The sequence below is a fragment of the Candidatus Protochlamydia amoebophila UWE25 genome (assembly GCF_000011565.2).
GTDB classification, from domain to species: Bacteria; Chlamydiota; Chlamydiia; order Chlamydiales; family Parachlamydiaceae; genus Protochlamydia; species Protochlamydia amoebophila.
In genome coordinates this window covers 576716-692058 of the sequence record NC_005861.2, presented here as the reverse complement: position 1 = coordinate 692058, position 115343 = coordinate 576716, and the positions used below count along the sequence as shown (strand labels likewise).

Here is a 115343-nt window from a genome sequence, read left to right as displayed (position 1 = left end):
TCGTGTTTCCAATCTAATTTTAATGCCCAAGACCAAAAATAATTTTTCCCCTCGAACATTTCAATCATAAACTGTTCTTTAAATTGTGTCGCATTTGAGATTAGTCTAAATTTTTTACTTTGCCAATAAAAGTCCGAATCTTTAGACAATGTGATAACGTATAGATGATTGGGATATTTCTGTTCTAATTCTTCAATAGCTTGAGATCTAATCCCTTCTGAACCCTTTCTCTGCATGAGATTAAAGTAAATATGCTTTTTTTCTTGCCTTTGATAACTCTCCAGAAAACCAATAAATTCTTTAACAACTTTTGCTTTAACTAAGACTCCTGATAAATCACGTTTACAATCTTTTGTAACAGTAGGCGTACGAATCATTTTTATTTTTTTAGGAATTCCATTTTTTTCGATAGAATAATGATATAAAACGGAAGGGATGTCGCCTAAATAATGGGGATCATAAAGACGCAATGACTCCTCTACCCCCGTATATCTTGGATGATTACTCAGATCTTTATGAAATAAATCAATAACGTTAGGCAATTCCGCAGTCTTTGCAGACAACAACTTTGCGTTTGAAAAATTATCTAGTTCTTGTTCAACGAAACAAATCATTTCTGGAAGCAGTTTAGGGCCTGTATAAAGCCATTCGCATAATTGGTCTATCCATTGAAAACTAGGGTCATTTAGAATTTCTTGTGAAGTTAAAATTTTTCTTTCTTTCATTAAATCTCTGAGATGCATCAACATTGTCTGATGAAATTGACGTTTATCATTTTCTGTTTTTAATGGAGGAGCATTTAAAATTAAATTTACCAATTTTAAAGTTTTTTTAGCGAATGATGAAACAGTATGGGGTTCTAATTCTGCGTAATTTTGTATGTCAGGAATGCAATCGATTTGTTCCTTTACAAATTGCTTAAGTTGGGAAAAATAAGTATCAAATATGTCAGATTCAAATAAGTAATGACAGTCGCTAAAATGTAAGTGAATAGCATGCACACCTAGTCTACGGCTAATAATAAATATTCCATCTAAAATTAAAAAAAGAGGGAGTGCGACAACTGCAACAAGTTTTGCTAAAGCAAAAGTTGTTCTTAATCCATGTAGACCTATTTTATAAAAACAATTGCCCTGTGGATTATTTTTGAAGGATTTTTGTTGATAAGAAATCCCTTTTAAAACAAAAGAAGCTACTGGACTACGATTATAAATCAAATGCATGTAAAATCCTTCAAAAATAAATTATTATTAATAAATAATTAATATAAATCAAACAAATTCAAATTTATTTACAATAAAAAATTAAAAACAATAAATTTATATAAAAATTTAATAATTACTTAATTTATTTTAAGTTTTATAAAAGATATTAAAGCTGACTGTGTAGAATGCCTTAATATCAAAGAGAAAGTGATAAGAATTATCGATGAGAAACTAAAAGCGGTAATTGCCCTTTTACAACTTTGTCTAGCATTTCATCCAAACGATTAACTGCAAAAGACAGATTAAGAGTAGCAATATCATATTTTTCAGCGCCTTGCACAACTGCTTTTAGGCACCATTTCCTAATAAAATATTCTTTCGACCCTTTTGAAGCTACAAATTCCTTAGCACCGGGAACCAAAGTGTTTGGATAAACTTTGATTTTGCCATTTTCTTCTACTTTAACTAATCTGGAAGGACTCTTCACATTTTTTTGATGAGTGTCTTCTAGCCAATGGGTAGCTAAATTACTACCAGCACGTTTATAAAGTATGGACATAATGCTTGGTAGTTGTTTGAATGCTTCTTGTTCAGTTCTTCGGCTATCATCTTCGGAAATAATAAATCCCTCTGCATCATCTGTATGAGAAAGTAAATAACTGAAAGATGCATCGATATTGTGATTGTTAAATTTTAATATACTTCTGGTATTATTAATTTGGCTGCCTTGAAAGCCAATATCAACAAAAGTACATTGATCCCCATCACGAATTCCCAACTGATTTAAATATTTATGAAAGGTTTCTTTATTTTCTGCTGTTCTATTTGATTCTGTCACTACTGCTCTTGACAAATAGGCCAGAACAATTTTTTCCTCCCCAACTAAATTAGGATATTTTTGTTGATAGTCGGGTCTTTGCATTAGTTTTAACGCAATTTCGTAAGGAGCAATCCCATCTCGTGCGCAAAATACAAGTTTACGGTTATCTTTATTTGCTTTTTCTAATAAATATTCTGTCCATGCTAAAGCAACAGGACCATAAAATTCACTACTACGAGCATAATAAGCCATGATATCTCTAAGAAATTCTTCATATTGTTCAGAAGTGAGGCGAAAATTATGTTTTTTTTCTTTTTCTCTGATACAATTTACAATTTGGAGACGTAATTCGGCTCTTTGACTTGAAGTCAAAAGAGCAAGATCGGCTGCGACTAATTGATTTGCATTTTTTAATTGGTAAATACGATAAGGAAGAATAAACAGACTAAATAAACCCGTTGCAATAGTAGTGATAGCGAAAGCAACAATAAGGAGAGCTTTTTTTGCTACATTGACAATAGGAGCTGTTTTGCGAATCCATTTATTCGATTCATCTGTAATTTTAACGCCCGGTGTTTGGTAATGGGCAGCTAGCGTATTCCATGTCAAATAAGTCGAAGAAAAAAGAGTCCTGAGATTCATTTATCCATCCTAAGATTTAATATTCAAAAATACTTGTTTTTATTGTTTTATTATTAATAATTCACATAAAATAACTATTTTATATAATTTCAAATTATTTTACAATAAAACTTTAAAAACAATAAATAAAATAGTTCAATTATCGCTTGTTCATACGATTGCATTGAACAGCATTTGTTAAAAGATTAAAAAATTATAATCAATTAAAATTTTTACAGAAAGAATAAGTTAAAGTTTTTTAAAATTTTTCTAAGGTCAACGAATATTCAAATTTGCATTACCAATCCATTTTCCACTTATCCTCCCACATCCCTCCATCATCTGCTACGGAGAATTGCACACTACTTTGAATCTTATTAGCAATGAAGCTTTAAATTCTCTTTAAAATATTTAAATGGAAAATGTAATAATTACTTACCCCCTTTAAGCCTTATTTACAATAAATTAAATCTATTGTGCAAAAATATTTCGATCTAAAAAAACAAATCGAAACTTTACTGAGGCATGAATTTAAAACTACTCAAGAGTAATTTATCGATATGTAAAGAGGGTTGATTTATTATCGCATTAAATAAATGAAATAACCGCACTTTATTATCTGTTATACAGAGTGGCCACCCTTTTAATTCTAATATTTCGCAAACTAGGATAAAACTTTTAATAGAGCCATGTATCCCCTTTGCAAGCTGACTGCACAACTGTTGGAAGAGCTCAAAGCATAGCAGCAATATGGGTCATATGTCGAGGATATCGAAAAAGTAGATTAGGTGTAAATAAAGCGTTTAATTGAGCTATATAAAAACATATGCCCAGTTAAAGAAGGAATATGAAAAAACACCTGAAGGAAATATACTAGTGCTTAAAACAAAAGAAATTTTGGCACAAATGGTCGTAACTTTATTCAATTTTTGAGAAAATTGAGGATGATTTGCTGAAGTTTTTTTCATTGGTGTTTTATTTTATTAAAAACCTAGTAAAAATTATAGATTTCTATAAAGCCAAATACAAAATGTTTCCTTCTGCGGTATTTTTACCTCCTTCTTAACTTCTCGTTGATTTAATAAAATTCACAAAATTTTTAAAATCTATTTAACTAGAATATTTATTCTAAAAACTAAGCAAATTTATCTTTGCTTTTCTTTAAAAGTTATACCTAAATATAATTGTTTTTAATGCAGTTCAAATCTTGCGTTTATTCTCAGATAGGTTGAAAGTTTCGTAAGGCGTATTGGCTTGAGAAATTTTTTTTCCAATATGCCACATATCCAAACAACAAAAAGCTATAGCTTACGTCCCCTAATATTTGATTTCTCAAAAAAGGAATACCGGCTAAGTAGCAAGCAATTAACCCTTCTAATGTTTTTGGATACAAAGAACCCCCTGTCCAAACTCCGAAATTTGTGATCAAAAAGAAAAGGAAAGAAGTTAGTAAACTAATGAAGAAGAGATATCGTAAAGGCATTTTTTCTTTAAGTTTTTGCCCTATAAAAATCATCAAACAAAAGCTAAAATAAACAAACGGTAATGTAGAATAAAACCCTATAACAAGATCACTAAAAAGAAGCGTCGAAAAGAGTAAAAATAAGGTCAATGAACGATTTTGATAGTGGTAAGCGCTAAAAAGGATAATAGCATTAAGGGGCGTAAAACAAGGGGGATGCGGCATTAAACGCGTAGCAATTCCAAAAAAAATTAATCCAAAAATTGTTAAAAAGCGAGACGTATTCATATAAACTCTGTTGCATCTGATAATCAAAAAATATTGAGGAAATGACTAGATTTTGTCAATCATCCAAAGCTACAACTCATAAAAAATATAATTTTTCACTAAGATTGAAAATTATATTTTAGTTTCCATTAGTCGAGGAATTTTTTTGCTCTTTTTTGACAAATTTTTCATAGTTTTTTTAGCTATTAATTATTGTTATTGTCAATTTATTGAATACTTTAGAAAATTCTAAAAAATAGTAAAAAAAAGATGGAAAGCATACTGAAGCATTGACTTCATTTACTTACTGCACACCGAGAAACTATCCTTATTTCAAATGACAAATTTATATGTTTGATAAATAAAAATTTATTTCTTGAATATTTGGCGAAGTTTGAAGTTTTTAAGTAATTTTCTGAAATTTTTGATGAGCTGCCCATAAATTTTGAATAGGCTCAAGCTCTTTTTCCATCAAAATTTATAAGTTCAAAAACTGCTCCTCGATTTTCAAACTGATTTTCGATAGCTACTGTGAGACCTTTGAATTGCATCACTTAAGAATTTCGCGTTAATAAAAAAGTATATCATGCTAAACTCTCATTCGGTTATTCATGAACTCTTTTGGAAAAATTGCCTCTAATTTTTCTTCAATTTATTGATAGACTAACCAATTCTAGGAGTAATTTTTTAAGGTTGTCTTATTGCGACAAATTAAGAATAATAACAAATGACTGCTTTGGCTTTCATATGAGCAACCATTTTTTGTCCTTTTTTAACCTGAAGTGCCTAGCTTTTCTGCATTTTGTAAACTTAAAAATATTTTTTGCCTAAACCGAAGTTTTTATTATTTGCATCTACTTAATTCAACAAATTTAACTGACAAATGAAATTTATTGTGAAAACTGACCTTCTATAAAGTTTATTAATACTAATAAAAAAACTTTCAATTTATCTAAAAGATAATTAATCTTCATAAGAACATACTTAATTTTAGATTAATTTAATTAAAGAATAATTTTAATTGATTTGCCATAAAATTATTTTTAAAATATAATATTAATTAGATGGAATTATACTTTACAATAAAAAGCCTTATCAATTTAATAATTAAGAAATTTGATAAATATTTATAATAGAATTAATTGATAAATACTCAAATTTATAAAAAATTTTAACCAACAAAGAAAATAAAATGAAAATAGAAAAAGTATTAAGTTATGCTGAAGAGTATTTAAGTATGGGATCTGGCCCTGCTATAATAGGGATCATTCCTGGAATCGTCAAGGTTGGAATGGGAGGAACTCAGTGCTTATCAGGACTTGCTTGTACAATTATTTTTTCAACTGCCACAATTTTTGATTCTAATTACACACCTTTGAGGAATCGATCAGCAAGCCATATTATTCACGGCGCTGCTAATATCATTGCTGGAATAATAGAAGCTATTCCTTTTGTAGGTTTTGTTGGATTTGTTGTTAGAATGGTCAAAAGTAAAGTAGGGGGAAAAAAAGTAGATGGGATGAAAGCTATCTATAATATGAGAAGAGCGGCAGCAACCGCAAATCCAACCTATCAGGCAATTTGGAATCAGCGATTTAAAAATGATCCTAATAACTATGCCCTTGAATCGCCTAAAAACTATGTTCTTGTATCCCCTAACAATTTCAAATTCATAGGTTATAAAACATTACAAAATGACTCGGACACTTATTACCAAGAAGAAGGGGCTTATTATCGCTCTCTTAATTTTCCAAAAGAGGTAATTGATCCTAATACTATCGTTCATGTTTCGAACAAAGAACAATTTAAAAAAACCCATGCAAATGCGAGATTTTTTGATGCTCCTTGGGGTCCTGTTCTAATGGTTTAAAAATTCCTTGATTATCTATTGATTATCTATATGATAAAATTTTCTTTATTTTTTAATATCTCTTGAATCAATTTGATGGCCATCGGCATTATTAGATGGCAATTTTATATATCCGTAGCTAAAGGGAAAAGATAGAGATGCTATATTGCGCAATTAGCATTAAAAAATACTTGCTTAGCCTATCGAATTATCCTTTCATCAAGTAATTTTTTGCGTAGACTAACCCATTAATCCGGAAGAAGTAGATTTAAACCATATTTGCCTTTTTAAGCGTGTTCATGGCATTAAGAAAAGAAATGCACTAAGGAACCTATTGATCTTACTGTTGTTTAAAATAAACTTTAAAAAATCGACGCAATAAATGACTTATCACACCGGCGAATGTTTAATTAGGTTTATAAAACAAATATTTTATTGTGGTAAAATTTATAAGACTTTTGTCAGCATCGCGTCACAAATAAACTGTTTTGTAATCCTCTAAAGCAGAAAAGATGTTTAGCATTATCATTGAGTAATACCTTATCGAATTGAATTGGTTTAGCAAGGATTCTTTCCGACTCTTGAACACACTTTTAAGTCGTCTTCTCGCCAATGCCTTAATATTAATCGTTCTGTTTGTATCAATGATCTGTCTGACATAACTTTTTCTTTATTATTTGCACAATATTTTCCATAAATTCTTTACTTGTGTCAAATTCAAGATCGTAAGTAATGTCCTTATGAACTTTAAAACTGGGCTCTAGCCGTTCCATGCATTCGATTCCCTCTTAATTTTTCTCGTTCTTCAAGTATTGGCAGCGGTGTTTTAATCCAGATCCATAGCACTTTATAATCTTTTAATACTTCTCGCCATGCATTGACAGCATTGCTATCAAATGCTACATCATCGATAATAATAAAATGCTTCATCTTAGCAAGCGGGAGGACAATTTCTTTAAGGGTTTGACTCAATTTTTTGTGCAAAAGGTCCCATCTGAATTTCATAGACAGGATGGCTTGTTTCATCGATAGATGATTTCTAACTAAACCCTTGAAAAGCTTCCCCTCCTTTCCAGTTATTTAGCTTATTCGGCATCATGCCTATGACTCTATCAATACCTATATGAAGAAATGGCTGATACAACGCTTCTTGTAAAGCTTACGCTAGAGTAGTTTTACCAGAGCTAGAAGTTCCATTAATATAAATGATTTGAAAAATTTGTTTGAGCTCCATACATACAAAACATTTCTAAAAAATTTAAAGTTCCAGTGAATGATGATCTCATTTTTTTACGCAGAAAAAAATTACCTAAAAAATCGTTTTTTGAGAAATTTAATTTATAACTCTCATCAAAAGTCCATGCTAAGCTTAATATTCAGACTAAGTTAATCACATGAGCTTAAACAGCTATATTAATGTTGTTTTAAAAAAACTTTATAATACCTTAATAATCAACAAATAAAATCGGTTCTGGTTGTAATTATATTTAAGGAAATTTATGAACAATTTTTTATATTATGGAACATGCCCTGACCAATACCAAATGCATTATACTAATTTCCAAGTACCTTTTAGAAAAGGAAAAGAAATTTCAACTCAATTGCCAAAAAATATTGCAGTGATTCGAGCGGTGGCAGTCGTAGTTTTTGCATCTTTAGCAGCTTTAAAACTCAACGCTACAATTTTCTGTTGGCCTGTCATGATAGCAGGATTAGCCTTTGCTGGATGGACAATCTATACCCACCTTTTGTCTAAAGATCCTTTAATGGAGGCTTTTTATAAAATTTTAGGAGGAAAAGATAGATTTGAAGCATTGCCAAAAATTAACCTTGCACAAGCCCCGAATGAAAAAATTTGTGAGGCTATTAAAAAGATTGATTGGGATAATTTAAATCATTCAGTCGCTAAAACAAGGACTTTAGATGGTCGAAATGTTGTCATTATCAAAGGTCTTAACCGTAATAATGGTGTCCTTTTTCCTAACTGTCAAACTAAAAGTGTCTTAGCCTTTGTAGAGAAAATTAATCCACAAGATATTCCTAGAGCTATATCAAATTTACCAGAAATTGCTGATACAATTATGCACGCCATTTTCACTCCTCATAAAGGAAATACATTTAGCAGCTTTCTTTATTCTAGTATCTCTGATAGAGGTAATGGGCACGATAATTATAATTGTAATATGTATTCTTCTATTTCAACCAATATAGCTAATGAGCTATATACGCAGTTGAATACAGTTGAGATACAATAGTATTTAACTACAATTAAGAGATTTCATCAGCCTTGTTATTATTATAGCAAGGCTTATTTCTCTCTTATGCCCACGCGCTCAATTGGATTTAAAAATTTATCCGGGCTCCAAGTATCATCATAGCCTTCTAAAATTTTCACAAAGGCCAGATATCAAATTTCGTAAACGCTGTAATTTTTTTAAGCTTTTACCAGTTAAATTTTCATCCAAAAGTTTCTGATATAAGTTTATATTTTCGCTTTTTGTCTACTCAGTAGCAAATTTACTCATTTAAATAGAAATTTATTTCTGAACTTGCATGATAGTATGAATGCTAGAAATGCTTATTGTTAAAAATTTCATAAATAACTTTGTGATTATATTAAATTGTATCTAAATGTCTTACTCAAACAAAAAAGTGGTCTTTTAGCTATTGTCAACTTTCCCTTCTTTTGTAGAAGTTGGAAATCCAGAAAATTTTCTGATATAATATTGTTTCTTGTTTGAAAATGGGTTCGGACAATTAACCTATTAAGAAGATAAAAGATTTCAAATCAAAATGCTAGATAGTGCAATCAGCAAAGTCTTGTACCGCTAATGCACCCTCTAACTTGATGAATTTAAACTAAAACTTTAACAATTAAGTGACTAGTTTCTTTAGAATATTTTTAGCTTTATCTACAATTTTCCCCATTGCAATTTGTTCTGTTTGACTTAAGTTGCCTGTAAAAATCTTATTCACTAAATGATTAAGCCTTTCAATATGTTGATTTAGAACGACTTTTCCAATTTTTTTTACATCTGACGCGAGTAGCTTATTTATGTATTCAATCTCTTGGACAGCTTTTACTACTGTTGTATCTATATTTTCTTCCAAAACTTTTTTATTTCGCTGATTTGAAAGATTTGCTTGGGCTCCATACTGGAGTTGCCCCTATAAAACCGGACCGCTAGCCTGCCATTTTTAATTTCCTTAAATACTCTCTTGGAGAGAGCATATTTAAAGCCTTGTGAGGGGCTTTAACGTTATAGTCTTCGATTCAAATAGGCAATTGCTGCAAAACAGCTTCAGCACTTGCCAGATTGCCGAAATAAACATAATCTCTTTTAAAAGTTTTGACAAAAGCTTCTGCCATGCCATTACTTTCTGGACTATAAGGTGGCGTGGTTCTAATGGTTAAACCAAGCATTCTACCAAAATTGACAGTTTCTTTAGCCGTGTAACAGCTGCCATTATCAGAGAGCCATTCAAGAGGTACTCTAGCTTTTGGCTGTTCAAATCTATATTCAATAGTCTCAAGCATCAAATCTCGAATCATCTGCCCATCAATACCTATTGTAGAGGCAATATAACGCATGACTTCTCTGTCACACGTATCCAACGAGAAGGCGACATGAACACGATCACCATTTAAGCATTGAATAGAGAAGCTGTCTGAGCACCATCGTGTATTGCTGTAGAGAGTCTCTACTTTGCCTGTATGTAAGCGTTTAGGACGCCTGTTTGGCCTTTGTAGCAAAAGATGATGCTGCCTCATCAGTCTAAAAACCCGCTTATGATTAATGACTTTAAGTTTTTTCTCTTTGAGAAGGCTATTGACAATCGCATGGACCCTACGATAACCGTCAGTCGGCCTGTCTTTAACGACTTCTTTGATTAAAGCTAAAACCTGTTCATTTTCCGCTTTAGAATAAAAGACTGGCTGATGAGGTAAATGCTCTTTAAGCTGCTCTATAAGATTGGATCTTGATACTTCCATCACCTTTGCTATTTTCCTTAGGCTAAATCGTTTAAGCTTGGCAATGGCTGCCGCGAGATGAGTTTTTTTTCCTGCCCAAGCCTTACAGCCTCTTTTAAAATTTCATTTTCAAGTGTCTTTTTCCCAAGCATCCGCTCTAGTTCTCTTATTCGCTTTTCCATTTCTTTCACTTGGCTTTTGGGAACTAGTTCTTCTCGGCTGCTAATTCCTTGTCGTGCTCCTTGTTCCATCTGCCTTCTCCATGCAAAAAGTTGACTTGGTGTGATATCATATCTCCTTGCTATTTGGAAAACAGATTGACCTTCTTGATATGTTTTTCAATAATCTGTTTTTTTTCTTCTAAGGACCATCGTCTTCTTCTTTCTAATGATGTAATTAATTTACAATTAGTCATAAATCTAGTCTTACTCCTATATCTTAGAAGCAAGCCAGATGGTCCGGTTTATTTGGGGAGCACTACACATACATACAAAATATTTCTAAAAAATTTAAAGTTTTAATAAAATCTTTTTTTTCATAGCCAAATCGCCTTTTTTTTACATTAGATGCCATTTTCCAAACATTTGCCTCTAATATTTCCAAACTTTTTGATGCATCCTTGTTTTTAATATGTAAAAGAGCTTCAAGTCCCAATTCTTTTACGCGATTTTTAGATTCTTTTGAAGGAACAAAATCTTTATCAAATTTTACTCCTTCTATTGTTGCTGGGACTGAAATTGAATGAATTGGGCTAGACATATTATACCTCCTGCGCTTTTTAGCAGTTCATTTTATGCAAGAGGCGTGCCAATCTAAACTATCATATGTTAGAAAACTTTTAAGCTGATCTATTTTTTTGCTAATAAAATGAAAACCAATACCGTGATTTTAACGCTGATAGTTGTGCCAAAAGCTTGGTTTAAAGTTTTACTCATTCTTCTGACATTCTTAAGGTCGAAACCAGCATCCGAAACGTATTTACTCAATTGTTTACGAAGTTATGTGATAGATGGTTGGCCAACATTCCTGTCATGCCCCGTTATAATTTTTTAATGATTTAATCTTACTCATATATTAAATCTCATCGAACTAATAAAGTTTAAAATCTTAATGCGTTCCTATGGTTAATAGCCATGTCAGCGCGAAGAAGTTATGTGTTAAGTTATGCTCAGAAACATTATGAAGTACTAAGAACTTTCCATAGAAACAAGGCTTGCTCTTGATCAGTTGTAAGTTAAAGAGAAGGAGGCGAATGAGATTAGAACCTACGACCAACGATTTATAAGAGCGATGATCTGCCAATCAAATCGATTTCATCCAATCGCTATAATTAAGGTACTAAATGGTTTTTGAACAAAAGACTACTGAATTTTATCGGATTAAGATGGGTGTAATAGACCGGATAAGTAAAATGCACAGGGATAGTGGGCTACATGAGGTTTACTTTAACCAGTCTGTTCAGTAACAAGTAGATCGCGTACTTCACACTATAAGGCTCAGTTTAAGGCAATGGAGAATGTAAGTTACGAAGCCGGTTCTTCTACCAGAGTAAGTTCTGCTGCACTTTGCTTGTATTTTTAGGCTTAATGGGTAAGACCGGAGGGATGTTTTGATCAATTGCCTCGCTGAGAGTGTGTTTTTGTTCCTTTAACTTATTTAAATAGCAAGCGCTACCGATTTTGACTTCGGTATTCTTCTTCTAATTTTTTTTGACTAAGTTATATGAACTAAATGTTTTTATAACAGAAGGATGTCTTTAAAAAATGTGAGCGAGTAATTAACAACGCCAACTTTTCCTATTCTTTTATTTATTTTTTTTAATAGTGTTAATATCCCCCCCTTCTTGATTGTTAGGGTTATCTGTTACTACTAATGAGTAATTTGTTGTGCTTTTTTGTGGCCTTTTGTCTACCTGTCGCTCAGGAATAGTCCACAAAGATGGCGAAGAGTTAGCTTGGTCAATAAATTTATCTAATTTTTTCTCCCAGCTTACCTCTCGAGCATTTAAAAAGTGGGGCAACTTGGACTTGAATCAAGGAACAGAGCGAGTTATGAGGGCTATGGTTTGCCACATTACCCAAAACTCTAAATCCCTATAGATAAGAAGATATTTATGGTGAAAATGCTACGGGATTTTATTGGTTTCAGATGGCTGACATGGCTGACTAGGTTATTTGTTGCACCACCATTGCCGCATATTAGTGATACCCTTCGGCTTTTCTCAGTCATTTCAATCAATAATCTTTGCAGAATCTACTTTGCTTTTTAAAAGGTGAATCACAAGAAAATCGGCAGCAGCCTAACACCACATTCGTATACTTAACTTGACAAGTTTGTACGGTAATACCTGATTAACCTACTAGTAATGCATGGGATTTTCAAATATATTTTGCTATGGAGTTGACACTCCATAGCTTTTAAGGACTTTACACTTTCTTCATTACTACAATTACTCGTTTAAACATCGAGAAGCACTTTTTGGCTTAGATAAAATTTTTAAAAAGTCTCGAAATTTTTCCTTTAAAGACCTAAAGCTAGAAGTACTTTTTTGATTTTTATTAATTTTATTTTCCAGATCTGTAAGTTCTTCATTTAAAGCCCTATATTTCTCATCTTTTTCTAAATAACCCAATTCTATTGAACGTTTTAGCTCGAACTTAGCCTCATTTACAAGCTTTAAAGCATTCTCTTTATCGTTTTCCTTTTCCAAGATGTCTTCAGCTGTAGTCAACAAAGTAATTACTTTGATTGTCGGTATAGGAAAAGTTTGGTGCATCTCTACTAATGTATTAAGTGCTATGTCTAATACCAAACTTGCTTCCGAAGCTTGTTTCAATTCCAACAATCTTGCCGCTTTTTTGAGTGCTTCAGGATAATACGCAAGAGGTAAACAATAGGTAACAACATCAATCTCACTACATAAGAAATTAAGCAAGGCACGACTAACTGGATAATTTTTATAGTCAATGTTTTTTTTAATCAATTTCTCAATTCCATTTATCTTATTTAGTTCTACAGGTGCACTATCAATAACTTTAATAGCAAAATCTACAGGTAGCAAAGCATTCTCAGGATGACGAGCTAATAAGACATCACTTTTACCAGTGGCATTTTCAACAGCAGACAAAGCTTCTGCCATTTGTCCATTCTTAATAAAATTAATGGCCTTTTTTGTTTCATTCACAATAAAAATAGCGTCAGGAACAAGACTTTTTTGTACCTCTTCTTTAGCTTGCTGGGTTTGATTTTGAATATCTTTTTGTGCTTGCGCCTGATTTTGAAAAGTAACTTTTTGAGATAAATTAGAAAGGTCTGCTTCCGCAGTTAAATTAGCCATGCAGGCTGTAAGACTTAAAATTATGACTAAACACATTTTAAAGGACATTAGAAACCTCCTAGTTATTAAAATTAGAGACCAAAAACACATCAATTTTTAATTTTTTTAACCTTAGTATTAATAATATTTAACTGTAATTTCATTAATAACTCCTAATACTCTTACTAAATTGCGTATTGAACTCTCTGCCTCGCCTTTTTGAAAAAGGAAATCTATTTTTCTAGATAATCTACATAACCTTGTTCTAAGAGCTTCTTTATTTTTAAAGGAAATTAATACGTTCCAGCGCAAAGTTTTCTAGCACAGCTTTAACAACCATCCATATCCGTGAGTTTTGCTTTTTTAACTAGAGCGACTATTAATTCACTTACTTCTACTTTAACAACAATGCAATTCCTAATTTCACCTTAAGATTTGTCACCTTTTCATCTGAAGGAGCAATTCCCTTTCTGGCTGCAACAAAAACATCAAGGGCATCTAAATAAAAAAAATTCAATTTAGTAATTATATTTTCATAAACTTTAGGGTCCTCTCTCTTCATTTTTTTACTTCCGCAATGATGAGAGGTCTCACGGCTTTACATTTAATTTATTCCTTTTACTTTTAATTTAAATAAAAATTTAAACTAAAAACTCATTCGATTAAATTAATTAATTTCTATTGATTTTTCCTTTTTTTTGATATATCGATTCAGGTTCTTGAATGAGTTGAGATGAGCTATGATAAATCATATCATTAATTTCATTGATTAAATTGACAAGGTCTAAGCATGCTAACTTTTTCATGTCGCTTTTAAAAAAATTGATAATCATCGCTTTATTCATTGGAAATGTAGCTTTTTAAAGAGTTGCCTCAATATTTGAAACTTGGAGTTTTTCTCTTTGCTGTTGATTTTGAGGTAATTTTGTTTTTCTGGATTTTGTAATTTAGAGGGATTTGATTTAAAAGTATTGTTCATCTTCTATACTTCTTTACTTATCTAATTAAAAACTTCAATGCTTTTATAAAATAATTTATTCCTTTTATAATTGCCTTGCAAGGCAAACTTTCATCTGTTTATAAACTCCTTTACTTTTTAACTACTTGATATCACAGTATTTTTTATATTGTGCACCTTAAATTACAATTATTAGCAACAGGTTAAAAATAAGCAAAATAGCAATTTAGAAAATTTCAATTTATAAAAATCGTTTAAAATCTTCTATAACTTTTTATAGCTGAATTGACGATGTGAATTATGCATGATAAGTTTGAAATTAGTTGATTTTTTATCAAAAGCCAAATATAGTTACTTTTATAGTAAAATTTTTTAATTATGAGGAATTAACATAAGCTTTTCTATAACAGGTAATTTATTAACGGGACCTTTTTTAAGATCAGATATTACCAAATCCAAATAATTTAAGAATTACTAAAACAAAAAATATTACTAACTATCGTTTAGCAGTATCTGAAAATGAATCAGATGAATCAATTACAGTAATAAATGAACCTAAGCGTACTAGACAAAATACTCTTACTTATAGTGGACTTAGACTTAACTGGTTAAATATATGCGGTATTATTCCTGGACTAAGCACTGTAACAGGTACAGGACGCGCACTTCTTGGAATTGTACACACAATTGCTCACTTAGCAAAAGCTATTTTTGACAAGCAAAATAGAAATAGCCACCTAAATGAGGCAACTTTAGGTTTTTATAATTTTGCAAAAGGTACAATTGAAGCAGTTCCATTTTTGGGCAATAGTATAGTAAATATTTTTGATATTTATAAGCTTCAAAAAAAACTTATAATGATGAAATGAAAATTCAGATTACACAACAATATCATTCATCTTAACAAACTAGCTTGCATAGCACAGATAATATATTTACAGATACCAGTGACATACCTAAATGGATGTTTTGCAGTCTTTGAAGCTTGTGATGACCTCATAAAAATGATTTTTCCAAGGCCAACTTTTCATAACGAGAAAAAGCCAGAATGTATTCTCACCATCTGAAAATAGCTCAGGCAGTAAGCTATGATAACTGAAGCTTAAGGTTTCATGGTTTAAGGCTTTTGAGGAAGTCCACCAGCCATTTTAGAAAGTGCATACATTAGGAAAAATAAAAAGCGCACGCTTTATAACAGAGAAACCTAGATTAGACTTTTTCCGGTTTGATCAAGTATCGGGCCAATTGACTTTGACATCACTTTTCGACCATTTGCCACAGAGAGAAAGGATTGTTCATCAGGTAGCCCAGTAATTAAGTCCCCTTATGTTGGAGGGTTAAATTTTTTATTTTTTGTGCAAACTATTTCTAATAGGGTTGCATGAATATAAAAAAACCTTTAAATTTTTTAGATGAACGGCTAACTAACTTAAGGAGAATATATGAAAACTATAGAGATCATCGCCCCTATTTTATTAGTCATTGGGGGTCTTAACTGGGGACTAGTCGGTCTATTCAATTTCAACCTCGTAGAATTTATTTTTGGCCAATTTCCTGTGCTTGCCAGAGCGGTTTATGCAATCGTTGGATTGGCTGCCGTGTACCACATATTTCAATGGAAAGCCATTCAAGATTACTGGAGATAGGGATTCCGATACTTGAATTTGTGCAATTTTTGATTGAAGATTCTGGAAAATGGGGATGAGCGTAAAATTTTAAAATGACGTGACCAAGAACATTTCTATTTTTCCCCGGCTTCATACTACATGTACCCTTTATTATCCTAAAATTCTGCGAATTTAAGACAAACGAGAATAAATCATGGATAAAAAGACCATTCTCATTTTTGAGGCATGTAGGGGTATTGCGTGGGCGCTTGCAAAGCGCCCTTCAAATAAAATATTAAAGAATTATTTTTAAATACAACTAGATTTAGCTATTTAGGACAACAACGATTATCTTTCGTTTTAATAGCCGACAGAGAGGCTTCTAGGGCAATTACGAATCTCTTAGTATTTCACTAACATTGATTCTTCAAAATCCAATCTTAGCTAATAGTATTGCGTATCCACTAGTAGCTGTCATTATGATAACAGTCATGCGTTTCTTGTTGAGTTAGCTATGAGCTATGCTTTAGAAGAAATCTTTAATTATTGTATTTATTACCTATTAAAGGATCAACAATTTGATGCTCTCTAATTAAATTAAAAATTATTTCTTTTTGCGCTGTTTGAATTTTGGCATTCTATAGTTTTTTGATATCTATCGAAACGAGTAAATCGTTATATCAAGCTGTGGAAATCATCAATATTTTTTTCAGATGAAATCGTAAATATGATAATTGATCATGGGTAGAAAATTCATGTTTTGTGCCCATGCTGGTTCTCACATATCCCTATTTTACATATTTTACTCACGAAATGATCTCTTGTTTTAAGCCCACCTCGGACAAAAGATCAAATAGGACATCGTTCATATAATAATTTTCTTTCCCTCTTTTATGCTTAGAAAGCAGGCCAATTTCTACGAGCTCATTAAGTTATTTTGCTGCTGTTTTGCGTGTAACTTGCAGCACATGCATGACGAAATCAATTTTCGTGTAAGATGACGAAAAAGTTTATTTAACAAGTTCTGTCGGTACATCTTTGTTAGCTCATCGCGTAACTTATGCTTATGATGCTAGATTAAATCTCTTATTCTTATTATCAAACGTGTAGTTTGGCGCAAAGTCTGTTCGATTTACTCTAGTATGTAAAGCACCCAATTTTTCCCAATTTTTGTTGTCCCAAACTGATTGAAGCAATCGGTAATATTTACCCTTATTCTGATTGATATAACGAGAAAAATAGAGCAATGGGTATCCAATAGACCATGTGCTTCACAAGACAAAGTATTTTAATAATACGCCCATTTCTGCCATTGACATCATAGAAAGGGTGGATACTCTCAAATTGATGATGAATAACTGTCATTTTGATAAGAGGATCAATATTGCCCGGGGTAACATCCGTGATAAATTGTTCTAAGTTATTCATCAAAGAGAGAATTTGTTTTTCATCTTAACACAAGCAGCTGATTGTCAATCTGCAACATTTTACGTGATTCCAGACAAATCAAAGAGGAAGTTTAGAAAATTTAAATATACTAATTAATTGGTGAATATCAGGAAATTTGTCATAAATTTGACTGAATTCAAAAAAACTAAATCTATTTTAAAGATTAAAAATGGGTGAATATTACTTTTGTAATTCTTTTTTAGATAATATCTCTATCAATTCAGAATTATTCCTATTCGGAAGCTTCGTCATTCATGGGATGCTAATTCTAAGTGATCTATATTAAGATGGCAGATCAGTTTTAGGTTTTTATTAACTTTTTCAATCTCCCAATTCCACCAAGAAATTTTTTGCAAACGGTCGATAGTCTTATCATCAAATCGCATTTTTACAACCTTAGCTGGGTTGCCTGCAACAATTGAGTAAGCAGGTACATCCTTTACAACCACTGCCCTGGCTGCAATGATCGCTCCATTACCTATCGTCACACCATTCATAACTAGGGAATCATATCCGAACCAGACATCATTGCCGACGATAATGTCTCCCTTGACTGGTAAGTCGTAAACATTGAAAGCGCTTTCCCAACCATAGCCAAATATGGGAAAAGGATAAGTGCTAATTGCATCGAGCTTATGGTCCCCCGTCATAATAAAGCGAGTTTCTGCTGCGATGGCACAAAATTTTTCGATAACAAGCTTTACTTTTGAAAAGTCATAGTTATACAAAACATTGTACTCTTCAAATCTCTCTGGACCATATCTTCTGTCATCAAAGTAGGTATAATCCCCGATAAAAATATTACTGGCTTTAACAAAGTTTTTTAGAAAAATTAATTTGTCATAATCTTTAATTGGATGAAAAGAGTTTGGGTTTGGACTTGTCATTTTGTAAGTTATCCTAGTATTATAAGTTTTTTGTCAGCCAAAGGATCAGTTTGTCATCTAATGGATAAGACTTACCAGTAACTATAAGCTGATAGTTGTAAGTTATCCCGCAACCATCAGAGACATATCCTAATCGAAAGTAGAGTTGCTGAGCTCTATCGCAGTCTGCATAAAGAGACCAATTCCTATTCAACCATTAACCCTGAAGGCTATAAATTGGGTTGAATGGATCAATATGAAGGATTTTTACTCTGGAAAGAGAACTTATTTCCACAAAAAATCCTAATTTATAACACAGGTTCAAAAAGTACAAAAACTTCTCTTCAAACCTTTTAAACCTTTATTTTTATTAATTTTCAAAAACTTTGAAATATGCTAATGCTTGCATAAATTGTACTAATTTATTGCGTTGCCTTGGCCAATTCTTTACCTTTAATTTTTTATTGGAATGACTGCCTTTGTAATGCTTGTCATAAGTTTGGAGCCCATTTCAGCAGTGGAAGCTCCCCTATACTCTACATGATACGAGAATCGATCAAATCGCCTGCTTATTCTTTTTCAAATATTTTTGTTCATTACCAGCTCTAAATCATTACTTATCCAGCTTTTCTTTCCACTACTTAGGTGCCGTAAAATATCTTAAACATTTTTAGGTTTGGAAGATAAAATTAATTCTATATAGCGCCCTATCATTTTCAATTGCCCTAATAGGCTTTGTATAACACGAAATAATCGCTGATTTAGTTTTTTGTCTAAGTCGTTCAACCTCCCTTCCTAAACCGCGACGGTCTACAAATTCTAGAAAATAAAGAGCCTGTTCATCTGTAATAAATAGTATTGGACTAAACAGCGTATCGAGCCATGATGCCTTAAGAATTTTATCATTCCCGAACTTCGACGGAGGCACTCCATAATTCGTGAAAAGGTATCCCTAAAGACACTACCGGATTCATAGCCGCTTGAGAGTTGAGCTTCGATCACAGGATCACCAGCTCTTATTTGTTTCACAGCCAGTCCCATGCGTCTTGCACATGCATATTCAACAAACGTCATACCAAATCTTTTCTTAAACTGACGGCGAGCAGTCGAAGTATCTACGGATAATTCTTGAAAATATCTGTCTTTCCAACGTTTTTTCGGGGCTTTTTCGACTGCTTCAACCAGAATTTGCACAAGTTTAGAGACATGATTAGGATGAGAAAGAGGCCTGCAGCGTTTACAAAGTCTAAACGAGACTAAAAGTGCCTGCTGGACAGTTTTGAAAAATTCACAATCTCAAGTTTTGGCTTCCTTGCAAGACATGTTGGACGACAAAATACTCAATGCTTTTAGCTCCAACAAAGAAGATCCCCTCATATTCTGTTTTTTATCAATTAGTGCTAGATAGTATTCTCTCTTGTTTTCGGCTAATATCACTCTATTGCATTTTCTTGCTTTGCTGCATTGTATTGAATTAGCAAAAAGGCTGCCGCCGAAATTCAGGCGTTGATTTTTTAGAAGCGCAGTTCACATCTTCATGTTAGAGGTAGATTTAACATGTTTCTACACTCTTGATGATTGTATTGAGTTCTATAATGACATCTTGAATGTTCTCTGGAAGCTTCAATTTCTGAGCTGCATGGCCTAAATTTTTGATGTGTGCAACCCAGAGTTTTTGCATTAGCTTGAGCTCATTTGTTTTGAAATCAATAAGCTCAAGAGTCGTACCGCGATTGCTAAACGTATTCTTTAACGATACTTGCAACTTGTTAAAGTTAATCATATGTGGTTCGCGCGCGAGTAGAAGCAGGTCATGATAGTCCTTCATACGGCTATTAGCAGCTCCCTTAGAAAGCACTGTCTCAAGCTTTTCTGCAAAAATTGTTTCGGAAGGATAGACAAGCAAGGAAATTTCACCTTCAAACATTGGCTTACCCTTGTACTGAAAGAAGTGCAATTCGCGAGTGGTGGGCGTGACTACGTCTCCTATGCCTACATCGATCTGAATCTTATCCCTCATGCGGCCAAATATTGCTTTCAAACCGACGCGATATCCTGGATAGTCCATATGAGGCTGTTCTAAAAGCTCTATTCCTTCATAACTGAACGAAAATCCATCTTCTGATTCTATTGCGATAACCTCTTCTATAGCTTCCTTTATCTCGTCTTCACTGGCGTTTATGCTTGTGAGTAAAAAATCGAGATCAGTCGTCTCTCGTCCAATTTCCATGAGGTAGGCGAGAAGAAAACCTCCTTTAAAAATGAATTGTTGAGTATATGTTGATCGAGATAATCGGGATAAAAACCGTTCTAGAAGCAGCTTTTTCCAGCACTCATTGAAATTGATACCTCTTTCTTTAGAAATAGCTTGAAGACGATCTTTTAGTCCTTGTTCATTCATGTTGTTGCCGTGATAAGGTAGGGGGCAATGTTAAATCTAAGTTTTTTTGCGTACGACTGCAGTTTTTTAAGATCCAATCGCATTGTCCCTTTTTGGAATAAAGCCATTTTTAAAGCTTTGATGGCTGTTTCTCGACTCAGTAGCCTAAAGGAATCGATGATGGTCCGTTCGCGATTAAATATAGGAATGCGAACACCTCCCAGGTCAAGTTCTGTTTTTCCAAGCTCCATATTGCGGAATCTCACAATTCTCACTTTAGCGCCTCTACAAATGGAAGTAGTATGTGGTATAGCAATCCAATGTTCTCGCGGAATTTCCTCGGTTATATCGTGGATAGCTAGTGCAGAAATAAGGCAAATAACCCCATTGGGTACAGAATTTACAGCCTCTATAAGATCCTCCCATCGAAAATTTTCAGGAGATCCTTGATAGTCTGCACTTTGGTAAATGCCGCGCCCTAGTCGTTTAATTAGACCTTTCTTAATATAGTAGCCAAGATGAGCAGCAGAAACCCCAAATTGTTTAACCTCTTCTGCAGTGAATGAGGATTGAGCAAAAAGCGGACGAATAATACTTAGGTTTGTAGGTTTTTTCATAGGTTATCTCCTGTATTCAATTTAACAGAAACACCCAATTCCATCAACTGGGTTTTTGTGTTAAATTTTAAATCAAGAGATTTCAATAGACTACTGAAATAAACTTGATCAAAGATCAATCCTTTTTATTTTTTCTAAGTTTTTTGTATAAATATACCATTTTAAAATCAGGTCTATAAGTATTCAACTTTGAATAAAAGATCAAACCCATTCTGCTTATAAAAAGCGTACGTATTTATGTAGTTGGGGTCCTTTTCCGCAGGGCTTAGTGTTTCAACAGTCATGGATGCCCACTGTTTCTTTGAACAGTAAGTCTCAGCATATTTCAAAAGAGCTTAACCTATTTGTTGACCACGATATTCTTTTCTGACTATCATCTAGTAAATATTAACCTTGTTAGGAAAAGGTATTTCGCACAAGTTCAATCCTAAATAGATACCGCTAAGCTTCGCACCAAAAGTAGGTAGCCCTCTTGCTCCCTTTGCATGGCGTTCATTAGCCTCATGAATACCGAAATATTCAGGAAGAAAACGTGTGAGCTCTCAGCAAGCTTTTTCAGCTTTGCTAGCATTTAACGAATGAATGGTTAAGTTCATTTGTCAGACTCTATTACGCTGTCTATCTTTAGATTCATTTGATAGCACATTTTCTGTATAAACCTCTTCATATGTGTGGATCGGATTTCTCGAATGGAAACTCATCGATCCAAAACCAACAAAACTGATGAAATTCATTAGAGTCGTAATCCAAAGCTTGGCTTGAATCGCCTTTAAGCAAATATCAAAGTGATACATCTGTATGTTTGGCAACATTCTCTACTGTTTTGTTTACCGTTAGCAAAAGCGGTTCATTAGATAAAAACTCGGCCTCGATTTCAAACTCTTCCTTGGCTTTTCTTTTGATCGCTTCCTTGAAAACCTCGCCGGGGCCAATATGACCGCCAGGTGAAACTATAGTCCGGATTTTCTATGATTTACTAATAAAATCTGATCTATTTCTGGAGAGACAACCACGAAATATGCAACTAAATGTGTATCCAGAGTCGCTAGTTTTTGTATACGAAAGTTTTCACTTCCAGATTCAATCCAATTGAGCACAAAACGGATATGTTCCTGATCCAAGCCTCCATTCCTGAGTAGCAATTTTTTCAATAAAGGTGGCATCGTGCGATACCGCTACGATGGCCCCTTCGAACTCGAGAAGGGCATTCTCAAAGGCTTCCAAGGTCATGAAATCCAGATGGTTCGTAGGTTCGTCCAATAAGAGGACGTTGGGCTTTTCCAGAACAAGGGCGAGCAACATCATCCGCTTTCTTTGCCCTGTGCTTAATGTGCAAAATGGGCGCCTTAGCAAATCCGCTCCCTCCAAGGATGCTTTATGAAGTTCGCGCCTTAAGCCCTCTTCAGATAGATGAAACTGGCTTTCAAAGTATTGAAGAGGCGTTTGATCCATAGGCAGCAACTTGGCTTCCTGGTCTAGGAAAGCGATTTTTGCGGTAGGTGCCGAGCGGATACCTCCTTCGTCCAATGGAATGATTCCGGCAATCGCTTTCAAGAGCGTCGTCTTTCCGCATCCATTCAGGCCTGTGACAAGAATTTTGTCTCCTTTGCAGATGCTCTTGCAAAATTGGGAAAATAAAACTTTATTTCCATAAGCCTTGCCCGCATGATCCAGTTCGATCGCAACAGAAGATGCCAGAGGCAATTCAACAAATTTGAGGCCCTTGATGCTTTTCGGCTTTGGATGAGGAAGAAGATCGGCTTCGATTTCTTCAAGCCGGGTTTTCATGGCATTGAGTTTATGCTGCAGCGATTTTTGATGCTTTTCCCCTCTTTTATCGTAGTAAGCTATGATATTGCGGTCCTTTGGAGGAGGGGGCTTTCCTTTGGAAAAGGTAACTGCTTTGATTTTCTCCTTGAGAAAAGATCTTTCTTCCTCTTGAGCTTTATAGGCTTTCATCTGCCTTTCCAGTATCCTTTCCTGCTCTGTAAGATAGAAGTCATAGCTGCCTCCGTAGCTGGTGAGCTTGCCGTTTTTGATTTCGACGAGCCTATTGCAGACGGCATTTAAAAATTTACGGTCGTGCGAGACGATAATGCAGGCTCCTTGCCTCTGCTTCAAAACAGATTCCAGCCATTCAAGCATTTCCTGGTCGAGATGATTGGTCGGTTCATCCAAAAGCAGAAGATCCGGATTTTTTACCAATGCTTTAGCCAGCGCTGCCCGCACTCTTTGTCCGCTGCTTAAGCGGGACAGAGGTAGATCGAGCAGGCTGCTTTCCAGCTTCAGTCCGCGTAGAACTTGTTCGATCGGAATCCGGCGGTATCCGCCTAACTGCTCGTATTTCTCATGCAGCTCAGCCCATTCAGCCAAACGGTCTGGATCTTCCAGGCAGGCTGCCATTTCTTTTTCAAGGTCCGAAAGAGAATTTCCTTCTATGAATTCCCTTACAGAGACTGAAGGATTGGCCAGAACGATTTCCTGTGAAAGGAAGGCGATTGAAATGCTGAAACCTTTGCTGAAATTGCCGGAATCAGGCTGCATGGTTCCAGCCAGAATCTGAAGCAGCGTGGTTTTTCCAGCCCCGTTTTCGCCGATCAAGGCAAAAAGTTCGCCTTCATTAATCGAAAGGGAGAGATCCTCGAAGAGAGGAAAAGAGCGAAAAGATTTAAAAAGATGTGAAAATTGTATGAGAAGCCGAGACATAAGTTTGATCCTTGGGTTGTTTAGTTAACAGATTGGATTCAAACTTAAATTCTCACTAGACCTAGCTCCTTCAACGAGTTATTATTGTTTTTATTTTACCACAGACTTCCAGTTATCTCAAGAGTTTTTAAAGCAATTGCCTCCTACGGAAGCTGTGAGGAAATACCAACTTAGAGCTATAAATGCCTGAAATTGAACAGAATATAGATAGAGAGATAATCAAATCGGAAAACTTTTCCAAGGAAAGCCTAGAAAAGCATTCCTTCACTGACTGCACCTTCAATAGTTGTGATTTCTCTGAAACTATCCAGCGGAATGCAAAATTCAATCGTGCACTTTCTCGAATTGCAATTTCAGTCTTGTAAAGCTGGACGGTTGCCATCTTCAGAATGTTCAATTCTCAGACTTCAAGATTACTGGAGATGAATTTTTTCAAATGCGAGAAGACATTTTTCTCAGCGAATTTTAAGAATTGTCTGCTGCAGTACTGCAATTTTTTAGATCTCAACATGAAGAGTAGTTCTTTCAATGGAAGCAAATTAAAAGACAGCCATTTTACAAACACAACATTGAAAAGTGCTGATTTCAGCGGCGTTGACTTGTCAGGAGCAATTTTCCACAATTGCGATCTGTGCAATGCAGATTTTTCTAGTAGTACCCAATGTGATATCGATCCGAAATCAAATAAAATCGAGAAAGCAAAATTTTCTTTTGCAGAAGCTTCTGGGTTGCTCCACGCTTTTGATATAACAATTGTTTAGAATGACTTAAGTTTCAATCATAGGCAGAACTGATTGAGCTGGAGCTAAAAGTGGTCGGCATCAAGGCCGTCTTCCTCCTGCCAGCAGGCTGCTAAAATAAGGCGATCGTAATATACCACTCAGCCATCACTTGAAATGGATATTTGAAATAGATGGAGATAAATTTAAGATCTCTCTTAGGATCTTCGACGCATGCCCAAACTTCATATATGGGGCAGCCTATGACTCCTTTCGGGTCGATGACTGCCCAGCTCCCTTGAGAGAAGATGTTTTCTTGATGGAGATCTCCATGAAGAAGAACTTGGGCGACCTGAACTATTCTTCATGAGTCGCTTTTTCAAACTGTGGGCTTTCTCCAAATGATCTTTCGGAAGGTCCTATTCTTTGTCAATTGTGATAAGCCATTCTTCGATGCAGGGAAACGCCCCTTTATTGGAAGGGGAGTTTGATGCAGCCTGTTCATAACCTTACAGGCAATCTCTATTCTGCTCTCCTTAGAATGACTGTTTTTTAACAAAGCTCCTGGCATTGCGCGCCCTAATAAAAGGACACCGCCTTTGCGACCAAGAACAGAAACCGCTCCGAATCCTTTGAAAACATCAAGGGCTCGCTTCTTGATCTGTTCATAATCCGGGCTGAGTTTCAAAATGATAGGAGTGCAACCTTGAAACCCTCCCAGCACATAGCTATAGCTGAGATTCGAAAGCGGCTTCAACTCGGACAATTCCCACGCACTTTTTAACTCTTCTATGGTAGAGTCAGTCCAACAAGCCAGCTTTCTCCACTCCTGCCATAGATCTTGGCGATGTTGGCTTGCAGCTTTTCCATAAACAATCCCTATGATGCTAGATCCGGCCCCGTTTAAAAAACGAGACGTTTTTGGCGACGATCGATTGAGGAGTGATTTTTTATCATGACGTCCAATGGATCGACGATGTTTGCTACGAACCAAGGATTTCAACTCTCTTTATCCGGGCCTAAGTATTTAGACACAAAGCGCATCAAGTGCCCTTTATCGCAGCTTGCAAGGACCGCTAACCTCGTATGCCTACATGTTTGAGAATGCCTTTTTCCAAGTCGTATTCCACTATCCCGGCAGCGCATCGCGACTCAACATGTAGCCTTTTCACAAAATTGTCTTGAGAACTTTCGAAAATCCAAAAGCAGGATTCTTTCCAAAGAAACCAAACCGGGGAATCACTTGGGGGCTCCTTTTTCAACAATCGATAAATGAGCCATCAAATATTTACAAAGGACATCGTCAATTTCAAAATCTTGCTGAACAAACTCCATTCTCATCCTTTCTTCCATAAATTATGATCTACATTGTAGAAAGATAGAGCTAAATTTCAGTCAAAATCAATCGAAGTGACCTAAATTTTCATGAATTAAGCTAGTAGACTGGGTATGAAATGCGCGAAAGGAGTAGAATCCTGAAAAAAATTTTGACATAATGCCATGTGATTTGTGTGTATGGCGAGTATATCAGAACGAAAACTGTTTATTTTGAACGGTTTAAAAAAGTGGGGCAAGTAGGATTTGAATCTACGAACAGCGGGTTATGAGTCCGCCATCATACTAAACATCACAGCATGCAGCTATTTGTTATAGAACAAGCATACTAGAGAAATTCCTATTTATTCAACAGCCTTGTTTAGTCAAATGCAATAGTGTTTAGATTGCGAGTGTGCACCGAATGTGCATTACTAATAAGAGAGCAATTGCGCTTGACTAGAAATTCTTTTTGGATAAAAATGTAGTAAAAAGTCAATATTTACCAACATAACTATCCATGACTGCAAAAGAAAAGGCCATAGAACTCTTTAAGGAAAACCAAGGGTTACTTCGCACTGCAGAAGCCATACGTTTAGGTATCCATCCTCGGATTATTTATCAATTAAGAGATGAGGGATTATTGGAGCAGCTAGCTAAGGGAGTCTATAGGCTGGTAGAAGTTCCCGATTTCTCTGAGCCTGATCTGGTTCTTGTCTCCAAGAAAATTCCTCAGGCTATTATATGCTTGATTTCAGCTTTAGCTTATCACGAAATTACGACACAGATTCCCCACTTTGTTTATATCGCCATTCCGACAAAATCAAGACAATCGAGATTGAATTATCCCCCAATTCGCTTCTTTCATTACTCTGAAAAGGTTTATAATACTGGCGTTGAAACAATATTGATTGGCGGCTATCCAGTCAAAATTTTCAATATTGAAAAAACTTTGGCAGACTGCGTTAAGTTCCGCAATAAAATTGGCATGGATGTTGTCATAGAAGCCTTAAAGATGTATTGGCAGCGTAAAGGAACTCAGATCGATAAATTGTATGAATACGCAAAACAAAATCGAGTTGAAAAAATCCTTCAGCCCATTATGGAAACGATAGTGAGTCAATAGAATGGAAAAAGCTAAAAAGAATCTAGAAGAGTCAATCTACAGCCGCCTAAAAAATGTAGCAAGACAGAGAAAAAGACCAGTTCAAGAAGTGTTAAAATACTACGCAATGGAACGCTTTTTATACCGTTTAAGTGCCTCTTCACATCAAAGCGCTTTCTATTTAAAAGGCGGTTTAATGCTAATGGTGTGGGATCCAATGAGCCACAGAGCTACCGTTGACATAGATCTCCTGGCAAAAACCTCCAATTCTATTGCAAATTTACAGAAAATTATTAACGAAATTTGCGCTATAGAAGTTATTCCAGATGGTTTGAAATTTATGTCAGAAACGTTGAAGTTGTCAGAAGCTCAACTACAGGCCGAATATCGTGGTATCAGTGCGGCATTTTCTGCTCAGTTATTTACAGCAAAACTTCCGATGCGAATAGATTTTGGATTTAGTGATACAATCTTGCCTCACCCTGCAAAGGTAAAGTATCCTACGCTTTTAGATTTTCCTGCACCAGAGCTTAAAGGATATACCCCACAAACATCCATAGCAGAAAAATTTGAATCTATTGTTCGCTTGGGATTTGCAAATACACGCATGAAAGATTTTTATGACATCTGGTTGTTGACTCAGCAATTTGATTTCGATCGAAATGAGCTTAAAGGGATCATTCACCAAGTTCTGGCGAACAGAGGAACAGTTTTTGAAACTACTCCTATTGCTTTCTTAGAATCTTTCTATGATAATTCTATCAAAAAAGATAAGTGGAACGCTTTCTTAAAGGATATTTCACATGAATTTATCTCTTTAGAAAAAGTAGCAACAGATTTAAAAAAGTTCTTCACAGGTATTTTAGAGGTAAAAGAGATTTAAAATGAGAATATTTTCATTAATTTTATTAGGATTCATATTTATGAATGCAAATATTTTTTCACAGATTTTAGAAAATAATTACCTAAATGAAACAAGCTTTCCGATTATCAAAAACAATTATGTAGTGATTTCTGGATGTTCAGGAGGAGGAAAATCTACGCTTTTGTCTGAACTTATAAATCGAGGATATGCTGTTATGCCAGAACCAGGGAGGCAAATAGTCAAGGAGCAAACTGCAATTAAAGGCGATGCTTTACCCTGGATAAATCTTAATAAGTTTTTGAAACTTGCTTTATCTCGCTACTTATTTCAGTTCAATTCTCAGAATGAGTCCCAAAAGCTTATCTTCTTCGATCGGGGAATTATCGATGCCGTTTTGCTAGATCAGCCTCAACCAGAGTATTTTCAACAGGCTGCAGAGAAGTTTAAATATAACCGCTTAGTTTTTCTAGTGCCACCATGGGAAGAAATCTACGCCAATGATAAAGAAAGAAAACATGATTTTGAATCAGCAAAGAAAGAGTTTAATGAGCTCCTCATTAAGTACAAAAATTTTGGCTATGAAACAGTGCTCATCCCTAAAACTTCAGTCAAAGAAAGAGTGGATTTCATTCTGAATAAACTAGGAGTTTCAAATAATAAAACAACCGAACCCAATTCCGTTATCGCTAAAGGAAAACGCCTTTTAGAATGGAATAAATAGAAATTAACAAGTCGATCTAATCTAAAAATCGAAGACTTAAAAGAGCTATTTGCTCCTGAGTTTGTAGTTATAGCAAATGGAAGAAAATATGATGCCAATTATCAAAATTACTATGAGTTCCTGAAAAAGTTTCGCTCAGATATAGACACTATCGACTATCAAGTACAAGAATATTTCACAACGGAATCGACTGTCATTATGCCACTAAAAGCTATTGTCAAACGTTTGCAGGGAAAAGAAGATATTTTCGATGCAATTTTATTGGTTAAATTTAATGATTCAGAGAAAATTGTTCATTGGCAAGAAGTTTATTCGATTCGTCAGTAAGCCAGTAAATCATATGATATATTTAAGAATCTTCTCAAGGAAGCCAGTTTTCATTTGTTATGGAGGTTAAAATATGGTCTTCCCATTGTCCATTAATAAGCAGATATTTTTTAGCATGCCCTTCTACAACGAATCCAAGTTTTTGAATTAAGCAAGCACTTTTTTTGTTGGAGGGCATATAATTAGCCATAATTCGATGAAGTTTTTGCTGTTCAACCATATATTTAATAGCTTTTGCGACAGCTTCTGACATAAGTCCTTTTCCTTCAAAGTTCTTAGAACCTGTTTAAAATCTTTTAATCGTGTATAATTGCCTTCAAAAAAAATTTGTAGGCAATAATGACGCATTCTTATCCAAGCGATATTTCTAGAGAACAATTTGATAAAATCAAGCCAATCCTTGAATCTATCCGAAAGAAAACACGTCCCCGAAAGATAGATCTTTATGATGTTTTTTGTGGGGTTTTATACACTTTGAAAAGTGGTTGTCAGTGGCGTATGTTGCCAAAAGAATATCCTAAATGAAAAATATGCTATTATTATTTCACTCTTTGGTCTAAAAAAGATCAACAAACTTCTGAAAGTATTCTAGAACAAGTTTTAAAAAAAAATCGTTGGAGAGGTTCGACAAAGCAGTGGTCGGAACGAGAAAACCAGTTTTATCATAGTTGATGCGCAAAGCGTTAAGAATACCGATACAGCTGAAAGTAAAGGCTATGATGCAGGAAAAAAAATCTCAGGTATCAAACGGCACATAGCAGTAGACACTCAACGATTGCCTCATGCTATTCATATAACCACAGCAAATGTTACTGATAGAAAAGGAGCTCTAGAAGCATGTTTACTGAATAAGAGTGTTTTGTCTGAAGTAAAAAATATTTTAGCAGATAGAGGATATTCTGGAGAACCATTTTCAAATGGTATTCAAGAGATATGGGGATGTACAGTAGAGATAACGAAAAGAAACGAATTGCATGCTTTTAAAGTGATTGCGAAAAGATGGATCGTAGAGCGCTCTTTTAGCTGGCTAGAAAAATGCAGAAGGTTATGGAAAAACTGCGAAAGAAAATTGAATACAAGCTTAAATCTGGTCATTTTGGCGTTTGTGGTTCTCCTTTTAAAAAGATTTTAAACAGGTTCTTATCGATGTGATATCCCAAATAACAAGCTTGAAACGGTCCTCGAAAAATCTGAGAAAAGTTACAAAAACCAATTATTTCACCTTCAAGATTGTCTTTTAGGAATAATAAAAATCAAATGGATTTGCCTTCTTTAAATTCTTGCTCCCATTGTGTCAGCTGAGTTTTATGGTCTTTTTTTAGTTCTCCAGATGTTGATCTCCATGGAGACAGATGTTCCATATTCCGTTCATCAAAAGCTTTAAATTTGAGACTATCAGTTTCATTAGGAAGGCGAAGAATAAGACGACTTGTTTTTAAAAATGACTTGAAGATTATCTCCTGTGGTTTCTCCTTTTGGAGTAAAAGACTTAATTTTTTCGATATTTTCCTCTAGAGGGGCATGATGCGTCTCTATTTCAAGATCATAAGTTGCATCAGCATGTACTTTATGAAACTGCCATCGCGCAGATCCTAAGACGCGATTTCCTCGATCTTTTTCTCTCTGTTCCAAAACAGCAAGAGAAGCATTTACTCCAACCCATAAAACTCAAAAATCTTTTAAGATTCCTTTCCACTCGTCAAGTTGCTGTTTGCCGAAAGAAACATCATCAATAATAATGCGATGACCCATTTTGGCAAGTGCAAGCACTACCTCTTGAAATGTTTTGCCTATTTTTTGAGCATAAGGACCTGCCTGTAGCTCTTGAATAGGATTATCAAATTCATCCTCGCTCTTTTTCCAGCTGTATCCAATAGGAGCCTCTCCGTCAGTCCAATCGTTTACTTTTTCTGGCATCCATCCAATAATCTTATCAATACCAATATGTAGAAATGGCCCTTCGAAAGCATGTTGTAATGCTTTTGCAAGAGTTGTCTTCTCACTACTCGATGGCCCATTTAAGTAAATGATCTGGATCGATTCATTTGTCATTCAACAGTACCTCAGTTTAGTTCGTCTCATAATTTAATTGAACAAGACCACTAGGATAAGATTGGGAAGAAATGAGTCGACACGCATGTTCTTTGTCTATTGGATTAAAAAGAGGTATCCCTGATCCGAGGATTATAGGAATTACAGACAAAGTCATAGAATCTACTATCTGCAAATCTAAAAAGTGGGAAATTGTTACACCTCCATCGATCCAGATATGTTTAACTCCAGCCGAATGAAGTTGAGAAATTAATTGGATTAAATCTCCGCAATAAAGCTCCATATCTTCTCTGACGGTACTTAAACTGTTGCTCAGTACAACTACCCTTTTTCCTGCATAGAGGTTTGGCACTGTTATAGCCACTTCATAAGTTTTACGACCAATAATCAAGGCATCAATACTATCCATTAACTTTTGAAATCCGTAATCTTCATCGAAGCCACCAACTCGATCGAGCCAATCAATGCCGCCATCTTTACGAGCGATATAGCCATCAATGCTTGTTGCAATGTAAATGGAGATTTTCGGTCGATCCATGCGATCAACTGTAAGACATTTTCCTATTTCGAAATCTCGTGGATCACCCTTATAACCATCAGGGTCATTAAAAGGCATTTCTGTATATCCAAGTCTACGATAGAACTGACATGCCTCTTGTGAAGATTGAATGAGTAACTTTTTGAATCCTTGATGATAAAGCCAGCGTTCGCAAAGTCTTAAAAATTGGCTTCCAAATCCCAACTTGCGGTAATGTTCATCAACTACAATAATCCTTAATGCAACTCTATTTTCAGGCCAAAGTTGAAGATGTGCATAACCAATTATTTCAGCGTTTTTATAAAAGACAAAATGGATATGATCTTTATGTGTAAACGTCCAAGTATAAGGATCTTCTTTTGACTTAAAAAAATATTTTTGGCGAAGAAGGCGGACTGCATCCCATTCCCGATCAGTCAAGGCCTTTACAATACGCCATCCATCAAAACCATCTTTTACGTCAATATTTGCAACGAAAGCATCCTTTCCATTGCAATACTGGAGACTGTCGTAAGGGAATTTTTTTGCTAACTCTAATTTAAGTTTGGCATAACTATTAGCATCATCAGGATGAGAACGCATCCAATTCCGAAAATTCAAGTAACGAATGATTTCAGGATCACCTTCTTGGTAAACGTGCACATTATGAGTTCGAAGGCTCTTACCTTTTTGAAAATATCTCCTGAAAGCAATGCCATATTCGCCTTTAACTTCATATCCTAGGGACTCCATAGCCTTAGTTGCTTTGTCAACTTCTTGAATATTTCGTACTACAGGAAGCATATCAATAATAGGTTTAGCGCTTAATCCAGGAATGGAAGTAGAGCCAATGTGATGAATTTCTATGCAATTATGTCCCAAGGCTTGTTTAATTCGCTCAGCCTCTACCTCAAACAATTCAGGCCAGTTTGGGTCATATTCAACGACTTCTATTTTATTCATTATATCAGAAAGTGCATCAGGAAGAGGCATTATAAAACTCTCCATTCATTATGATTCATACGATAAAGCACATGTTTTTTCAGCAGATGATCTTTTGGTAGTTTGGGATGATCAAAATCGCCTTTTGGATCATGATGCATGCCAATCTTTTCCATGACATGCCTAGAACGTTGATTTGCTACTGTTGTAAAAGAAACAATTTCTTTGAGATTTAACGCCTCATATCCGTATTTCAGAGCAGCTAAAGCACCTTCAGTAGCGTAGCCTTTCCCCCAATATTCATAAGCTAGTCGCCAGCCAACTTCTACTGCAGGCGTAAAATGAGCGTTGAAGGTAGGGACAGCTAAGCCAATAAAGCCAATAAAAGAAGAAATATCTGGAATAGACACTGCCCATAATCCCCATCCTTGTTCTTGCAATTTGGGCGAAATGCGTTTAGCTAGATCATCGCTTTCCAAGCGACTTAAAGTAGATGGAAACCATTCCATAACACGTGGATCTGCATTAAGCTTAGCGAAAGGCTCCAAATCGTCTTCGCACCACTGACGTAGAACAAGACGTTCTGTTTTAATAACGGGAGTAAAGATCTGTTTATTATCGACCATAATGTCCTTTAATTTCTGTAAGTTTTAAGAAACTCATATGTTTTAAACTTTAAAATTCATCAAGGTAATTGTTTTATAAAATTATTAATAGCTCACACGTTATTAGATATTACTAAACCCTAACCTCACCTAATTTTTTAGCTGTTGTAGCAAGTTTAGCACTCTTTAAAGAATCTGAGTATATCACCTAATCCAATTGATTTTCTAGGCCAAAGGTAGATTTAAATGCGTCGATATTTTTTTATTTTCGACGATAAGTGTCTCCTTATCAAACTCTAGGATTTTTTCCTAGATTCGTTAAAATGCGACTAAAAACGCCATGTATTTCCATGAATCCATACAAAACAACAGGAGGAAACACAGATGTCTACTGATGAAAAACCTAAAGACTTTATGGACCCAAGCCAACTCGTTAAAGATTCTTGCTGTCCTTTTTCAAAACGTGCGTTGTATTGGCAAATTTGGCGCGCAGGAATTAATGGTCTAGCGCCAGCAATTTATAGAGTGGGAAGAAAAATAATTATTTCACGTTCTGGCTTTATAAATTGGTTAACAAGCCATCAACGTAAGTCTAGGAAAGGTGATAATGACAACAACTGAGTGGTGGGCTCTTCAACTAGTCGAAAGCATGAAAGAAGCATCTAATTTAGTAGATAGTTTTAGGGATTGTTTGGAGCCGAACATCGACGAACTTGACAAGGCAGCTCTTCTTTATGAGGACTGTTGTCAAGCCTATAAATTTAACTCTATCAGCCTTGAGGAATTTATTGAACTTGGAGAAAGCCTGCGTGCAAGGCAGGCTCATAGAATCATTCAAAAGGATTACACTAATGGATAATACTTCAAAAAATTTTGGTAAACAAGAAAATGAATACATTGATTCTGAGATTCGTGCAGCTGAATTAGAAAGACAGTGTAAAGAACAAACTAATCAAAAAACCAGCGTAGCTTATGCTCCATTGCCTCTGCAAAGATCTAGTTTTCCTGCCAAGCCTTACCCTTTTGATGCATTAGGTCCTATAGCAGGAGCTGCAGCTCGTCGGATTCACGAAGTTGTACAAGCGCCTGATGCAACTTGTGGACAAAGTTTTTTAAGAGTTCTTTCTTTGTGCTGGCAGGGATTCGTGGATGTTAAAATTGATGGGAGAAGATACCCAACCTCTCTTTTTCTATTAACAGTTTCTGACAGTGGTGAACGCAAAAGCGCCACAGATAAAATTGCTTTAAAACCAATCAATGACTGGCAAAAGCTGCTTGTAGATCAACATAAAAAACAGTTAATAGATTACAAAAACAAACTTGAAATCTAGGAGATTAGGAGAAGTATTGACTTAATCTGTCTTATCACAAATCTTTTGAAAAATTAAGAGCTTCTTTCCATCGCCTTTTTTAAATGAAAATTCTGGTACAGTTTTAAAGAATATGGAGGTGACGTAATCTGTGGTAGATTTAACGTTCTCATTATTGACTGCAATTTCACCATAAACTTTGACTATGGGTTCACCATATTTCCACTTGGCGCCCATCAAACATTCCATCATATCAACATAATGGAATTCAACGTCGGAACCTTCAGGAATTATAACAACTTGTAATGTCCCATCACTTTGCCTCTTCTCTGCAAGCATTTTCAATTTTGCTCCGCCGACATTCACAAGGGTATATCCTTCTTGTAGATCCTGACCACAAGCTTTAAAATAGTCTCCATCTTTCAATTGTGTAGTTTTCATAATTAAACTTTCCCAAAGCTGACGATCCTCCTTATTTGGATGACCTTTCTTTTCAGGATATACAAGATTAAACATCAGGGACCAACCAGCTCCTGGATCATTCAGGCCTACCCAAGCCATGAAAATTAATTGACCTTCCCTTTGGGTTCGGATAGCAAGAATTGGGTAATCTCCCCATTGAGTCTCAATGGAAACAAACCCTTTAGGGTCTTCTTTTTCGAGCATTTTAAGAGATTTTTGATTATTAAATGAATTTGGACCAGTCTGAGCAACATTTGGGCTTAATTTGACTCTCAAAATAGGTACTTTTAAAGAAGTAGGATTCTCAAAATAAGCCTTAAGAACATCCTTAGGACCCCAATAACTCCAATCATATGGATCTAAAGTCTCTCTAGGAGATAGAGCAATAAAATCTGCAGGTATGCCGGGGTCCACAGCCAAAGGACATAAAAAATTCGGTAATAACTCTAAAATGCGTAAATCATTTTTCGCCTCTTGCGTGTCTTTGAGAGCTATTGGTGTAAGAGGGTTCATGGTGAATATGCATGCAAATAGCGAATACAGAAATATAAAAATTCGTTGCATTGTTTTTCCTTAAATCATCTTTTAGAGTCAATTTTGTGAAGGATCATATGAAGTGGTTTTCCAAATTCCTTATCTTCAAGGAGCTGATAGAGCTTTTAAAGCTTCTTCGTAGCTTTCTTCATATTCGTTTTTATATTTAAAACTATCTTCGAGATCGATAGTGCTATAATTCAATCTACCTTGGGAAATATTCGCTACTGAAATTTGTGGATCTTTCAAACCAAAACCATTTTCATCATGATTATAAATTATGATTTCTATATTCTTTACGGTAAAAGGCCTCTCTTTGAGGAATTCTTGAATCTCTTTATTTTCATTCACCTGGCGTAATAACTCCGCGGAAGATTTTATTAGCAATTCCCTCAACTGCTCTTTAGTATAAGGGTGTTTTGTATCAAAACATAAAGTCACTTCCTGTATAGGTCCTCTTGGCATTGCAACGCCCATTCCGCTGGGTTTTATATTATATTTATCTTTACCATAAAAGTATCCTTCAAATTTATTTTGAGAATTTTCGGTTGCAAGACCGAAGCGGTCCAAATGATTCAATGGATTATTGTGAAGGTAAGAATAAAGATTCGGCCCATCAATAAAGCCAGCAGGATCTTGGCTAATCCACCTACCGGTAATTGGATCGTAAAACCTCAAGCCGAATAAAATGAGACCAGAGCCTTGATCGACTCGCTTTTCAGCAAACCTCCAGGGATTCCCTACTAAGGAGGATTCTACTACTTCACCATAAGCGTTATATACAGTCTCTTCTCCAAAAGCTGTGTATCGATAACTCTCAATAAGTTCGCGACTTTGAGGATCAATCAAGCTAACCACATTGCCTGCAATGTCATGAAGTGGCACAAAGATTTCGCCTTTAATTTCAAAGGCAATGCTGGTAACCGCTAGGTCGTCTCCATGCAAACCTGGAATTTTGAGGGTCTCAATATTTCCTGTTTCTGTGAGCGTGCCAATTTCCTGATAGCCTAAGTAGAAATAACGTGAAGTGGAGAGGGTTTTCTTGTTTTTCCCTCTGGTATCCAAATGCTTTTCAACCAATAGCCTGCCAAAGGGATCATAGGAAAAGGTAAGAGTTGTTTTATCTTCTTTCTCAATGGAAATGAGTTGGGAAAGAATATTACTTTCAAATCGCGTTTCCTCGCCATTAAGGACCTTTCTCAAAAGATTTCCTTGTGGATCATACGAAAATTCAGCGTTTGAATAGGAGGTCAATTGATTAAGGGCATTATAAAGAAGTTCATCATTGCCGGCTTTAATCCGATTGTCTAAAGAATCGTAAAGGTACGTCTTAGTATTTACCTTTTTTTCCGAGGTGAGTTGAGAAAGGGAGTTATAGGCATATTCTTCTTGGCTTAAGCCTTTAACCTCTAACAAGCGCCCTAATGAATCTCGGGTGTATTGTTCGCTGAAAAAGTCGCTTTTACTTGAGATTTTTCGACCATTCAGGTCATAAGTGTGTTCTTTAGATCCTGCGTAACCAATGCAGTTTTCATTTTGTAATCTACCTTGGCTGTCATACCGGTCATAAGTATGCGTATAGAGAACTTCTCCTTGTGCAGAAATCCGTTTGACTTCGCGGCCAAAGACGGCATCGTAAGTATAAGAAATCTTGGAGCTATCAGGGAAAATAACCTCCTTCAGCCGCCCTTTTTTGTCATAAGTATATTGAAGGGTATAGGTCCCTTCTCCATCTTTGATTGTTTCTTTGGTCACCTGATCAAAGGCGTTGTAGGTTCTCTGAACAGATTTCCCATGGAGAGAATAGGCCGATAGAATATTGCCTTTGCGGTCGTAAGAATAAATATTTGAAATCTGCAATTCTTTTTTGCTATCTTGTGCTTCAATTTTGTGAAGTTTTCCGTCTTTGTTATAGGTATAATTAATAGGCGTTGCAGTTCCAGAAATACTTTTGCTAGTCATTTTCCCTATGGAATTATAGCTATAGTGGGTTCGTTTTTCTAGCGGGGAATCTGCCGCTTCCAACTCTTCTTCTAAACACCCCATTGATCCATAATTCCATCGCATTTTCTGAGAACCCAGGATTTTTCCTTCCACAATTTGGTCATGAACTTCGCAAGCTTTGTTGCCAAGTGAGTCATAAAGTGTCTTTTGAGATGAGAGAAGAACACCAAAAGGATCTTTTTTGATAATGGAATACACTCGGCTCAGAGCATCAAATTCAATCTCTGTTTGGACACCAATTGGATTCACAAGGGTCTTCTTGAGAACCGTTTGCCCCAAAATATTTTGATAAGAATTATCGATGATGATCTTTGTTTCTTGTTCGGAGCCATCTAAATAGGCAACGGGTTCTCCCTCAGAGTTATAAAAAGTTCTAACTAATGAAGTTTTAGCGCCATTTTCAAGGCTATACTCTTCAGTACAATGACCTTGTGAATCATAAGAAAAATATTTTTTAATTAAAACAGTGCCTTGAGAATCTTCAATTCGCTTTTCTATCACATTTCCAGGCAAATCATACTCAAAGCATTCTAGGGCATAATCTTGCGATCCACTATTAAACCAAATTTTCTTTTGATGGAGGCGGCCAAGAGGGTTGTAAAAGATCTCTGTAAGCCGAGATTCAGGGTCCTTTTCATTTTGCCCGCTTGCATGTTTAACGAGAGAAGCCAATCTTCCGGCAGGATCAAAGGTGTAGCGTTTTACGTGATCGTCTTCTTTTTCATAAGTGCATCGGAAGCCATTGTATTGACGGGACCTGCTCATGAAAAAAGAGGAAACACCCGCTTCACCAGCAATAGATAGTTCTTCATAAATAGATCTTCCTAAGTAGTCATATTCATAGACGGTAATGATTTGCTCGCGAGTCAGAGAGCGATGAAGGCTACCTTCCGTGTCGTATTTAAAAAGTTCAAAAGATCCGTCTGGGTAATTGATTCTAGTGGGGCTCCCTCGTAAATTATAGGATTTTGCAATGACATCTCCTTTAGGATCTTCCGTTGTCAGAACATTCCCAAAGAGATCGTAGGTATAGCTAAAAGAGGGGCGGATGATTTGATTATTTTCATCTAATACTTCTGGGTGAATGACTTTTACCAATCGATGAAAAGCGTCATATTCATAGATCGTAGAATTTCCATAGCGATCTGTCGAGCAGATTTTTTTTCCCAGGGAGTCATAGGTATTGCTGATTGTAAATTGACCTTCAGCGGTTATCTCAGTGATTTGAGTGGGCTGGTTGTGAAAGTCGAAAGTTGTTGTAATATGCTTGCCATCTTGCGGGATCGAGACAGAAATTCGATTGCCAATTCCGTCGTAACCGAAACCGAACTCTCTACCGACAGCATCGATTTGTAAAAGTACTTGTCCAATAGCGTTGTATGTTCTTTTCTCTGTAAAGGCGTATTGGCCGTTAGCATCATAGGTGGTGCAAGATAAAAGGTTGGATTGGTCGTCATACACATTGACTAGTTTATTGATTAGAACCTCTTGTTTCTTTTTGAGGTCTAAAGCCTTTTCTTCGATGATTTCAGGCAGGCCAACTCCAGGGAGGGTTTCTTTTGGCTTGATTTCCTTGATATGTCTTTCTGTGACACTCCAACCATAGATTTTTGATTCCTCTTCCTGTGAGCCATCATCTTCAATGATTTTAATACAGACACCGTTTTCATTATATGACTGAAAGGTTCTTTTTTTAATATTTCCTTTATCGAAGATCAGCTTTTTAATGAGGAGGTTCGTTCCCAGTTTGTAGGTGTAAAGCGTCTGGTTTCCTTTGCAATCACCCATTTTCGTAAGCAAATTCAGCCCATCTGTTGAGTAACCAAAGGTTTTGACGTTGCATTCTTCCTCATCGGGATTTAAGAGTTTGCCATCGGAAGAGACTTGTAGGGAAACTTCTTGTTTTCCAGTTAGATTACCATAAAGCCTTTCTTCAATGACATTGCCTGATTTATCATATTGAAAGGATCGATAAGAATGGATACGCCCGCTGCCATCCCCTATGGTTTTTGTTAGCAAAAGCCCGGCATCTGATTTTGTTTTTCCCCAGAAATTCTGCTCGATGCGATAAAGGCCATTTTGGTTGTCATACCTTTCAATGGCTATTAGCTGAGAACGCTTGTCATAGATATACCTTGTTTTAACACCCATCGCGTTGAAGACATCGGTATAGCTAGTTCCATAGGAAAAAGAATGTACAATTTCTGTTTTGCCTGTCTGTGAATTTGGACCTTTTAAGGATTTGACTTTGCCATCCTGATAGTCAATTTCAATAAAACGACCCTCCGGCAGAGTTTTTTTAATCAAAACATCACTATATTCATAAGCAATAGGCAGGCAATGAGAACCTTCAACTTGGATGAGCTGATAAATCCCATTTGTCAATACAAAATGATAAGTCAGTTCACGGGCATCGCTTGTTTCGATATGCATTTGGCAATCGCCCTCCTGAAACTCATAGCTCAAGTGAATCCATGAAAAGATCTTTGTTGCACTCTTGTTTTTCATTTCGATTGAAGTGAGATGCCCCGCAGCATCATAGGAAAAAGAGAGTTGGTTTCCGCTTGGAAGAATTTCTTGGCTTAAGAGAAAGGATTCCGGCTCTATCATTTGGCCGGCCATCAATGGCGTTAACTCCTCTCCAAGTATAAGCGACGGCAATTGTTGTACTTTTTGATAAATTCGTTTAGTTCCGTCACCCAAAATCAATTCACATATACCGCCTTTGCAATGAAGAAGGTTATTTTGGTGATTGGTCTGTCCATTGATTTCTTGAGCGTAAGTATTAACTAGTCCCAAGGCATTGTTTAAGACATCGATCTTGAGCAGATCTTTAGTCGATCCATTCGTATTTCTCCACCCGCTGTAAGGAAGAATTCCACCCGAGCGTTCTCCTGTAAAAGCAGAGGTTCATTCAAATCGCTCTTTGTCAATGATGCATGATTTTCCGGAAGAATCCTTGCCAATGACAAGAAATCTTTGAGGGAATATTCTCTATCCACCTGCTTGTATCCCTGAAATGGTATCTTTTGTACTATAGAAACGCTGTACCACCAAAACATCAGGCCCTGTAATTACCAAATCTGTAGCGGATTCGCAATAATCACCATTGATGACATTCACACTATTTTGAATGAAGGCATTTGGGTCAGATTCAGTAGATACAAGTTGTAAATGACCGGCTGAAAGCGCAGGAAGATATAGACATAAAGTAAAAATTGTCAAAAGCCAATGGGGAAAGATAGTCATATATTTTTTTTATCTCTGTTTTGCGAGAGCTCTGTTAAGGAGCTATGAAGATAAGATAAAGGGCAATTTGCTGACAATTTGAAATTTCTAGTTTACTCTCACGTGCTGGAGATTGTTATTCTGAAGATGTTTTCATGGATAAGAATGTAGACAATTGATGTGATTTTTCGACATTATTATCCAGAAATCTGTTATATCCATTCTTTTGTGCACCGATCTCTGCATCGGAGCTGCAGCCGGGAACTTCGCACACTTCCTCCTCCGTGAGCATAAAAGTGACAAAAGATTGAGTGCGTCGGCAAACAAGTTCAGAATCCAATCCTCAAGACTGAAATTCATAGGCTTGGATATGAATACTATAAAATTAGAGGTGTTTTAAATGTATCAATTTTGATACTAGGAAAGATAGAGTAAGGGCATGTGCATGAATCGATCTCGCCAACCACCTAAAAAGTTTCTGTAAGTTAGCTTTTATGCCGAGACAAATGGCAATGAGCCTGTTCGAAAATGGTTAAAATTTGCCCAGAAAACTTCAATTGGATTTAAATTAGGTGAATAAAAGAGAAGAATTAAAATTTTACATCCGGCTTGTTCAATCAGATATTTAGTTTTTTTAGACTTGTGAAAAGTAGCATGGATCCATAATAATCACCTGTCCAATTTTAAGCTCTGGAATTAATATTTTTTCTAACCAGGTATTAAACAAGATAGTATGACACGCTCCTGCATAGCCAAAAGGAGCAAACATTTTAGATTGGCATTTAGCTGCTATAAAGTTTCCCCTTGAAAAACGATGACCAGATACTACTGAATAAACTTTCTCTCCTCTAAAAGCTCGCCCACTATGACGGTGTAGACATTCATTGATTCCACTTTCATCAATATAAACACGATTTCTTTCTGCTATCTTTTCTAATTCTTTTTTAAACTCCTCACGTTTTTTCTCATCTCTTTCTTTGTAAAATAAGGTCTTTTTTTAAAAGTAATTTTAAGCCTTTTACAAGCGTAGAATATAGAGGAAGGATCTACATTAAAGCCAGTTTAACGTAAAAAACCCCAAAAAATATACTAAGAGCTTAGCAGCTTCGATTTCTATATTTGAAAAGAACAGTCGAGGCTTGGATGGATTCAAGCAATAATTAGCAAGACCTGCCATCAGATTGCTCAGAAAGTTTCATCGACTTCGGTGCCGATGATGTTCTATCTGACAGCTATTTTTCAACAGATTATTCACACTTTCAATAATAGCCCTCTTTTTTAGCATGAGTTTATCCACTAACGCGATCAATTTATTTTTCATTTTCTTCTTTACTTTTGTGAAAAGATGCATTCTCTTTTGCATTAGAGTATGAGTCAGTTTTTCTGAAATATACCCTCTATCTGCAAATGCTTTTCCTTTCATCCCTTCTACCATTTCTGGAACGAGTTTGCGATCATCGCTATTGCCAGTTGTCAACTAAATGCTACATTTCTGCGTGATGATTAATCACAAGATGGAGCTTAAACCCAAAGAACCAGCCAACGGTTGTTTTTCCCCATTTAGCTTGCTCTTTAAAGACACGATGGGAAGAGGCTCGTTTGACATGGCAAACCGTTAATACGGTAGAATCTATAAATAAAATCCCTTCACAGATCCCTTGATGTTCTTGGATCAGGCAAAACATAGGGAAAAATGCTTCAGAGGTGAGTTGAACAAATCTTGAGTATCCAACAAGACGAGGAAATAAATATTTTAAAGTTGTTTTTACATGGTTTAAGTAAAAGTGCTTAAATGTTCTGTCATTGGAGCGATGAAAGAGAAGCAAAATCGTCAGCACTTCACTTAAGGATATTCTAAAAGTTCTTTTGCGGATTTTTCTTTTCGTCTACTCTATTTGTTTTTGGGAACACATTTGGTGAAATCTATTAGAAAAATCATCCACAAGACAAAAAAGTTTGATCATCTCCATCTCGTTCATTTTGGCCTCTTTCCTTAGTTTTTGTTCAGGAAAACAAAATCTTCTAATAGAAAAGAGACCTTTTTTCAACAAAGATCCCTCAGAAGATAGATTACCTTAAATTGGTGTTTACTTAGGATGGGATGCCCTTTAATGCGGACTCTGGCTCTGTAAATGACAGTGCCGTCTTTAGCGGCGCGTTTATCTATGCCTTACACGGTTTTAACCCTTTCTTCTGAATTATTGAAAAGGTTAACCGTTGCTTTTGATGGGAAGTTTATCGCGCTTTTTTGTGGTGTGTTGTGATCGATTGGTCCACCAGGGGCCCACGCTAGTGGCATCTGCTTATTCTCAAAAATGTGAGTTTCTTGCAGATCCATTTCTAACACACCTCACAACGCTAAAAGAAAAAGTGGGGCAAGTAAGATTTGAACCTACGACCAGTGGGTTATGAGTCCGTGGACTTCCCACAATTTCATAACAGTCATTCATTGCTCACAGCAATGACGTTAACACAATCTAAAGCTTAAATTCAATTGCCAATTGCTGGCATTTATTGAAGAAAATAGGATGGCATTGTGCCACCAGTGTACCATGAGAAACTAACAATAATTTTACTGATTACTTTGAAGTCTTAGTCCCTTATCGAGAAGGCTAAGAATAGCTCTTTCTGGGGCAGGGAAATAATTCTATGCTTCGACACAAAGATTTAATTGATTAGAAACTAACTTATTAGGCCTTTTATTATGAATATGTCCATGAAGCTGAAAGTGAGCGGGCGTTGGATTTGTCGGAATATGAATGAGCTCAACAACATGCTGCCCTATTTTTAGAAATACCGATTCTAAAACTAAATGAAATTCAATCCGATGCATGCACGTTGCATTGACATCATGATTTCCTCTAATACAAACCTTATGAACTTTGAGCTGGGAGCATATTGCTTTTAGATGTTCAACATCTCCTAGCCCAAAATCGCCTAAAAAGAAAACTTGATCCCTTTCCTCAACGCATTTATTCCAATTTTTAATAGGGAACGTTTCATTTTTTCCAAGCGTGCAAAGAGACGATTGGCATACTTACTAATATTGACATGTGAAAAATGCGTATCTGCAATAAACCATTTTTTCATGACGATTTAGCAGCTAAAGGGATGTTTGGATAACCTTCCTGACTAATGACGTTGACTCTTGCAGTTTTGCGATTGCGAGGCTTCGACCTTACAACAATATCAATGTCTTGCCCAAGCAAATTTAAAAAATGCATTAAACGCTCGACAGAAAAGCCAGAGAGTTTACGGCGCAGTAAGGCAGAAACTTTGGGTTGATTGATTCCCATCATTTCAGCAGCCTTTGCTTGCGTGAGTTTGCGCTTTTTAATGATATGATCAATCTCCCAGGCAAGCTCTGCTTTGATCAGCTCTTCATCAGCGTTTTTAATTCCTATATCTGCAAAAATGTTTTCACTGCTCACTTCAAATTCTACGTCTTCTTGTTCGTGTTTTTTTTTAACCATATGACCTCCGTTTCTATTGTGGTTCTATTATTCATACTTTTGCTGAACGCTCTTCAATCGCTGTTCGATTAGATCGATTTCCTGTTTAGGTGTTTTACTTCCAGTCTTTGACTTTTTTTGAAAAGCGTGGAGGACGAATACAGCCTCTTTCATTTGAACGGTATAAATTGTGCGGTAGGTTCCTTGACCATCGCTTTGAACAATTTCAAGAATGCTTCCCCCACCAAAACCTTTTAAAGGCTTGGCATCTTTATGCTTTTCTCCTTTCTGGGCAATATATAAAACATGCCCCATCTCCCTTCTTATATCGCTAGGAAAATTCATAAAATCTTTCTTACTTGATCCCACCCAGATAATTGGCTTTCTCTGATCCATGTGTCCTCCAAATGCTTATTATCCTAAAAATGGGATATAAATTCAATAATCTTTTAGAAAGCTGCCAATGCCAATAGTTCAAATAATGATTATTATTTGCTTAAAGCTTTTATTTTTGATAGAGTAAAAGCATTTAAATTTGTAATTTTAATAATAGAGTGATGTTCATGGCTTCCATTCAATCTTTAAAACGCTTTAAAATAGATAAGCTTATTCGCGATAATCTTCCAGAATTGATGAGAGGTAAAGGAACTGCCGTCCATGAACGCAGAGAGCCAAGAATTTATCTCTAGATTAAAAGGAAAATTAATTGAAGAATCAAGAGAAGTCGACCAGGTTGAGACACGATGAATTGAGCTAGCAGAAGAACTAGCAGATGTTTTAGAAGTCGTGCGTATTCTCGCACAACAGAATGAAATTTTAATCAAGGAAATAGAAAAATTCCGCCTAAATAAACGAAAGTCTAAGGGCGGATTTGATAGCCGTATTTACAATCTATTCATTGATATCCAAGAAGATAACCCTGCTATTGAGTACTACTTAGCTAAAGCGAATCAATACCCTCAAATCAATCATTCTCAAAATTCTTGTATCTTTTGCCAAATCGCTAATCAGGAGAGAAAAAGCAGAATTTATAGCCTCTTTTAAGCAAAGGTGGCATCGTGCGATACCGCTACGATGACCACTTCGAACTCGAGAAGGGCATTCTCAAAGGCTTCCAAGGTCATGAAATTGAACAGAATATAGATAGAGAGATAATCAAATCGGAAAACTTTTCCAAGGAAAGCCTAGAAAAGCATTCCTTCACTGACTGCACCTTCAATAGTTGTGATTTCTCTGAAACTATCCAGCGGAATGCAAAATTCAATCGTGCACTTTCTCGAATTGCAATTTCAGTCTTGTAAAGCTGGACGGTTGCCATCTTCAGAATGTTCAATTCTCAGACTTCAAGATTACTGGAGATGAATTTTTTCAAATGCGAGAAGACATTTTTCTCAGCGAATTTTAAGAATTGTCTGCTGCAGTACTGCAATTTTTTAGATCTCAACATGAAGAGTAGTTCTTTCAATGGAAGCAAATTAAAAGACAGCCATTTTACAAACACAACATTGAAAAGTGCTGATTTCAGCGGCGTTGACTTGTCAGGAGCAATTTTCCACAATTGCGATCTGTGCAATGCAGATTTTTCTAGTAGTACCCAATGTGATATCGATCCGAAATCAAATAAAATCGAGAAAGCAAAATTTTCTTTTGCAGAAGCTTCTGGGTTGCTCCACGCTTTTGATATAACAATTGTTTAGAATGACTTAAGTTTCAATCATAGGCAGAACTGATTGAGCTGGAGCTAAAAGTGGTCGGCATCAAGGCCGTCTTCCTCCTGCCAGCAGGCTGCTAAAATAAGGCGATCGTAATATACCACTCAGCCATCACTTGAAATGGATATTTGAAATAGATGGAGATAAATTTAAGATCTCTCTTAGGATCTTCGACGCATGCCCAAACTTCATATATGGGGCAGCCTATGACTCCTTTCGGGTCGATGACTGCCCAGCTCCCTTGAGAGAAGATGTTTTCTTGATGGAGATCTCCATGAAGAAGAACTTGGGCGACCTGAACTATTCTTCATGAGTCGCTTTTTCAAACTGTGGGCTTTCTCCAAATGATCTTTCGGAAGGTCCTATTCTTTGTCAATTGTGATAAGCCATTCTTCGATGCAGGGAAACGCCCCTTTATTGGAAGGGGAGTTTGATGCAGCCTGTTCATAACCTTACAGGCAATCTCTATTCTGCTCTCCTTAGAATGACTGTTTTTTAACAAAGCTCCTGGCATTGCGCGCCCTAATAAAAGGACACCGCCTTTGCGACCAAGAACAGAAACCGCTCCGAATCCTTTGAAAACATCAAGGGCTCGCTTCTTGATCTGTTCATAATCCGGGCTGAGTTTCAAAATGATAGGAGTGCAACCTTGAAACCCTCCCAGCACATAGCTATAGCTGAGATTCGAAAGCGGCTTCAACTCGGACAATTCCCACGCACTTTTTAACTCTTCTATGGTAGAGTCAGTCCAACAAGCCAGCTTTCTCCACTCCTGCCATAGATCTTGGCGATGTTGGCTTGCAGCTTTTCCATAAACAATCCCTATGATGCTAGATCCGGCCCCGTTTAAAAAACGAGACGTTTTTGGCGACGATCGATTGAGGAGTGATTTTTTATCATGACGTCCAATGGATCGACGATGTTTGCTACGAACCAAGGATTTCAACTCTCTTTATCCGGGCCTAAGTATTTAGACACAAAGCGCATCAAGTGCCCTTTATCGCAGCTTGCAAGGACCGCTAACCTCGTATGCCTACATGTTTGAGAATGCCTTTTTCCAAGTCGTATTCCACTATCCCGGCAGCGCATCGCGACTCAACATGTAGCCTTTTCACAAAATTGTCTTGAGAACTTTCGAAAATCCAAAAGCAGGATTCTTTCCAAAGAAACCAAACCGGGGAATCACTTGGGGGCTCCTTTTTCAACAATCGATAAATGAGCCATCAAATATTTACAAAGGACATCGTCAATTTCAAAATCTTGCTGAACAAACTCCATTCTCATCCTTTCTTCCATAAATTATGATCTACATTGTAGAAAGATAGAGCTAAATTTCAGTCAAAATCAATCGAAGTGACCTAAATTTTCATGAATTAAGCTAGTAGACTGGGTATGAAATGCGCGAAAGGAGTAGAATCCTGAAAAAAATTTTGACATAATGCCATGTGATTTGTGTGTATGGCGAGTATATCAGAACGAAAACTGTTTATTTTGAACGGTTTAAAAAAGTGGGGCAAGTAGGATTTGAATCTACGAACAGCGGGTTATGAGTCGCCTAATCTTCCACAAACTAGCATAAATGAGAGTACATAGGCACACTACATTCAATGATTTGAGTAAGGACTGATTGTGCTGGTCTGCGTAATTTTGTTCTACTCTTTTCCCACCGAGTGCGTAATATTTGCGTAAAAAGCTAAGGCGTCAGAAATAACCCCCACAAACTCAATTAGAAAATAGCTAGTGACAGCTATTATAATTGGCAGCACGAAGTAGAAACAAGCTTGCGAATATTTTTTTTGAAAATATTGATGCCACATAAAAAAATTGAAAAGAGAATTGAAAGAGGGATTGAAAGGCAAAGGAGGATAAAGATCCATTGAAGAAATTTTATGCCAGAAGGATTGAGAATCGCTACTGAAAATAGAGAAGCGTATAAGAGAAATGGAAAAGGAATCGCATAAAACAACGTCATTATCCAAATCCATCGCTTGGTTATTTTTTTGTTTTAGGAGATTTGCTTCATTTGTCACAACTAAACCTCCTAGACGGTAGCGTAATCCATTAAATTAACTGATACAATTGCCGTAGGATTAGGGTTTTCTTCTTTGTACCTCTCCGTAATAACTTTAACTTCGTTTTGATAGTAATCGTTGCAAAATGAATGCTCATACTCGGGCCCAGGATCTAAGTTGGTGACATTGCTGATTTTCTCTAACAGTTCCTCATAGTATGCAATTCTTTTTTTTCGAAGATTTGAATTACTCGAACCTCTATTGTAATCCACGCTATCGGAATGGGTCATGCCCTGGCGTAAGCTTTCCGCTTCTTTACTGACCTGGTTATAGTCTACTGCTAGTCCTGCGCTTAAAATGATATCGTTCATCCCGTGCATGGTGGCACCGCGGAAACCATATTTTTTGCTGCAGCTGTCACTGGAGCTGTAGCAGAGAAATCTGTGATAAACAAAATAATATCATAGTGTCGATAAATATCGTTTTCCAGGCTCAGCTTTTCTCCATCCGTCGAAATGACCATATTGGGCAATTCCAAGTTGCTTCCACCTGTTGTTTCATAAGCAAATAAATCGCATTTACTGACGCCCAATTCTTGCATCAAGCCATTTCGCAATCCTTGAAAAAAATGTCATGGGCTTTTTTTTGCACGGGTAACTTGTCATTTTTTAAAAATTCGAAGTTGATAACATTTTTTCATTTTTTGGGGATTAAATACAGTTTTAAGTAAACGGAATAGGTCGAAGGGAGAAAATTTCAAATCGATTTTGAGTTCATATATTGCGGTCTTATGCATAGACATCTCCTGACTAAAATCTCGAAAAATTATATTCCTATAACTTTATAGATGAAGGATAGTGCCTATAGTGTTAATAAAAAAATTGACACAAGTTTCTTTATGTGTTCTCTGTAATAAAACAAAGATCAATTACAATTGCATAGTCAATTTTTTTTGTGTTTTTCTAAATAATTTCTAAGACATACTGCGTTATTGTGCTCAGTATCTTTTGAGCTGTATAATAAGGTAATACTGTTTTTGTGGAGAGCTTTCAAAATAGGTTCTAAGGCTACTTGGTTTTCATCCAATTCTTCGAAATATTTCTTTTGAAACTCCTTCCATTTCGCAGGGTCATGAGAAAACCATTTTCTTAAATCTGTGCTTGGGGCCACTTCTTTTAGCCATTCATCCATTTTTAAGTCTTCTTTTTTAACTCCTCTAGGCCATAATCGTTCAATTAGGATTCGAAGACCATCTTCTTTGGAAGCCGGATCATATACTCTCTTAAGATTAATTTTCACAATGTTGCCCCTTATTTTCATCTTTTCAAGGTTAATAACCTGAAAATTCCTCTGTACGAATTATGTCATCATCAATACCGTATTCATTGAACGCTTTATGTATGAACGTTACCATTTTTGCTGGTCCTGAAATATAATATATTGGTTTAGATACATCGTTGACATATTTGGATATAATTTTGCAGTCTATGTGGCCTGTTTTACCATTCCATGATTTTTTAAATTTATCCATCGATGTCATTACCGGAATGAAAAGGATTTTGGAATCACATGATATTGGTTCTCAAAGTGCTTCTTCTCTTTTTTCCTGTTTTTAAGATTAATTTTCAACTCTATTCTATGACTCCTTGCTTCGATAATTTTTCGAGAAGAAAATGAAAATAAATCAATCCTGCATAAGGATTCCATTCCTTTTCAACTTTTTTAATCCTGTTAAAATCTGGTTTTTCCGAAGCTTAAGAAGATTTATAACACTTTTATTAATTGCAACGTCGTCACCTGGTAGAATCTCTGTTTTTCCAAGACCTCTCAGTAAAGTATATTCAGCAGACCATCGTCCAATGCCTTTAATGCCACATAATAATTTGATGATTTCTTCATTAGATAATTTATCAAGATCACAAAAGGTTTTTTCATTGACTATAGTTGAAGCAATCAATATCAAAGTTCCACTTTTATGTTGGCTAAACCCTAAAGCCATCAATTCTTTTATTGTACACTTCATAATTACACAAGTTTCTGGAAAAGAATAAATTATATGACCATTTTCTTCAAAAGAGCTTTCAAACTTTTGCGTCAAATTGTTTAATAACCTCAACTTTGTGTTTAGGTGTTTAGGCTTAAACAAGATACATAAAATTTGAATGATAAAAGACCTCAACATGATTTAAAAGCATTGTTTACCACAACCATACTTAATCATGAGAGGTCAAAAATGGATGTAACTGAACTATATTGTACAATTGATGATTTCTGGAAACCTTTCAAGCAAGAATGGGAAAAACACCTTATAGAATCTGGAAAGCACAAAAAGGGCCCAGAATCTGTGTTATCTCGCGGATCCCTCCCATATAACCTCCAAAATAAAGTATAGTACACTAGCGCAAATGGCAAAAAAACAGAACAGCGGATGCATTCCGCCGAATATCAATCAAAATATCAGCCTGTAAGTAGGTTTGAGCTATAAGATATGCAGTTTTTTACGCACTTATTACGCAGTTCAAGAAAGATTTGACTGTTTTTTGCATGATTTGGTCGGCTTTTGCCGACAAAGAGAATTTTTCGACGTTCCCATCGATCCCATGACGTATTTAGTGATATGGGAACGGTTAAATGAATTGTAATTTGCTGAAAATGAAATGGAAAGGAATCGCGTTCCCAGAATTCCCATTGTTCTCACGAAAAATGGAGAAGTAGGAAAAATTTTCAGAAAAATCGGTCGATAAAAGGAAGTATTGCTTTGAATTGCGCTGGTTTGTTGTGGTCGATTGCGTAAAATGAGGTTTTCGCAACATTTGCGTAAAGCTCGAAAACCTGCTTAGAAGTATAGGTAGAAAAAGTGGGGCAAGTAGGATTTGAACCTACGACCAGCGGGTTATGAGTCCGCTGCTCTAACCACTGAGCTATTGCCCCAAGTAAAGAGTAAGACAATAAAAAATAACATTCTTCGAAACAAAAATCAAGTTTTTCTAATGACTAATTGAATCATTCGTATGGAGTTCCTTTTCTTGGGCTTCTAAGGTTATTCGAAAAAATTTCGCCAAGTCTTCTTTTAATTTGATAAGAGCAGGGCGATAAATATACATCATATGACCAGCGTCATAATAAGTCATCATGACGCGATTTGGAAAAGAGGGGTCTAATCCTAAATGATTAAATGTATATTCGGTCGCAAAAAATGGAGTTGCTAAATCGTAACATCCATTTGCGACAAAAATACGAAGATAGGGGTTTCTAGTCATGATACTTCGAAGAGTTTCTGCCACATTTAAATACTGATTTCCATTCCCATATTTCCAAGGTTGGACATCCGTTAAAATTTTATAATGACTCTCCCCTTTCCATTTCAAATCATTATAAATATAATGATTGAGCGTTGCTGTGAAAGCTCCAAAAATAGCATCCATACTCGGATCGTATTCGAAGTATTCCCCTACGGCATCAATATCAATTCCTAAAAATCGGCTATCAAATCTTCCAATTGTACGTCTATTGTTTCTTAACAACTCTTTAACATAACGCATCATATCGATACGGAGCTGGCTTTTTTCTACGTAATCGACCGAAAGACCTGTCAAATGAGCAATTTCACGAGCTACTTTTTGGTATTGATCTTTGGAAAGTAAATCCCCTTTAAATAAAGCATTTGCATAAACATTATCGACGAATTCACGAGCTATTTTAAGAACTTCTTCCAAAGGTAGCTGCTGCAAGTCAGGAGGAAGTTTTTTGTGATACCAAGCTGTTGCAGTATAGCTTGGTAAAAACAATAAGTAAGGCAGATCATTTCCAGCATTAAAATCAATCGATTGGAAATTAAGTACAGAGGAAACCAAAATCAGGCCGTTGATATTAAGATAATAATTTTTATGTAAATATCCAGCCAATCCGACAGCTCTTGTCGTCCCATAGCTTTCTCCCGCAATAAACTTGGGAGATTCCCATCGATGATATTGAGTAATATAAATTCGAATAAATTCAGCCATTGATTTGATATCCTCTTCCACACCATGGTAGTCTTTAGCACTTTCTGGAGGAATAGCGCGGCTAAATCCTGTAGAAACAGGATCAATAAACACCAAATCGGTGTCATCTAAAATAGAAAATTCATTGTCAATTAGATGATAAGGAGGTAGAGCATCGCCGTTATCTGTCAAAGCAACCCTTTTAGGGCCAAAAGTTCCTAAATGCAACCATACTGAAGAAGAACCAGGTCCTCCATTAAAACAAAACGTAATAGGTCTTTGACTCAAATCAGTAACTTTTTCTTTCATATAACTGATAAAAAAAATACTTGCTTTGGGGTCACATTTTTCATCTTTAAGAAGAAGGGTTCCTGCAACAGCTTTATACGCAATAGATTTGCCATTAATAACTAACTCATGCGTTGTTTCGGTAAATCCTTCTGTTGTTAAACATTTAGAAGCTTCCGGTTGAGCTTTAACCTTCTTTGCTTCTGCACTTGATAAATGGAATTGAAAGATTAATAGATTCAGGCAAATCAATAAACAATGAATAGCTTTTCTCACTATGGGCTCCTAGTTAGAAATTGGTAGCAATCAGTCTATTAAAAATGGGAGTTTTAGATAAGAAAAAGTTGTCCTTCATTTCCTTTCAAGCTAGCAACACTTGAAGCCTTTCCAATGAAATATCTTGAATGCAAATTTTTTTGTGTCGACTCGTTTGTCCTTGAATAAGCTGAATAGAACTTTTTCGAATCTTAAATAAGGAAGAGAGAAAACGAATGAGTTCTGTATTTGCTTGGCCTTTATCGGGAATGGCTGCCAGTCGTATTTTTAATTCATCCCCTTCCCATCCGACTTTTTCTGAAAAAGAAGCAAGAGGAATGACTTTGATTTTAATAATGATTCCTCGATTTGTTTGTTGAAACATTTATAACCATTATTATAATAAGTTAAGTTTCCGATGCTTTATTTAAGGAATGAAACATGAAAAATAAAAATGCTCTCTTAGTAAGCTGTACATTTATTACTTTTGTTGCTGTTGGCAATTTGATCCGTTTGTTTTGGGATATCTCTCTTTCCATTGGCCCATTAGAGCTTCCTGGATGGACTGGTGCTATTGGATTTCTTTTATTCGGAATTTTAGCTGCTTGGTCTTTCCAAGAGCTTTACGCTCTTAAGCATTTAATAAAGTTTTTAAATCAGCAAAGGAAACAAGAATTGCTTCAGCTTCCTGAATTACCTATAGAACATATTCAAAATTCTATAATTGAAGATTTACCTCACGATATACAACAAGAAACAAACAAAATTTAAATTTACTTTTACTATGTTGGCACAAACTTCCTTTTGCTTTAAAACATCAGATAAAGTTCCCTAAAAGAGTTTATTATCTTTTATTGATTGCTTTTAGGCTGCTTTAGCAATTCTCGCTTTCTTTTTTCCAGCTGTTCAATTTTATCTTGAAGGTCACGCTCGAGCTCTTTTATTTGTTTAAATTTTTGAATTTCTCTTTCGTAAGCTGACCAATCTGCAATCATATATTCTTGCCCTGTCACTACTTCATTAAATTCAGACGATTGTAACTCTTTTAAGTGCTGTTTGAGTTCAATAAGTCGCTTATCAATATAAGGAATTTCTGAAGAATTTTCAGGATTGATTGCATGTGTACAGCCAAAAACTATTAAAAAAAAGAGTAAAAATTTTGTTGATTGTTTGAACATAAAAATTCTCCTTGAGAAATATTGGAAGCCATCTTACTTATACCATTTCTAGAAAATATTGATTCATAAAAACTAAGCCTTAAAATTATTTTATGTCTCATACTTATATGCAGGTTAAGATTTTTTAATCCAGAGGTTGAATTTTTTATCTTAAGCACTATGTGAATATTTTACGGTTTTTAAACAATGGGTTAAATTTAAAAATAAAATCAACTGCTAAAGCAATTTTTTGTTTCCCTTACTTTTTACCATTTTCCATTCCTAAAATTTTTATCCTTAAAGCTAAATAAATTAAAATGTTAGATAGAATTCAAATAAATAACCCTCGCAAAAAACTTGTAGAGAATTTTTTAATATATTTTCAATTCAGGTACGTTCTTAGATGAATATTAGGGGGCACTCTCACAAACTTTTTGAATTTTTTATTAATCCTATACTAAAAATACTAGTATACTATATTGCTTTATTGTTTTATTGCTGGTAATTTATCATAAATCAAATCTTTTATTAAAATAAAAGCTTTCAGGCATAGATGGAGAATAAAAATGCTTCACAAAATCTTTTTAACGCTAATCTGCTTATTGATAAGCTGGAAGCCGATTTTAGCTAGCGAAATTTTACAGTTACGCAAAAATTTACAAAGAGCGGTGCCTGGAGACTATCTTGTTATTTCTTCAAATAAAACTGATACACTCATGCATATCTACGATAAACAAGATGATATTCTTACCATCGAAGAGATTGCGATTCCCGATTGTCGTAAACCTAAGCAATTAAGCTGGAAAAAATGGGTAGAACAATATGCTCCAGGAAATACTTCTTGGGTGATGTATGAAATTAATTTGCAAACTGGACGTATGATTCGTTACTACTCTTTTTCTAAAAATGATTGGTACGCGATTTCTGATGCTGATAATTTTTTATCGACTCTTCTCAATTTGAAATTATCTCCTATTCCTCAAGAAGCCCGTAAAAAAATCGGACCCAAGCCTAATTCTGGGCCGGATTGGAGACCTGTATGGCAACCTCGTATGATTGTCAATGGTTCGATCATTAAAGATGTTCGCTTTAATGCTTGGCGTACCAGATGGCCTAAAGATGGAAGTGAGCTATCAGGCAAAATAATCGAAATTTATTTACCTGTAGATAATCAGCAGTATCCTTCTTATTTCCCTTACTGGCTTCAAGTCAATGGAGTGATTGGTAAAGCTAAAATTAGAATAATTGATTCTGGTACGCAGCTCATATCTCCAAAATCACCTCTTCCTGCTTTAAATCCTTGACCAGGGCGGTTAATTTGGCGTATACTTATCAACAATTTTTTCATCGAAAAAAATATTTCTCAGCTTTTGGAATCTGTTCACTAACAAACTTTCGTTTGATTTACATAATCCTTTAAATATTAATTGATTAATTCAATTATCGCATATATTTTTTTTGAAAAGAAAATTTTTTGAAAAAAAATTTCACTCATTAAACAAATTTTTTATCGACAGTTTTAAACACTTTTTCCACAAAAAAACACTCTTAATTTCAATCTTTTATTAAAAAAGGGTAAACAAAACACATACAAGTATTTAACAAACCTTTTTGAAACCTAACTTTTTGATAACCAAGCAATTAAAATCATAAAAAAGAGGCCAAATTAAACTTTGCGAAACGCAAACATATTTTTTAAACTTCAATTTATAACATTGTCATTTGTTAGCGAATCGGTTATCATCTTTGGGTTTTAAACTTCACAAATCGAATAATATGTTTAGTAAACCTCGCCCTTATTCCTTAGCGAAATCTCACCAAATATTAAAAACTTCCTATACTTTTTATCAGAAAAAACGAAAGCAACTCTCTGCAGATCATTTAATTCATTTTGAAACTCTCTTAGAATCCCTTGACAAAGTCATTCAAAAAGAAGATCGATTAAAAGCAGATGCTTTCGCTAAAGAAGCTGAAAAATTTACTCAAATACATTTTAAAAAGAGCTTTCTAGATTATACTTGGGAAATTGGTTTAGCCATTTTTATTGCATTATTAATTGCCGTTGTAGTTCGTCAAATGTGGTTCGAGCTTTATGAAATCCCCACCGGTTCTATGCGCCCAACTTTTAAAGAACAAGACCATCTCTCTGTCACAAAAACAGCCTTTGGTTTAAATATACCATTGGAGACTAATCATTTTTATTTTGATCCAAACCTTGTCCAAAGAACAAGTGTGGTAATTTGGTCTGGTGATGGAATTTCTCATCTCGATTCTGACTCTACCTTCATGACTATTTTTCCTTATACCAAACGTTATATCAAAAGGTGCATGGGTAAACCTGGAGATATTTTGTATTTTTACGGAGGTAAAATTTATGGGATAGATCAAGATGGCAATGATTTAAAAGAATTACGAGATAGTCCCTATCTCTCAAAACTAGATCATATTCCTTTTACAAACTTTGAAGGCAAGCGAGCTTATACTCAAGATTCCCAACTGAAAATGATTAATCAAGTCGCATTCGGCCATTTCTCTCTAAATGTTGGACGTTATCGTTTTATGCGTCAATCTATTGCAGGAGAGGTATTCAATGGTAGAGAATGGATTAAAGACAATCCTCTTGCTCAGAAAAAAGCACACCGCTCTATTGAAACTTATAGTGATTTATGGGGAATTCGCAACATCGCCATCGCAAGATTATTGACAAAAGATCAGATAGAAAAGTTTACAACATTTTCTTTAAAAGATTTTGGAGAAGGAATTCTTTACTTAGAGTTAAGACATACTCCTAGCCTTAGTTATCCTTTACCCATTCTTTCAGATTTTTATGGACCATCAATTGAAGGTTTTACCACATTAATTCCTCTTGAAGAAAAACATTTGAAAGCTCTTATGGATAATATGTACACCTGCCGTTTTCATGTTCAAAATGAAAAAGGAGTACCTTATCGAGTTGAAAATCAGAAATCTCCTTCTCAACACAGTCCTTCGTTTCCCAATGTTCCTAACGGAACATATGAATTTTATTATGGAAAAGCTCAGCAGATTCATTGGGGTGGTATTTCCACAACACTGCCCTCTAATCATCCTCTTTATGATTTCACACCCAATAACGTCCAAAAGCTATTTAATATCGGTATTGAGATGAATAATCAAGTAGAGCCTAATCAAGCTAAACAAGCTTTTTTTCCTAATAGATATGTGTATTTTCGAGAAGGCGATTTATATGCTATGGGTGGAAAAGTTTTGGATAAAGAAGATTCAGTTTTACAAAATTTTCATCAAACAGAAAAAAATCGTGAGGAAAAATCTACTGAAGCAAACCCTTATATTGCTTTTAAAGACTATGGACCTCCTTTAACCTCTTCTGGTGAATTGGATAAAGAGTTTATTCGTACATTTGGATTAAAAATCCCTCAAAATCATTATCTCGTTTTGGGTGATAACCACGCCATGAGTCAAGATAGCCGTTTTTTTGGCCCGATTCCGCAAGCAAATTTACAAGGTGCTCCCTCTCTTATTCTTTGGCCTCCAGGCGATCGCTGGGGTTTCCCAAATCAAAAACCTTATCCTCTTTTTACATTTCCAAGACTAATTGTTTGGGGTTTAGCGAGCTTGATCGGATTAGCCTGGTGGTTATTTCGTCATCATAGCCGAACAAAATCTGTGTTCAAAAAATTAGGATGAAATTGACAAGATATGGGAAATTTTTTTAAAGTTCACAGATTTATTCTATCTTTTTTATTCTATCTTTCTTGAGCAAATAAATTCAAAGATAATGGTGAAGGCCATGAAAATTTACATTTTCAGCAAAAGATTCGGAATTCAAGTATGGATGCTGAATGACCATTTGCCATTCAGCATAAATTTAAGAAGCAACTTCAGAAGGTTGCTGATAGCATTTAAAGCTATTCATAAGACCAGGAGTTGACAAAAGCTCTAAGGTAACAAGTAGGTTCTGGTAGGTTTCTTCCGATAAAATAATGACCGTCCCTTCTTCAGATGTAATTTTAAATTGAATATTATCTTGCTGAGCGATTGCAATAAGTCCAGACAAGTTTTGTCTTGCCTCTTCAGCTGTTAATGTATTCATAATTCCCCTTTTTACAAATACTGAATTTAGTCATCACTTATCATTCAGTTTTTTTATTAACACACTAAAATGTTATTAGTATTAACGCCGAAAATTTCGGCGTTTTAAGGCAACCAATTTGTTAAATTAATATTCAGATTTTTTAATTATTATTTTTGTAGGTTCTCCATTAAGATCCCAATCAGTCCCTTCATAGGGGCCAAATTGAACATCAGTCGCTAACACTTCTTGACAGATATAATTTTTATACTGATCAAAGCATTCTATTACTCGTGTGGTTGTTTGCATATAAAGTTGAATGCGATCCGTGACAGCAAAATTAGCTTCTCGACGCATCGTATTGACCTTATTCACAATTTCTCGCGCTAATCCTTCTAAAAGGAGCTCTTTATTCAAATTTGTATTCAACGCTATCGTAATAGTCCCTTGATTTGCCGCAATAATTCCTTCTCGCACAATTCTTTCCACTTGGACATCTTCTGATGTCAATAAGACTGGGTGCCCTTCAAGGATAATTTCAACAGATCGATGATTAAGAAGTTCGGTGAGCTCTTTTTGCCCAAATTGTTCAATCGTTAATTGTGCAAGTTTCATTAATTTTCCAACTTTTTTGCCAAGTACTCGAAAGTTTGGTTTAGCTTTCAAACTGACAAAATCTTTTTCATTGGAACTGAAAGTAATCTCTTTTACATTGAGTTCTTCGCTGATAAGATGTTGTTGCTCTTTTAAAAAATCTAAAACTTTCGGATCAGCAGATGCTAATTGTGCTGTCGCTAACGGCTGACGAACTTTTAATTTATGCTCTTTACGAAGCGCATGACCTAAGCTAACTGTGACTTGAACAGCCTCCATTTCAGCTTCCAATTTTTCATGTCGACTCAATTGCTGATAATGGGGAAAATCACATAAATGAACAGATTCTGGCATGTCACAAGAACGTAAATTTTGATAAATAGCTTCACTGATAAATGGAACGTAAGGAGCTGAAATTTTGGTCAACTCAATCAAAACATAGTATAACGTTTCAAAAGCTTGAGTACGGTTCGGACTTTCTTTATCGTCCCAAAAACGGCGGCGAGAGCGTCGGATATACCAATTTGTTAACTGATCGACAAAATTTACAAAGGGTTCAACCGAGCGGGATAAATCATAATCATCCATCCCCTGTTCAACTTCATGCACAAGTTTGTTAAGGAGCGAAATAATCCATTGATCAATTGCCAGTTCAGGCTTTTGAACTAACTTACCTGGCTTCCAATTGTAAATTCTTGCATAAGTTAGAAAGAATGTATAAGCATTCCAAAGTGGTAAGAGAATTTGGCGAAGTACTAATTCAACTCCGCTTTTTGAAAATGAAAGATCATCCGCTTTAACAGCAGGGCTATGTAACATGTAAAGTCGAATAGCATCAGCTCCATATTGCTGAATTACTTCTGCCGGATCCGGATAATTTTTTAGCCGCTTAGACATCTTAGCTCCATTTTCTGCTAAAATTAGTCCATTCACAATGACATTTTTCATTGCAGGTTGATCAAATAATGCGGCTGACAAAACTGTTAAAGTATAAAACCATCCACGCGTTTGATCTAAACCTTCCGCAATAAAATCGGCAGGAAAATTTTGCTCAAATAACTCTCGATTTTCAAAAGGATAGTGATTCTGAGCATAAGGCATGGAACCTGATTCAAACCAACAATCAAAAACTTCTGGGATTCGCTTAAAAGTCTTTCCATTTTTTTCAAAAGACATCTCATCGATAAAATGGCGATGTAAATCGGTCAATGGGTTTCCTGTCAATTGTTTGAGTTCTTCAATGCTTCCCACAACATGGATTTCACCATCTTGAGCACGCCAAAGAGGAATAGGTGTTCCCCAATAACGATTGCGGCTAATTGCCCAATCACGTGCTCCTTCTAACCATTTACCAAAACGGCCATACTGAATATGTTCTGGTGTCCAATGAATTTGGCTATTAGCTGCAAGCAAACGATCCTTAATTTTTTCAACGGCCACAAACCAAGTTCGAACAGTTTTATAAATTAATGGTGTATCTGAACGAGGACAAAAAGGATAGCGGTGATGGCAAGTTCCTTGATGAATCACTTTTGCTTGTTGCTTTAAACGCTTGATAATGTCTTTATCTGCCTCTTTAACAAATATTCCCTTATATTCTGGTATTTCATCTGTAAACTGTCCGTTGTTATCGACAGGGCAAACAGGATCAATTCCGGCTTTTTGACAAGCATAAAAGTCTATTTCTCCAAAGGCTGGAGCGGTTTGAACAATTCCTGTGCCTTCTTCAACAGAAATAGAATCTTCCAAAATAATCTTAAAAGCTCCCGAATGAGCCCTATCATTAAAATAGTCAAATAAAGGTATATAGTGTTGTCCTTCAAGTTCACTACCAGGAAATTTACGAACGATTGTGTATTCTCCAGAATCTTTATAATATCCCTTGAGTCGCTCTGTTGCTAAAATGTAGTTTCGCTTAGAAACATGATCTTGCACTTCTGCGTATTCGATCATGGGACTCACCATTAAAGCTAAATTAGAAACTAATGTCCAAGGAGTCGTTGTCCAAGCAAGAAAATAGGTATTAGAATTATCCCTTGATTGAAATGCCACAGTTAAAGAAGGATCATCAACCTCTTTATAGTTTTCCGAAGCTTCAAAATTGGACAGAGGTGTGCCCAGCTTTGCTGAGAAAGGCATCACTTTTAACCCTTCGTAAACAAGGCCTTTAGCGTATAGTTGTTTAAATACCCACCATACAGATTCCATGAAAGGAAGATCCATTGTTCGATAAGTTTGATTAAAATCAACCCAACGTCCCATGCGATTAACAGTGAATTTCCATTCCTCTGTATAACGTAAGACGATGTTTCGACATTCTTCATTGAATTTAGCAATCCCAAATTCTTCAATCGACTTGGCTCCTGAAAGTCCAAACGTTTTCTCAATTTCATTCTCAACTGGAAGTCCATGACAATCCCACCCAAAACGCCTGGGAGCGCAAAAGCCTTTCATCGTTTTATAACGCAAGACGACATCTTTGATTGTCCCTGCTAAAATATGTCCATAATGAGGAAGTCCCGTGGCAAAAGGAGGCCCATCATAAAAAGTAAACAAAGGCTGACCCTTTCTATTTTCGACAGATCTTTCAAATAGCTGGCCCTCTTGCCAAAATTTCAAGACTTTTTTTTCCCTTTCGTCAAATGACTCTTGCAAAACTTCTTCGAACATAAATAACTCTTATAATTTCTTTTTATCAGCAATTTCTGGGTTCATAATATTTGTCGAATTAGCAAATTTCGTGCTTCCGATAAAAATATCTTTAAACATCTTAATATTTTTTAGTATTTTAGGGGATAAAAAACCGAATCCGTTTAAAGCATCTAACGATAAAAGAACTTTTTTACTTTTCGCCTAAACTAAATTGGGAAATAAACACAGATTCAAGATGAGAATTTGCTTAATTTCTCCGCTCTTTGTTTCTATCGCTAAAACTTTAATCGTTTAAATGCTTTAAGTCATTAAACTTTTGGGTAAAATTTAGGAATATTAATTTAATCAAATAAAAAAAAATAAAGCTTCAAAAATAGCCCTATAAATGGTTGTAGATTCTCAACCTGAATAGGATGAAATTATAAAGTTATCCTTGTAAATGGAAAATCAAGGGGATATACTTGAGGGTATCCTACCAAATAAATGAATTTATCCAAGGTAAAAAGCTCTATATAAAAAATGTAAGAATTTTTTTTGAAGCTTATGCCGACTAAAATAAATGCTTCTCAAAACATTTCAATTTTGTTATAATAACTATATCAACTACGGGGGTGTTACGGTTTCGACTAGGAAGTGAAAAATTGATTGCATGCGGAGGATATCGGTTGGCCTCCTAAAAAAACCGGTAAAACAATAAATGCTAACAATAGCAATAAAATTGCAAAAGTTGACTTCCAGGAAGGGACTTTTGCTAGAGCTGCGTAAGACCTAACAGTCTTGGTAGCCCGATAGTCTGAAACTGGACCGAGGGTTTTAGAATCTATCGTCATTTTCTTGGTATGAATTCTTTTTCTCGCCGCTTCTAGGGAAAAGTTTTCAAGATTAAATGAAGCAAACTAACTTCGATTGTTGCGTTCTGCATAGGAGTTAGGGATTTTACAGAACGATAAGCATGTAGTGGTCAATTCGTAATTTGCCAAGGACGAGAGTTCAATTCTCTCCACCTCCAATTAAATAAAAGGCTTTACTTTTACAAGTGAAGCCTTTTATTTTTAATGAATTATATCACAGAAATCTTGTCGAAAACTCTAAATGCGTAAAGCTCAATTACGCACTAGACTGAATGAAACCAACGTAAAACTATTTTGTTTTTCTTACTTTTCCCGCTACATTTCCGTGACACTTGTGACATCTGTGACTTACTGAGGAAATAATGTCATATTCCGAACTCATTGTCACAAAGGTGGAAGAAATGGGACATTTTGGTAAAGAAAACACTAAAATTATGACAAAGAAAATGATTTGCTAAGCGCTAAGCAATATCAAATAAATATCTCATGCGTGAGAAATCAAAATTATGTTCAGAAAATTTAATAAAATATTGTAGTTGCCAAATCTGCGTTTTCTTAGCTCGAGAATTATCAGTTTTATCCCAAGGAGGATAGACTTGTATAGCTCTCTTACCTTTCTTTCCATTGCAAGATACAACCCCTTTTTCGCAGAGCACAGTTTTTGGAAAAACAAATTGGCCAAGATGATTTTCAGCACGTACGCTGACTACAAGGAAGTCAAAAGAATCGTTAAAGTCATAAGGCAAAATTGGACCCCTATCTATGCGTTTTCAAAAAGTGACAAATTGTCCAACTTATGTCGAAGTGATCTTTCCCATGCGAAATTTTATAGACTGATTGTTTATGGTGAATTCAGAAGCTCCATAGTCTGCACTTTCATCCTCTGTTTTCGAATTCTGAAAGACAAGTCCAGATGGCTTATAGATAAGCTTTTCAGTTAATAGCAAATCTGGGTGGACCATCTTCGAGAGGCGTTTGCCTTTTAGTGCAGTGACCACGATGTTTTTCTTTCCGTTTTTCTTGTTTGAGGGAAAATTGCTCATCTTTATGAGCCTGCTTTTCGGCGCTTATGCTTTTTTTTTCTCTTTTTTTTCTTCTCAATCTCTTCTCGCATATAGTCTTGCGCTAAATTTGAAGGCTTTGGCGTTTCCTCTATTTTTTCCATTTCTCGATGAACTTCTCGCTGCACTCTTTTTGGATTCAATCGCTGAATTTGAATACTGACTTCTTTAGCTTCTCTAAATTTTAGCTCTACATACTGTAGCCATCTTAATTCATCCTCATTATATGGCTTTCGATAGTAACATATTTCTCGTTTCAAAATTACGCTTTTTTTAATTCAGTTAGACAGCAATTTTCACAAAAAGATGCTATTTTTGTGAAATCTAACACATTCAAATTGCACGTTTTCACAAAAAGATGCTATTTTTGTGAAAAATGGAGAGATTATAATGGGCTCAAGTATTGAAGTGATGATCAAGAATAGAATTATCGATCACGGTCGCGGATGGTGTTTTACGCCGATGCAATTTTTAGATCTCGGTAGCGATACCTCTATTAGAAAAGCTCTCTCGCAGCTTCAAAAACAAAATTTTATTCGCCGACTCGCTCAAGGCATTTATGATTACCCTAAGGAGCATGATGTATTAGGTGTAATCCCCCCAGATTTGAACGAGGTTGCTAAAGCAATTGCGGAAAAAAACGGAGTTCAAATTCAACCTGCTGGTGCTCATGCTGCAAATCTAGTCGGTCTTTCAACACAAGTTCCTGGTCGAATCATCTTTTTAACTGAAGGCCCTTCAAGGAAAGTTAAAATTGGTAATCAAGAAATCATTTTTAAAAAGACCACAAAAAAAATAATGTCTTCTGCTGGAACTAGAGAAGGTCTTCTGATTCAAGCCCTAAAAAATTTAGGGAAAGATCACATTGACCAGATAGTGCGTGCGCAAGTTTCAAAATTTCTCAAAGATTCCAACGAAAAGGAAATTAAGCAAAATATGAAATTCGCTCCTGCCTGGATTAGAACCCTTGTTTTTGAAATTATGGAGCTCAAGCCATGAATGAAATCCATCTTTTATCTAAAGATGAACGGGAACTTTTCTTTAGAGCTACAACTGATATCAAGAACCTTCCCTTTGAGATTATTGAGAAAGACTACTGGGTCGTATGGGTTTTGGAAAGACTATTTTCGCTTCAAAAGCTGAAGCCTCACCTCACCTTTAAAGGAGGCACATCCCTTTCCAAAGTATATGGATTGATAGACCGTTTTTCAGAAGATATCGATCTTTCAATCGAAAGAGAATTTTTTGGTTTTGGTGCATCTCAGGACCCTGAAAATGCACCGTCCAAGAAAAAACAAAACGCTATTATCGATAATCTTTCAAAAGCTTGCTCCAATTATGTTCAAACTCAGATGCTCGCCGATCTTAAAGATTGCTTTGCTGCAAAACTCGGAACAATTGACGGGTGGCGTATCTTCCTTGACCAAGAAGACCCCGATGCCCAAACATTATTATTTGAATACCCAAGTGAAACCTCAAAAGCTGGATATATTCGTCCACTTGTGAAAATCGAAATCGGTGCAAGATCAGAACACTGGCCTGTCAGCGAACATAAAATACAGAGCTATGTTAAGGAGGCGCTAAAAGAAAAAATTCATGAATCTGAAATATTGGTTCGCGTGCTGAATGCTGAACGAACTTTTTGGGAAAAAGCAACAATTCTTCATCAATATGCTCATTTACCAAAAGATAAGAAGCTTCCATCACGAATCTCGAGACATTATTATGATTTTTTCCGTTTACTAAATTCGGAAATCAAGGAGAAGGCTCTTATTGAGACCCCTCTGCTTGAAAGAGTTGCCATCCACAAAAGTATTTACTTTGCATCAAGTTGGGCAAATTACGGAACAGCTAGGAAGGAAACCTTAAAGCTCTTTCCCCCTACTCAAATCTTAAAAGAACTTGAGAAAGATTATGCGCTGATGAAGTCCATGTTTTTTAGAGAAACTCCAGAATGGGGTCTAATCCTAAAAGTAATTGGAAATTTTGAAAAAGAATTTAACAACGTTAAGAAATAAGGTACTAGGGCATCAGAGATATCAATAAGAAACTACCGTGGAAGATGCGCAAGCTCTCGCGAATATCTATTTTCACAAAATCCATTGCATTAATATTAAACATTACACACAAGAACAAGTCGATGTGTGGGCTCCTGAATTAAACCTAGAAGGAGAAGGCTGGAAAAAGAAGCTTTTAAGAACTAATCTTATTGTTGCAGTTATAGAAGGCAAAGTTGCTGGCTTTGCAGAATTCGAACCCGACAGCCATATTGATTGCTTTTACTGTCACCATGAATGGATTGGCAAAGGAGTTGGGTCAGCTCTAATGAATGAAATTTTCATAAGAGCTAAAAACTCTCTTTTAGGAAAGACATAACTTTATCAGTCCAAATAAGTCTCATCTGATTTTTCGTGCCCTTTTTTGTGCTTCCCGCAAGATAAATTGCTATTTTCGATTTCATAACATCCTTATTACTTCATTGGAAGAAGGTGTAATGCTCAATTTTTCAATGCTTATTTTTTTAATTAAAGAAAGGATAGGAGTAAAAAGAGGAGAAGGAAGTGAATGCCAATCAAACCACTCCCATCCTTCGCATTTATCTGGCTCTAAAAGCTGAGGTGACCCCTCAAACTCGTTGACAAACACAAAAAGGGTGACATAATGCTTACTTTCTTCAATAATGTCATTGACCCAAGGACCCATCTGCACAGAAAGGGCTTTCAATCCCGTTTCTTCAGATAACTCTCTCAAAGCACATTCTTTGACGTCTTCTCCAAATTCAAGATGACCACCAGCAAAAGACCACTCTCCAGAGCCGTGAGCACCTTTTCTCTTACCTAAAAGTACTTTTCCACCTTTTACTACAACAATTCCTACACCGACTCTTGGTTTTGGTTTATCCTGGATTGTTCCCATTCCCTTTCTCCAAAAGAGACTATTGTGCATAAAAATGATGATTGTTTCAATAGGATTTTGAGAGTGAAAGCTCTTGAATTTACGCAAATTTTACGCACTAGACTGCAAAAAATAGACCCAAAGAAGCTTAAACCAGACTATTTGTTTTGATCATAAGTTATTGATAATCTCATTCTTGTTTACTTTAGTTGCTTCTGTTTAGTTGGTTGACATAGAGTTCAATTCTCTCCACCTTCAAATAGAATATAAAAGGCCCTTCAAGTTGCTAAATTCTTGTTAGTGCGACGCTGATAAGCCTATTTGGTTTATCAAGGAGCAATGATCCAAAAATAGTGCTTTGAAAGGCTTTTTTATCGTTAAAAATACCGCTTGGAAGTGAAAACTTCCTTTTAAAGTCCCCTAAACTTTTCCAACAGGATGCTAATCAAAGCACTCTACCCCAGCCCAAATAAACCTTGAATATAGGCAAAATTAATTTTTAGATTTTCATTAATTTCAAAAAAGTGTAGAAGCTGCCAAGCTTGCGTTTTCTTTGCCTGCAAATTATTAGCCTGATCCCACGATGGATAAACTCGTATAGCTCGTTTCCCTTCTCCTTCGTTTTTGGATATAATTGCCTTTTCATAGAGAATAGATTTAGGAAAAACAAATTGTCCAAATCGATTTGCTGTACACACATTGACGACAAATAGATCAAAAGGATCGTCAAAAGCATAAGGTAAAATTAACCCTTTACTGCTACGCTTCCAAAAAGTGACAAACTGTCCTGTTTTTGTGGGTGTGATTTTTCCTACACGAAATTTAATGCGGCGCTGATTAATTTCAAAATTTGCTGCTCCATAATCTACACTTTCTTGTTCAAGCTGTAGATTCTCAATCTTCCATCCCATAGGTTTATAAACAAGTTGCTCAGTCAGTAATAAATTTGGATGCATCGCTCTTTCTTAAATTAAATCGGTATGTATTCTGTTAACTTAAGTTAACAAGAACGTAATGGGAGATTTTAGACAGCCATCCTACAAGCTATACTTGAATTTTTATTGCCTTCAATTTATTGTGAGTAGAGTAAGCGTTAATTTATTTTTTTATAAAAGCGCTTTTTTCGATTCGGTTAGCTAAACGCCAGCCTATCAATCCAGACGAGGCAGCAAGCAAAGCCCAAATGATGCCAAATCCAGCTACATTAATGCCTAAAGCCCGAAATCCATTCACTGATGTCATTGAGACAACATCACCGGCCCTCCATACCATTGTATCAACGACATTTTTCCCTTTATAACGCAAATTACGAGAAACAAGTGTGTAAAGGCTTTCCCTCGCTGGCTGAATCATTCCAAAAGAAAGAGATCGATCAACAATACTCACCATGGCTAACCAAGGTAACGTTCCTAATACTGGCACATAAGGGTCGTTTACTAACGTCATTGTCAGGCAGAAAAATACGATAGTCATTGTCCAAACGATAAATACAACACTCGCTCCATATCGAACTAATAGCCAACGCGTTAAAATCAACTGAACAAAAATCTGAATAATATTTGCAAATAAATCCATATTGGCTGCAAAACGCGTTTGTGCAATCACATCATTCGGAAATGTAGTACCAGAATAATCTGTAATTAAAACATAAGCAATGGTACCAATCGCATCATTTAAAAGCATCATCAATGACATAGAAGCTATAAATGGATTTGAAAAAATTTGTTTTAATCCATCTAGCATTCCTCCACCTATTGCTGATTCGCTACCCAATTCATTTCGATGAGCACCATGATCATGTGCCCATTTACCTAAAAGCATTATACATATAACAGCAATAGCAAGAAATGCGGCTGATACTGCTAATAGCAGAGCTAATCCTATGAATTCTACCAAACTTCGCGTGATTATAGGTCCCATTACAGCGCCTAAAGTCCCGCCTAAACCGATAATAGGAAACAGGCGACGTGCCTGTGGGTCACTCCAGATATCAGTCATAAAACTCCAAAATACTGACACCACGAATAAATTAAATATACTAACCCAAACGTAAAAAAAAATTCCTAAAACTTTAGGGGAAAGTAGATTTTTGTTCAGAAACAACAAGATGAATACCATCTGAAGGGCAATAAAAAATAGGTAAATCAAAGGCATGATCACGCGGCGTGGCCAACACGAAACAAGCCAACCAAATAGTGGAGTTAACACAAGTGTCGCTAGAAAAGTAGCAGTAAAGAAAACGGGTAACTCAGTCGATCCTACCTCTACAGCCATTTGATCTCTGATAGGGCGGATGACGTAATATGCCGCCAAAACACAAAAATAATAAATAAACGAGAGAAAAACTGCATACCATTCCTCAGCTTGAATTCTTACCTGGTTTGTTTTACTCATTCGCTGTTCCTACTCAAAACTGATATTTTATAAGGCAGCTTTAACAAAATTGCCTACTTTTTTAAAATCATACTTACTATTTATTTTCCTGATTTACAAAAAGCTTCCAATTTTTCCTAGAATATTTTCTAAAATCGGGGGTATGTTTCCCAGTAAAAAGAGAATTTATTAAAAAAGCTCTCTTATTACATCACATCCGCAGCAATGGCAGCCAATTCAGAACGTTCGGTTATATCTAAGAAAATATGACCGTAAATTTTTTGATCTAAGAACTTACCGACTGTAAAGGTCAAGCCATTAGAATCTTTATCTAAATAAGGATTGTCAATTTGAGTTGGATCTCCAGCTAAAACAACTTTAGTTCCTTCTCCAGCCCGAGAAATAATTGTCTTGATTTCATGCGGAGTAAGGTTTTGAGCTTCATCAATAATCATATACATTTTTGGTAGTGTTCTACCTCGAATGTATGTGACAGCTTCCATTTCAATTTTTTTACTATCTAAAACCCATTTAAGAGTTTCACTAGACTCTCCTCCTGTAGACGCACATAAATATTCTAAGTTATCATAGATCGGTTGCATCCAGTGGAAAAGTTTTTCTTCTTTTGTGCCCGGAAGGTAACCAATATCTCGGCCTAAAGGAACTATTGGACGCGTTACAAGTATACGTGAATAAACACCTTCATCAAAAACTTTTCGAAGTCCACACGCCAAAGCTAAAATAGTTTTCCCCGTTCCAGCTGGACCCATGAGAGTGACTAATTTAATATCATCTCTTAGTAATAAATCGATTGCACAACGTTGTTCAACGTTACGAGGTTTAATACCCCACAATTGATTTGTCTTTAAAAGAGCTTCTAATCTTAGATGAGAAGGGTCATACTTCCCTATTGCTGAAGTATTTTCAGCAGATGTCATCACAAAATATTCATTGAAATGCGCTTTTAGGTTTGGAACAGTTAGTTTACCATCTTTATAAAACGTATCAATTTCATGTTTTGGCATATTATCAATACGATGAATACCACGATAAACAGCTTCATAAGAATATTTGAAATTTTCATAATCTTCCGCTTCAATCCCTAAAGCTTCGGCCTTTACCCGTGCTGCAAAATCTTTAGAAACAAAAACAACTTTTTCTCCTCGCTCTAATAAAAGATAAGCTGCCATCAAAATACGATTGTCATTAATAGTCAGTTCAAAGTTATATTTGTAGTCTGTTTTAACTTCTAACTGAATTTTAACGGTGGCTCCGTTATCAAGCTTAACACCTGATTGCAAATTGCCGGTCCCAACATTTTTTAGCGAGTCTAAGAAACGAATCGTTTCCCGAGCATTCTTTCCTAATTCGTTTGGCATTCGCTTAAATTTGTCCAACTCTTCAAGAACCGCAACTGGGATGACAACATCATGCCGAGGAAATTTCATTAAAGCAGTAGGATCAATTAAAAATACGTTTGTATCAATTACAAAAGTCTTATATTTCATTTTTTTTACTCCTAAAAATTAAAAGTGCATCATATTCAGCTCTTTGATCTGAGACAAGAAAAAAATTTAATATTTATTAACCTCAGTTAAATTTTAAGCACTCAAACACTTCAACTGCTAACTTATTGTCAAATATTCTGATTTTGTGTATGATAAGTAAAAATATCAAAGGGATTAAAAACCCCATATATGTGATAAAAATTTAATGATTTAAATTTTAAACTAAAAAAAACTTTTTATTACATGATATTAATCTGGATTAGAGGAGGTTGCTCATCATGCAAATTAAAATCACTGATAAAATTCTAAGCATTGCCCCTTACCTATCCACCTGTTGGTCTCGTATTTCTACCCTTCATATGAAGGGAGGGATACTAGTTGTTAGTTTGACAGATGGAGACGTAATTAACATTCCTGGTTTATCAAATGAATTTGTAGAACAAATTTTTAAACACCATGCCGCCTATTTTGATAAAGAGGAATTAATTTATAAGCCCGACAATCCAATCGCAGAAAATACATTAAAAGGATTGATGAATCAAATGGGAGATTCTTCCGTTCGATTAGCTTTTGGATCAATGGACGGTTTATCGACCGCTATGCAGCACAACCCTGAACAATTTGATGCTCCTAACCTACCAGCCGAAATGCTGGATAAAATCGGTGCAATTGCGAAAATTATAGGAACATCGGAAGAAATTTCATTTCCGAGAGCAGAGCCTAACTGCAATTGTTTTCATTGTCAAATTGCTAAGACATTAAATCCTGAACCACTCACCCCTAGTGAAGAATGCGAAGTTGTTCATGAAGAAGAATTACAGTTTCAAGAATGGACGATCTCGGAAGTAGGAAATCAGCTATTTTCAGTTTGTAGCAAACTTAATGAACATGAAAAATACAATGTTTATTTAGGAAGCCCAGTGGGCTGCACATGTGGAAATCAAGGATGCGAACATATTTTAGCGGTTTTAAAAAGTTAGTTTTTTAAAATTGACTAGCTTAAGGGAATAGATTTCTTTTGATTTTTGTAATAGAAATTTATTCCCTTTATTTTTACACCTTCACCACTATTCTAATCCCCTCTCAAAAAAAATAAAAAATATCTACATGAATTTATCTAATAAGCAGGCTATAGCACAAATCCCTTTCTAAATGCTTTGCATAAATCTTTCAAAACTTTAGAATTCTTTATCAGTTATCATTTTTAACATGTTTTATTGTGAGGATCTATATGATGAGGAAACCAGCTCCCTCCATATTAAGCTTTTTATCTTTATTGATTCCGCTTAGCTCATCTTTATTAGCCGATGAAAATCAAGCGGAAGTCAACATTCAACATACCCAAAATTTTTCTCCGTCTTTAGAAAAAGCTGAAAAAAAAATAGCTCCATTTGAGCCATTCACTGGTAAAATCACTAAAAATAAGGTGAGATTACGCCTACATCCCACTTACGATGGCTACGTTCTACGTGAATACAATCAAAATGATCTACTCGTTATTAATGGAGAGACGGAAGATTTTTATACTGCCCAACCCCCTAAAGATATCAAAGGATTTGTGTTTAGAACCTACATCTTGGATAATATTGTGGAAGGGTCCCGGGTTAACGTAAGATTACAGCCAGATCTAGAGTCTCCTGTTATCGCCCAGCTTAATTCAGGCGATAAAGTGGAAGGTGTTATTAGCTCTACTAATAATAAATGGCTTGAGATTACTATTCCACAAACAGCACAATTTTATATTGCTAAAGAATATGTTGAAAAAATTGGAGATGCTGGTTTAATGGCTCGCCAAGAGAAACGAAAAGAAGACGTTTATCGCTTATTAGCCAATACAGAATCTTTAAGTCGCCTTGAAATGGCAAAGCCATTTGATCAATTTAATGTAGAAAGAATTAAATCAAATTATCAAGCAATTATTAATAATTATACTGATTTTCCAGATGCGGTCGCAAAAGCTAAAGAACTTTTAGCTAAATTACAAGAAGCGTTCATTACAAAAAAATTAGCTTATTTAGAAGCCCAAAATGGCTATTCTTCTCATATTCTAGAAGCTAAAAACAAACAATTAACAGAAGAATTAAATGCTCATAAAACTAAACTAGCAAGCCTTGAGCAGAAAGGAGGAAGTGAAAAACTTTCTAACTCTAGTATATCACAAGCAAATCCCGCTCGAAAAACAGCTCAGCTTCCTATGAACATGGCTATTTGGTTACCAATTGAAGAAGCCTTATTTAATGATTGGGTAAAACATTCTGGAAGTGAAAATCCACAAGCTTTTTATGAAGAGCAAAAGCAACATTCGTTTATTTTAAAAGGAATTGTAGATGCCTATAATCGACCTGTCAAAAATAAACCTGGTGATTATATGTTAATTAATTCTGCAAGTAAATTACCGATTGCTTTTCTTTATAGTACACAAGTAAATTTACAAGATTTCATTGGTCACGAAGTATCTATTCGCGTTGCCCCAAGACCCAATAATCATTATGCTTTCCCTGCGTACTATGTTTTATCTCTTGAGTAAACATGGAATTGCGTGAATGGGCTCATTCAATTTTAGCCTCAGACACCTTAGAAGGCAAACTGGCTCATCCTTCCGTTCTAACGGATTGTGAACCAGGCTTGCCTTTCATTTGGAGCGAACCTGTTCGTCCTCCTGGCATGTCTTTTACAAAACGGACGAAAGAAGAAAAACTTCCCCCATTTCATGATCATCATGACCCTGATAAACGAGCCATTTGTTTACATCGCTTTGCGGGTCATGAACTATTAGCTGTGGAAATCATGGCTTTTACGCTCCTTGCTTTTCCTGATGCCCCAAAAAATTTTCGTAAAGGGTTAATGAATACACTTCGAGAAGAACAGGGTCATGTTCAGCTTTATATGACACGAATGAGTCAGATGGGAATTCAATTTGGAGATCTTCCTCTTTATAAACATTTTTGGAATCATATTCCTTACATTCATTCTCCTCTTCACTATATTAGTCTCATGAGCTTAACATTTGAAATGGCGAATTTGGATTTTGCTCCTATGTATGGCAAATCATTTGCTCATTTTGGAGATGACCTATCCGCTCAATTAATGGCTACCATTTTAAAAGATGAAATCTCACATGTTGGATTTGGCTGGCATTGGTTACGTCGACTCAAAAACAAAGACGATAATGAGTGGGATGCGTGGGAAAAAACTCTTGCAACAACATTATTGAATCCAAAACGAGCGAAAGGTTTTGTTTTACATTCTGAAAATCGGCAAAAAGCCGGCATTCCCCAAGATTGGATTCAAAAATTTCAAGCCATGTAGGCCAAACATTATCAACAATTAATTAAAAAAATAAGCTTAATAATAATTCTTTGATCAGATAAGATTTATTTTATTTTTTAAGGAAATATGCCTTTATCCCGTATTCAATGTTTATCTTTACATGGCTTAGAAGCCATTCCTGTAGAAGTTGAGGTGGATGTCATCAAAGCCGAAAAACTCAATTTAGTCATTGTTGGGCTTCCTGATACAGCGGTTCGTGAATCTAAAGATCGCGTGTTGACAGCAATTAAAAATTCGGGATTTGAAATCGGATCAATTTATTGCACTGTCAATTTAGCTCCCGGTAATTTAAAAAAAGAAGGGGCTATCTATGACCTTCCTATTGCGATTGGCCTCATCAATTCATTAGGACTTATAAAAAATCGCGATACACACAGGGATTATTTAATTGTAGGAGAACTTGGATTAAGTGGACAATTACGCCCGATCACGGGTGCCTTAGCCATTGCCATGTTAGCTAGAGAATTAGGAAAAAAAGGAATTTTATTACCAGCAGCCAACGCCCCAGAGGCTGCTGCCGTAAGAGGAATAGCTATTTATTCTATTGAAAATTTGAAAGAAGCGGTTCATTTTCTTCAAGATCCAAGCTCTTATAAGCCCCTTGCTTTTTCCAATCCTTTTCAACTGTCTCGTCTCATTCCTTCTGTTGATTTTAAAGATATCAAAGGACAAGCACACGTCAAAAGAGCTTTAGAAATTGCGGCGGCAGGAGGACATAATATTTTGCTGTCCGGTCCACCAGGATGTGGAAAAACAATGATGGCAAAAGCCTTAATTGGAATTATGCCTGATTTGACATGGGAAGAATCTTTAGAAGTGACTCGGGTTCATTCTATTTCAGGTTTACTTAAAGAGGGCCAACATGTCATTACAGAGCGCCCCTTTCGTTCCCCACACCATACCATCAGCTATGCTGGCTTAATAGGAGGTGGGACCTATCCACGACCTGGAGAAGTTTCTTTAGCTCACCAAGGAATTTTATTTCTAGATGAACTTCCTGAATTTTCACGCACTGTTCTCGAGGTATTAAGGCAACCTTTAGAAGATAAAAAAGTAACGATAAGTCGTGCAAGTGGAAAATTTACTTTTCCTACAAGCTTTATGTGCGTGGCAGCCATGAATCCTTGTCCATGCGGTTATTTAGGACATCCAGATAAACCTTGCAAAGACTCGATTGCACAAATTGAAAAATATCAAAGCAAAATTTCAGGCCCTCTTAAAGACAGAATTGATATGCATATTATCGTTCCACCCGTCAAATACCAAGATCTTTTAGAAACAACAACGCATGAAACTTCTTGCACAATACGTTCACGAGTAATAAAAGCAAGAGAGTCTCAATCAGAACGTTTAGGTCAAGGAAGAACAAATTCTTCTTTAAGTACCGCAGAATTAAATAAGTACTGTTTATTAACTTCAACAAGTACAGTTCTTTTAAAATCTGCAATTGAAAGTTTTGGATTATCAGCCAGATCCTGTGAAAGAATTATTCGTTTAGCTCGAACCATTGCAGATCTGGCCTTTTCCTCTCAAATCGAGGATACGCACCTTTTGGAAGCCATTAATTTTAAAACGTCTAATTAATCCATCTTAAAAAAATTCAAATTTAAAAATAAAACAATCAATTTAGTTTGCATTATTTAAATAATAAAAATTAAATAAACTTAATTGCATTTATAGACATTTATTTTGCTTTTTTTGGCACTCTAAATTTAAACATTTACCCATTAAGTATTACACTAAGCACTCTAGTCAGTTTAATGACATTTTCTTATTGTGGAGTCGATCGTTTCTAAAAAAAGAATATCTTCTCCACTGGATGCTCCTAGTTCTTTAAATTTTCTAGCGGATGGTAACACGCGAGTTTCTAATGATCCTACAGTTTTATTATAAGCATCCACAGCACGCTCAAGCCCTCGTCGTATTTCATCAAAATGCTCCACAAGGATGCGAACACGATCATGCAAAGTCTTTCCAAGTTCGCTGATTTGCTGCGCATTTTCAGCAATTAATTCTTGACGCCAGCCATAAGCAACAGAGCGTAAAAGAGCAATTAACGTGGTGGGTGTTGCTAAAATTACTTTTTGTTCGACTCCCCATTCAATTAATTCTGGATCTTGCTCGAGTGCTGCGCTGAAAAATGTTTCGCCTGGGAGAAATAAAACAACAAACTCGGGAGCTTGTTGAAATTGGTCCCAATAAGATTTAGTGGCTAATTGTGTGATATGCGTACGAACTTGCCTTGCATGGTCTTTTAACTTTGTAAGTCTTTGCGCCTCTTCTTTTTCTTCTAAAGACTCAAGATAAGCATAAAGTGGAGCTTTAGAATCTACAACAATTTGCTTCGCATTAGGAAGCTTAATAATTAAATCAGGCCGAAATCGCTTTTCTTCGGAAAAAACAGTTTCTTGCTGAACAAAGTCGCAGTGTTCAATCATACCCGCCATTTCAACAACTCTTTTAAGTTGAATTTCTCCCCATCTTCCACGTACATGTGGGGCTCTTAAAGCCTTTACTAAATTCGAGGTTTCAACTTGTAATTGTATTTGAGATTTCGCTAATGTATGAACTTGTTCGCTCATACTCGCATAAGCCACTAGACGTGCTTTTTCTAGCTCTGACATTTTTAAATCAACAGTTTGTAAACAACTTTGGATAGGTTTGACTAAATCATCAATAGCTTTTTGTCTGAGTTGTAAGTCATGTTTTGCTCCTTCTTGCAGTTTTTCAAACTTGACCGTCGCAATATCAAGGAAAGATTGGATATTGTTTTTTAAAGCATCTGCGGATAAAGCTTTGAAAGACTCTGTTAACTGTTCTTGAGTTTGTTGATGCATTAATAATTTTTCTTTTTCATATTCAATTTGCTTTTTTAAGGCAGTGTCTTTTTCAGCAATTTGAGTCTTTAGGAAAGAATTTTCATTGATCCATCTTTGAGTTTCAATACGCTCCTGTCTCAATTGCTCTTCGAGAATGGGTAATCGTGTATTTTTCTCCTCTGCAATCGCCCTTCTTTCACACTCCTTCATCCAATCTGCTTGAATTATTTCCTTTTCTAGTAAAATTTTTTGTTTGATTTTTGAAAGATTCCATAACTTAAAAAGAATAAAAAGGAGGCAAACGCATAAACAGCCAAAAAGTATTCCTAAATCTCGTATTTCTATCATATTCTTTAATCCAGTCAATTTTTTTTATAGTGTATCAGTTTTATCAAATAAATCGTAACTTGTTGTAGATCTCAGAAAGGATTCAACAAGGAATATCGAACTTTAAAATTTATTTTTTACCATGAGCTGCTATTCTATATTTGCATAAATTCAACCAGCACATTAAAATCAATGACATTAACTAAATTTAATGTAGATCATGTCTGAATATCAAGTTATTGCCAGAAAGTTTCGACCACAAACGTTCAAAGAAGTATTTGGACAAGAGGCTGTTGTAACAACTCTTAAAAATGCGATCAAATTTAAAAGACTTGCCCAAGCTTATCTTTTTTGTGGATCTCGAGGGACAGGAAAAACAACATTAGCACGCATTTTTGCAAAAGCGATTAATTGTCAAAATTCTACAGAAGATTTTGAACCTTGTAATCAATGCACTTCTTGCCGGGAAATCACTTCTGGCTCTTCCTTAGATGTGCTAGAAATTGATGGTGCTTCCCATCGAGGAATTGAAGATATTAGACAAATTAATGAAACTGTAGGTTACGCAGCAACCTCTGGTCAATATAAAGTCTATATCATTGATGAAGTACATATGCTAACTAAAGAGGCTTTTAATGCCCTTCTTAAGACGTTGGAAGAACCTCCCCCCAAAGTCAAATTCATCTTTGCAACAACAGAAGCTCACAAGGTCTTACCTACGATTTTATCTCGCTGCCAACGGTTTAACTTAAGTCGTATTCCTCTTTCTCAGATCATGATTAAATTAAAATTGATTGCCGACCAACTTGAAATCGATGTTGAAGAAGAAGCACTGCAATTACTTGCATACAAAGCAGAAGGTGGATTGAGAGATGCCGAATCTTTATTTGATCAAATTGTGGCCTTTTCTGAAGGAAAAATTAATGCAGCAACTGTCCAGTCCATTTTAGGGCTAATGCCTCGAGAAGCTTATTTTGAATTAGATTTAGCGGGTAAGGAAGGCAATTTCGTAAAGGCTTTTGAAATTGCTTATCGTATTTTTGCTGAAGGAAAAGATTTAAATCACTTTATTGAAGGTTTAATTGATCACTTCCGTCATATTTTGTTGATTCAATTAGCAGGCATAACTTCTCCACTCCTAACTATTTCTCCTAAAGAAAAACAATTTTATGAGAGAGCGGCTCATCTTTATACCCAAGAACAATGTTTAGATTTAATCGATTATTTAATTGAATCTGCCCAACAAATTCGTTTCACTCATTCAGGAAAAATTGCATTAGAAGCTATTTTACTTCATGTCATACGTAGTCATTTTCGACTACCGATCGAAGTATTAGTTCAACGTCTAGGAGAGCTGGAGCAAATGTTAGGAGAAGCCTCTCTTGTAAATTCTTCAGTCTTTCCTCCCTTATCGAAATCAACTCCTCAATCTTCGCTTTCTACGGAAGTAAAAAATCCGCCTTTAACACCTCCTGTACCACTGACAAACAACAAACCCTCGCAAAATCTGACGACCTCTCCTATTGAAAAGAATTTGAATTCTTCAACTGCTACCTCGTTACTTTCCCCTTCAACAAATAATTGTTCTTTATTTGATCACTTTGTCAGCGAAGATCCAACACCTACACAGTCCGATTTAGGGCGATCTACTCAAAAACTTCCCAACAAAGATTCCCCTTCTCTAGTCGCTAAATTAAATGGAGATAATCCAACTCCTGTTCACCAATATGACACTCTTTTTCAATTTGCAGCCATTGAGCTAGAAGGAAAATTACAAAGAAAAGCTTAAAATAACATATGATCTATGGAGAGAAAAAACTTTAAGAACTACGCTAGGAACTAAATATTATCTCTTGCTACCTTGTACAAGTTTTATACTGACTTTTGTTTTAACTTGTCTAAAACTTCATTTATTTTATTTTTTATGAATTCTTCTGAGAATTAAAAAAGTAGATCTAATGATTTCAAAAAGGAGTAGCAACAAGTAGTTAATACACGAGCTACTATATCACTAGTGTTTTTTCCAAATTCACTGGCTAATTTTTTGATTTTTTCTAAAGTGTGAGTTCACTCTTTTAAAGTAATTTGCGTTGTTTTCATTGTTCCGGCAAAAAATCAAAATTGGGGGATGATTTTTCATAACAGACATACAGTTGTCGTTTTTATGAAATAATAAAAGGTGAAGAAACTCGGAAAAAATAGAAGTAGAAGGTTTTAAGGTATTAATTTTTTAGAAAGCTTTAAAGTTTTTCTCCTTCAAATTTTAAGCTAATTTTATTTTGAACTGCGGAAAAGGGTCCGGCTGCATTAGTCAGAAGAAATGTGATTAGTAATAGTACTCATTTCCGGAGGAGGTTTGCAAGTTTGCAAACGCGGATCTTACTAGCCTCTAATTAAACTTAACTATATTATAAGATTTAATTAAAAATAATATCAATGAAGTAATTACATTGTTTTAAATACAAAAAAGTAACCATTAATTCCCCAAAAATTTAATTTTTTGATGTTTAGGAAAGTTCCCTTTTTAAAAGAAAATAGCTTAGTATCTCAAAGCTTGAATTTAGAATTTTTATCTGGTAAAAGAGTTGCTTCCCTCACAGCAAAAAACTTTCATTCGAATGTTGAATTAGTAAGATAAATTATCAAAAAAAAGAAAATCTAAACGACATGTATTTAAAGGAGAAAGAATGGGAACTGGTTTTTCTAAAAAAAAGAAAGAAGCTCGACTAATACAACAGCAAATGAGTTTGGTTCAAAATGAATTACAAAATCTTGAAGTGGTAGGTGTCGCAGGAAGTGGTTTAGTGACAATCACCTTGACTGGCGATGGAGAGATGAAACAAGTTAAAATCAAACCTGAATGTGTCGACGTAGAAGATTTAGAAGGATTAGAGATGTTAATTCGTGCAGCTCATGCCGATGCTCATAAACGATTAAAAGAACAAAGCCCTCCCATTCCCGGATTCCCAGGATTCTTGGCTTAAAATTTTTACCTGCAAATATGCTTTAACTTCTAGCCTAATTCCATGCTAGAGGAGAAAACATTTTACAGGTAATGTTTTCTTAATTTCAAAACAAAATTACTTTGTATCCGAAGTTTAAATATATGTTTGAGGAGGATAAGATACATTATAAAATAAATCATGAGGCACACTTTTTTGATATTCCTGGATTAACAAGTTTAAAACTTCTTGTGCAGTGGTCAGATGTAAAGCTAAGTCCGCCAATTGAACAGCATCAACAATATACGTACTACGAATAACATTTTTGATAACAGGTAAATAGCGTGGAGCTACAGATAATTCTTGAACTCCAAGTCCTAGTAATAAAGGAATAAAACGAGGATCAGAGGCGATTTCTCCACATACGGAAACAGGGACATGAGCTTTATTTCCTTCAGAAATAACTAACTTGATCAAGCGTATAATGCTCGGGTCAGTTGGTTCATAAAAATCATTTAACAAGTGATCTTTCCGATCAATTGCTAAGGCATATTGAACTAAATCATTCGTCCCAATCGAAAGAAAATCACATTCTTTAACAAAATGATCCACCACCATAGCTGCCGAGGGAACCTCGATCATGCAACCCATCGGAATATGTTGGTCAAAGTGCAGTTCTTGACAAACTTCTTGCAGAATTTTTTTTGCTTCTCTTAATTCGGCAACTGTCGCAATCATGGGAAACAAAATACGAACCTGCCCATAAATACTTGCTCTGACAATAGCTCTTAATTGACTTTTCAATAACTTCTGTTCCCTTAAAAAATACCGTGTTGCCCTTGAACCAAGAAAAGGATTTTTTTGAGTTGTTGAAGGAACGTGAAAAGTTGCCTTATCTCCCCCTAAATCAAATGTTCGAATGACGACAGGCAAGCCATCCATTTTTTTCACAATTTGCGAATAAATGTTGAATTGTTCTTCTTCGCCTGGGATTTCTTTTTGAGGAAGAAAAATATATTCAGACCGAAAAAGGCCTATCCCTTGGCCACCTAATTGCTTAAGCAAATCAACTTGATGACTATCATCTAAATTTCCATATAACCTAACGGTATATCCATCACAAGTCTCAGCCGGCCAATGTACATCGTTTTCAAATGCAGTAATTTGCGTATGCATTTTTCTCTTCAACGTTTCGTAACGATGAAGAGTCTCATCCGTTGGGTTAAGGATCACTTGACCCGTTCGCCCGTCAACAATAATCGTTTGATTGTCATTTTCTCTAATTAGATGAAGATTAATATTGGAAATAAAAGGAATTCCTTTTGCTTTAGCAACAATCGCAGCATGAGAAGTTGCTCCTCCACTTTCCGTTAAAAATGCTCCCACATGGTAAACTTTAGCTTCCGCAGTATCCGAAGCTGTTAATTCCACTCCACAAACGATTGAATTGTAAGGAACATCTTTTAAAGACAAACTTCCACTTTCGTAAAGATAGCTAAAGACTCTTTGTGAGACATCTTGTAAATCTTTAAACCTTTCTGCAAAAAAGGGATCTTTTAAAGATTCAAAACGAGTTTGAAGCTTAACCAAAGATTGCTGAAAAACAAACTCAGCATTTTGATTAGCCTGTCGAATATTCAATTCCATTTCAGTTGTCAATAAAGGATCTTGTAGAATCTCTAGCTGAGCCTCTAAGATAAGGATAGCTTCTTGTGCTGATTCCGATTCAAGTTGTGTTTGTAATCGCTTGATATCTTGCCTACTTCTAAAAAGGGCGTGACGATAACGTTCAACCTCTTTTTCAGAATCGGAAGAATCAATCTGCTTTTCACAAACAGTAAATTCATCACGATCGAGAAAATATGTTTGACCAATTGCAATGCCACGGCAGATGGGAGAGCCTTTTAAAATAATCTCTTCAGCCTTGAGCTGCATTACTTACTCTCCGAATTGAGACTCAAACGCCTCAATCAGTTTATCCATGGTGTCATTTGCATCTTCCCCTTCCACTGCTATTGTAATTTTAGAATTTTTTCTAGCAGCTAACATGAGAATACTCAAAATACTCTTCGCATTAATTGTTTCTTGTTTGTGTGTAAAATAAACATCACTCTTACAATTTTGCAATAATTTAACAATCGTGGTTGCTGGTCGCGTATGAAGACCCATGCGATTTTTTACTTGTACTTTACAAACGAGTTTCACAATTTTTCCTTGGTTTTTAGAATGTATTTACATCCTTAAGGTAAAATTTTCTTTCTGACTTTAGATGTCGTTAATTCTAATACTTTTGTCGTAAATTCTTGAGCCGAGTTATAACCCATATTCTTCAAGCGATGATTTAAAGCCATGGTTTCTAGTAATAAAACAACATCTCTTCCTGGCTTAACAGGTAAAGTTAAATACGGAAGTTTTACATCTAGAATTTTTGTAAATTTTTCGTCTAAACCAATCCGATCATAAAAATGTTCATCATGCCATGCCTCTAATCGGACAACAATATCAATACTTTTTTGATCTCTTACGCAAACTGCTCCATAAAGATTAGCAACATTAATAATCCCAATTCCTCTAATTTCCATATGATGGCGCGTTAAAGCAACTCCAGAACCTTCTAAATATGTTCCTTCTTTCTTTTTTACTTTCACGATATCATCTGAAATAAGACGATGCCCTCTTTCAATTAATCCAAGAGCAGCCTCGCTTTTACCTACAGAAGAATCCCCTTGAATTAAAACACCCACTCCAAATACCTCAACAAGAGACCCATGACAACTAACACTAGGAGCAAATTCTTCTGTTAAAAGTAGTGTTAATTGGCTCATCAAATTCATGGTAGATAAATTTGTACGAAAAAGAGGAATATTTAATTTTTCACAAATAGCCCTCAGCTCTTTTGGGGGACGATAACGCCTACTCACTATCACTGCCGGAGTATTTTGCTTAACAATTGCTTCTAGACGCTCTATGCGAATTTGAGAATCTAAATCTCGGATATACTCGATCTCTACTTTACCGAAAATAAGAATTCGCTTTTCAGCATAATACTTAAGATATCCGCTTAAGCTCAATCCAGGTCTTTGAGCCTCTGGAACTTTAATGCGTCTATTTATCCCATTTTTACCCGCAGTCAACTCAAGTCCAAGTTTTTTTGCGTGTTCTTCATATAATTTTTTAACTAAATACATGAGCCAAATTAGTCGATTTTTTCAAGATAGAACATTAACCACTCAGTAAACGTTGCAAAAGCCATTGTTTCTACGCAATCATCCAGCTTCGCACAATCTAAAATAGTTTTTGCTGAATTCGAATAATAAACATTACCCATTTCATGATCTGGATACCATTCTCCCCAAAAACATTGAAAAAAAGGCATCCCAAATGATTGGTAAAAGGGTATAATCGAACGAGGATAGACCACAACTCCTTTAGTTGTTGTCATGGGACTCTCTTTTTCTAATAGCTTTTGCAAAACTTCATACGCATTAGCCATTTCAATTGATTTGATGATTCCCGTATCTGTTAACTTGGCAAATCCGTTATGTATTTGCAGAAAAGCCAAGAAATCAGAAGGAAGAATATAGTCTGGAAACACTTTTTGCAAAGCATTAATTTCTTGTTCACTAGCAGGTATGCTACCATGAAAAAATCCCCCGTCATTGATAAGACTGTAAACAAAACTGACTTCAAATGAATCTTCATACTTCTGCTGAGTTAAAAAAATCCCAATATTATCAACCCTACTAAAAAATTTATTTAAAAATTCATTTAAATAAGGATGATAAGGCAGCTTTGTTAACCAAAATTCTTTTGTAAATTCAATTCGATCTTGAACAGGCAATTGTGCCAATTCATACCAGCCTCTAGTCAAATTAGGAGCTATTTCAGATGCCTCTTGCCAATCAATCATAGGATTTTCATTTAACTCAATGACACAATGAAAATGTCCTTGAGGTGATTCTTCTGAGTAACAACTATAATGCTCTTTAACGTGTCGATCCATAATTAAATAATCCTTGATTATCTCTTAGATAAATGAAAATTGTCTATCTATTGCATTTGTCTTAATTAACCGCAGTTTTGAATTTTTTCAAATGATTTCAAATTAAAAGAATCAACATTCCGATGAGTAGTCAAATTGCAGAAGAATTACTTTTATAATAATTATTATCAAGTTTATGATTTTTCCTCAGACTAAAAAATATTTTTAATACATCTAAAAATATGAACATGCTAGATCGGTTACCCTTTTTTTGGCTCAAACATCCTGCTCTTTTCCATTCAATTTCTTTGATATTAGGGGCATATGCATTTTTTCATTCTTTTGCTTTAGTACTCATTCCAAGCTTATTCTTTTGGACCCCATTTTGCATTAATCTTTTTTATCATCCATCCATACGTCCATTATTTGCATTAAATCTCTTGCTGTTTATATTAATTTATTTTTTTCTAGCGGTTTCTTATGAATTTCCCCATCTTCCTGATAAAGGATTAATAGGAAAAGCTCACTTATCAATTGATTCATTAGATAAACAGCGCTCTCCCTTTGGAACACAATGGAATTTTCACTGCACTCTTCTGGATTTTTTCCCCGATTCCTCACCGCATCATTCAATTGCAAAACAAATCAAATGTATTGTTTCTATCCCTCAAAGCGGCTTTCTTCAACGGCCTTTAGCGCAACGAGAATATATTGTGCATGGTAAATTATCTAAACCAGGAAAAGGAGATTATCGACTAAAAATTTCTAAACTAGAACCTTGGCTCGGTTTAAAAGAAAATTGGGGATTTACTGAACACCGCTTTCAATGGAAAAAGAAAACTGCTGAATGGATTCGCAAACAATTTAATAACTCTATCACTGGCTTTTTTTTAGCAGGGCTAGCAACAGGAGAAATGAATGTTTCATGGGTTAAAGAGGAATTTTCGCGCTTCGGTCTTCAACATCTTCTAGCGATTTCAGGATTTCATTTTGCTATGTTGGCTGGTTTACTCAGCTTTTTACTTCGCCTACTTTTCCCTCGAAAAATACAGGCTATTTTACTTTTAGTGTTTTTAGCTATCTACTTTACCTTTCTAGGCTTCAACGCCTCTGTTGTTCGAGCTTGGATTATGAGCTCACTAGTCATTTTGAGCGACATTTTTGAAAAACAATCTACACCTCTTAACAATCTTGGAATCGCTATCATAGGGATTTTGTTCATCGACCCTTCTTTACTAAATACAGTAGGTTTTCAATTAAGTTTTTTCATTACCGCATCCATTTTACTAGGCCATCAGCCTGCTAGTCGATGGCTAGATCGTTGGATTTCTAAAAGACGCTTAAACCAAGTTATTGAAATGGATGGATGGAATCAGCATGGATACTTGATTTTAACTTTATTCAAGCAGGTTCTAGCTCTTACAATTGCCGTTAATTTAGTCGCATTGCCAATGACGCTTTATTTATTTCAACAGTTTCCCGTTATCGGATTATTTTATAATCTCTTTTTCCCTTTTTTAGTTTCTATTTCCTTAGTATTACTATTTTTAGGGGCATTTTTGTCTTTTATTCCCCTTATAGGAAAAGGAATTGTTTTCCTTAATGATATTTATACAGGATTTGTTCTCAAATTAACTTATCAAATGCCTGATTTTATTGATCATTATATCGAGACGGAATTTATAAATCCTTATTTCCTCATAGGTTACTTGAGTTTATTGGTAACACTATTAATCATTAACAATCAATTTTACGAAGAAATTTCAGAAGAAAACTATGAAGCAAAATGGCTTTTTTTTTAAAGTTTATAAACTTTTGGATGTCGTTTCGAAAAATTATTAGCAGGAATAAATTTAGCAAATGTCTTAATTTTTTTTATTGACTAAAATGGAACCTTTAACTAAAAATGTTGTATCTTCAATGGCGGTCGTAGCTCAGTTGGTTAGAGCGTTGGATTGTGGTTCCAAATGTCGCGGGTTCGAATCCCGTCGATCGCCCTCTTTTTATCTTAAAACAACTTCCGAAATTTCACTCTTATAAATTTGTGTGTTTATTTTTTGGGAATGGTATACACTAATTTTATTCACAATTAATTCGTTTATCAAACGAAATGTAAAGCCTTTCTTCTGGATTTTTTATGACAATATGGGAAGCCTTTTTTTTAGGTCTTATTCAAGGCGTGACAGAATTTTTACCAATTAGCTCGTCTGGCCATCTTGAATTAGCACAGTATTTCCTAGGGTTTGAAAAACTTCAAAGCTACGTATTGTTTAATCTTATTTGTCATTTAGGAACTTTAGGATCTATTCTCTACATGTTCTTGCCACAGATAAAACAAAGTTTAATAACAGAGCGCAATCACATCTTTCACATTATCTTAGGAACTCTCCCTTTATTTCCCCTTGTTTTGATTTTAAAACCTATCAAAGCAACATTTGATCAACCTCAATATTTAGGGCTATGCTTTCTTTTTTCTGCTGCTTTGCTTTTTTCTGGTGTTTACTTTCGCTTGCAAATGCAAAAAAAACATTCATTGAGAGATTGTTTAACGATTGGATTATTTCAAGCCGTGGCAGTTTTACCAGGTATTTCTCGTAGTGGAGCTACTATCTCAGCTGCCAGATTGCTTGGCTGGGATAAACAAGACGCAATCCAATTTTCATTTTTATTAGCTATTCCAGCGATTCTAGGCGGAACATTTTTAGAGATTTGGCAATTTCTAAAGTTACCGGCTTCAGAAATTCCTCCAATAGAAATAGGACAATTTCTAACAGGTTTTATCACTTCTTTTATGATTGGTTGTGCCTCATTATGGGCCGTCATACAAATGATGACGCAAGATAAATGGGTTTACTTTGCTTGGTATTGCCTATTCATTGGAATAGCTACAACTCTTTATTTTCAGATGTAAAGGCGAATATCATGGCAAAAAAGACTAAATCATCTAAAAAAAAACAAAAGAATGTTTATACAGAAGAAGCCATTTCTTTAATGACTACTGAAACAAAAGGGTTTCTTTCCCTTTCGTTCGCAGTAATTCTATTACTTAGTTTGATGAGTTATGCCATTGCTCCCGACTCAAAAAATCTATTAGGAGTCATGGGTGATAAATTAGGATGGATTCTACATGCATTCCTTGGTCTATCTAGTTACCTTCTAGTTTTTTATATTGGCTGGATGGGTTGGAGACAATTATTCAGTAAAAATCTTCATTTTGTCTGGTTAAAAAATATTTACGTAGCCATAACGTTAATCTCAACGAGTATGCTCCTGAGTCTAATTGAAAGTGACTACCCAACTTTTGGAGATTTTATTGGTCGCACTTTTTATCCAGGCTTATGGATTAAATCTATGCGATATCACTTAGGAGGAGCTCCTTTCTTTTTTCTTTACCAAGATTTACCTTCTTTCAATTTAAATCATATTTTTAATACAGTTGGCGTTGCTCTTATTTTTTCAAGTACACTTATTGCAAGTCTCCTTTTTTTATTTAAAATTCGCCTCCTTCCTCTTTTTCAAAAGATTTTTGATAGATTTAAAAAAGAATGGGCTAATCGTAATCCAAGTGTAAACAAAGCTGAAGAAACATCAATGTTAGAAAAAAAAGAAAGTAAAGAGGAGAAAAAACCCCTAGAAGAATCTGACAGTGACTTCCTTCGTTTTGTGAAACTTCGCATTCCTACAACGCATTTTCAAGAAGGAAACCCAAAAGCCCCTTCAGATTTATTAGCCATTCAACCAGAACAAAATCTTAAAGTTCGACCATCACTTTCAAGAAAAGAACAAACGGATGACGACTTTCAAGAAGAAATAATTGAAACACAAACTTTGGCTCGCCCAAGAAAAAAAGAATCTCTAGAAAATTATCTTGAAACTGATCATCGTGAAGCTTTTAAACGACCCGAACTTTCCAAGGAGATCAGCGATCCCAAACTTCGTAAACGCGAAGCTGCTTTAGTCGCACAAAGCGTTTATAATGGAGATTTCACAAACTATAATCTCCCATCCCTCACTCTTTTGACAAATCCTAAAAAAATCGATCAATCTTCTTTAAAAAAAGATTTGAAAAGACAAGCAGAAGTTTTAGAAGAAACATTACTTAGCTTTGGAATAGAGGCAAAGGTTGGTCAAATTAATTGTGGCCCAACTATCACTTCTTTTGAAGTCCATCCAGCGATCGGAGTCAAAGTTCAAAAAATAAAAACTCTCGACAACGATATAGCCTTAAACATGGAAGCAAAATCGATTCGAATTATTGCCCCCATTCCAGGCAAAGCAGCTGTTGGAATAGAGGTTCCTAATGCACAACCTCAAGAAGTAGGTTTTAAAGATATGCTATTAGCTTATCAACAAGGAACACAAAAACTTAATATTCCTATTCTACTTGGAAAAGCTGTTAATGGCGATTATGTTATGAGTGATCTTGCAAAAATGCCTCATTGCATTATTGCAGGAGCCACAGGTTCTGGAAAATCGGTTTGTATAAACACAATTGTTATGTCCATTGTTTTAAATGCCAAACCTGATCAAATCAAGTTGATTATGGTCGATCCTAAAAAAGTGGAACTCACTCCTTATACGCGTTTACCTCACATGCTTGCTCCTGTTATCACAGAACCTCAAGGAGCTGCTGCTGCTTTAAATTGGCTCGTGAAAGAAATGGAAAGCCGTTACGAGATTCTCAAAATGGTGGGGGTACGTAATATCGATACTTTTAATAAACGAACAATTAATCAAGAACAAGAAGCTAATTTAGGAAGGGAAATCCCTACGCATATGCCATTTATTGTAGGGATTATTGACGAACTAGCCGATTTAATGATGGTTGCTAGCAATGATATTGAAACACCGATTGCCCGTATTGCTCAAATGGCCCGTGCCGTAGGTATTCATTTAATTTTAGCCACTCAACGGCCTTCTCGAGAAGTTATTACAGGTTTAATTAAAGCTAACTTTCCAACCCGAATTTCCTTTAAAGTCGCTAGCCGCGTTAATAGTCAAATTGTTCTTGATGAAACAGGTGCTGAAACTTTATTGGGCAATGGCGACATGCTTTTCCTTCCTCCAGGTTCGTCTCATTTAACACGTGCACAAGGAGCCTTTGTCAGAGATGAAGACATTTTAGCTGTTGTTCAACATATTTGTGATCAAGCTCCTCCTAACTATGTTATTCAATCATTTGATCAATACCATGCAAGTTTGGATGGCCTAGTTAATGGCTTAGAACAAGGTCTTGAACTAGATAGTTTATATGAGCAAGCTAAAGATATTATTTTGAGTACAGGAAATGCCTCTACCACCTTTCTTCAAAGAAAACTAAAAATTGGATATGCACGAGCAGCGAGTTTAATGGACCAGCTAGAAATGCAAGGCATTGTTGGACCTGCGGAAGGTAGCCGTCCACGTAAAATTTATGCTGCGAAGTCGGTATCCGAAGAAGATGACTTAGTAGATGCAGAATTAATGGAATGATCAATTTTATTTGTGCTCTTCAGATTTTATTAAGTCCAATGTGGTAAGGATGGAATAACTTGAATGGACTATTCAGTTTTGCCTCTAAAATGTTTTCATTCAAATTGGATTAAATCATGGCTTGCATTTAAATTCTGAATAAATTTTTTTTATTCTGCGATAACTTAATCAAAAAAAACCTACTAACCCTTAAGTGATTTCTAACTAAAAAATTAAAACTCAGACTTAAGTAAACAGCCAAAAATTAAATTCTGAGAAAACTTGAGATTCTCATCTTTAATTAAGCATGAATAATGCATTGAAGTAAATTTCGCAAGAAAACTAATCTTTAAATATGTTATAAATCCGCCTTTCTGATAAATGACTGTTTAAATGATTAAAACTAGGTGATTATGAAGGGATTTTGCCCACTCGCATCAGGGTCCAAAGGAAACTGTATCTATCTCGGCACCTCTCAAACTAAAGTTCTTATTGATGCGGGTATAAGTGCCAAAGCCATTCAAAACCGCCTTGCAGAAATCAATGTTGATATTTCTGATATCGATGCAATTTTAATTACTCATGAACACTCTGATCATATCCAAGGATTAAAAGTACTCGCTTATAAATTAGGAATCCCTGTTTTAGCCAATCATGAAACAGCCAAAGGTATTGTTGAAGCATTTCGCAATTGTCCAAAATTTAAGATTTTCTCTACTGGAGAAACTTTTGAATTTAAAGACATTGAAGTTCATCCTTTTACGATTCAGCATGATACAATTGATCCGGTAGCATTTACAATTCGTTTGAATGATCTAAAACTTGGATTTTGTACTGATCTTGGTTTTGCAACCTCTCTTGTTCAAGCTAAACTTCAAGGATGTGATTACTTATATCTTGAATCTAACCATCAACCTTCTATGGTACATGCCTCCCCTCGACCAATGGTTTATAAACAACGTGTCCTTAGTCGTAGTGGACATTTGTCTAATGAGGCTTGCGGCACTTTACTCTCTCAGATTTATCATCCAAAACTTAGACATGTTCATTTAGCTCATCTATCAAATGAATGTAATAGTCCTGAAACGGCTTTAGGTGTGGTAAAAGGAGTTTTGCAAAATCATGGGATTGATATAGAAATGTGCGTAGCATCACAAGAAAAAATCAGTAAGCCGATTTTTTTCTAACTATACTAGTCGTTAATCAATAACTTTTTTGGAAAACGCATGATTTTTGAAATCTATTGATTTATCTATATGCTGGTTATCTAGGTGCTAAATTCAGCATCGATAGTCGAACCATCGATGCTGAATCAAAACAATCAGTTCGGTGAAAAAAATTCTTTAATTTTATCTAGAAAGCCTTTTCTTTTAGGAAGATTGTTGGGTCCTTCAAGTTCACTGAATTCTTGTAAAAGCTCTTTTTGACGCTCGCTTAAACGGGTGGGTGTTTCGACAAATATACGTACTAGTAAATCTCCTTTTCCATGTCCGTGTACATTGGGAAATCCTTCACCCTTTACTCGGAAAATCTTTCCATTTTGCGTTCCTTCCGGAATGGTAATACGGCACGCTCGATTGGTCAAAGACGGCACTTCTTTTTTACAACCAAGGGCAGCTTCAGCAAAACTAATGGGTAAATCTAATAAAATATCGTTCCCTTCTCGCTCGAAAATCTCATGTGGTTCTACATTGATGAACACATATAAGTCTCCTGCAGGACCACCATGTTGTCCTACATCACCATACCCGCTCATTTTTAAACGCATTCCGCTATCTACACCAGCCGGAATATGAACTTTAATGTGTTGTTTTTCTTTAACAGCACCTTGTCCTTTGCAATTTTTACAAGGGTCGGTAATAACTTTTCCTTCTCCATGACATTTTGGACAAGCCATTGTCATGCTAAAGAAACCTCTTTGTTCAAAAACTTGACCTCTGCCTTTACATTCACTACAGGTTTTAATTCCTTGTGATGAGGAGGAGCCTTTACCATTGCAAACATTACAATTTGCGTAGTTAGAAATCACAAGCTCTTTATCGACACCCTTGACCGCTTCTTCAAAGGAGACGTTAATGTTAACGCGTTTGCTAGCTCCTTGACGAGCCCCTCTACCTCCTTCTCGACCTCCAAATTCAGCTCCATTTCCACCGCCAAAAAAGTCGAAAATACTTTCTCCGCCTCCACCCATTCCAAACGCACCCATAAAGGTTCGCAGAGCTTCGTCCATGGATGAAAAACCTTGTCCACCACCAGCAGCTCCTTGCAAAGCTTCTTTGCCGTAACGATCGTAAACTTGTCGTTTTTTTTCGTCGCTTAAAACTTCGTAAGCTTCCGATATTTCTTTAAATCGTTTTTCAGCATCTGCATCACCGGGATTTTTGTCAGGATGATACTGAACAGCCTTTTTTCGGTATGCTTTTTTGATTTCTTCGGGAGTCGCACCACGTGCAACTTCTAGAATTTCGTAATAGTCAGCCATAAGATCTACTACTTTATTTTGAAGGATTAATTTTTGAATTTTCGCAATAAAATATTACGAAAAATTTTCTAAAAAAGTTTAAATACCTTAAATAACTAAATATTAATATTTAAGGTAAAATTGATACCCTTATAGAATAATTATTTATACATCATAAGGGCGTAAGCTTTGTAAGCGTAAGGCTCTTAACGTTGTTTCTTATATTTTAAAGCAGCTTTAGATTTAGCACGTTTTTTGATAGAAGGTTTAGAATAAAAACGATGTGCTTTTACAGACTTCATAACTCCTTCTTTATCGAGACGTTTCTTCAAGGCACGGAGAGCTTTATCTATTGAGTCGCCTATACGGACTTTTACAAGTGACATTGAGTTGTTTCCTAATTTCTAAGTGTTAAATTTGCTGGAATGAGCCTTTTTTCAAAGATTTGCCAGACAATACTTATCTTTTTCTTACACAGATAGCGATTATGCTACCTCAAATAGAGGATATTAATCAATAGACTTCTTGCAAAAAACAGGGGATAAATTTGAATATTCAAATAATAATTTGACGTTAAAAAGAAGAGCTTAGTTAAGATGATGATTTATTTTTTTCTCGTTCAGCTTCCGTTTCTTTTAAATATAAAAGCTCTAAATGCCCCTTATTTCTCCAAGCTTCGTTTCGATAAGCCAGATTCATTCTATGAGCTAAAGCATCTAAGGAGGGGGCTTTTTCCTCCCAGGTCCACATTAGGTCTGGATATTGCTTCTCTAATTTTAATTTCAATGATGGAAAGAAAGGAGTCACTAAAATTTTGACATCCTTTAAAAAAGTTCCCAACTCGGCAAGAGAGTAAATCGAGGGTTCACATAAATAATCAATCCCCTGATCAGTTAATATGCCTTTGCGTACATAAGCACCTCCAATTCGCGCATCAATGATAGCTGCAAAAGGAACATTCTTTTTAGATGGAACAAAACCATCTAGACTTGACACGCCGACAAGAGGTATTTTCCAACTATAAGACAAAGCTTGAGCCACAGCCATACCTACACGAATTCCCGTATAAGAGCCAGGCCCAGTCCCTATGCCAATAAAAGTTAAATCTTCAGAACGTAAGGAATTCTGTTGAATAAACTCAGCCAATCGAGGCATCAAAAAACGAGACTGAGTCATCCCAAAAGGTAGTTCTTCACAGAAAAGAATTTTTTCATCTTGTGAAAGGCCAAAAACCCCTCTTTCCGTACTTGTTTCAATCAATAAAAAACGACTCATTTGTCAAACTCGATTTTACTAGGAACAATAATTTTTTCTAAGGTACGAACAAAAAAGTTATCTGTCATTCCTGATATATAATCTACGATCATTTGAACAGAGTTGGTTTGGGATAAATAATTTTCAGTCCGTTTTTTTAAGTAGTGTTTCCACACATAACTTTCTTCTCGATTTGCTTCCAAATTTTGAAGAAGCCATTCAAACAAAATTCGATAACTAAACTTAATTTTTGAAGATTCTACCTTTAATTGGGGGTGTACGTAAATATATTGAAAATTAAATTGGCGTAGTATTTTTAAAGCTTCGAAAGCTTCTTTTGAAATAGTAATATATTCTTTATGATAACTATTTTGAATGACGTCTGCTGCTAAAAAGCTTAAGATATCTTTATTAGTAATTCCCAAACAGGTAGCAGGGATATCTTTTCTTTTTAAAATGCCTAAATTGATGGCATCTTCAATGTCACGACCGACATAACTCATCGTATCGCAAAGCTTGACTAAACATCCCTCTAAAGTACCTGGCATGATATTCAAATCAAGGTTTATTTTTTTCTGCTCTCTCTCGTCTAAATGATCTTGCCAAGTTTTACCAAATTTAGGTTGTAAAAAAGCTCCAGCCATTGCTCCATCATGGCCCAAAAAACCGTCATAAACTGCCAACCCTAAATTAAGAGGTTCTAATTCGGTGAATAAACGACAAGACTGTAAAGCATGACAAAAGGGGCCATTTCCATACTCTATAGATAAAGTAGAAAGGTAGTCTTCACCTTCATGTCCAAAAGGCGGATGTCCCACATCATGCCCAAGTGCTATAGCTTCTACTAAATCTAAGTTTAATCCTAATATTTCTGCAATTCCTCTGGCAAAATTACTGACAAGTTGCACATGCAAGCTGCGATGTGTAATGTGATCATTGTTAACTAAATACACAACTTGTGTTTTATCAACATACCGGGAGTAGGCTTTTGAATGAATAATACGATCAACATCTCTTTTATAAGGCATACGATGATCATCTTCGGGGCCTCCTTGCCGACAGTGGTCTTTAGAAAATGCAGCGTGAATAAATAGCTGCTCTCCTTCTTTCTGTTCAGCTAGTCGACGATAATGTGCAAGGGCTTTTGCAGCCTGTGTATTGGACATTTTTTCTCCATTGCCAATGAGTCAACTGTGTTATGAATTTATTGGGTGAATATCTTTGGTTTCATTCCAAATTACTTATTTTAAGGATAGATAATTAAAATTAGTAAGAAAAGGACTAAAAATTGGAAAATTTTCATCTAACAATCAATTTAAATACTTGTTAAGGCATTCAAATTTCATTCTAATCAAAAAAAATTGCTTTTAAACAACTAATATTTAATATTTTTGATTTGTTGCAAAATAAATGTTTCTAAATATTCTTTTAAAGTAGCGGTTTCCTTCAAAAATGCTTGGATTAAAAGTGTTTGACAATCAGGGCTTGCTAATGCTGAATCAATAGCTTGAGTTTGAGTTTGTAAAAATTCATTAATTGCATGCTCATCATTCAAATCAGGCAAATTCACAGTTTTTCCCAAATAATATTTAAATGTTTCGGACTGAAAAATTTCTTGGAACTTTTCACTTCCTAAAAAAACCGAAAAAACAGTTTCTTTTAAATATTTTTGAAATTCTTTAGATTTCATCAATTCTGGTAAAACGTGCTCCATTTGAAAATTTTTAAATTGTTCCTTTTGAAATAAACTTGGAAGTGAAGATTTTTTCGTTTTCTCTAATATATCATTTTCAAAATTTACATTCGGAAATACTTTTGCAAATAATGTTTTTATTTGGTCTTTGTGATCAAGCATAAACAAAATTGTTTCTAAAAGTCGATTCAGTTGCTTTTCGCCAACGGCTCTTTTACAAATCATCATAGCACGCAAATGGATAGACATTTCAAAATGAGCTATCATTTCAGGATTATCTTCCAATCCCTTCACTATCAACTCATGCGCAAACATTTCTTCAAAGCTAATGGATCTATCGGTTGAATTTGTAGAACTCATATTTAGAAATTTAGGTTCAATAAAAATTAATAATTGCATGGTTAGATAGTTATAAAAAAGGCGAATAAAAATCCGTTTTTCTTTTGGAGAAAGAACTTTTTGTTTATTGAATAAAATGTCATGAATTTGATCCGTTAATATCAAGCACCAATGTTTTAGATTAAATCTATATTTTTGACCTTCTTTTATAAGAACCATTTTTTCTGGTACGGAGTTCCCACTTTTTTGCTTATCCTCTATAAAGATTTGCCTCAATAATTCTTTTTTAAAATGCTCTGTATCATGATAAATTGAATACCCTAATCGAAGCATTTCTTCATTTTGTATTAATGCTAGATGACATTCTTCAATAAAAAAATCACGTTCTTGTGCATCCGAAAAATGGTCACAATTGCTAAATTTTTTTGCATGAATCACATCAAAAGTAATTACCATCCATTTTTTTATCTCCTCTGTAGGCAGTATATAATTCTCAAATTGACGAAAATTAGGATTAAAAATTTGATCAAATATAGCCTTTTTGACCAGCTGACTATTTAATGTGTCTATCTGATGTCCTATTTGCTCATAAAAAGGGTGATCATGGGTTAGAGTAATTAAAAATAAAGTATTTGCAAATTCTTCTGCTAATGTTTCAATAGCTTGACAACGATAAGAGTCATCTCCTGCTATCAATCCTACGCTTGGACATTTGTCTTGACAGTTAATATAAAGTATCGTTTTTTGCTTTTCTCGACACAGAGTTAGAAAAGCACGCATTTCTGAATTTATTGAGACAGGGCCACCTGTTTCGATAGTCGGGGAAGGCATCATCAGATTTTTAACACAAAACTTGTTTGCCGGTTGATAAACACAAATCTTTCTTTTTAAAGAAACAAAATTTCCTTGTATGTGGGGATCAAATAAACCATAAAATAGTTTCCCAGAAGATTGATATTGACCTTGATAACGACCAAACGAGGTTGCCGTCAATACAGAATTTTTTTCCAATTCTAGCATTCGCTGACGAATAATTTCTAATCCAAAGATTAGCTTATAACGGCTATCATTAGGAACTATTGTAAAAATATTAGGTTGTTCAAGAGTTGCTTTTTTCCCAAATTCCATTAAATTATTAAAAATTTCAGTGCCGCAATTATTGAAGCGAATTTGGGAATAAAATTTATAGCCTAAAGTTAAAACATTCCTAGCAATGAGTTCATGTCGATTTTTTTCAAAATAATCGAGGGCTTTTCTAAGAAGAGAAATAATTTTTTTATATGACTGCCTTTTTTGATCTAAATAAATTTCATTAAATCTGGAAGTTTCTTGAGAAAACGTTTGAGAAAATAAGTGTTGAATGATAGGAAACAAGGTATTTTTTACGTTTTCATTGGAGATGTGTTTAACTACATATTCAATTAATCCGTCTGTTTTTAGTAAAAGTTTTCCAAGAATCTCTATCTGTTGTTTAATTAACTCTTCATAACGAACAACTTTCCATTCTAGCTCTTTGCAACCTTCCAAATAAGCAGACTCTGTTTTTGAAAATATAAAACTCAAACCTAGCATATGTTATCCTGAATGTTAATTATTACAAAAATTATCCTTCCTCTTACTCAACTAACTTTTACTCTATAGCTGATTCAAGTATGTCTCGTTTGATTAACTCTTTAAATAACTCTTTGACAAAGATTGGATAACGCTGTAGCTTATTTAGAAGTGTATACGTAGATTTTTTTGGGTTATTTAAGAATTTTTTATCTAAGATAAAATCTTTTAAAACCTTTGGAAATCTCCTGTCAGAACCTAATTCTTCAGTTGACTCCTTTGCAAATTCTATGAGAAATTTTAAGAATTTTTCCTCTTCTAATAAATCTGGCAAAATAATTTCAATCAATGTGGTTAAAAAATAGTGATCTTCAAAAACATTTTTTAAGTCAGTTTCTGGCTTAGATAAAAGTAAATCATAGTTGATGGATACGTCTGGAAAAACAGCTTTAAAAAGTTTTTTAACTTGTGATTTATGATCATGCAGAAATTGAAGAAACTCAATTAGCTCCAATAACCTCTCACGTTTGATAACTCTTTTACGTACAATAAGGGATCGAACCAAAAGAAGCATTTCAAAAAATTCAATTATTTGTGGGTCATTTTCTTGATCTTTTAGAATAATCATTTCAGCAATTGATGCGCCTATGCGCGCGACACCTCGATCAATTCTACCTTTACAAACACCAGCCATCGCCTTTGGCTGTAAACGAATTAAACAATAATTTGTCAAATAATTATAGAAGAAACTAAGAAATATACGCCTTTCACTGGGGCTTAAATCATCTCTATTATGAAAAATAATTGAATGAATATGATCTGCCAATTCAATCCCAAAATTTCTTAAATCTGTTGCCTCTACTAATTTTTGAGGAATCCAATATCCTGTTTCTTCAGGATTTCCATCAAATATTTCGGTGATCAAATGTTTTTTAAAAAAAGACCCAGGTTGGTAGATAGAGTACCCCAAAGCAAGACCAAAACAAGTTTTTGCATTAATAATTAACGTATGATGAAACTTTTCAATAAATAACTTCAAAGTGTCTTCTGTAAAAATTTTGCATTTATCAAATTGCGTGGCATGAACAAGATTTAAAGTGGCTTTCACCCACTCTGATAACCCATGATCCAATGGTAAATAATACTTAAATACTTCAGAACCTGTTGTACATAAATCTGCCCAAATTTTACTTTTTACTGAGCTTGCAGTTAAATCTTCAATATCATGGCCAATTTGCTCATAAAAAGGGCTATTGTGAGATAATGTGAGAACATAAAATTCTTTAAACTGATCGCCTAAATCATGAATAGCAAGGCATCGAGGCTTTTCATCTGCAGCTAATCGACTAATTTGATTGCGACAATTTTGGTAATTCAGATACAAAAGCCCACACTCAACTTCTTTTTGCCGATAATAGGAAAGTAAACCCCTCATTTCAGGATTAATGGTCGCTACACCCGATCCATTTTCGATCGTCGGAGAACCTAATGCTAAATTTTTAGTACAAAAAGTTTGACCTTGAATATTAATTGTTAAATTCATGAGGAGATGCATAGGATTAGATTGCATATTGGGATCAAAATCATAAAGGCTAATCCCATTCATGTAACCAATCAAACTATTTGTTGTGCGAGTAAGAACACTCGTTGTCTGTTCAGAGTCGTCAACTGAGGCAATTCTTTGATATTGAACCTCCAATCCTCTTACCATCCGATGTTTGTCAAATCCTTTTACATATGGAAGGGGGTATTTTACCTTTTCTTTGCTAAGCTTCGCAGTACCTAATTGAATAAATGTCCTAAAAATAATTTGGGTACAATAGTTAAAATGTGTTTCTGTATAAAGAATATGACAAAATGCAAACACATGTTCAGCTACAGCTTCATTGCGATTCAATTCGGACCATTCAACAGCTGTTCTTAGAATTTTTAAAAATTTTTTGTAGTGTTCTCGTTGAAAATTTAAATATTCAGAACTAGATCGATCAGGTTTTTTTAGTCTATTAACAAACAAGTGTTTGATAATAGGGATTATTGTATTTTGTAAATTGATATTATTAAAATCATGAACAATCCAATTAAGTAAAGATTCTTGAGATATTAAATAATTTTTAAAATTTTCCAAGATTTGTTCTAGTAACGCATCATAACGTTTTACTTTCCAAATTATTTGAGGCATTTTTGTAGAAACTGTTTGCGAATGACCAAGAGGTTCCATTTTTTCTATCCTTAATTAAATCGAAAAAACATTAAGAAATATTTGTCCAATTATTTTTTATAAAATTAGCTATTTTAGAAAAAAATTTGGTTTTTTATAAGCTCGTCTAACAAAAGTTTTTGACAAACTGGACTATTTAAAACTAATTGGGCAGCTACTATGGTTAAAAACTTAAGCAGCAGCTTTAACTTTAATATCAGCCAAAATCGCTTTCTTCCTAAAAAGCTTTAAATTCTGATCTAAAAAATTTGGATGAAAACTTTTTTTATTTAAAAATTTAATGTCACGTTATTATAGAAAATAATCTGATGAATTGGATCAAACAATAGTTCACCCTATGCTTTTAATAGGCTTATTCTATGTATTCCCATAGCAATTTCTTCTATCTCAAATTTATGTTATCAACTCTACTAGGCCTTTTTGAAAAGAATTGCATGGTTTAGATCTCCATAAACAATTTTCAAATTATAAACAAATCTTTTTTATCAGGCGCTCAATGTGAACAACTTGGCAATCAAACAGCTATAAAATCCAACCCATTTTACAAGAAAATCTGTGAAGTTATCTCCTAAGATTGAATAATTAGTCTTAAATCTGTAAACTGACTAAGTTGGAAAATTACATCGTTAATGCAAAATCATGACAAATCGCTGTTTTAGTTACTTAAACAGAGATTTCTAGATATTCAACACTTATCTTTATAGGGAAAAATACACTCCCAAAAATAAACTAAATGTTTAGAAAGAAATCCATTAACTTTCTTTATTAGGATGCTAAATGCTGGAAGAACCAATTGACGCACTAGAAACAGAATTTGAAAATGCTTTGAATTCCCTGGAAGATAATCAGCTTAGTAAAATAAATGGACAGCTTCCAGAACAAGTTCATGTTTTTCCTCTTTTACGTCGTCCTTTCTTTCCAGGAATGGCAGCTCCTTTAGTCATTGAGCCAGGTCCTTTTTACGAGGTATTAAAGGTTGTTGCTAAATCTGATCACAAATGTGTGGGTTTAGTACTAACGCGTTCCGAACAAGCAGAAATTTATAAGGTGGGATTCTCCGATCTTTATCAAATTGGTGTATTGGCTAGAGTTTTGAGAATTATTCCCATGGAACAAGGGGGTGCGCAAGTTATCCTGAACATGGAACGACGAATTAAAATTGAAAAACCCACCTCAGAAACAAAAACTCTTAAAGCCAATGTTAGCTATATAGAAGACGATCCTATTCTGACCACCGAATTAAAAGCTTATGCTATTAGTATTCTTTCAACTATTAAAGAACTTTTAAAACTCAACCCTCTCTTTAAAGAAGAGCTTCAAATCTTCTTAGGACACTCTGACTTTACAGAACCTGGTAAATTGGCTGACTTCGCAGTTGCTTTGACAACTGCTTCTAGAGAAGAGTTGCAAGATGTTTTAGAAACATTTGATATTCGAAAACGTATCGATAAAGCCTTGATTTTACTTAAAAAAGAGCTCGATATTAGTATCTTACAACACAATATCAATCAAAAAATTGAAGCAACGATTAATAAAAGCCAAAAAGATTTTTTCTTAAGAGAACAGCTTAAAACAATTAAAAAAGAATTGGGAATTGAGCGAGATGATAAATCGCTTGATCGAGAAAAATTCGAGGCAAGATTAAAAGAAAGAGTTGTCCCTTCTGATGTTATGAAAGTGATTACAGAAGAACTTGAGAAATTAAGCGTTTTAGACATGCAATCAGCTGAATATAGCGTAGTAAGAGGATATTTAGATTGGCTAACAACAATACCTTGGGGTATTTATAGTCAAGAAAACCACAATTTAGAAGAAGCTGAAAAAATTTTAGCTCATGATCATTATGGCTTAGAAGATATCAAGCAAAGGATTTTAGAGTTTATTGGTGTGGGTAAATTAGCTAAAGGTGTTCGAGGTAGTATTATTTGTTTAGTTGGCCCTCCAGGTGTAGGTAAAACCAGCATTGGAAAAAGTATAGCCAGAGCTCTTAATAGGAAATTTTATCGTTTTTCTGTTGGAGGAATGCGAGATGAGGCGGAAATCAAAGGGCATCGTCGTACTTATGTAGGCGCTATGCCTGGAAAAATGATTCAAGCCTTAAAATATTGTCAAACAATGAATCCTGTTATCATGCTTGATGAAGTGGATAAAATGGGAAAAAGTTTTCAGGGAGACCCAGCATCTGCCCTTTTAGAAGTTTTAGATCCGGAACAAAATGCTGAGTTTTTAGATCATTACCTTGATGTACGCTGCAATCTATCCGAGGTGTTATTTATCGTAACTGCAAACGTTTTAGATACCATTCCCGAACCCTTAAAAGATCGAATGGATATTCTTCGCTTATCTGGTTACATCATGCAAGAAAAATTAGAAATAGCGAAAAAGTACCTCATTCCTCGCAATCGAAAAGAAATGGGATTAAAAGCATTAGAAGTTTCCTTCACTCAAGAAGCGCTTCGATCTATTATCAATGGCTATGCTAGAGAATCTGGGGTACGTAATCTCGAAAATCTGCTCAAAAAAATATTGCGAAAACTTGCTGTCAACATTGTTAGAGAACAAGAAGAACACGATAAAGAGCAGGCTAAAAAGAAAAAATCTTCCAGAAGCAAAAAACCTATCGCATTTGTTCCTACTAAACATTCAATTACTCCCTCAAATTTAAAAGATTTTTTAGGTAAACCAGTCTTCACCAGCGACCGCTTTTATGAAAGAACGCCTGTCGGAGTTTGCATGGGATTAGCCTGGACGGCAATGGGAGGAGCTACACTTTATATTGAATCCATCAAAGTTGCCGGCGAAAAAACAGTTATGAAATTAACAGGTCAAGCAGGTGATGTGATGAAGGAGTCGGCTGAGATAGCTTGGAGCTATGTCCATTCTTCAATTCACAAATACGCTCCTGGATATACATTTTTTGAAAAATCGCAAGTTCATATTCATATCCCTGAAGGAGCTACACCAAAAGATGGGCCTTCAGCTGGAATAACTATGGTGACTTCTTTACTTTCTTTAATTTTAGATACCCCTGTCTTAGATAATTTAGGGATGACGGGAGAACTTACTTTAACAGGCCGCGTTCTTCCAATTGGTGGAGTGAAAGAAAAACTTGTTGCCGCTAGACGTTCGGGACTAAAAGTTTTAATCTTTCCAAAAGATAATCTTAGAGATTATGAAGAACTCCCAGAATATATTCGAAAAGGAATTACCGTGCATTTTGTTGACCATTATGATCAAGTCTTTAAAATTTCTTTTCCTAATAAACACCAAATGAAGCTTTGTTAAGTGAAGGGTAAGTGATGAGCAAAACAATTGAGCTAGTTCCGTGGTCAATTGCCTATAAACAAAAAGTCATTGTTCCTGAGGAATTGAATCAGAAAATTACCTCGCTTCGTTCAAATGAGGCAGTAATTGTCACATTGAACGGCTCTTTCGATCTCCTACATGCGGGACATTTGCAAATTATTTATGAAGCATCTCAATTAGGTGATGTATTAATTGTCGCACTAAATAGTGATGAATCCATTAAGCGCTATAAAAACCCAAATCGCCCTTTGATTTCTTTAGAGTATCGACTCCAAATGATGGCTGCATTAGAGTTTGTAAATTTCGTGACTTGGTTTGAAGAAATGGATCCTTGCCACCTACTTTCTAAAATTAAACCTAATATCCATGTCAACGGTTCTGAATATGGCCATCAATGTATCGAAGCTGAAACTGTTTGTCAAAATGGAGGAAAAATTCATATTGTTCCCCTCATGCCAGGCCTATCTACTTCTTCTATTATAAAAAAAATTCAGGGGCTAATTTGAATCATGCGTATAATCGGCATCTTAGAAGATGAAAAAAAAGGACTAACTTTCTCATCTTTTCTTCATCAAAAAGAAATAGCACATCAACTAGAAATGGAACCTAATTATGATTGGGGTAGTGCAGATTACGGCTCGAGTCAATGTAAGATATGGATTCATGACGAAGATCAAGTAGAGCAAGCCATTCAGTGGTTGACTCATTTCAAAGAAAACCCCTCCGACCCTATTTTTCATTTTGTTCAGCCTATCTCATCTTCTTCATTCTCCCCATCTCCAATATCTAATCCAGAAATTGAACCATCTTCAACACGAAAAACACATGGCTGGGAAACAGCAACAATGGGATGGATAACCCGTAGCTTTCTCATTCTTTGTTCAATTCTTTTTGCTACTACTCAATTGATTAAACCCTCTGTTCCTATTCCAGCCAATACATCAGTTGTAAGTTTAGTTTCTTCTCCTATTGATCAAACCCTTCTTTACGACTATCCTCTCTTTTATGAACTCATTAATCGTTTTATTGATATGTATGGTTATGAAGGATTAAAAGACCCCACAAATTTAACTTTGGAAGCACAAATTTTACTTCAAAAAATTCATCATACTCCCTTTTGGAAAGGTTTTTACGAAGAAATATTTGTAAAAAATAGAGTTGAAAACGCATTAAAAGGGGATTTAGCTCCCCCCTTGTTCGAAAAGATTCGTGAAGGTCAAATTTGGCGCCTTTTTTCACCTGCTTTACTTCACGGAGATATTTTTCATTTATTTTTCAATATGCTTTGGTTAATGGTCCTTGGAAAACAACTTGAACTGCGATTAAAAGCTTCACGGTATTTGTTATTCATTTTAATCACGGGAATTTTTTCAAATACATCCCAATATTTGATGAGTGGCTCAAATTTTGTGGGTTTTTCAGGAATTCTATGTGCCATGTTAACATTTATCTGGATCAGACAGAATCAAACTCCTTGGGAAGGGTATCAATTAGATCGCTTATCTTTTTCTTTTATGATGTTCTTCATTATAGGAATGGCCCTTTTACAATTAGTTTCTTTGTTTTTAGAAAAATTCTTTCAAATTGAAATCGCTCCTCATATTGCTAATACAGCCCATCTCAGTGGGGCTTTAATCGGCATCATTTTGGGACGATTGGATTTTTTCAGTTGGAGCCATTCTTAATATGTCTGTAAGAGATCTAACCATTCTTGGTTGCTCAAGTCAGCAACCTACACGCTTTCGTAATCATGGAGCCTATTTATTAAGATGGAATGGGGAGGGGTTTTTATTCGACCCTGGCGAAGGAACTCAGCGACAGTTTATCTTTGCTAATATTGCTCCTAGTGTTATCAATCGAATTTTCATTTCTCACTTTCATGGAGACCATTGTTTAGGATTAGGGTCCATTTTAATGCGTCTCAATTTAGACAAAGTGCGCCATCCGATTCATTGTTATTACCCTGCAAGCGGCAAAAAATACTTTGATCGTTTGCGCTATGGAACAATTTATCATGAAATGATTCATGTGGTAGAGCACCCAGTTTCTAAAGCAGGTTTAGTCGAAGATGATGGAAGATTCAAAATTGAAGCGGCTTTTTTACAACACGGTATAGAAAATATCGGTTGGCGTATTACAGAAGCAGATACGAGAAAATTCGATAATCAAAAACTTATTGATCGGGGCATCAGAGGCTCTTTAGTCAAGGAATTGCAAGAAAAAGGACAATTAAACTTAGATGGGCAAACCATTTATTTAGATGATGTTAGCTGGATTAGAAAAGGAGATCAATTTTCTGTAGTGATAGATACACTTCCTTGCCAAAATGCTATTGACATCGCTCGTAATGCAACTTTACTTTTATGCGAAAGTACTTATTTAGAAGAACACAAAGAATTGGCCCGGTTGCATAGCCATTTAACAGCAAAGCAAGCAGCTTTGATTGCAAAAGAAGCCAATGCCAAGCAGTTAATTTTAACTCATTTTTCTGCTCGCTATCAAAATTTAAAATTATTTGAACAAGAAGCTCGAACTATTTTTGCTAATACTTTTGTGGCAAACGATTTGATCACATTTCCTTTTACGAAAGTTAATTTGAAATCGTAATAAAATTTTATAGTCTTATATGAGCAAGGTAAATTCATGTATATTGCGGCTTGTTATCAATTTCTTGAACATTTAAAAGTTGTTAAAAATGCTTCTGAGCATACAATTCGAAATTATGCGATTGATCTAAATTTGTTCAAAAATTATCAGGAAAAGCAAATATTTGCTGAAAGTAAATTAGAACATATTAGCCCTAAAATTTGTGCTCGCGAAAGTTATCAACAACGTCAATCTTGTCATGATGGTATTTTAAAATTGGAAGACATCGATCGTAAAACTATTCGAGGGTTTTTAGCATGGCTAAGTGCCAATCAACAAAATAAAAGAACGATTGCAAGACGTCTTTCTTCTTTAAGAAGTTTTTTTAGATATCTTCAAACGCAAAATTTGATTCAAATAAATCCTACAGAAGAATTAGAAAGCCCCAAGCTGAATAAAAAACTCCCTGTTTCCTTGAGTTATGAACAAGTCAGTCTGTTATTCGAACAACCAGACACTACATCCTATCTAGGATTTCGTGACCGAACAATCATGGAACTTTTTTATAGTTCAGGTCTGCGAGTGAGCGAACTTGTTTCCTTAGATCGGCAAGATTTTGATTATTCTAATTTGACTATTAAGCTTAAAGGAAAAGGAAAAAAACAACGCCTTATTCCTATCACTAAAAATGCTGCAAAATGGATCCAGTCTTATCTATTACACATAGAGCGTTATCAAAATTTAGAGACTCACTCAGCTGAATCTGATTCAAATGCAATTTTTTTAAATAAATGGGGTACCCGTTTGACCACCCGATCCGTCGATCGAAAGTTTGACTTGTATCTGACGAAAAGTGGGTTGGCTGGTAAAGTCACTCCTCACACAATCCGTCATACAATTGCTACACATTGGCTTGAAAATGGAATGGATCTCAAAACGATTCAATTACTTCTAGGACACCGTTCATTATCAACTACCACTATCTATACTCAGGTTTCAACAAAACTCAAACAGAAAGTTTATGCCGATGCTCACCCTAGAGCTTAAATTCCCAATTGTTTGTCAGAAATTCTACATTTTTTACCAAAGAATTTTCTATTAGTTCATCAAATTTTTTTTATTTAAATTATTTTCAATTTTAATTAATATTTCCTGAATAAATTTATGAGAGCTTTATCTTTAAAAAGAATTCAAAGAATTTGTTAATTTACTGAAAAATCATCAAATTCTTATTAAACAGCTTATGTAACATGCTTAAGCAGAGCCAAGTTGTCAGGCAAACGCTTATCATGACATGCAAGCTCAGATTGCTAGATCTAAAACCATCAATCCCATAAATCAAAGTACTTTAAGATACGATACCAACGAATTTGCAATTCGATTAAACAACAGGTCAAAGTTTTTAACATTTAAATTTCTTTTCAATTCTTTGCTTAAAATAAGGTTGAAACATTTATGGCCAAATCCCTCTTATTTCAATAGTTTTTTTTAATTCTAAATATTTATAATTGTTTCAATCTGTTATTGTCTTTTTGTTAGCTTATATTTTCGAAATAGTTTATAAGAAACAAAGGTTTTTTAACTTAAACTAGAAGATTGCATATGGCTAATGTTCAATTATCAAATATCATTATTGGCATCAATCGTGGAAATGTTTTGGCTTGCGATTCTGTTGGAAACTTTCAAGTTTTTGGTCATGGAGTCGTACCTCCAGCCGATTATCAAAATGATTGTGAAATTGTCAAAGCAAAAGTAATCCAATTTATCAATAATAATAAAGATGCTTTTAATCCAAATCTAGTCGACGCATTTGAGCAACAGCTTAAAAAAATGCGAGCAACACTTTCTCGTCCCTTCGTTTTTCCGCGATTTCTGGAGTTTTTTCTCCGTTTCATCAAAAAGCCTCCTCTTAATAGACAATTTGATGATAAGCAATTTCTAGAGACTTTACTTAACTCTATCAATTTGACACGAAATTCTCAACCTCATCCCCTTTCACAATCTTTAGCTGAAGCAGCAAATAGTTGCTCTACGAATTATTCTCCCTCAAACGCTTTCTCTGTTTCTGAAGCTGAGCACAATGCTTTTGATACAAATCCAGCCATTATTTCCTCTGATCCTTCTACTGTTGCTTTAACCGAGCATGTTACAACAGAACATGAAATTCCGCCAAATGGGCAAATTAACCAAATCGTTTCAATAAATCCCCCTCCTCCGCCTCTTCCCCCTCCTCCGCCCCCTACACAAAGAAAACCGCTAGGTGCGACAACGACCTCATTTTTGGAAAATCCTCAAGTAAAATCTGAAGCAGACTATTACACACTCGAATCTAAGAGATTAAAAAGAAATCTGAAGGAAAGAGCCAACCCCAGCGGTTTTTATTCTTATAAAATTAACCCTGAAGAAGCAAAACTAGCGACAGCCATTAATGAGAAAATAAAAACAATCCTTGATAGATTAGAAAAATTAGAACCTACTACTCTTCAAGATGCAAACATCCAAGAGCTGATTCAATCTATGAAAAACGATTTACAAAAAAATGAGATCACCATCAAAGGGACATCAACTGCTATTCCAGGCATTCATGTAAATGGAAATAACGGAGTTAAGACATTTCTTCCAGAATTTATTTCTGCCGCAAGTAAACTCACAAATCAAGAAATTCAATTTGTTATTGGACAATATTTTAATGGAATAGCCCCTACTCAAACTCATCCTGACTATGCGACCTATAAATTATTTCAATGTGATTTAGACATTATTTTTAGTCAATGGGATACTTTGTCTACAGGAGAAATAGCTCAGGAGTTTAGCCTTTTTAAAGATACGTGGAATGATTATTTAAAAAAACAGCTTAAAAGCTTATTAGGTTTACTGATCAATCGACAAAATCCGAACCTGTATCAAGTTTCTAATAATCAAAAAGAACCTATTTACCAAAGAGTCTCTTATGAAGATTATTTAACTAAGCCTAAGCAAAAAGTTGTGCAGCAGGACCTTAATGAGCAGCCAACTGACATGTTTTCTGAACTTACTAATAGTAAAAAGTTCCAATCTCAATCTAAAAAAACTAGTAGTCGGGTGTGATAGTTAATCCATACTACTTCTTCATAAATTCCAAAAAGTTCTAAATTCAAAATTTAGACCTTTATTTTTTAGAAATCTACCGTATTCATAATGATATCAATTGAGAAGCGAGCCTGATGAAAAATTATTTAATTGAAATCAAAAAACTTTCTAAAAACTTTCTTCATTCGTCTTCTCAACACTCTACATATGCATTAAAAGATATTGATCTTGCTATTCCCGCAGGGTGCATTTACGGCATTATTGGCATGAGCGGGGCTGGAAAATCTACCCTGCTTCGTTGTATAAATGGTTTAGAAGCCCCTTCAAAAGGTGATATTTTAATTGAAGGAAAAAGTTTATTTCAAAAAAATCCGGCAGCACTTCGTGCTATCCGGCAAAAAATGGGTATGGTCTTTCAACATTTCCAACTTTTTTCTTCTCGAACAGTAGCAGAAAATATTGCATATCCGATGGAAATTGGTTTTATTTCACAGGTTTTTCAAGAAGAGAGAATTAATCAACTTCTCAACCTTGTTGGACTCGAACAAAAAAAAGAAATATATCCCACAAGTTTAAGTGGAGGAGAAAAACAACGTGTTGGCATAGCGCGAGCCCTTGCCAATCATCCTCATATACTTTTATGTGATGAGCCAACATCTGCCTTAGATCCAAAAACTACGCGCTCTATTTTGCAACTCTTAGCTGAACTCAATCAAAAATTTGGTTTAACCATTATTATCATTACACACCAACTAGAAACGGTTAAACAAATTTGCCACCGGGTCGCTGTCCTTTCTGAAGGTGAAATTGTTGAGGAAGGAGAAGTTAAACAGGTATTTATTCGCCCTCAACATCAAGCGACTCGTCATCTTTTACATTTAGATGGGGATCAGATTCCAGTAGATTTGATCCAACAAAGAAATCCTGATAAGTTGCTTGTCAGACTGGGTTTTGAAGGTAATCAAGCCAAAGAACCTATTATCTCGCAACTTATCAAACAATTTGACATTGAAGTCAATATTTTATCGGGTGGGTTGGATTACTTACAAAAAACTATAGTAGGTAACCTTTTTGTAGAAATATCCGGGTTACCCCAAAATATCCAAAAAGCCCAAGCATTTTTAAAAAGTAAGCAAATAATTTGTGAGATCATTTTATGAAGCATAACCAAATTCTCTTAGCTTTCTCTCTCATCCCTATTGAATTTTGGAATACTCTTTACATGGTTTTTTGTTCGGCTGTCTTAGCAATGTTATTTGGAATTCCTCTAGGAGTTGTTTTAACCATTACCGACAAAGGGCATTTAAAAGAAAATCATTGGCTACATGAAATTCTTGGTTGGATTGTGAACATAGGACGATCGTTTCCTTTTGCTATTTTAATGGTGGCTCTGATTCCTTTCACACGCTGGATTGTAGGAACAAGTTTAGGGACAACAGCTTCTATTATTCCCTTGACAATTGCCGCTACACCATTTTTAGCTCGCCTTATTGAATCTTCTCTAAAAGAAATTGATAAAGGAATCATAGAAGCAGCACTGGTCATGGGATCTACTCCTATCCAGATTATTTTAAAAGTGTTACTTCCTGAAGCTCTAGCCTCTATTGTACTTGGAATGACTACAACAATTATTAATCTCGTAGGCTATAGCGCAATGGCTGGCACAATGGGAGGCGGGGGATTAGGAAAAATCGCTATTCAGTATGGTTATCAAAGATTTAATGTTTTTTTAATGACAATAACGGTTATTTTACTAATCTTACTTGTGCAAGCTATTCAGGCAAGTGGCCATGCAATCGCTAGAAACATTAATCGTAAAAGAGGCAAAGGTTTGAATAAATGAAAAAATACCTTAAAAAAATAAGTGGAGCATTTTATCCTGCTCTTCTAGTAGCTTTGGTTGCTTTATCAAGCTGCTCACGTTCTTCAAAAACACAGTTAGAAGTAGCTGCAACATCTGTTCCTCATGCAGAAATTTTAGAGTTTATTAAACCTGAATTGAAAGAACAGGGTATCAATTTATCGATTATTACAGTCGATGACTATCATACCCCCAATCGAGCTCTTCAAGATAAGGAAGTCGATGCCAATTTTTTTCAACACCTTCCTTTTTTAGAAGCACAAATTGCAGACTTTGGCTATCAACTCGAGCCACTTGTTGCTGTCCACCTTGAACCTATGGGACTTTATTCTCAAAAACTTAAGTCTTTAAAAAAAATGAAAAATGGCCTTACTTTAGCTATTCCTAGTGACCCCTCTAATCAAGCTAGAGCTTTAGCTATGCTTCAACAACTTGGCTTTATTCGTCTGAAAAAAACAGATGCGATGAGTAGTGTATTTGATATTATTTACAATACTTATCACCTAAAATTTATTGAAATTGACTCTCCATTACTAGCACGCTCACTCAATGATGTAGACTTAGCGGCCATTACGACAAATTTCGCTTTACAAGCAGGTCTTTCTCCGCAAAAAGATGCTCTTGCTTTAGAGGACAAAAATTCTCAATTTGTAAATGTTGTAGCAGTCAGAGCCGGAGAAACAAATAGAAAAGATCTACAAATATTAAAACAAGTTCTGACTTCGGAAAAGGTTAAAGATTTTATCGAAAGTCATTACCGAGGAGCTGTTATTCCAGCTTTTTAATTTTATAATGATTTTTTTAAATGGGTAAACTCGTAATCTGTCATTGAATATGACATCTATTAAATCTAAAATCATATGCATTGTAGACTAGTTTAAATGGATCACCTTCCTTTCCTAATACTTAAGTTGAGTGTTAAAAACGTTAGAAAAGCACCTATAAAAAATTAAAAAAGACTTGTAAATACATTTTTGATGTCATCTCATTAATAGTTACCAACTCAATTCTATGAAAAAATTTTTTGATCTTTTTTCTTCTAAACTGAAATATCTAATCTCTCGGCAATCTTTCATTTCAAAGCACTTTTTTTTCATATATATAATAAGTCTATTTTTCTTTTTTTATTACCCAACGCATATTTTAGAAGCTACCGACAAGAAAAAAACTCTCTGTCTAAATATGATTGTTAAAAATGAAAAAGAAGTGATTACACGTTGTTTAGCAAGTGTTAAGCCCCTTATTGACTATTGGGTAATTGTGGATACGGGTTCAACAGACGGAACGCAAGACATTATTAAACAATTCATGCAAGACATTCCTGGTGAATTACATGAGCGCCCTTGGAAAAATTTTGCTCATAATCGAACGGAAGCTTTAAAACTCGCCTCTAAAAAAACAGACTATCTCTTATTCATCGATGCGGATGAAACATTTACTTATGAACCAAATTTTAAACTTCCTGAACTAAAAAAAGATTTTTACTTTGTTCAAACTAATTTTAATGATACAAGCTATTTTCGAACGCTGATCATTAATAACCACTTAAATTGGAAATGGGTTGGTGTACTTCATGAATTATTACAAGCTACGCCTAATACGGTAGACTGCGAAATTTTGCCAGGCATTACAAACATCGTACGCACCGATGGAGCTCGTTCAAAAGATCCACAAAAATATCAAAAAGATGCAGCTATATTAGAAGAAGCCTTCTTAGAAGAACCCCATAATTTACGCTACGCTTTTTACCTTGCACAAACATACAAAGATGCTGGTATGAAGGAAAAAGCGATCACCGCTTATAACAAAAGGATAGCTTTAGGTGGATGGGATGAGGAAATCTTTTGGTCTTTGCTACAAATTGGTTTATTACATGAATCTCTTCATGCAAATCCAAAGACAATTATTGAAAGCTATTTACAAGCTTATCTTTACCGCCCAACAAGAGCAGAACCCCTATACCGACTAGCCCAATATTACCGGTTATCTGAAAATTATTTAAAAGGCTATCAAACTGCCGCTCAAGGCCTTCCTCTTAGAAATAGTCCAGATCTTTTATTTGTAGAAAAATGGATTTATGATTGGGGATTATTGTTAGAATACTCGATTTGCGCTTATTGGATTGGAAAATATGAAGAAGCGCTCTTGGCTTCCTATGCCATGTTAGCACAAGCTAGACTTCCAGAAAATGTACGAGAATGCGTAGAGAGGAATTTAGTTTGGATCAATTTGAAGCTTAAAGAATCGGCTTCTCAGATCAACTTAGTCAAATCTATTTTAAAAACTTCTCTCGAAACTAAAAGTGAAGCCCAAGAAAAAAAACCATAAAAAAATAAAAAAAATTCAATTAATAAACATATACTCTTTTTGGTTTATTTATATATCTACTTGTCAACGGTACAATCTTGTGATATAGTTTGTTCAATTTTGTATAAAAAGAGCCGTATTCGAGAAAATTCTCAAAATTGAGTCATTTTTTCCGAGAGAACCATTTTTTACTCAGCCTCTCGTTAAAAAAACCTTTTTCGCGATTGTAATTTAAATTAAATTTACTTTTAGACACCGCTAGAGTTTTAAAATCCAAACCCAAGTACTTAGCAAAAAATATGATTACTCTTTCTAAAATCTCAAAAAATTTTGGTAGTCGTGTTCTATTCGAAGATGTCACAATTACTTTCAATGCAGGAAACCGGTACGGTTTGACAGGTCCAAATGGTGCTGGTAAAACTACACTTCTTAAAATTATTATGGGTTTTGAGGAAGCCACCTCTGGAACAGTTACTCTCCCTAATCGAGTAGGGATTTTACGTCAAAATATTGAAGCTTTCAAAAATGAAAAAGTTGTTGATACAGTCATTATGGGTAATAAACGACTTTGGGATGCTATAAAAGAACGAGATAGCCTTTATGAAGTAGAGATGTCGGATGATGTGGGTATGCGCTTAGGAGAATTAGAAGGTATCATTGCTGAAGAAGATGGTTATAGCGCCGAAGCAAATGCTGAAGAGTTTTTAGCAGGAATGGGAATTCTTAATGAATATTTCAATGAAAAGATGCATGCCGTTCCTACAGACATTCAATTCCGTGTTCTACTATGCCAAGCATTGTTTGGCGAACCTCAAGCTCTCCTACTTGATGAGCCGACGAACCATTTAGATTTAGATTCGATTGGTTGGTTAGAAAAATTTTTACATAATTATAAAGGAACATTAGTTGTTATTAGCCATGACCGTCATTTCTTAAATTCTGTTACAACTCACATTGCAGATATTGATTACGAAACCATTATTATCTATCCAGGAAATTATGATGAAATGGTCGTTGCTAAAACATCTGTTCGTGAACGAGCAGATGCCGATGCAAAATCTAAAGAGAAAAAAATTTCTCAATTAAGAGAATTTGTCGCTCGATTCGGAGCTGGAACTCGTGCAAGCCAGGTACAATCTCGTCTAAGAGAAATTGAACGTTTGCAGCCTCAAGACCTGAAAAAATCCAATATCCAACGTCCATATATTCGATTTATTCCTACAGAGAAAGCGCCTGGGAAAATCTTACTCAAAGTTGAAGAAATAAGTAAAAGTTATGATAACACTCCTGTTATCAAGCATTTTTCGATGGAACTCGATAGAGGAGATAAAATTGGGATCATTGGAAGCAATGGACGAGGAAAAACAACTCTTTTAAAGATGCTCGCACAAGTTTTACGGCCAGATAACGGTCAAGTTGAACTAGGACATCAAGTTCTAATCAGTTACTTCCCACAAGAACACTCCGATATTGTCGAGAAAAAAGGGCAAAAAACGGCCTTTGATTGGTTGAAAGAAAGACGTCCAGGAATTTATGATCAAGAGATTCGTAGTGTGATGGGTAAATTATTGTTTGGAGGAGATGACGCCTTTAAACCTGTAGCAACATTATCTGGAGGAGAAACTGCTCGTTTAATTTTAGCAGGAATGCTTTTATCTGAGCATAATTTAATTATTTTGGACGAACCAAATAACCATCTAGATCTCGAAGCTGTTTCTGCGTTAGGCTGGGGGTTAGCGGAGTATAAAGGAACCGTTGTGGTAGCCAGCCATGACCGAGACCTTATTTCAACTGTAGCTAATAAAATTATTGCTTTTGAACCAGACGGCATCCATTTCTTTGAAGGCAATCTGGAAGAGTATTTATTACATAAAAGTCATTCTTAATCTCTAATTATGTACAATTTTACTTCCAGGAAGTTTCTAAATCTCCCCTTGGAAAGACAACATAAAAAATGCGCAGAGCTAGTTCGTTACTTATATGAACTTTCTCTGCAAAATCAACTAAATCCTTCACTCCTTATGCTTTATCACGAATTTCTTAATTGGATGAAAGAAAATCCTCTTAATAATTCTACTATTCAAGAACTTTCTAACCGTTACCATTACCACCTAAAAAAAGCAAAACTTCAAAAGAAAGAACATCATCTTTTATCAACTGTACGCACGCAAGATCGTTCTACAGGAAACCCTAGCTGGCCAATTTCTATCTATCTGGACAATTTACGGTCAGCTCATAACGTGGGAAGTATTATCAGAACAGTAGAAGCTTTCTCCTTAGGCAGCATTTATTTTTCTACCCAAACTCCCTATACAAATCATAAACAAGTACAAAATGTTTCTATGGGAGCTTATCAATGGGTAAAATGTTATCAAAATGAAGATTTAAATGATTTGACACAACCTATTATTGCTTTAGAAACTTCTGAGGAAGCTATTAATCTATACGAATTTATCTTTCCAGAGCATTTCACATTAGTAGTGGGGAACGAAGAATATGGTTGTAGCCAAGAAATTCTTACAAAAGCACATTATTTAATAGAAATCCCTTTAAGAGGCAGGAAAAACTCTTTAAATGTTGCCAATGCTTTCGCTATTACGGCAGGTGAAATCTATCGTCAAAGGAAAACTGCGAAAATTTATGAATACCTTGCCTTAGAACCTAATAATGAGTAAAAAATTCATGACAAAAAAAGAGTTCCCTCAAAAAAAAATTCCTCCTTCTATCACAAATTTTCCTTCACCGATTCGGCGACATCAAAAGCGCTTGTCGGATCAAGATAAAATAAAGCTAATTGCTGAACATTTTAAAGCCATCATGGAGACACTTGAGCTTGATGTGGAAGATGAATCTTTAGCTCGTACCCCAGAACGAGTAGCCAAAATGTACGTTAATGAAATTTTTTCGGGATTAGATGAAGAAAATTTTCCTGAAATAAGTTTTTTCAAAGATGAAATTCATCACGAACATAAAGCCAATATGGTTTTTGTTAAAGTCGGCTTTACAAGTTTTTGTGAGCATCACTTTGTTCCCATGTCAGGTTTTGCTTATGTTGCCTATATCCCTACAAATCAATTAATTGGGTTATCTAAAATTCCTCGGCTGGTGCGATATTTTGCTAAAAGGCCTCAATTACAAGAAAGATTAACTGCTCAAATTGCTGACTCTTTAGCCCTTCTTTTAAATACTGAGCATGTCGCCGTCTCTTTGACAGCGATTCATTCTTGTGTTCAGGCTAGAGGAATTCAAGATGAATGTAGCCATACGATTACAAATGTTTTACGAGGTCAATTCGGAGCTGATGGAAATTTAAGACGTGAGTTTTTTGAAGGAATCAATCGAAGAGTTTTTGAATAAAAAAAATTATTGGATTAATATGAATTAAAATTAAAAGAAATTCTTATTAAATAAATAACAAATCCAGATAGAGGAAAAAATGTCTACATCAATATTGTCCTCATCTCGTGTGTTTACCACAATAAATTATTATAAGGATCAAGTCACAAACTACCAAATTGATGTATTAGTGGAATATTCAAAAATTACTGATATTAAACAAATTGCTCGCGGAGCTATTTATGGAGTAACAGCAATAGGAACAGGTTTAGGATGCGCTACTTTAGTCTTAGGCTCTTCTAAAGTATTTCAAATACTTAAGCCTCTATTCAATCCTACATTCTCTCTTATTCCAGCAACGCAAAAAACTTTTATTAAAATTTTATATATTCCCGTACTTATTTATTACATATTTTCTATGTGCGTAGCTACTCCCATTCTAGAAGAGATCATTTTTAGGGATTTAATACAAACAAAATTACTTAAAAACAAAGTAACACCTTTTTTAAAAAACCATTGTCCAAGCCTAGCTCAGTCTCAAACAGCTTTAAAAATCTCTCGAATCTTTTTCACTTCAATTTTATTTGCTCTTGCTCATGCTCCTCAAAATGGATTGCAACTTTTCCCTTTCCATCAGTTTGGAGCAGGGCTCATTTTTGGAATCGCCAAAGAGCGAGATGGGCTTTTTTCAGCAACAATAGCTCATTCTACATCCAATTTTATGGTTCTCATGTTACCTCAAATAGCTATCGTTCGTCACATTTACTTCCGCTAAATAAGTAAATTAAAGGATTGTTTATTCTTTGAGGATAAAAAAAGTCTGGGAAGATATTAAGCCGGATTCT

At 35.2% G+C, this 115343-nt stretch carries 102 protein-coding genes, 2 tRNA genes, 2 other RNA genes and 9 pseudogenes (2 of these 115 running past the window's edge); 52 read left to right on the top strand and 63 right to left on the bottom strand.

Features of this window, described 5'->3' with window-relative positions; translation table 11 throughout:
- The 3 genes from PC_RS02575 to PC_RS02565 all read right to left on the bottom strand — a co-directional run.
- A protein-coding gene (locus PC_RS02575; RefSeq protein ID WP_011175087.1) for a hypothetical protein crosses the window boundary here: on the bottom strand, positions 1 to 1223 show its 5' portion. Its footprint begins 370 nt before the window's first position; 1223 of the gene's 1593 nt are visible here — the first part of the coding sequence; it begins with the start codon at positions 1221 to 1223; the stop codon falls past the left edge of the window.
- A 199-nt stretch (positions 1224 to 1422) separates the two neighbouring features.
- Positions 1423 to 2667 (bottom strand): hypothetical protein, encoded by a 1245-nt coding sequence (locus PC_RS02570; protein WP_011175086.1) that lies wholly within the window; start codon positions 2665 to 2667, stop codon positions 1423 to 1425.
- Positions 2668 to 3865: 1198 nt separating this feature from the next.
- Complete coding sequence (locus tag PC_RS02565) at positions 3866 to 4396, bottom strand: DUF6580 family putative transport protein (protein WP_052278640.1); 531 nt, start codon at positions 4394 to 4396, stop codon at positions 3866 to 3868.
- Positions 4397 to 5567: 1171 nt separating this feature from the next.
- Here PC_RS02565 and PC_RS02560 point away from each other — a divergent pair.
- Positions 5568 to 6245: a hypothetical protein gene (locus tag PC_RS02560; RefSeq protein ID WP_011175082.1), complete on the top strand. Its 678-nt coding sequence runs from the start codon at positions 5568 to 5570 to the stop codon at positions 6243 to 6245.
- 726 nt (positions 6246 to 6971) lie between these two features.
- Here PC_RS02560 and PC_RS10285 read toward each other — a convergent pair.
- Positions 6972 to 7208 (bottom strand): phosphotransferase-like protein, encoded by a 237-nt coding sequence (locus tag PC_RS10285; RefSeq protein WP_181679032.1) that lies wholly within the window; start codon positions 7206 to 7208, stop codon positions 6972 to 6974.
- Between the two features lie 515 nt (positions 7209 to 7723).
- On the opposite strand from PC_RS10285, the gene PC_RS02550 reads away from it, so the two are divergent.
- Positions 7724 to 8479 carry a hypothetical protein gene (locus tag PC_RS02550; RefSeq protein ID WP_011175080.1) on the top strand — a complete coding sequence of 252 codons (756 nt, stop codon included), beginning with the start codon at positions 7724 to 7726 and terminating at the stop codon, positions 8477 to 8479.
- 619 nt (positions 8480 to 9098) lie between these two features.
- On the opposite strand, the gene PC_RS02545 is transcribed toward PC_RS02550, so the two are convergent.
- From PC_RS02545 to PC_RS11030, 5 genes and pseudogenes are all read right to left on the bottom strand, one after another.
- A complete protein-coding gene (locus tag PC_RS02545; protein WP_011175079.1) occupies positions 9099 to 9335 on the bottom strand; it encodes a hypothetical protein in 237 nt (78 codons plus the stop codon).
- Between the two features lie 73 nt (positions 9336 to 9408).
- A pseudogene (locus tag PC_RS11035) lies at positions 9409 to 10612 on the bottom strand (IS3 family transposase).
- Positions 10613 to 10674: 62 nt separating this feature from the next.
- Positions 10675 to 10956, bottom strand: a complete 282-nt coding sequence (locus tag PC_RS02530; protein WP_044044768.1) for a hypothetical protein — start codon at positions 10954 to 10956, stop codon at positions 10675 to 10677.
- 1690 nt (positions 10957 to 12646) lie between these two features.
- Positions 12647 to 13534 (bottom strand): YfdX family protein, encoded by an 888-nt coding sequence (locus PC_RS02520; RefSeq protein WP_181679031.1) that lies wholly within the window; start codon positions 13532 to 13534, stop codon positions 12647 to 12649.
- Positions 13535 to 13907: 373 nt separating this feature from the next.
- The gene (locus PC_RS11030) at positions 13908 to 14075 is read right to left on the bottom strand and encodes a hypothetical protein (RefSeq protein WP_155117103.1); all 168 of its coding nucleotides are present in this window, start codon (positions 14073 to 14075) and stop codon (positions 13908 to 13910) included.
- Between the two features lie 1838 nt (positions 14076 to 15913).
- Between PC_RS11030 and PC_RS02515 the strand changes: the two genes are divergently transcribed.
- On the top strand, positions 15914 to 16117 hold the full coding sequence (locus PC_RS02515; protein ID WP_039357006.1) for a DUF378 domain-containing protein: 204 nt from the start codon (positions 15914 to 15916) through the stop codon (positions 16115 to 16117).
- Between the two features lie 1173 nt (positions 16118 to 17290).
- Here PC_RS02515 and PC_RS10275 read toward each other — a convergent pair.
- The 7 genes and pseudogenes from PC_RS10275 to abc-f all read right to left on the bottom strand — a co-directional run bounded on the left by PC_RS10275 (position 17291) and on the right by abc-f (position 24096).
- Positions 17291 to 17518 carry a Fic family protein gene (locus tag PC_RS10275; protein ID WP_269474220.1) on the bottom strand — a complete coding sequence of 76 codons (228 nt, stop codon included), beginning with the start codon at positions 17516 to 17518 and terminating at the stop codon, positions 17291 to 17293.
- A gap of 257 nt (positions 17519 to 17775) precedes the next feature.
- On the bottom strand, positions 17776 to 18414 hold the full coding sequence (locus PC_RS02510) for a CatB-related O-acetyltransferase (RefSeq protein WP_011175069.1): 639 nt from the start codon (positions 18412 to 18414) through the stop codon (positions 17776 to 17778).
- 676 nt (positions 18415 to 19090) lie between these two features.
- Positions 19091 to 19830 (bottom strand): annotated as a pseudogene (locus tag PC_RS11935) (bifunctional transcriptional activator/DNA repair enzyme AdaA); the annotation flags it as partial.
- 115 nt (positions 19831 to 19945) lie between these two features.
- Entirely contained in the window at positions 19946 to 20794 is an 849-nt protein-coding gene (locus PC_RS02500) for a nucleotidyl transferase AbiEii/AbiGii toxin family protein (RefSeq protein WP_011175067.1), read from the bottom strand.
- On the bottom strand, positions 20791 to 21390 hold the full coding sequence (locus tag PC_RS02495) for a type IV toxin-antitoxin system AbiEi family antitoxin domain-containing protein (RefSeq protein WP_011175066.1): 600 nt from the start codon (positions 21388 to 21390) through the stop codon (positions 20791 to 20793). Before PC_RS02495 ends, PC_RS02500 begins: the two co-directional genes overlap by 4 nt.
- A 780-nt stretch (positions 21391 to 22170) precedes the next feature.
- On the bottom strand, positions 22171 to 22344 hold the full coding sequence (locus PC_RS11930) for an NUDIX domain-containing protein (protein WP_420885288.1): 174 nt from the start codon (positions 22342 to 22344) through the stop codon (positions 22171 to 22173).
- A 126-nt stretch (positions 22345 to 22470) separates the two neighbouring features.
- The gene (gene abc-f / locus PC_RS02490; RefSeq protein ID WP_011175064.1) at positions 22471 to 24096 is read right to left on the bottom strand and encodes a ribosomal protection-like ABC-F family protein; all 1626 of its coding nucleotides are present in this window, start codon (positions 24094 to 24096) and stop codon (positions 22471 to 22473) included.
- 322 nt (positions 24097 to 24418) lie between these two features.
- Here abc-f and PC_RS11925 point away from each other — a divergent pair, with 322 nt between their 5' ends.
- Positions 24419 to 24565: a pentapeptide repeat-containing protein gene (locus PC_RS11925; RefSeq protein WP_079890459.1), complete on the top strand. Its 147-nt coding sequence runs from the start codon at positions 24419 to 24421 to the stop codon at positions 24563 to 24565.
- Positions 24519 to 24857, top strand: coding sequence for a pentapeptide repeat-containing protein (locus tag PC_RS11010; RefSeq protein WP_011175062.1), 339 nt, complete (start codon positions 24519 to 24521; stop codon positions 24855 to 24857). The genes PC_RS11925 and PC_RS11010 overlap by 47 nt, the downstream gene beginning before the upstream one ends.
- 91 nt (positions 24858 to 24948) lie before the next feature.
- On the opposite strand, the pseudogene PC_RS11685 reads toward PC_RS11010, so the two are convergent.
- A pseudogene (locus PC_RS11685) lies at positions 24949 to 25572 on the bottom strand (aminoglycoside phosphotransferase family protein).
- A 1077-nt stretch (positions 25573 to 26649) separates the two neighbouring features.
- Between PC_RS11685 and PC_RS10995 the strand changes: the two are divergent.
- From PC_RS10995 to PC_RS11840, 4 genes are all read left to right on the top strand, one after another.
- The gene (locus tag PC_RS10995) at positions 26650 to 27255 is read left to right on the top strand and encodes a type IV toxin-antitoxin system AbiEi family antitoxin domain-containing protein (protein WP_052236300.1); all 606 of its coding nucleotides are present in this window, start codon (positions 26650 to 26652) and stop codon (positions 27253 to 27255) included.
- 1 nt (position 27256) lies between these two features.
- On the top strand, positions 27257 to 28117 hold the full coding sequence (locus PC_RS10990; protein ID WP_052236299.1) for a nucleotidyl transferase AbiEii/AbiGii toxin family protein: 861 nt from the start codon (positions 27257 to 27259) through the stop codon (positions 28115 to 28117).
- Positions 28118 to 28157: 40 nt separating this feature from the next.
- Positions 28158 to 28820, top strand: coding sequence for an AAA family ATPase (locus tag PC_RS10985; protein ID WP_162180805.1), 663 nt, complete (start codon positions 28158 to 28160; stop codon positions 28818 to 28820).
- Between the two features lie 198 nt (positions 28821 to 29018).
- On the top strand, positions 29019 to 29147 hold the full coding sequence (locus PC_RS11840; RefSeq protein WP_269474206.1) for a hypothetical protein: 129 nt from the start codon (positions 29019 to 29021) through the stop codon (positions 29145 to 29147).
- 34 nt (positions 29148 to 29181) lie between these two features.
- On the opposite strand, the pseudogene PC_RS10980 reads toward PC_RS11840, so the two are convergent.
- A pseudogene (locus PC_RS10980) lies at positions 29182 to 29412 on the bottom strand (GNAT family N-acetyltransferase); the annotation flags it as partial.
- Positions 29413 to 29486: 74 nt separating this feature from the next.
- Here PC_RS10980 and PC_RS10975 point away from each other — a divergent pair.
- Positions 29487 to 30279, top strand: a pseudogene (locus PC_RS10975) (IS5 family transposase).
- A gap of 272 nt (positions 30280 to 30551) precedes the next feature.
- On the opposite strand, the pseudogene PC_RS11680 reads toward PC_RS10975, so the two are convergent.
- From PC_RS11680 to PC_RS10955, 3 genes and pseudogenes are all read right to left on the bottom strand, one after another.
- A pseudogene (locus PC_RS11680) lies at positions 30552 to 31199 on the bottom strand (chloramphenicol phosphotransferase CPT family protein).
- A gap of 16 nt (positions 31200 to 31215) precedes the next feature.
- Positions 31216 to 32709 carry a GNAT family N-acetyltransferase gene (locus PC_RS10960; RefSeq protein ID WP_181679029.1) on the bottom strand — a complete coding sequence of 498 codons (1494 nt, stop codon included), beginning with the start codon at positions 32707 to 32709 and terminating at the stop codon, positions 31216 to 31218.
- Positions 32709 to 33284, bottom strand: a complete 576-nt coding sequence (locus tag PC_RS10955; RefSeq protein WP_039356972.1) for a GNAT family N-acetyltransferase — start codon at positions 33282 to 33284, stop codon at positions 32709 to 32711. The genes PC_RS10960 and PC_RS10955 overlap by 1 nt, the downstream gene beginning before the upstream one ends.
- A gap of 363 nt (positions 33285 to 33647) precedes the next feature.
- On the opposite strand from PC_RS10955, the gene PC_RS10950 reads away from it, so the two are divergent.
- Genes PC_RS10950 through PC_RS10940 form a run of 3 tightly spaced genes read left to right on the top strand, consistent with a single transcriptional unit; the run spans position 33648 to position 34594 of the window.
- Positions 33648 to 33884, top strand: a complete 237-nt coding sequence (locus PC_RS10950; RefSeq protein ID WP_039356968.1) for a hypothetical protein — start codon at positions 33648 to 33650, stop codon at positions 33882 to 33884.
- Complete coding sequence (locus PC_RS10945) at positions 33871 to 34122, top strand: hypothetical protein (protein WP_181679028.1); 252 nt, start codon at positions 33871 to 33873, stop codon at positions 34120 to 34122. Before PC_RS10950 ends, PC_RS10945 begins: the two co-directional genes overlap by 14 nt.
- Positions 34115 to 34594, top strand: a complete 480-nt coding sequence (locus PC_RS10940; RefSeq protein ID WP_039356962.1) for a DUF3987 domain-containing protein — start codon at positions 34115 to 34117, stop codon at positions 34592 to 34594. The genes PC_RS10945 and PC_RS10940 overlap by 8 nt, the downstream gene beginning before the upstream one ends.
- A gap of 21 nt (positions 34595 to 34615) precedes the next feature.
- Here the strand turns inward: PC_RS10940 and PC_RS10935 are convergent, their stop codons facing one another.
- From PC_RS10935 to PC_RS11830, 9 genes and pseudogenes are all read right to left on the bottom strand, one after another.
- Entirely contained in the window at positions 34616 to 35599 is a 984-nt protein-coding gene (locus tag PC_RS10935; protein WP_232086049.1) for a hypothetical protein, read from the bottom strand.
- 75 nt (positions 35600 to 35674) lie between these two features.
- Positions 35675 to 40372, bottom strand: coding sequence for an RHS repeat-associated core domain-containing protein (locus PC_RS10930; RefSeq protein WP_181679027.1), 4698 nt, complete (start codon positions 40370 to 40372; stop codon positions 35675 to 35677).
- A 195-nt stretch (positions 40373 to 40567) separates the two neighbouring features.
- Complete coding sequence (locus PC_RS10925) at positions 40568 to 40822, bottom strand: DUF6531 domain-containing protein (RefSeq protein ID WP_039356953.1); 255 nt, start codon at positions 40820 to 40822, stop codon at positions 40568 to 40570.
- Positions 40823 to 40937: 115 nt separating this feature from the next.
- Positions 40938 to 41141: a hypothetical protein gene (locus PC_RS10920; RefSeq protein ID WP_155117099.1), complete on the bottom strand. Its 204-nt coding sequence runs from the start codon at positions 41139 to 41141 to the stop codon at positions 40938 to 40940.
- Positions 41142 to 41293: 152 nt separating this feature from the next.
- On the bottom strand, positions 41294 to 41461 hold the full coding sequence (locus PC_RS11920; RefSeq protein WP_155117102.1) for a transposase: 168 nt from the start codon (positions 41459 to 41461) through the stop codon (positions 41294 to 41296).
- Positions 41436 to 41705, bottom strand: a complete 270-nt coding sequence (locus tag PC_RS11915) for a transposase (RefSeq protein ID WP_420885543.1) — start codon at positions 41703 to 41705, stop codon at positions 41436 to 41438. Before PC_RS11915 ends, PC_RS11920 begins: the two co-directional genes overlap by 26 nt.
- 29 nt (positions 41706 to 41734) lie before the next feature.
- Positions 41735 to 41845 (bottom strand): annotated as a pseudogene (locus PC_RS11675) (IS630 transposase-related protein); the annotation flags it as partial.
- A 151-nt stretch (positions 41846 to 41996) separates the two neighbouring features.
- On the bottom strand, positions 41997 to 42278 hold the full coding sequence (locus PC_RS11835) for a transposase (protein WP_181679026.1): 282 nt from the start codon (positions 42276 to 42278) through the stop codon (positions 41997 to 41999).
- 7 nt (positions 42279 to 42285) lie between these two features.
- The gene (locus PC_RS11830) at positions 42286 to 42639 is read right to left on the bottom strand and encodes a transposase (protein ID WP_181679025.1); all 354 of its coding nucleotides are present in this window, start codon (positions 42637 to 42639) and stop codon (positions 42286 to 42288) included.
- 294 nt (positions 42640 to 42933) lie between these two features.
- Here PC_RS11830 and PC_RS11825 point away from each other — a divergent pair, with 294 nt between their 5' ends.
- On the top strand, positions 42934 to 43065 hold the full coding sequence (locus PC_RS11825) for a hypothetical protein (RefSeq protein ID WP_269474205.1): 132 nt from the start codon (positions 42934 to 42936) through the stop codon (positions 43063 to 43065).
- A gap of 383 nt (positions 43066 to 43448) precedes the next feature.
- On the opposite strand, the gene PC_RS10890 is transcribed toward PC_RS11825, so the two are convergent.
- The 3 genes from PC_RS10890 to PC_RS10880 all read right to left on the bottom strand — a co-directional run bounded on the left by PC_RS10890 (position 43449) and on the right by PC_RS10880 (position 44649).
- On the bottom strand, positions 43449 to 43634 hold the full coding sequence (locus PC_RS10890; RefSeq protein WP_052236294.1) for a hypothetical protein: 186 nt from the start codon (positions 43632 to 43634) through the stop codon (positions 43449 to 43451).
- 253 nt (positions 43635 to 43887) lie between these two features.
- Positions 43888 to 44274 (bottom strand): helix-turn-helix domain-containing protein, encoded by a 387-nt coding sequence (locus PC_RS10885; protein WP_181679024.1) that lies wholly within the window; start codon positions 44272 to 44274, stop codon positions 43888 to 43890.
- Positions 44275 to 44301: 27 nt separating this feature from the next.
- On the bottom strand, positions 44302 to 44649 hold the full coding sequence (locus tag PC_RS10880; protein WP_039356943.1) for a type II toxin-antitoxin system RelE/ParE family toxin: 348 nt from the start codon (positions 44647 to 44649) through the stop codon (positions 44302 to 44304).
- A gap of 167 nt (positions 44650 to 44816) precedes the next feature.
- Between PC_RS10880 and PC_RS11820 the strand changes: the two genes are divergently transcribed.
- From PC_RS11820 to PC_RS02485, 5 genes are all read left to right on the top strand, one after another.
- A complete protein-coding gene (locus PC_RS11820; RefSeq protein WP_269474204.1) occupies positions 44817 to 44942 on the top strand; it encodes a hypothetical protein in 126 nt (41 codons plus the stop codon).
- Between the two features lie 97 nt (positions 44943 to 45039).
- Positions 45040 to 45297 carry a hypothetical protein gene (locus PC_RS10875; protein ID WP_039356940.1) on the top strand — a complete coding sequence of 86 codons (258 nt, stop codon included), beginning with the start codon at positions 45040 to 45042 and terminating at the stop codon, positions 45295 to 45297.
- Between the two features lie 14 nt (positions 45298 to 45311).
- Positions 45312 to 45554: a hypothetical protein gene (locus PC_RS10870; RefSeq protein ID WP_181679023.1), complete on the top strand. Its 243-nt coding sequence runs from the start codon at positions 45312 to 45314 to the stop codon at positions 45552 to 45554.
- Positions 45512 to 45658 carry a pentapeptide repeat-containing protein gene (locus tag PC_RS10260; protein ID WP_079890459.1) on the top strand — a complete coding sequence of 49 codons (147 nt, stop codon included), beginning with the start codon at positions 45512 to 45514 and terminating at the stop codon, positions 45656 to 45658. Before PC_RS10870 ends, PC_RS10260 begins: the two co-directional genes overlap by 43 nt.
- Positions 45612 to 45950: a pentapeptide repeat-containing protein gene (locus PC_RS02485; protein ID WP_011175062.1), complete on the top strand. Its 339-nt coding sequence runs from the start codon at positions 45612 to 45614 to the stop codon at positions 45948 to 45950. The genes PC_RS10260 and PC_RS02485 overlap by 47 nt, the downstream gene beginning before the upstream one ends.
- 91 nt (positions 45951 to 46041) lie before the next feature.
- Here the strand turns inward: PC_RS02485 and PC_RS11665 are convergent.
- From PC_RS11665 to PC_RS02455, 6 genes and pseudogenes are all read right to left on the bottom strand, one after another.
- A pseudogene (locus tag PC_RS11665) lies at positions 46042 to 46665 on the bottom strand (aminoglycoside phosphotransferase family protein).
- A gap of 952 nt (positions 46666 to 47617) precedes the next feature.
- On the bottom strand, positions 47618 to 47995 hold the full coding sequence (locus PC_RS02475) for a hypothetical protein (protein ID WP_011175058.1): 378 nt from the start codon (positions 47993 to 47995) through the stop codon (positions 47618 to 47620).
- Between the two features lie 11 nt (positions 47996 to 48006).
- Positions 48007 to 48357 carry a hypothetical protein gene (locus PC_RS09840; RefSeq protein ID WP_011175057.1) on the bottom strand — a complete coding sequence of 117 codons (351 nt, stop codon included), beginning with the start codon at positions 48355 to 48357 and terminating at the stop codon, positions 48007 to 48009.
- Positions 48345 to 48581, bottom strand: coding sequence for a hypothetical protein (locus tag PC_RS09835; RefSeq protein WP_181679022.1), 237 nt, complete (start codon positions 48579 to 48581; stop codon positions 48345 to 48347). Before PC_RS09835 ends, PC_RS09840 begins: the two co-directional genes overlap by 13 nt.
- A 338-nt stretch (positions 48582 to 48919) precedes the next feature.
- Entirely contained in the window at positions 48920 to 49276 is a 357-nt protein-coding gene (locus PC_RS02465; protein ID WP_011175055.1) for a DUF488 domain-containing protein, read from the bottom strand.
- Between the two features lie 385 nt (positions 49277 to 49661).
- A complete protein-coding gene (locus PC_RS02455; RefSeq protein WP_011175053.1) occupies positions 49662 to 50075 on the bottom strand; it encodes a DNA glycosylase family protein in 414 nt (137 codons plus the stop codon).
- A 135-nt stretch (positions 50076 to 50210) separates the two neighbouring features.
- On the opposite strand from PC_RS02455, the pseudogene PC_RS10860 reads away from it, so the two are divergent.
- A pseudogene (locus PC_RS10860) lies at positions 50211 to 50330 on the top strand (IS982 family transposase); the annotation flags it as partial.
- A 505-nt stretch (positions 50331 to 50835) separates the two neighbouring features.
- Here PC_RS10860 and PC_RS02445 read toward each other — a convergent pair.
- The 3 genes from PC_RS02445 to PC_RS02435 form a co-directional block, all read right to left on the bottom strand.
- Positions 50836 to 50908, bottom strand: a tRNA-Ile gene (locus PC_RS02445).
- A 56-nt stretch (positions 50909 to 50964) separates the two neighbouring features.
- Positions 50965 to 52524, bottom strand: a complete 1560-nt coding sequence (locus PC_RS02440; protein ID WP_011175051.1) for a S10 family peptidase — start codon at positions 52522 to 52524, stop codon at positions 50965 to 50967.
- An 85-nt stretch (positions 52525 to 52609) separates the two neighbouring features.
- Positions 52610 to 52888: a DUF167 domain-containing protein gene (locus tag PC_RS02435; RefSeq protein WP_011175050.1), complete on the bottom strand. Its 279-nt coding sequence runs from the start codon at positions 52886 to 52888 to the stop codon at positions 52610 to 52612.
- Between the two features lie 56 nt (positions 52889 to 52944).
- On the opposite strand from PC_RS02435, the gene PC_RS02430 reads away from it, so the two are divergent.
- On the top strand, positions 52945 to 53274 hold the full coding sequence (locus PC_RS02430; RefSeq protein WP_011175049.1) for a hypothetical protein: 330 nt from the start codon (positions 52945 to 52947) through the stop codon (positions 53272 to 53274).
- 80 nt (positions 53275 to 53354) lie between these two features.
- Here the strand turns inward: PC_RS02430 and PC_RS02425 are convergent, their stop codons facing one another.
- A complete protein-coding gene (locus PC_RS02425; protein WP_011175048.1) occupies positions 53355 to 53681 on the bottom strand; it encodes a hypothetical protein in 327 nt (108 codons plus the stop codon).
- A gap of 545 nt (positions 53682 to 54226) precedes the next feature.
- Here PC_RS02425 and PC_RS02420 point away from each other — a divergent pair.
- Together PC_RS02420 and lepB are read left to right on the top strand one after the other, a co-directional pair.
- On the top strand, positions 54227 to 54964 hold the full coding sequence (locus tag PC_RS02420) for a hypothetical protein (RefSeq protein WP_011175047.1): 738 nt from the start codon (positions 54227 to 54229) through the stop codon (positions 54962 to 54964).
- 472 nt (positions 54965 to 55436) lie between these two features.
- Positions 55437 to 57347, top strand: a complete 1911-nt coding sequence (lepB, locus tag PC_RS02415) for a signal peptidase I (RefSeq protein WP_052278634.1) — start codon at positions 55437 to 55439, stop codon at positions 57345 to 57347.
- Positions 57348 to 57528: 181 nt separating this feature from the next.
- Here lepB and PC_RS02410 read toward each other — a convergent pair whose 3' ends face one another.
- Both PC_RS02410 and ileS read right to left on the bottom strand, forming a co-directional pair.
- On the bottom strand, positions 57529 to 57753 hold the full coding sequence (locus tag PC_RS02410) for a type II toxin-antitoxin system Phd/YefM family antitoxin (RefSeq protein WP_011175045.1): 225 nt from the start codon (positions 57751 to 57753) through the stop codon (positions 57529 to 57531).
- A gap of 126 nt (positions 57754 to 57879) precedes the next feature.
- Positions 57880 to 60996 (bottom strand): isoleucine--tRNA ligase, encoded by a 3117-nt coding sequence (gene ileS / locus PC_RS02405; protein WP_011175044.1) that lies wholly within the window; start codon positions 60994 to 60996, stop codon positions 57880 to 57882.
- A 589-nt stretch (positions 60997 to 61585) separates the two neighbouring features.
- Between ileS and ssrA the strand changes: the two genes are divergently transcribed.
- Positions 61586 to 61990: a transfer-messenger RNA gene (ssrA, locus tag PC_RS10250) on the top strand.
- Between the two features lie 300 nt (positions 61991 to 62290).
- On the opposite strand, the gene PC_RS09830 is transcribed toward ssrA, so the two are convergent.
- Both PC_RS09830 and PC_RS02395 read right to left on the bottom strand, forming a co-directional pair.
- Entirely contained in the window at positions 62291 to 62593 is a 303-nt protein-coding gene (locus PC_RS09830; protein WP_079890391.1) for a MepB family protein, read from the bottom strand.
- Positions 62594 to 62874: 281 nt separating this feature from the next.
- Positions 62875 to 63150, bottom strand: coding sequence for a DUF2992 family protein (locus tag PC_RS02395; RefSeq protein WP_011175041.1), 276 nt, complete (start codon positions 63148 to 63150; stop codon positions 62875 to 62877).
- Between the two features lie 109 nt (positions 63151 to 63259).
- Between PC_RS02395 and PC_RS02390 the strand changes: the two genes are divergently transcribed.
- From PC_RS02390 to PC_RS02380, 3 genes are read left to right on the top strand one after another with little or no spacing between them, the layout of a single operon-like run.
- The gene (locus tag PC_RS02390) at positions 63260 to 63889 is read left to right on the top strand and encodes a DUF6088 family protein (protein ID WP_011175040.1); all 630 of its coding nucleotides are present in this window, start codon (positions 63260 to 63262) and stop codon (positions 63887 to 63889) included.
- A complete protein-coding gene (locus PC_RS02385) occupies positions 63886 to 64908 on the top strand; it encodes a nucleotidyl transferase AbiEii/AbiGii toxin family protein (protein WP_011175039.1) in 1023 nt (340 codons plus the stop codon). The genes PC_RS02390 and PC_RS02385 overlap by 4 nt, the downstream gene beginning before the upstream one ends.
- Before the next feature lie 37 nt (positions 64909 to 64945).
- On the top strand, positions 64946 to 65266 hold the full coding sequence (locus tag PC_RS02380; protein WP_011175038.1) for a GNAT family N-acetyltransferase: 321 nt from the start codon (positions 64946 to 64948) through the stop codon (positions 65264 to 65266).
- Between the two features lie 81 nt (positions 65267 to 65347).
- Here PC_RS02380 and PC_RS02375 read toward each other — a convergent pair whose 3' ends face one another.
- From PC_RS02375 to PC_RS02360, 4 genes are all read right to left on the bottom strand, one after another.
- A complete protein-coding gene (locus tag PC_RS02375; protein WP_011175037.1) occupies positions 65348 to 65806 on the bottom strand; it encodes a nucleotide triphosphate diphosphatase NUDT15 in 459 nt (152 codons plus the stop codon).
- Between the two features lie 434 nt (positions 65807 to 66240).
- Complete coding sequence (locus tag PC_RS02370) at positions 66241 to 66741, bottom strand: MepB family protein (RefSeq protein WP_011175036.1); 501 nt, start codon at positions 66739 to 66741, stop codon at positions 66241 to 66243.
- A 142-nt stretch (positions 66742 to 66883) separates the two neighbouring features.
- Positions 66884 to 68179, bottom strand: coding sequence for an NTP/NDP exchange transporter (locus tag PC_RS02365; protein WP_011175035.1), 1296 nt, complete (start codon positions 68177 to 68179; stop codon positions 66884 to 66886).
- A gap of 185 nt (positions 68180 to 68364) precedes the next feature.
- Entirely contained in the window at positions 68365 to 69666 is a 1302-nt protein-coding gene (locus PC_RS02360) for a PhoH family protein (RefSeq protein WP_011175034.1), read from the bottom strand.
- Positions 69667 to 69944: 278 nt separating this feature from the next.
- Here PC_RS02360 and PC_RS02355 point away from each other — a divergent pair, with 278 nt between their 5' ends.
- The 4 genes from PC_RS02355 (at position 69945) to PC_RS02340 (ending at position 74580) form a co-directional block, all read left to right on the top strand.
- A complete protein-coding gene (locus PC_RS02355) occupies positions 69945 to 70646 on the top strand; it encodes a hypothetical protein (RefSeq protein ID WP_011175033.1) in 702 nt (233 codons plus the stop codon).
- Between the two features lie 251 nt (positions 70647 to 70897).
- The gene (locus PC_RS02350; RefSeq protein WP_011175032.1) at positions 70898 to 72193 is read left to right on the top strand and encodes an SH3 domain-containing protein; all 1296 of its coding nucleotides are present in this window, start codon (positions 70898 to 70900) and stop codon (positions 72191 to 72193) included.
- A 2-nt stretch (positions 72194 to 72195) separates the two neighbouring features.
- A complete protein-coding gene (locus PC_RS02345) occupies positions 72196 to 72975 on the top strand; it encodes a DUF455 family protein (RefSeq protein ID WP_044044763.1) in 780 nt (259 codons plus the stop codon).
- A gap of 87 nt (positions 72976 to 73062) precedes the next feature.
- Positions 73063 to 74580, top strand: a complete 1518-nt coding sequence (locus PC_RS02340) for a YifB family Mg chelatase-like AAA ATPase (protein WP_011175030.1) — start codon at positions 73063 to 73065, stop codon at positions 74578 to 74580.
- Between the two features lie 173 nt (positions 74581 to 74753).
- Here PC_RS02340 and PC_RS02335 read toward each other — a convergent pair whose 3' ends face one another.
- Positions 74754 to 76163 carry a DNA recombination protein RmuC gene (locus tag PC_RS02335; RefSeq protein WP_011175029.1) on the bottom strand — a complete coding sequence of 470 codons (1410 nt, stop codon included), beginning with the start codon at positions 76161 to 76163 and terminating at the stop codon, positions 74754 to 74756.
- A gap of 199 nt (positions 76164 to 76362) precedes the next feature.
- On the opposite strand from PC_RS02335, the gene dnaX reads away from it, so the two are divergent.
- Both dnaX and PC_RS02325 read left to right on the top strand, forming a co-directional pair.
- Positions 76363 to 77931, top strand: a complete 1569-nt coding sequence (gene dnaX / locus PC_RS02330; RefSeq protein WP_011175028.1) for a DNA polymerase III subunit gamma/tau — start codon at positions 76363 to 76365, stop codon at positions 77929 to 77931.
- An 898-nt stretch (positions 77932 to 78829) separates the two neighbouring features.
- Positions 78830 to 79126 (top strand): YbaB/EbfC family nucleoid-associated protein, encoded by a 297-nt coding sequence (locus PC_RS02325; protein WP_011175027.1) that lies wholly within the window; start codon positions 78830 to 78832, stop codon positions 79124 to 79126.
- A gap of 114 nt (positions 79127 to 79240) precedes the next feature.
- Here the strand turns inward: PC_RS02325 and ptsP are convergent, their stop codons facing one another.
- From ptsP to PC_RS02305, 4 genes are read right to left on the bottom strand one after another with little or no spacing between them, the layout of a single operon-like run.
- Positions 79241 to 81019: a phosphoenolpyruvate--protein phosphotransferase gene (gene ptsP, locus PC_RS02320; protein WP_011175026.1), complete on the bottom strand. Its 1779-nt coding sequence runs from the start codon at positions 81017 to 81019 to the stop codon at positions 79241 to 79243.
- Between the two features lie 3 nt (positions 81020 to 81022).
- A complete protein-coding gene (locus PC_RS02315) occupies positions 81023 to 81289 on the bottom strand; it encodes an HPr family phosphocarrier protein (protein WP_011175025.1) in 267 nt (88 codons plus the stop codon).
- Positions 81290 to 81324: 35 nt separating this feature from the next.
- On the bottom strand, positions 81325 to 82272 hold the full coding sequence (hprK, locus tag PC_RS02310) for an HPr(Ser) kinase/phosphatase (protein ID WP_011175024.1): 948 nt from the start codon (positions 82270 to 82272) through the stop codon (positions 81325 to 81327).
- Between the two features lie 8 nt (positions 82273 to 82280).
- Positions 82281 to 83087 carry an SMI1/KNR4 family protein gene (locus tag PC_RS02305; RefSeq protein WP_011175023.1) on the bottom strand — a complete coding sequence of 269 codons (807 nt, stop codon included), beginning with the start codon at positions 83085 to 83087 and terminating at the stop codon, positions 82281 to 82283.
- 227 nt (positions 83088 to 83314) lie between these two features.
- Here PC_RS02305 and PC_RS02300 point away from each other — a divergent pair, with 227 nt between their 5' ends.
- From PC_RS02300 to PC_RS02280, 5 genes are all read left to right on the top strand, one after another.
- Positions 83315 to 84868 carry a ComEC/Rec2 family competence protein gene (locus PC_RS02300; RefSeq protein WP_011175022.1) on the top strand — a complete coding sequence of 518 codons (1554 nt, stop codon included), beginning with the start codon at positions 83315 to 83317 and terminating at the stop codon, positions 84866 to 84868.
- 121 nt (positions 84869 to 84989) lie between these two features.
- A tRNA-His gene (locus PC_RS02295) sits at positions 84990 to 85063 on the top strand.
- Between the two features lie 140 nt (positions 85064 to 85203).
- Entirely contained in the window at positions 85204 to 85977 is a 774-nt protein-coding gene (locus PC_RS02290; protein WP_011175021.1) for an undecaprenyl-diphosphate phosphatase, read from the top strand.
- Entirely contained in the window at positions 85911 to 88538 is a 2628-nt protein-coding gene (locus PC_RS02285; RefSeq protein WP_011175020.1) for an FtsK/SpoIIIE family DNA translocase, read from the top strand. Before PC_RS02290 ends, PC_RS02285 begins: the two co-directional genes overlap by 67 nt.
- Before the next feature lie 392 nt (positions 88539 to 88930).
- Positions 88931 to 89704 carry an MBL fold metallo-hydrolase gene (locus PC_RS02280; protein ID WP_039356839.1) on the top strand — a complete coding sequence of 258 codons (774 nt, stop codon included), beginning with the start codon at positions 88931 to 88933 and terminating at the stop codon, positions 89702 to 89704.
- 134 nt (positions 89705 to 89838) lie between these two features.
- On the opposite strand, the gene dnaJ is transcribed toward PC_RS02280, so the two are convergent.
- The 6 genes from dnaJ to PC_RS02250 all read right to left on the bottom strand — a co-directional run bounded on the left by dnaJ (position 89839) and on the right by PC_RS02250 (position 98033).
- The gene (dnaJ, locus tag PC_RS02275) at positions 89839 to 90999 is read right to left on the bottom strand and encodes a molecular chaperone DnaJ (RefSeq protein WP_011175018.1); all 1161 of its coding nucleotides are present in this window, start codon (positions 90997 to 90999) and stop codon (positions 89839 to 89841) included.
- Between the two features lie 185 nt (positions 91000 to 91184).
- Entirely contained in the window at positions 91185 to 91364 is a 180-nt protein-coding gene (gene rpsU / locus PC_RS02270) for a 30S ribosomal protein S21 (protein ID WP_011175017.1), read from the bottom strand.
- A gap of 205 nt (positions 91365 to 91569) precedes the next feature.
- A complete protein-coding gene (gene tsaB / locus PC_RS02265) occupies positions 91570 to 92253 on the bottom strand; it encodes a tRNA (adenosine(37)-N6)-threonylcarbamoyltransferase complex dimerization subunit type 1 TsaB (protein ID WP_039356836.1) in 684 nt (227 codons plus the stop codon).
- Positions 92250 to 93398: a deoxyguanosinetriphosphate triphosphohydrolase family protein gene (locus PC_RS02260; protein WP_011175015.1), complete on the bottom strand. Its 1149-nt coding sequence runs from the start codon at positions 93396 to 93398 to the stop codon at positions 92250 to 92252. The genes tsaB and PC_RS02260 overlap by 4 nt, the downstream gene beginning before the upstream one ends.
- 209 nt (positions 93399 to 93607) lie before the next feature.
- On the bottom strand, positions 93608 to 95836 hold the full coding sequence (locus PC_RS02255) for a hypothetical protein (RefSeq protein ID WP_011175014.1): 2229 nt from the start codon (positions 95834 to 95836) through the stop codon (positions 93608 to 93610).
- A gap of 58 nt (positions 95837 to 95894) precedes the next feature.
- Entirely contained in the window at positions 95895 to 98033 is a 2139-nt protein-coding gene (locus PC_RS02250) for a hypothetical protein (protein WP_011175013.1), read from the bottom strand.
- A 777-nt stretch (positions 98034 to 98810) separates the two neighbouring features.
- On the opposite strand from PC_RS02250, the gene lon reads away from it, so the two are divergent.
- The 14 genes from lon to PC_RS02180 all read left to right on the top strand — a co-directional run bounded on the left by lon (position 98811) and on the right by PC_RS02180 (position 115273).
- The gene (gene lon, locus PC_RS02245) at positions 98811 to 101318 is read left to right on the top strand and encodes an endopeptidase La (RefSeq protein WP_011175012.1); all 2508 of its coding nucleotides are present in this window, start codon (positions 98811 to 98813) and stop codon (positions 101316 to 101318) included.
- A gap of 14 nt (positions 101319 to 101332) precedes the next feature.
- Positions 101333 to 101845: an adenylyltransferase/cytidyltransferase family protein gene (locus tag PC_RS02240; protein ID WP_011175011.1), complete on the top strand. Its 513-nt coding sequence runs from the start codon at positions 101333 to 101335 to the stop codon at positions 101843 to 101845.
- Positions 101846 to 101848: 3 nt separating this feature from the next.
- Positions 101849 to 103024 (top strand): rhomboid family intramembrane serine protease, encoded by a 1176-nt coding sequence (locus PC_RS02235; protein ID WP_011175010.1) that lies wholly within the window; start codon positions 101849 to 101851, stop codon positions 103022 to 103024.
- Position 103025: 1 nt separating this feature from the next.
- Entirely contained in the window at positions 103026 to 103946 is a 921-nt protein-coding gene (locus PC_RS02230) for a ribonuclease Z (RefSeq protein ID WP_011175009.1), read from the top strand.
- 36 nt (positions 103947 to 103982) lie between these two features.
- The gene (locus PC_RS02225; protein ID WP_011175008.1) at positions 103983 to 104972 is read left to right on the top strand and encodes a tyrosine recombinase XerC; all 990 of its coding nucleotides are present in this window, start codon (positions 103983 to 103985) and stop codon (positions 104970 to 104972) included.
- A gap of 555 nt (positions 104973 to 105527) precedes the next feature.
- The gene (locus PC_RS02220) at positions 105528 to 107012 is read left to right on the top strand and encodes a hypothetical protein (RefSeq protein ID WP_011175006.1); all 1485 of its coding nucleotides are present in this window, start codon (positions 105528 to 105530) and stop codon (positions 107010 to 107012) included.
- A 116-nt stretch (positions 107013 to 107128) separates the two neighbouring features.
- The gene (locus PC_RS02215) at positions 107129 to 108154 is read left to right on the top strand and encodes a methionine ABC transporter ATP-binding protein (protein WP_011175005.1); all 1026 of its coding nucleotides are present in this window, start codon (positions 107129 to 107131) and stop codon (positions 108152 to 108154) included.
- Positions 108151 to 108837: a methionine ABC transporter permease gene (locus PC_RS02210; RefSeq protein WP_044044759.1), complete on the top strand. Its 687-nt coding sequence runs from the start codon at positions 108151 to 108153 to the stop codon at positions 108835 to 108837. The genes PC_RS02215 and PC_RS02210 overlap by 4 nt, the downstream gene beginning before the upstream one ends.
- The gene (locus PC_RS02205; protein ID WP_011175003.1) at positions 108834 to 109640 is read left to right on the top strand and encodes a MetQ/NlpA family ABC transporter substrate-binding protein; all 807 of its coding nucleotides are present in this window, start codon (positions 108834 to 108836) and stop codon (positions 109638 to 109640) included. The genes PC_RS02210 and PC_RS02205 overlap by 4 nt, the downstream gene beginning before the upstream one ends.
- Before the next feature lie 397 nt (positions 109641 to 110037).
- Positions 110038 to 111183 (top strand): tetratricopeptide repeat-containing glycosyltransferase, encoded by a 1146-nt coding sequence (locus PC_RS02200; protein WP_181679020.1) that lies wholly within the window; start codon positions 110038 to 110040, stop codon positions 111181 to 111183.
- A 278-nt stretch (positions 111184 to 111461) separates the two neighbouring features.
- Complete coding sequence (locus PC_RS02195; RefSeq protein ID WP_011175001.1) at positions 111462 to 113048, top strand: ABC-F family ATP-binding cassette domain-containing protein; 1587 nt, start codon at positions 111462 to 111464, stop codon at positions 113046 to 113048.
- Between the two features lie 48 nt (positions 113049 to 113096).
- A complete protein-coding gene (locus PC_RS02190) occupies positions 113097 to 113837 on the top strand; it encodes a TrmH family RNA methyltransferase (protein WP_011175000.1) in 741 nt (246 codons plus the stop codon).
- Between the two features lie 7 nt (positions 113838 to 113844).
- Positions 113845 to 114519, top strand: coding sequence for a GTP cyclohydrolase I FolE (gene folE, locus PC_RS02185; protein ID WP_011174999.1), 675 nt, complete (start codon positions 113845 to 113847; stop codon positions 114517 to 114519).
- Positions 114520 to 114598: 79 nt separating this feature from the next.
- Positions 114599 to 115273, top strand: a complete 675-nt coding sequence (locus PC_RS02180) for a CPBP family intramembrane glutamic endopeptidase (RefSeq protein WP_011174998.1) — start codon at positions 114599 to 114601, stop codon at positions 115271 to 115273.
- Between the two features lie 41 nt (positions 115274 to 115314).
- On the opposite strand, the gene rnpB is transcribed toward PC_RS02180, so the two are convergent.
- An RNA gene (gene rnpB / locus PC_RS10195) (RNase P RNA component class A) lies at positions 115315 to 115343 on the bottom strand; it runs 344 nt beyond the window's last position.

Coding starts and splice junctions, on each gene's coding strand:
- PC_RS02570 (WP_011175086.1), bottom strand. CDS start 2,667: ATGAATCTCAGGACTCTTTTTTCTTCGACTTATTTGACATGGAATACG.
- PC_RS02565 (WP_052278640.1), bottom strand. CDS start 4,396: ATGAATACGTCTCGCTTTTTAACAATTTTTGGATTAATTTTTTTTGGA.
- PC_RS02560 (WP_011175082.1), top strand. CDS start 5,568: ATGAAAATAGAAAAAGTATTAAGTTATGCTGAAGAGTATTTAAGTATG.
- PC_RS02550 (WP_011175080.1), top strand. CDS start 7,724: ATGAACAATTTTTTATATTATGGAACATGCCCTGACCAATACCAAATG.
- PC_RS02530 (WP_044044768.1), bottom strand. CDS start 10,956: ATGTCTAGCCCAATTCATTCAATTTCAGTCCCAGCAACAATAGAAGGA.
- PC_RS02520 (WP_181679031.1), bottom strand. CDS start 13,534: ATGGCTAATTTAACTGCGGAAGCAGACCTTTCTAATTTATCTCAAAAA.
- PC_RS11030 (WP_155117103.1), bottom strand. CDS start 14,075: ATGAAGAGAGAGGACCCTAAAGTTTATGAAAATATAATTACTAAATTG.
- PC_RS02515 (WP_039357006.1), top strand. CDS start 15,914: ATGAAAACTATAGAGATCATCGCCCCTATTTTATTAGTCATTGGGGGT.
- PC_RS02510 (WP_011175069.1), bottom strand. CDS start 18,414: ATGACAAGTCCAAACCCAAACTCTTTTCATCCAATTAAAGATTATGAC.
- PC_RS02500 (WP_011175067.1), bottom strand. CDS start 20,794: ATGAATGAACAAGGACTAAAAGATCGTCTTCAAGCTATTTCTAAAGAA.
- PC_RS02495 (WP_011175066.1), bottom strand. CDS start 21,390: ATGAAAAAACCTACAAACCTAAGTATTATTCGTCCGCTTTTTGCTCAA.
- abc-f (WP_011175064.1), bottom strand. CDS start 24,096: ATGTCTCGGCTTCTCATACAATTTTCACATCTTTTTAAATCTTTTCGC.
- PC_RS11010 (WP_011175062.1), top strand. CDS start 24,519: ATGAATTTTTTCAAATGCGAGAAGACATTTTTCTCAGCGAATTTTAAG.
- PC_RS10995 (WP_052236300.1), top strand. CDS start 26,650: ATGACTGCAAAAGAAAAGGCCATAGAACTCTTTAAGGAAAACCAAGGG.
- PC_RS10990 (WP_052236299.1), top strand. CDS start 27,257: ATGGAAAAAGCTAAAAAGAATCTAGAAGAGTCAATCTACAGCCGCCTA.
- PC_RS10985 (WP_162180805.1), top strand. CDS start 28,158: ATGAATGCAAATATTTTTTCACAGATTTTAGAAAATAATTACCTAAAT.
- PC_RS11840 (WP_269474206.1), top strand. CDS start 29,019: ATGCCACTAAAAGCTATTGTCAAACGTTTGCAGGGAAAAGAAGATATT.
- PC_RS10960 (WP_181679029.1), bottom strand. CDS start 32,709: ATGCCTCTTCCTGATGCACTTTCTGATATAATGAATAAAATAGAAGTC.
- PC_RS10955 (WP_039356972.1), bottom strand. CDS start 33,284: ATGGTCGATAATAAACAGATCTTTACTCCCGTTATTAAAACAGAACGT.
- PC_RS10950 (WP_039356968.1), top strand. CDS start 33,648: ATGTCTACTGATGAAAAACCTAAAGACTTTATGGACCCAAGCCAACTC.
- PC_RS10945 (WP_181679028.1), top strand. CDS start 33,871: ATGACAACAACTGAGTGGTGGGCTCTTCAACTAGTCGAAAGCATGAAA.
- PC_RS10940 (WP_039356962.1), top strand. CDS start 34,115: ATGGATAATACTTCAAAAAATTTTGGTAAACAAGAAAATGAATACATT.
- PC_RS10935 (WP_232086049.1), bottom strand. CDS start 35,599: ATGCAACGAATTTTTATATTTCTGTATTCGCTATTTGCATGCATATTC.
- PC_RS10925 (WP_039356953.1), bottom strand. CDS start 40,822: ATGACTATCTTTCCCCATTGGCTTTTGACAATTTTTACTTTATGTCTA.
- PC_RS11825 (WP_269474205.1), top strand. CDS start 42,934: ATGACAGTGCCGTCTTTAGCGGCGCGTTTATCTATGCCTTACACGGTT.
- PC_RS10890 (WP_052236294.1), bottom strand. CDS start 43,634: ATGCATCGGATTGAATTTCATTTAGTTTTAGAATCGGTATTTCTAAAA.
- PC_RS10885 (WP_181679024.1), bottom strand. CDS start 44,274: ATGGTTAAAAAAAAACACGAACAAGAAGACGTAGAATTTGAAGTGAGC.
- PC_RS10880 (WP_039356943.1), bottom strand. CDS start 44,649: ATGGATCAGAGAAAGCCAATTATCTGGGTGGGATCAAGTAAGAAAGAT.
- PC_RS11820 (WP_269474204.1), top strand. CDS start 44,817: ATGGCTTCCATTCAATCTTTAAAACGCTTTAAAATAGATAAGCTTATT.
- PC_RS02485 (WP_011175062.1), top strand. CDS start 45,612: ATGAATTTTTTCAAATGCGAGAAGACATTTTTCTCAGCGAATTTTAAG.
- PC_RS09840 (WP_011175057.1), bottom strand. CDS start 48,357: ATGCACGGGATGAACGATATCATTTTAAGCGCAGGACTAGCAGTAGAC.
- PC_RS02435 (WP_011175050.1), bottom strand. CDS start 52,888: ATGTTTCAACAAACAAATCGAGGAATCATTATTAAAATCAAAGTCATT.
- PC_RS02430 (WP_011175049.1), top strand. CDS start 52,945: ATGAAAAATAAAAATGCTCTCTTAGTAAGCTGTACATTTATTACTTTT.
- PC_RS02425 (WP_011175048.1), bottom strand. CDS start 53,681: ATGTTCAAACAATCAACAAAATTTTTACTCTTTTTTTTAATAGTTTTT.
- PC_RS02420 (WP_011175047.1), top strand. CDS start 54,227: ATGCTTCACAAAATCTTTTTAACGCTAATCTGCTTATTGATAAGCTGG.
- lepB (WP_052278634.1), top strand. CDS start 55,437: ATGTTTAGTAAACCTCGCCCTTATTCCTTAGCGAAATCTCACCAAATA.
- PC_RS02410 (WP_011175045.1), bottom strand. CDS start 57,753: ATGAATACATTAACAGCTGAAGAGGCAAGACAAAACTTGTCTGGACTT.
- ileS (WP_011175044.1), bottom strand. CDS start 60,996: ATGTTCGAAGAAGTTTTGCAAGAGTCATTTGACGAAAGGGAAAAAAAA.
- PC_RS02385 (WP_011175039.1), top strand. CDS start 63,886: ATGAATGAAATCCATCTTTTATCTAAAGATGAACGGGAACTTTTCTTT.
- PC_RS02375 (WP_011175037.1), bottom strand. CDS start 65,806: ATGGGAACAATCCAGGATAAACCAAAACCAAGAGTCGGTGTAGGAATT.
- PC_RS02370 (WP_011175036.1), bottom strand. CDS start 66,741: ATGCATCCAAATTTATTACTGACTGAGCAACTTGTTTATAAACCTATG.
- PC_RS02365 (WP_011175035.1), bottom strand. CDS start 68,179: ATGAGTAAAACAAACCAGGTAAGAATTCAAGCTGAGGAATGGTATGCA.
- PC_RS02360 (WP_011175034.1), bottom strand. CDS start 69,666: ATGAAATATAAGACTTTTGTAATTGATACAAACGTATTTTTAATTGAT.
- PC_RS02355 (WP_011175033.1), top strand. CDS start 69,945: ATGCAAATTAAAATCACTGATAAAATTCTAAGCATTGCCCCTTACCTA.
- PC_RS02350 (WP_011175032.1), top strand. CDS start 70,898: ATGATGAGGAAACCAGCTCCCTCCATATTAAGCTTTTTATCTTTATTG.
- PC_RS02345 (WP_044044763.1), top strand. CDS start 72,196: ATGGAATTGCGTGAATGGGCTCATTCAATTTTAGCCTCAGACACCTTA.
- PC_RS02340 (WP_011175030.1), top strand. CDS start 73,063: ATGCCTTTATCCCGTATTCAATGTTTATCTTTACATGGCTTAGAAGCC.
- PC_RS02335 (WP_011175029.1), bottom strand. CDS start 76,163: ATGATAGAAATACGAGATTTAGGAATACTTTTTGGCTGTTTATGCGTT.
- dnaX (WP_011175028.1), top strand. CDS start 76,363: ATGTCTGAATATCAAGTTATTGCCAGAAAGTTTCGACCACAAACGTTC.
- PC_RS02325 (WP_011175027.1), top strand. CDS start 78,830: ATGGGAACTGGTTTTTCTAAAAAAAAGAAAGAAGCTCGACTAATACAA.
- ptsP (WP_011175026.1), bottom strand. CDS start 81,019: ATGCAGCTCAAGGCTGAAGAGATTATTTTAAAAGGCTCTCCCATCTGC.
- hprK (WP_011175024.1), bottom strand. CDS start 82,272: ATGTATTTAGTTAAAAAATTATATGAAGAACACGCAAAAAAACTTGGA.
- PC_RS02305 (WP_011175023.1), bottom strand. CDS start 83,087: ATGGATCGACACGTTAAAGAGCATTATAGTTGTTACTCAGAAGAATCA.
- PC_RS02300 (WP_011175022.1), top strand. CDS start 83,315: ATGCTAGATCGGTTACCCTTTTTTTGGCTCAAACATCCTGCTCTTTTC.
- PC_RS02290 (WP_011175021.1), top strand. CDS start 85,204: ATGACAATATGGGAAGCCTTTTTTTTAGGTCTTATTCAAGGCGTGACA.
- PC_RS02285 (WP_011175020.1), top strand. CDS start 85,911: ATGGGTTTACTTTGCTTGGTATTGCCTATTCATTGGAATAGCTACAAC.
- PC_RS02280 (WP_039356839.1), top strand. CDS start 88,931: ATGAAGGGATTTTGCCCACTCGCATCAGGGTCCAAAGGAAACTGTATC.
- dnaJ (WP_011175018.1), bottom strand. CDS start 90,999: ATGGCTGACTATTACGAAATTCTAGAAGTTGCACGTGGTGCGACTCCC.
- rpsU (WP_011175017.1), bottom strand. CDS start 91,364: ATGTCACTTGTAAAAGTCCGTATAGGCGACTCAATAGATAAAGCTCTC.
- tsaB (WP_039356836.1), bottom strand. CDS start 92,253: ATGAGTCGTTTTTTATTGATTGAAACAAGTACGGAAAGAGGGGTTTTT.
- PC_RS02260 (WP_011175015.1), bottom strand. CDS start 93,398: ATGTCCAATACACAGGCTGCAAAAGCCCTTGCACATTATCGTCGACTA.
- PC_RS02255 (WP_011175014.1), bottom strand. CDS start 95,836: ATGCTAGGTTTGAGTTTTATATTTTCAAAAACAGAGTCTGCTTATTTG.
- PC_RS02250 (WP_011175013.1), bottom strand. CDS start 98,033: ATGGAACCTCTTGGTCATTCGCAAACAGTTTCTACAAAAATGCCTCAA.
- lon (WP_011175012.1), top strand. CDS start 98,811: ATGCTGGAAGAACCAATTGACGCACTAGAAACAGAATTTGAAAATGCT.
- PC_RS02240 (WP_011175011.1), top strand. CDS start 101,333: ATGAGCAAAACAATTGAGCTAGTTCCGTGGTCAATTGCCTATAAACAA.
- PC_RS02235 (WP_011175010.1), top strand. CDS start 101,849: ATGCGTATAATCGGCATCTTAGAAGATGAAAAAAAAGGACTAACTTTC.
- PC_RS02230 (WP_011175009.1), top strand. CDS start 103,026: ATGTCTGTAAGAGATCTAACCATTCTTGGTTGCTCAAGTCAGCAACCT.
- PC_RS02225 (WP_011175008.1), top strand. CDS start 103,983: ATGTATATTGCGGCTTGTTATCAATTTCTTGAACATTTAAAAGTTGTT.
- PC_RS02220 (WP_011175006.1), top strand. CDS start 105,528: ATGGCTAATGTTCAATTATCAAATATCATTATTGGCATCAATCGTGGA.
- PC_RS02215 (WP_011175005.1), top strand. CDS start 107,129: ATGAAAAATTATTTAATTGAAATCAAAAAACTTTCTAAAAACTTTCTT.
- PC_RS02210 (WP_044044759.1), top strand. CDS start 108,151: ATGAAGCATAACCAAATTCTCTTAGCTTTCTCTCTCATCCCTATTGAA.
- PC_RS02205 (WP_011175003.1), top strand. CDS start 108,834: ATGAAAAAATACCTTAAAAAAATAAGTGGAGCATTTTATCCTGCTCTT.
- PC_RS02200 (WP_181679020.1), top strand. CDS start 110,038: ATGATTGTTAAAAATGAAAAAGAAGTGATTACACGTTGTTTAGCAAGT.
- PC_RS02195 (WP_011175001.1), top strand. CDS start 111,462: ATGATTACTCTTTCTAAAATCTCAAAAAATTTTGGTAGTCGTGTTCTA.
- folE (WP_011174999.1), top strand. CDS start 113,845: ATGACAAAAAAAGAGTTCCCTCAAAAAAAAATTCCTCCTTCTATCACA.
- PC_RS02180 (WP_011174998.1), top strand. CDS start 114,599: ATGTCTACATCAATATTGTCCTCATCTCGTGTGTTTACCACAATAAAT.